We start from the raw sequence: 107,268 nt of genomic DNA, 5'->3' as shown, positions 1-107,268 counted from the left end.
TTATTACACCAATTGTCATGTATTTATAAAATAATCTAATCATATTTTTATGGATGTATGATATGTCAGTTAATTGTCATTTTAATTTTTTTTTTAAATCTTTTAAGTTCGCGTGATATTTTTCCCAAAATACTTTTTTTATTTAAGTAATTAACTACATAGCTATCGTGACTTTCACTAGATGCCCTGATAATATATTTTCTGTAATCAATTTCTCCTTCACTTGATATTATATCATTAGATATTTGAATGAAGCAGTCTATGAGATCTTTATTTCTCGACTCAAAAAGATGAAGATAGCTATGTTCGTAAATAGTAAATAAACCACAGATGTGGTTTTCTCCTATCAACCATTTTGGGACTGCGACATCTGAGGGGTAAACGAATTCGGGTTGGTGCCCTGCTTGTATTGCAGCATCTGTTAGACGGCCTCCAACATCAAATTTATCATCCGCTTGTAATGACGGTGCCCCTGCATTTCTCCAAGTTTCTCCTGTTAGAGCAATAAACATTGGTCCTACATAGACATAATGGTAATCAATATGATTCGCTGATTGGGCACATCCAAACACTTTTCCATTACGTGCAGATATTATGGCTTTTTTAATCGCATTCGAGTTTAGTGGTATACAGTCAATATCAACAATGATAATAACATCTTCATCTTCTGCTGCATTAAGAATTTCCCTCATCCATGTTCCATGATCCATTCCATGGCGATTGTGTTGCTCAATTTTGAAGCCAAATTTTTCAAAAACCTTTCGCTGGGCATTAACTAGCTGTAAATCGACATTGTTCCAATAGAGAGTAAATATTCGAACATTAGAATTATCGAAAGAATTGAACTCATCCATACCTACAGCCCTATGTTAAATTTAAATGGGAATTTTTCATTTTCTAGAAATATAATTAAATAATATATTCCATCAACGTTATTATAAGAGTTAATTTACAACTCCATTCTTATATATTCGTAGGATGAATGGTTTTTTATTAACTCGATGTGTTCTTTTTTTGTAGAGACCACAATTCTGTATATTTATTAAAAGTATACTGAGAATTCACTATGGCTAGTAGTAATCCTTGTTTTCCATCTAAAAAACCAGCCCTAAATATCCATGTTTTAAGAAATGCAAAGACTGTATGAATGAATATGTCTGAATAGCGGCACCGTTTCCCTCGACTGTGCCGTTCCTCTGCCCATGCCAAAGCGTAATGTAGTTGTTTTTTCTGGAAGCTTGAGAACTCACGGCATGTTAAATGCAATAAGTCACCTGATAATTTTTTAAGAGATGCACTACCATAATTTAGAGATTCATGTACAGTATTATCGTTATAAGTAAAACAGTTATTGGCATAGAAGCGAATGACATTATCTGGGTACCATCCGCTGTGGCGCATAAATCGGCCAAGGAAGAGATTCCTTCTAGCACAGAAATATACATTTCTATTATCAATATCAGGTTTTGCTAGTATCTTTTCAATAGAATTGCGTAATTCAGGTGTTACTCTTTCATCTGTATCTATCACGAAAATATAATCGCCGTTGGCATAACGTTGAGCTTTCTGCCTCTGTTTTCCATATCCTGGCCATTGATTTGTATGATAGACTCGAGCACCATAATTTTCAGCGATCTCTACAGTATTATCGGTACTTCCTGAGTCAACAATAATTATTTCATCAGCCCATTCTACTGAGCGCAAGCATTCGTCAATAAGTTCGGATGCATTTTTTGCAATCATAACAATAGATAATTTATTTCGGGTTTCCATTATTTATTGCCTTTATGATTTTTATATTTAAATTTTTTTGTTTTTTACAAATTTATATCTTGTGAGTGATATAGTGAACGACTTCATTTTCTAGCATCTCGTAGATCAAGATTTACCATTTTAAGGAACGTAAGCATTTTTTTATAAGGAAGAAAAAGTTATTAATACCCCTTTCGATTTCTCCTTTAGGTCTACTCTCTCTTTTTATCTCTTGATCTAATTTCGCTAATCGTTCTTTCTCAATGTTACTGTTGGATATATCTACGATGGGGTGAGATATTATTTCTGTTAGATATATATGTTTAAAACATTTCTTTTTGTATAGATAGTCCCACTTATCAGCAATGTAATAGTTATTGTTGAATTCTTCATGTAAATTTATTGCTAATTTTCTACTTACAAGGTAACAACATGTTCTTGTTATATATATTGGCTTATATATTAGCTTTCTAAAAACAATACCATTTATATTTATTTTGTTAAAGAATGACAAAGAGACTTTTCTTCTCTGGCTAAGGCCATCTTGTCCGCCCAGTATATAAAGATCCTCTTCGCACATTTTGAGAGTGGCCTCCTCAGACAATCCGTTTATAAGATGTTTCAAGGAGGAGTTAATAATTGCATCATCTTCAAGAATAATAGCCCATTCTATTTTTTCATTAATTATTTTGGAATATATTCTTTGATGACTTAGAGAGCAACCTATTTCAGATACAGTTGGATTAAACTCTTCCGGTGAGCTTTCCTTTATTCTATCTAGCTCTTCTTTTGGTAAATCAGATCCTAGTATTGCATCAATAAACTCAAAATCAATGTTCTCTTTTTTTAGAGCATCACCGATGGATTTTCTTCTATCTATATCTTTAGCTAAAGATACGATGAATACTGGGGTTTTATTCTTTTCCATTTTTATTTTCCAAAGAATGCTTTAATAAAAAAATATTTGGCATAACTCTTTATGCCATTTATATATTCACCATTGTGAAACTGATGCTTAGCACAATATCGCATATTACTCGCCGTCATTGCGTCTAGTAGTGACTCATTTTTCCATGGCGAGTTTTCTTTGGCTTTTAAAAAATATTTCGTACACGCGTAATTAGCAGCCCATTTATGCCAGGGCTTAGTAGGGCCAATGTAATGAATAAAAATAGTCTCATTGGAAATCGGCATAGGAGCAGACTCGCCATGACTGTATTTTAATTCATAATTTATACTGAACTGTGTGTTGTATTTAATTTCCAAGTGGCGGAATTTTTCTGCCAATAATATATTTAAAACATCTTGATCAGGATGAGTAATAATTTTTTTCATCTCTGGGTCGGTCAAAAAACGCATGCTGTTTTCTGTTACCGCCGCTTGATGCCAGTTGTTGACTTCAATTAGTAAAACGCCAGAGTTAAAGTACCCATTGCTGAGTTCAGGGTGATGAAATTTTTTTGCCCGATCACTCCACCAGTGCCTGTCACCATCGAGAACCGCAGCGGAAATATGGTTACTAACATCTAATGCTATTAATTCTTGTAATGAGCCATTACATATAATGTCCGCATCGAGGTAGAGAACTTTATCAAGTACGCCATGAAAGTAATCGGCAATAATGAAGCGGAAATAAATGGCATAGCTCCAGAGTTTTGTTTCTGGTAACGTTTTTAACCAAGAGCAATCAACGATATAGATATTAATGGTTGTATTATATTGCTTTGCCATTTCTTGAAATTTGGCTTTGTCGCTATCACTGATTTTGTCGGTAAACACGTGAAAGGATAAGCAGTGATCCTGATTTTTTAATAGAGTAGAAGCTATAGCCATGGCGCAGCCATAAATGAATTTTTCATCAGTACCAAATGCTATATTTAACTCAGGATTTTTTTTAGAATATGAGAATGAGTGTACATTTTTTATGACTTTTTCTTTGTCAAAGTACATGTGCTTACCGTGTTGGATGAGTAGCGAAGAGAATAACGAGTTGTAAAAAACAGGTCAGAATATTTATGATTCAATAATCAACTGCGCCGCCTTTTCTGGCAGGCTATAAATATCTTCCGTGTCGGCAAAGTGGCGCGCATTTTCTGCCCACTGTTTGAGCGTTTCTGGCTGACGGAGCGCGTGTGATAACGCGTGATTCAGTTCTGTCTGGCTAAAAGGCTCAGAAATAACTTGTCCGGCCTGCGAGCGCTCAATGTAAAAAGCATAACCGCATGCATCGGTAACGAGTATCGGTAACCCAGCCGCGATAGCCTCAAGTAAAACGATGCCAGCGGCTTCCTGATGAGCTGGATGAAGTAACAAATCCGCGGCTGCCATGAAGTCAGAAATATCATCTCGACCGGAGAAGAAGTGTATCTGTTGACCTATGCCGAGCTGCTCTGCTTGTTGCTGAAACGGCTTTGGATCATCTTGGCCGACGACGAGAAACGTAACGCGTTGACGCAGTTCTTGTGGCAGGCTGGCGATGGCGCTCAGGCTGCGGCCAACCCCTTTACGTTTGAAGTCGGAACCCACTTGTAACAGAACGAATCCGTTTTCATCCAGATTATGCTGCTGGCGAAATCGAGCGCGCGTATCTGGAGAACGCGTGCTGTATTTTCTATCCGCTGAAATACCTGGGGGCAGCATAAAGAAGCGTTCATCTTGTGTGCCGTAATGCTTCTGAAAATGGGCAATTTGCCGCGGTGTTAGCATCAGCATACACGTGCGACTGTTTCTGTCGAACACATCGCGTTCTAGCGCCGCATATCCGCGGTAGCGGGGGGTGAGTCGATAAAAAAAGCCTTTCTCCTGAACGGCTTTTTCTGCCGTACATCCCTCTGCGGCATAGTAGAAGTCCAGCCCTGGCATTTTGCTAAATCCGACAACGCGATCGACAGAGTGTTGCTGTAAATGGCGTTGTATCCAGTCCGAAAAACGGCGATGGCGGGTATGGTTCCCGAGTCCTGATATCGGTACGAGAACAATGTCGAACCCTTCCGGTTCGTCGCCTTGCCATTCGCTGGTATAAACGCGAATTTCATGGCCTTGCTTCTGGCAGACTTTTGCAATGCTCAGAAAATCACGCTGCAATCCACCGAAAGGGAAGTATTTGTAGACACAGAATGCGATTTTCATTGGTTATCTCTTTGCGGCGTAGTATTCAACATCTGTTCTGATGCCTGAATGACATCTTCCGCAGGAATGCAGGATAAATACTTAACAGTCTGATCGTAATTCTGTTGTGCTGGCATCTGTTGGTATTCGCCGGCCCAAATCTGTTTATAGTGTTCGCACCACGGACGCCATAATTTATAGTCTGTTGGACCAAATAAGCTTACGAGTGGTGTATTTAGTGCGGCGGCCATGTGCATCGGCGCGGAGTCGACACCGATATACAATACGGCACGGTCAATTAACGCAGCCAGTTCCAGAAAACTTGTTTTACCCGCGAAGCCCATCTCTGGTTTATGTGTGCACAGTGAGTGAATATCACGTACCACGTTTAAATCGTCTTCTGAAGGACCGCAGGTCAAAACGACTTCCAGATTTTGGGTTTTAAGATAGTCAATGACCTGAGCGAATTTGTCGTTGTCCCAGTATTTGTAGTATTGGCGAGTTGTGGGTTGGATGACGACGTAGCGTTGTGTTAAAAGTGTAGGACGTTGATTAATGATGCTTTGGGCATCTTCCTGACGATAATGCAGTGATAACTGGGAGCGCGTATTTGACGCTGGTAGGTTGAGCGGGGTGAGGAGATAAAGATTTTGCTCAACAATATGCGCGCCTATTGGCGGAACACAATGATCGAAAAAAAAACGCCAGATTTTGCCTTTCAGTTTATTGCCGCGATCGAGAGCAACACTACGCCCTCCTAGCGATTTTACTAATAACGCAATAGGCCACTGGTCAGCCAAATTCACGATCAAGTCATATTTGTTTTTCTTCAGCGCCTGCCTGATTGCCACGAAATTGCTGATTTTCTCTGAAAGCGTCTTCGTTTTTCTCTTCAGCCCGTAAAGCTGATTTATCTCTGGGTTTGCGGAGAGAATCGGCATCGTATCCTGATATAGCAATACGTCAATTTTGGCATCAGGATAATTTGCTTTTAGCGTGCTGATGAGCGGAGTGGTCAGCAGCATATCGCCATGATATCTGAGCTTTACTACAAGAATCCGGTGATAGGATATGATGCGTTGACTCACTCGTTTTCCTTCATGTAATCAAAAGTTATGATTTTTACAGGCACGCTACCGCCTTTGGCTCAACAGCTACCAAAAGACTGATCCTATCCATGTGGCGCGACAGCATGGATAGCTAATTTTTCCGCTATGGTACTAAAACCCACATCCCTCTCACAGAGGTAAATGCTACTGCCACACGTTAATTATAACAGGGCTAATTCTTTAGCCATTTTCCGGTCAGCGTTGTGCCGAGGCAAAACACCATCAGCCACGTAATGAGCATATCCCGTGAATAAAGGATGACATCGCTAAGTCCATACATAATCAGAGCAAAAAGTAGCGCGACGGAGAGGTGGCTGCGTAGAACAAAAAATGAAAAATAAAATAAAGAGGTATAGAGCAACACAATCAATATTGCGCCCGGTAACCCTTTAAGGGAGAAGGCATCAATCACTTCGTTATGCAGATGGATATCCAAATATCCTACTGCACCAGATAGCTCAGACTCTTGTTGTGCTTGTGCAATAATATGTTCCGCACGCTGTTCGGCAGATTGCCCCAATAATGCTTCTTCTCCTGCTTCGACACCGGATTGGTACATGGCGATGCGCGCACCCACTGATGTTTTGCTGTTATTCATGTTATAGCTGTGTACGTCGTTGAACAGGTCGTTGACGCGTTGATGAATCGTCTCCTGAAACAGGAATAAGCATAGAAGCAGTGTTGCCACTGAACCAATGAACGCCTTTATGAACAAACGTTTATCGTGTCTGACTTCTGACAATAAAATAGTTGCGCCAACAATAGGGTAGACAAACATCGCTGCCCGGGTTTCTGTCAGCAGAATGGCTATTGTGACTAACAAAAAATGTACCAGATAGAGATAATACTTATAGGTTGAATCGAGCTTCAGCAGCGCCTGTGCGCTTAACGCGCCGATAAAAGTAAGAAAATAGGCGGCGCTGGTTGCCGTGCCAAATACCAACCCAATGCGATGCATTCCACTGAACAGCGACTGATAGAACGCATAACCTAGCGCTAATACACAAATTGCGATGATGTAGAAGAGCGACTGCTTTTGTTGTTTCTGCGTGATATGCAGTGCCGTCAGCAGGATAAATGCGCCCAGAATACCGGCGTGTGCAGATGTCCTGTAGGCGTTATACACATAGGGGAAAAGACTATCGGGTTGATAATAGTGGTGATACCAAATGAGGTTGGTTATACCGATAGCTAGCAGGCAAAGTGGAATAAGTAGGCGTCGCTTAGCGCCCACGATGGCTCTTAGGTGTGTCACTACATAGAAAACGGATAGCGTGCCAGTGAGATAAAAAAGCCATCCGGCAAGAATGCTACTAAATGGCATAATGGCTAATGTGAGTAAGCAGCCGGGGAAGACGGCGTTAAGTGCGACAGCCGAACTTATACTGGGCGCTTTGCCCAGTTCGTACCTTAATTCATTAAGCATGTATTTGTTCACAGTCGGGAGCGGATATCACTCGTCTGATGCAGGTAATTCTATCAGCTTCTCTAATTTCTGATGGACGAGGCGAGCGGGAATTGTCTCCATTTGCTGGCTTTCAGACATTTCCGCCACCTGGTTCATCCCATAACCGCCAATCAGCCCTGGATCGGTCGGGCCGTACAGTGTGATATTTGGGCGATCCAGTGATGCAGTCAGGTGGCTAAGCCCGGTATCGACGGAGACAACCGCGCTGGCGCCCGCGAGTACCTCGGCGACCTGTTGCAGTGTCAGGCGTGGTAAGACTTCAACGTGTGGGAAGTTTTCCGCCAGCCGTAATGCGCGCTGGTGCTCATGCTCCGCTCCCCAAGGGAGTTTGATGCGCAGCCCGCTCGGTGCTAATAGGGCAATCAGTTCACGCCAGTGCGCTTCCGGCCAGTGTTTTTCATCACGCGTCGTGGCGTGGAGAAACACCAGATAGTGGTTGTTGTCTGCGGGCGACTGGGAGAGAAAACGCGAGGCAATCGCATAATCACCGCGTTCGGCAGGTTTCTTATAACCCAGACTGGCAGCAAACAGTTCCCGCACGCGTTCTACGGCGTGTTGCCGGCGGCTTATCGGGTGGCGATAGTTATAACACCAGCTTGCTAGCGGCTCACGCGCGCTCTTGCAATCCAATCCGTGTTTCTTTCCGTTGGCGAGCCGCGTCACCAGCAGCGCGCTTTTAATCAGCCCTTGTGCGTCAATAACGGCATCATAGTGATACTGGCGTAATTGACGCTTAAATTCTGCACGTTCCTGACGAGTCGGGGTGCTGAACCAGCTTTTGCGCCAGCGGCGAATCGCTACCGGAATAACGCGGGAAACCGCCGGGTGCCAGCTTGGTATTTGCGCGAAACCTTCTTCAACCACCCAATCGAACTGGATACCGGGAATAGCCTGCATCGCGTCGGTCAAGGCGGGTAACGTATGCAGCACATCGCCCATTGACGATGTTTTCACGATCAGCACTCTCATGCATGGGTTCCTGGAATGAGGCTTTCTTTGGGCATGAGATAGTTATCCAATGCGCTGAGCACGCGTTCGGGCTGAATGTCGATCAAACTTTGGTGATAACCCTGTTCAGCATCCCCTTTGCGCACCCGGTGATAGCCGGTAATCAGGCGAATCACCTCGGCCTGATGGGACAGCGGCGGGGTAAAGTCGGGGCTGCTTGGGCCGTAAAGTGCGACCAGCGGACGATGAAGTGCCGCAGCAACGTGCATGAGTCCAGAATCGTTGCTGACGACAGCATGACAGGCGGCAATCAGCACCACGGCCTGTTCCAGCGAGGTTTTCCCTGCCAGATTAGCGCAATGCTGTCGTGCGTCTTCCGTCAATCCTTGAAGGATGTCGTCGCAGGCCGAACGGTCATTGGCCGAACCGAACAGCGCTATCTGGTAGCCGCGTTCAATCAGTGATTGTGCCAGCGCCGCATAGTGATAATGCGGCCAGCGTTTGGCAGGGCCGAATTCGGCACCGGGGCAAAAACCGATGATGGGGCGCGCATCGCTGAGGTTAAACGCCTGCGTCATATCCGCAATTTCGGTCTGATTGACCTGTAACTGCGGCCACAGTAACGGCTGCGGCAGATCCTCAGCACGGCGGATGCGGCTACGATCGTAGGCTAACGCGGTATAGCGCTGCACCATCAGCGGAAAGGCGGCTTTATCCAGCACGCGTACATCGTTCAGCAATCCGTAACGCATCTCACCGCGCCAGCCTGTGCGTTGCGGAATGTTGGCAAAGAAAGGGACCAGCGCGGATTTAAAGGAGTTGGGCAGCACGTAAGCGCGGTCATAGCCCGCATCGCGCAGCGATACGCCAAGACGGCGACGTTCGCCCAGCTCAAGTGCGCCGTGTCCTAGCGGCATCGCTAACGCCTGATTGACTTCCGGCATCCGTGCCAGCAGCGGACGGCACCAGGCTGGCGCCATCACGTCAATGACCGCTTCCGGGTGTTCAGCCTTCAGTGTGCGATAAAGGCTGTGCGACATCATCATATCGCCGACCCAGGAAGGGCCGATGACCAAAATTTTCATACCGCTTATGAATCCTTATCCGATTAAACGGTACGGTTCAGCCAGGCCATATATTCCGCCACGCCTTCGGCGACGGTTTTGAACGGCTTGTCATAGCCTGCGGCACGCAAATTGGTGAGATCGGCTTGTGTATAAGCCTGATAGCGGCCTTTCAGTTTCTCAGGGAACTCGATGTATTCCACACTGCCTTTCTGATGGAAGGCGAGGGTGGCATCGGCGACAGCCTGGAAGGATTCGGCGCGACCGGTGCCGCAGTTGAAGATGCCGGAAACCCCGTTTTGCCAGAACCACAGGTTGACGGCGGCGACATCACCGACGTAGATAAAGTCACGTTGGAAGTTCTCGCTACCTGAGAACAGCTTCGGATTTTCACCCTGATTAATCTGGTTATTCAGGTGGAATGCGACGCTCGCCATGCTGCCTTTGTGGCCTTCGCGTGGTCCGTAGACGTTGAAATAGCGGAAACCGCAGATCTGCGATTCCGCTTCTGGGAGAATTTCACGCACGTACTGGTCGAACAGGAACTTGGAGTAACCATAGACGTTCAGCGGCTGCTCGTATTGACGCTCTTCGATAAAGTTATCGTTACGACCGCCGTAGGTTGCGGCAGATGAGGCATACAGGAACGGAATGTTGCGATCGAGGCAATAATGCAGCACGTCTTTGGAATACTGATAGTTGTTATCCATCATGTATTTGCCATCCCACTCGGTGGTGGAAGAGCAAGCACCTTCATGGAATACGGCATCGATATCACCCAGATCGTCACCTGCAACGATGCTGGCGATGAAATCTTCTTTATCCACGTAATCGGCGATGTCCAGATCGACCAGATTGGCGAACTTGGTGCCGTCTTTCAGGTTATCGACAACCAGAATGTCCCGATAGCCGATGTCATTCAGAGATTTTACGATATTGCTGCCGATAAAACCGGCACCGCCAGTAACGATAATCATGGGCGCGACCTTTGTTAATCTTGCCGGTGAGGCACCGCGCCCCACACTGTTTATGACCGCTATAATAGCATTTCATTTTACCGCAAGCAGCCAGAGCTTAATTTATCCCGTGTTGCCCCATTTTTTTAAGATGATTCAGGCCGTGACGACGCCAGCATTTTCAGACTGTTTACCCCGCATTTCTGCCCACATCCGCTAGCTTAAAAACCATAAAGCGATCTTTTTATGGGAGAGTGACGCTATGCCTGCCGGTTTTTATCAACAACTTACTACACAAATCATGGCTGCACGCACTGAGGGGGTATTCAAGGAAGAACGCATCATTACCTCTGCGCAGCGAGCTGAAATCGAGGTGATGGACAGCGACCGCCTGCTCAACTTCTGTGCCAATAATTATCTTGGTCTGGCGGACAGCCCCGAGCTGATTGCCGCCGCAAAGTCTGGATTGGACAGTCACGGTTTCGGCATGGCATCGGTGCGCTTTATCTGTGGAACGCAGGATATCCACAAACAGCTGGAACGTAAGTTGGCGGATTTTCTGGGCATGGACGACGCGATTCTCTATTCCTCCTGCTTTGATGCCAACGGCGGGCTGTTTGAAACGCTGATGGGACCGGAGGATGCGATTATTTCCGATGCGCTTAACCATGCTTCTATCATTGACGGTGTTCGGCTATCGAAGGCGCGACGCTATCGCTATGCCAATAACGATATGAGCCAACTGGAAGCACAGTTGCAACTGGCCAGAACGGAAGGGGCAAGGCACGTGATGATCGCCACCGACGGCGTGTTCTCGATGGATGGCGTGATTGCCGATTTGCAGGGGATTTGCGATCTGGCGGATCGTTATGATGCGCTCGTGATGGTTGATGATTCCCATGCGGTGGGGTTTGTCGGTGAACATGGGCGTGGGACGCATGAACATCGCGGGGTAATGGCGCGTGTCGATATCATCACCGGGACGTTAGGCAAGGCACTGGGCGGTGCGTCAGGCGGTTATACGGCGGGCAAGCATGAGGTGATCGACTGGTTGCGCCAGCGCTCGCGGCCCTATCTGTTTTCCAACTCACTTGCGCCAGCCATTGTCACCGCGTCGCTCAGGGTACTGGATCTGCTGGAACAGGGCGGAGAACGACGTGAACGTCTGTGGGCAAATGCCCGTCTATTCCGTGAAAAGATGACGGCCGCAGGTTTCACGCTAGCGGGGGCCGATCACGCCATTATTCCCGTTATGCTGGGTGAGGCACAGTTGGCACAGGATTTTGCGCAGGCGCTACAGCGGGAAGGCGTTTATGTCGCAGGCTTTTTTTATCCCGTTGTCCCCCTCGGTCAGGCGCGTATTCGTACTCAAATGTCAGCCGCCCATACGCCGCAGCAAATCCAATTTGCCGTTGAGGCGTTTATCAGCGTGGGCAAACGCCTGGGTGTGATCATCTGAGGATACCGTCATGAAAGCATTGGCAAAACTGCGGCCGGAAGAAGGTATCTGGATGGTGGATTCTCCCATGCCGGAGCTCGGGCATAACGATATCATGATTAAAATCCGCAAAAGTGCGATCTGCGGGACAGACGTGCATATCTATAACTGGGACGAATGGTCGCAGAAGACCATTCCCGTTCCGATGGTCGTCGGGCATGAGTACGTTGGCGAAATTGTCGCTATCGGTCAGGAAGTTAACGGTTTTCATATTGGCGATCGTGTCTCGGGCGAAGGACATATTACCTGTGGTTACTGCCGTAACTGTCGTGCCGGACGGCGTCATTTATGCCGTAATGCCATCGGCGTCGGGGTAAACCGTCCCGGTTCGTTCGCGGAGTATCTGGTGATTCCTGCCTACAACGCGTTCCGCATTCCCGACAATATTTCTGACGAACTGGCCGCTATTTTCGATCCCTTCGGTAACGCGGTGCACACCGCACTGTCCTTCGATTTAGTGGGGGAAGATGTCTTGATTGCCGGCGCGGGACCGATCGGCATGATGGCAGCGGCGGTGTGCCGTCACGTGGGGGCAAGGAATGTCGTGATTACCGATGTGAACGCGTACCGTCTGAATCTCGCCAGTAAAATGGGGGCAACGCGTGCCGTCAATGTGGCGCAGGAAAATCTGGCTGATGTGATGATAGATCTGGGCATGACCGAGGGGTTTGATATTGGGTTAGAGATGTCGGGTGCGCCATCAGCCTTTCGTGCCATGCTGAAAGCGATGAATCACGGTGGGCGCATCGCCATGCTGGGCATTCCACATGAACCGATGTCGATTGACTGGGGGGACGTGATTTTTAAAGGACTGTTTATCAAAGGTATCTATGGACGGGAAATGTTCGAAACCTGGTACAAAATGTCGGCGCTGATTCAGTCTGGACTGGATTTGTCACCGATTATCACTCACCGCTTTCACATTGATGAGTTTCAGAAAGGGTTCGATGCCATGCGCTCGGGTCAGTCGGGCAAGGTTATTCTCAATTGGGATGAAGAGTAACCTTGCCGTAGCGAGCCCACGCGGCATTACGGCTGTTTGTGCGTTTCGGCCTCGGCTGGTTCAATCCAGGTCTGCCAGCGGTGTTTGATAAACATTACCGCGGCACTGTCCCGAATGCTGCTACTCACCAGCTTGAAGAACACATCGTTCTTCACCGGTTCCGGCGGTTGTTTGACCTGACACTGCTGTATACCGCGGAACGGGTTACGCGGTTTGGCTGGCTGCTGAGGCTCATATTGCCGCGTTGGTTCATTCAGCAACTGGCTGGGACGCACTAAGACAATATCGGCATCCAACGTGGGCAACATCTGCTGTAAGACGCGGATGGTTGAAGGGTGTGGGTGCCCGATAGCGATGGCGGAACCGCTGCGGCGGGCGATTTGCACCGCGCGGGTAAACTGTTTGCGAATCTCGGCTTCGTTTTGCGAATCATCCAGAAAGACTTTGCGTTTGATGACTTTTACGTTCGTTCCTGCCGCGGCCTGGCTCGATTGGCTGCTGCCAATGGTCATGCTATCGAGGAAATAGAGCTGGTAGGCGCTGAGCGCCTGCATGACTTTTTGCATACCGGGCAGGCTGGCGGTCATCGCGCTGCCCATATGGTTATTCAACCCCACGGCGTAAGGCACGTTATTGACCGATTGGCGAATGATGCGCTGAATTTCGTCACTGCTCATATCTGGGCGTAGCGTGTCACGCTCCAGCGGCTGCTTGCTCATTGGCGCCATCGGTAGGTGGATTAGCACTTCGCGCCCTTGCTGGTGGGCTTTGGTTGCCATCTCACGGGCATACGGTGCGTTAGGCAATACCGCGACGGAAATTGCCGTAGGCATCGCCAGAATCTGGTTCTCATTATGTGGGCGATAGCCAAAATCATCGATCACGATGGAAAGCTTTCCGGCCAGCGCCAAAGGAGAAAGTGCCAACAGACTCAATGCCAATAACGGTGTTTTGGTTAAATAAGACAAGACTATCTTCCCAGCCAAGGTTGTGGATTGACCGCCTGACCCTGGCGACGGATTTCAAAATACAGTCCAGGCTGGCTCTGCCCGCCGCTGGTGCCGACTAACGCAATGGCTTGACCGGCCTTGACCTGAGCACCAACGGAAACCAATGCGCTCTGGTTATAGCCGTACAGGCTCATATCACCTTTACCATGCTGCACAACCACCACCAGTCCGTAACCTTGTAGCCAGTCGGCCATCAACACCGTGCCATCGGCGATAGATTTCACTTCAGTCCCTTCCGGTGCGGTAATTACCAGGCCTTTCCAGCGTAGTTCACCCTGTAGCGGCTCGCCGAAACGGTGCTCAATACGCCCGTTAACCGGCCAGATAGCTTGACCAGAAGGTCGGCCTAAACCGCCAGTGCGCGCCATAAGTGAGCGTTCACCTTCAGTGGGTTTGTAGCTGCTCCCGCTGCGTTTGGCCTGCTCTTCTTTGGCACGAACCTTGGCGGCCTCGCGTGCTTCCCGTTCAGCGCGGGCTTTCGCCTCTCGCTCTGCGCGGGCGATCTGATCGCGTAAGCGGGTTTCATTCTGGCGCAGTTCCGTCAACTGCTGCCGATCTTTTTCCAGCGAGCTTTCCAGTGTCGACAGCGTTTTCTTCCGGTCAGACTGTGCCTGTTCCAGCGTTTGCTGTTGCTGTTGTTGGTCACTTAATAGCGTTTTTTGCTGCGTCTGTTTTTGTTCCAACTGACGTTTTTGGTTAGCCAGCTCTACGCGGGTTTGCTGCAATTCGTTGATAGACTTCTGCCGTGCTTCATTCAGGTAGCCGAAGTAAGCGAGGATGCGCTCATTGCGCTGGCTTTCTTCTCCGCTCAGCATGAGTTGCAGCGCACTGTGTCGGCCTTGTCGGAAGGCGGCATCCAACTGACGGGAGAGCAGCGTTTGTTGCTTATCCTGCTGAGATTGCAGTTTTGCGATAGAGGCACTGAGGCTGGTTAATTCTTTATTAAGCGTAGACAGCGTATTGCGTGTTTCATGCAGTTGACGACTGGCCTGAGAGATAGACTGTTCCTGCTTTTTCAACTGCTGAACTAAGGTGCTGCGCTGCTGTTGCTGCTGTTGGACGCTTTTTTCTTTCGCGGCGATATCTTGTTGCAGGGTCTTAAGCTGCGCCTGATTATCTTCCGCTTGGCCGAGTGCGGGCAACAGCAAAACGCCAACGCAGAGCGCGCTGACGCAGCGGGTGAGTAGCCTGTGTAATGCGGATAACTGGCGATCGGCGCTACATGCTACTCGACTCTGTACAAATAACGCGTTTTTACTCATATCGATAAATTATTCCACGATGAACAGCGGCTTACCAGTTGTCTCTTGTCTGATTTCTATTTCCAGACGTGACAAGCATGGCACAAAGGTGGGCGTCTGGGCGCATCAATAGATAGATAAATGGAAAGCGCGCCGCAGATTCGATACGCTATGTTGGCTTACTGGCTGTAATTGCCGTATCGCGCAGGTATACTCAGGAACCTTATATTTTTGTTGCTTAACTGATCCGGGAGTCGTTACACCCCATGCAAGAGATTATGCCATTCGTTAGCAAGAACCCTATTTTGAGCATCGCCTGGGTTGCACTGTTGGTTGCGGTAATTGTACTTACTGTGAAGAGTAAACTGTCGAACGTAAAAGAAGTGGTTCGCGGTGAAGCGATCCGACTGATTAATAAAGAAGATGCTGTCGTCGTTGATATCCGTAACCGTGACGACTATCGCCGTGGCCATATTGCCAGCGCATTTAACCTGTTGCCGAACGACATTAAAAACGGCAGCGTAGGTGAACTTGAAAAACATAAGTCGCAGCCGATTATCGTGGTCTGCGCCAACGGCCTCTCTTCACGTGAAGCGGCCGAGAACTTGCACAAAGCCGGTTTTGAGCGTGTGCAGGTGCTGAAAGACGGTCTGGCTGGCTGGAGCGGTGAGAATCTGCCTTTAGTCCGCGGTAAATAAAACGGTTTGTGGTAAAACTATCCGCATCGTGCCATGTGTGTAGATCATACACAGCGAAAATGGCGGCGATTTTGCAGGATAATCGACAGGCTGATTGCAGTACGACAGTGATTGCAGTATGACAATGACAGAAATGTGCTGACGTCCGCCCACTTATGACGACGGAAGACGTCAAGAAAATCTAACAAAAGGGTATTACTTAACATGTCTGAACAAAACAACACAGAAATGGCTTTCCAAATCCAGCGTATCTACACCAAAGATATCTCTTTCGAAGCGCCTAATGCGCCTCAGGTGTTCCAGCAGGAATGGCAGCCAGAAGTAAAACTGGATCTGGATACGGCTTCTAACCAACTGGCTGATGACATCTATGAAGTCGTACTGCGTGTGACCGTAACGGCATCTCTGGGCGAAGAAACGGCATTTCTGTGTGAAGTTCAACAAGGTGGTATCTTTACCGTTGGCGGTATCGAAGGGACGCAGCTGGCGCACTGCCTGGGCGCGTACTGCCCGAACATTCTGTTCCCTTACGCGCGTGAGTGCATCACCAGCCTGGTTTCTCGCGGTACTTTCCCGCAATTGAACCTGGCACCGGTTAACTTTGATGCGCTGTTCATGAATTACCTGCAACAGCAGACCGAAGGTGAAGGCGCTGCGCAGCATCAGGATGCCTGATGAACGCGTCTGACGCTTCCATGACCGTCATCGGTGCCGGTTCATACGGCACCGCATTAGCCATTACGCTGGCGCGTAATGGCCATCGAGTCGTGTTGTGGGGTCACAACCCTACGCACATTCAGGCGTTACAGGCCGCTCGCTGTAATCAGGCATTCCTGCCTGATGTGCCTTTTCCTGATTCCCTACAGTTGGAAGCTAATTTGGCGCAGGCGCTCGCTGCCAGCAGAAACGTGCTGGTTGTTGTGCCGAGCCACGTATTCGGTGATGTTCTGCGTCAGTTGAAACCTCACTTGCGTGCCGATACGCGTATCGTGTGGGCGACCAAAGGGCTGGAAGCGGAAACGGGGCGCTTGTTACAGGATGTCGCACGTGAAGCATTGGGCGAAGCTATTCCGCTTGCGGTGGTCTCTGGCCCGACATTTGCCAAAGAATTAGCGGCGGGTATGCCGACGGCGATTGCGCTGGCATCAACGGACAGTGAGTTTGCTGACGACCTGCAACGGCTACTCCATTGCGGCAAGAGCTTCCGCGTTTACAGCAACCCGGATTTTATCGGGGTGCAGTTGGGCGGCGCGGTGAAAAACGTCATTGCTATCGGTGCCGGTATGTCTGACGGCATTGGGTTTGGTGCTAATGCACGTACCGCTTTGATTACTCGCGGATTGGCGGAAATGACCCGGCTTGGAGCCGCGCTGGGTGCGGACCCTACCACTTTCATGGGGATGGCTGGGCTTGGCGATCTGGTGCTGACCTGTACTGATAATCAGTCCCGTAACCGACGCTTTGGTATGATGTTGGGGCAGGGAATGGATGTGCAGAGCGCGCAGGATAGCATTGGTCAGGTTGTTGAAGGATACCGCAATACGAAAGAGGTTCTGGCATTAGCGCAGCGCTACGGCGTTGAAATGCCGATTACTGAGCAACTCTGGCAGGTTCTGTATTGTGGGAAAGATGCCCGAGAGGCGGCGCTGAGTCTGTTAGGACGTACGCGTAAAGACGAAACCGCCAAATTATAAAACACGTCGTTCTATGCTCTAAATAATTCGAGTTTCAGGAAAAACGTTAACGTTTTTAATAATGTACATACAACTCGAAGTATGACGAGTCTATGCTGGGCTTCCTAATCCTGGGGGCTCATAGTATCTTCATTTTCTTATATACGTGCGGTAGTGCTAATAAGCCTGTCGTTTTAGAACAGATATACGTTGTGGTGTGTGGTATCTCGGAGAGTAAGGCAATGTCGACAGAAGAATTGAAGCTGGTCTGGAGCAATATCAAAACAGAAGCGCGCAATCTCGCGGACTGTGAACCGATGCTGGCCAGCTTTTTTCATGCCACATTGCTGAAGCACGAGAATTTAGGTAGTGCACTGAGCTACATGCTGGCGAACAAGCTAGCCAATTCTATTATGCCCGCGATCGCTATTCGTGAGGTGGTGGAAGAAGCCTACCGCGCTGAGCCGCAGATGATCGTTTCTGCCGCGCGCGATATTCAGGCTGTCTGTCTGCGCGATCCTGCGGTGGATAAATACTCGACGCCGCTGCTCTACCTGAAAGGGTTTCATGCATTACAGGCTTATCGCATTGGTCACTGGCTTTGGTCTCAGGATCGTAAAGCGTTGGCGGTCTATTTCCAGAACCAGATATCGGTTTCTTTCGGCGTGGATATCCATCCGGCGGCGAGAATCGGCTGCGGGATCATGCTCGATCATGCAACAGGTATTGTGATCGGCGAAACCGCCGTGGTTGAAAACGACGTCTCCATTCTGCAATCCGTCACGCTGGGCGGCACGGGTAAAACCAGTGGCGATCGCCACCCTAAAATTCGCGAAGGCGTGATGATTGGCGCTGGCGCTAAAATTCTGGGGAACATTGAGGTCGGTTGTGGCGCAAAAATTGGTGCTGGCTCTGTCGTGTTGCAATCCGTTCCACCACACACGACGGCGGCAGGGGTTCCAGCCCGTATCGTCGGTCGCCCGGAAAGCGATAAACCTGCGATGGATATGGATCAGTATTTCAACGGTATCAACCGCGGTTTCGAATACGGCGATGGTATCTAACCTCGCGACATAGGTTTTTCATTACCCCTTGCTGAATATAAACCACCGACAAATAAGGTGGTTTTTTGTTATTACGGCTAAGAAACGTCTGAAAGCAATGCTTGGTTCGCTATCTATTTAAGCACTGTCGCGGTTTATCCCTTCATAATAGGCTGCTTTGGTTTCCCGCCTATATGGGCAGATTACGTAAACTGAACTATATATTTTGGTAACAACCAAAATAGTTTTGTTTGGATCACCTTTGTTTGAATGGAATCGTGACGCTGTTACAGAGAACCTTATATGCATTTAAAGCGAACGTTAATCACGTTAAGTTTGATTACACTACCCATCATCCCTTTTTCGAGTTACGCAGTAGAAAGCATAAATAATACGGGCAGCATGGAAAACCCTGCATCCGTTGCGGCGGACTCTACTGATGCTGTGTCGAATAAGCAGGATGAAAGTTGGTGGAAGAGAAGTAAAAATAACCTGTCTACGACCTGGAATGCGCCACAGAGTCACGATATTTATATCCCTGCTATCACCTGGCATAACCGCTGGACGTACGATAAAGAAAAGACTGACAGATATAATGAAAGGCCGTGGGGCGCGGGTTACGGTGTTTCTCGCCTGGATCAGGATGGGGATTGGCACGGGCTTTATCTCATGGCATTCAAAGACTCCTATAACAAATGGGAGCCTATCGGCGGCTACGGCTATGAAAAGCGTTGGCGGCCTACCCGCGATCAGGATTTTCAACTGGGTCTGGGATTTACGGCGGGTTTCACGATGCGTGATAATTGGAACTATATTCCGATCCCTGTATTGTTGCCTTTGGCGTCAATAAGTTATAGCAAACTTTCTTTCCAGGCGACATATATTCCCGGAACATACAATAACGGTAATGTTTTTTTTGCCTGGTTCAGATGGCAGATTTAATTCTTAGATTAACGAGCCTCTGTTGTTTTACAAAACGAGGCTCTGTTTATTCTGTAGAACGCAGCATTGATGAAATATATTGAATCGTGCGAGTGTTATCTGGATAACGGTATTTAACGTCACATCTTTTCTTCTCTGAGTTTACTTTCTATCTGCTTTTTATTTATCCTGATGTAAACCATATTGACTGACGTTCATTCAGCCATCTCCGCTACAATGGCGCTACTTTTTTCTCAGTGGATGCTATCGTGCCATTACTTATTATCACCACGATCTTGTGGGCATTTTCATTCAGCCTGATTGGCGAATATCTGGCGGGTCAGGTTGATAGCTGGTTTTCTGCGATGTTCCGTCTGACGGCAGCCGCGGTGGTATTTTTACCGTTCTTACGCTGGCGGGGCTACGCGCCGCGCGTCATTTTCTTGTATATGTTAGTGGGCGCTTGCCAACTTGGTATCATGTACCTGTTCGTATTTCAGGCTTACCTGTACCTGACTGTACCTGAGTTTTTACTCTTCACGGTGATGACACCGTTGTATGTCACGCTGATTTACGATCTGCTTGCCCGACAGCGCCTGCGCTGGGGCTACGCGATGAGTGCGCTTCTGGCAGTATTCGGTGCAGCCGTAATCCACTATCACGGCGTGAGTGAGCATTTCTGGTGGGGATTCCTGCTGGTGCAGGTGGCTAACGTGTGTTTTGCCGCAGGTCAGGTTGGCTATAAGCGTCTGATGGAGATTCATCCTGTGCCGCAGCACTGCGCGTTTTCCTGGTTTTATCTGGGCGCGGCGATCGTCACGATCGCCGCGTGGCTGCTCTTCGGCAATATGGCTAAGCTACCCACCACAACCTTGCAGTGGGGTGTGCTGGCCTGGCTGGGAATTGGTGCTTCAGGCTTGGGTTATTTTATGTGGAACTATGGCGCAACCCAGGTGGATGCCGGAACGCTCAGCATAATGAATAACTTTCACGTGCCGGCTGGGCTACTGGTTAACTTCGCCATCTGGCATAAAACGCCAGACTGGCTGAGCTTTATCGTGGGGACAGCAATCATTACGTCCTCGCTGTGGGTACACCAGCATTGGGTCGTGAAGCATCCTTCACGAACGGTAAATGATCGCAAGCGTGCTGGCGCGCCGAACGAATAAACGCATCAATGACCGGTTGGCGCTGTTCTCCGTCGCGGACGGCGGCGTACAACCGGCTCCAAAGCCCATCCCCCAACGATTTGGTCACAATCAGCCCCTGGCGTTCAAAACTTTCCACCACCCAGTGGGGGAGCGCGGCGATGCCCATACGAGCGGCGACCATTTGAATCAGCAGCAGCGTATTATCCACGCTTTTCAGCGCAGGGCTGACGCCTGCGGGCTGTAAAAAATGACGCCAGACGTCCAGCCGCTGCCGTTGTACCGGATAGATCATCAGGGTTTCTGTGCTGAAATCTTCCGGTTCGATTTTCTCCTTTCCCGCTAGCGGATGGTCAGGAGCCAGTACCAGTCGGACTTCAAAATCAAACAGCGGCGAATAGTGCAGCCCGCTGCGCGGCATGATGTCGGAGGTCATTACCAGATCCAATTCGCCTTGCTGGAGTGCTGGCTGGGGGTCGAACGTGACGCCTGATTTAAAATCCATCGCCACCTGTGGCCAGTGCTGATGAAACTCGTCTAGCGCAGGCGTCAGCCACTGAATACAACTATGGCACTCGATGGCCAAACGCAGCATGGTTTGGTGCGGCTCATGGCACGCCTGCAACGCCTGCTGGATTTGTGGTAACACCTGCTCTGCCAGTTGCAACAGAATTTCTCCCTGAGGCGTAAAGCGCAGCGGCTGGCTTTTACGCACGAATAGCCTGAACCCAAGACGTTGCTCCAGATCGCTGAACTGGTGGGATAACGCCGATTGGGTTTGGTGAAGTGCAGCGGCAGCGGCGGCTAACGATCCGGTATTGCGCAGTGCTTGCAGCGTTCGCAGGTGTTTAAATTCGATCATGAGAGTCCTTCACAGTGACAGTGAATAAATTGCGCTTGTGATTACTACACTACCTGCGGATTATGGATGTGTAAACATCTGGACGGCTAAATGAGGAATTAACGATGACGATTGTGAATCACACACTGGGTTTTCCGCGCGTTGGGCTACGCCGTGAACTGAAAAAAGCGCAGGAAAGCTATTGGGCAGGTAACGCGACCCAGGAAGAGTTGCTGACCGTTGGACGTGAGCTGCGTGCGCGTCATTGGCAACAACAGAAGGATGCTGGCGTTGATCTGCTGCCAGTGGGTGATTTTGCCTGGTACGACCATGTGCTGACCACGAGTCTGCTGCTGGGTAACGTACCTGCGCGTCATCAGAACGAAGATGGCTCGGTCGATCTGGACACGCTGTTCCGTATCGGTCGTGGACGTGCACCAACCGGTCAGCCTGCCGCTGCGGCAGAAATGACCAAATGGTTTAACACCAACTATCACTACATGGTGCCAGAATTCACTCAAGGGCAGCAGTTCAAACTGACCTGGACGCAACTGCTGGATGAAGTGGATGAAGCACTGGCGCTGGGCCATAAAGTTAAACCTGTTCTGTTAGGCCCGGTTACCTACCTGTGGCTGGGCAAAGTGAAAGGCGAGCAATTCGACCGTCTATCACTGCTGCAAGACATTCTGCCGGTTTATCAGCAGGTACTGGCTGAGCTGGCGAAACGCGGCATTGAGTGGGTGCAGATTGATGAGCCTGCACTGGCGCTGGAACTGCCGCAAGAATGGCTGGCTGCGTTTAAACCGGCTTACGATGCGCTGCAAGGTCAGGTGAAACTGCTGCTGACGACCTATTTCGACAGCGTTAGCCAGAATCTGGAAACGATCAAAGCGTTGCCGGTTCAGGGGCTGCATATCGATCTGGTTCACGGTAAGGATGATGCCGCTACGCTGAGTGCCCAACTGCCCGCTAACTGGGTGCTGTCTCTGGGGGTGATTAACGGCCGTAACGTCTGGCGTGCTGACCTCAGCAGTTGGTTCGAGCGCTTGCAACCGCTGGTGGGGACGCGCGATCTGTGGCTGGGCAGCTCATGTTCACTGCTGCATAGCCCTATCGATCTGAGCGTGGAAGTGCGTCTGGACGATGAAGTGAAGAGCTGGTTCGCCTTTGCTATTCAGAAATGTGCAGAGCTGTCGCTGCTGTCTCAGGCGCTGAACAGCGGCAACGGTCAGGCACTGGAAGCCTATAGCGCACCGATTCGTGCTCGCCGTACCTCAACGCGTGTGAATAACGCCGCCGTTGCGCAGCGTCTGGCGGCCATCACCGCACAGGACAGCCAGCGTCAGAACGTGTATTCCGTGCGCGCCGATGCTCAGCGTGAACGCTTTAATCTGCCAGCATGGCCGACCACTACGATTGGTTCTTTCCCGCAAACCACCGAAATTCGCGGTCTGCGTCTGGATTTCAAGCAGGGTCGTCTGGACGGTAATAACTACCGCACCGGCATTGCCGAGCACATCAAGCAAGCTGTGGTTGAGCAAGAACGTCTGGGTCTGGACGTACTGGTGCACGGTGAAGCTGAACGTAATGACATGGTGGAATACTTCGGTGAGCATCTGGATGGGTTTGTCTTTACCCAAAACGGCTGGGTGCAGAGCTACGGTTCTCGCTGTGTGAAACCGCCGGTTATCATTGGTGACGTGAGTCGTCCAGAAGCGATCACCGTTGAGTGGGCGAAATACGCACAGTCTCTGACCGACAAACCGATGAAAGGTATGTTGACAGGTCCGGTGACCATCCTGTGCTGGTCTTTCCCGCGTGAAGACGTTACGCGTGAAACCATCGCCAAGCAGATTGCGCTGGCGCTGCGCGATGAAGTGGCCGATTTGGAAGCCGCAGGCATTGGTATCATCCAGATTGACGAACCGGCACTGCGTGAAGGTCTGCCGCTGCACCGCTCTGATTGGGATGCTTATCTGGCCTGGGCGGTGGACGCCTTCCGTCTGAATGCCGCCGTAGCGAAAGATGATACGCAAATCCATACTCACATGTGTTATTGCGAGTTCAACGACATCATGGATTCTATCGCCGCGCTGGATGCAGACGTGATTACGATTGAAACCTCTCGCTCCGATATGGAGTTGCTGGAGTCGTTTGAAGAGTTCGAATACCCGAATGAAATTGGTCCAGGCGTCTACGACATTCACTCTCCGAACGTACCGAGTGTGGAATGGATGGAAGCCCTGCTGAAAAAAGCGGCACAGCGTATTCCTGCTGAGCGTCTGTGGGTGAACCCAGACTGCGGTCTGAAAACGCGTGGCTGGCCGGAAACGCGTCAGGCTCTGGCAAATATGGTTCAGGCAGCACAGCGTCTGCGTGAAACCCAGTAGTAGTTAATGGCTGATGAAATCAGGGAGGCTATGGTCTCCCTGATTTTTTACACCTATATACCCGTCATACTTCAAGTTGCATGTGCGTTGGCTGCGTTCATTCACCCGAATCACTTACCTGAGTAAGCTCATCGGGATTCTTTCTCTTGCCGCGTTACGATGCTCATTTCTGAGCATCGCCCTAAAGGGCTAACGCTTCGCGTTGTTCAAAACGTTAACGTTTTGTCCTGAAACTCGAATTATTTAGGGTATAAAATACGCACTATTTCCCCAACCTTCCGATTGTTTATTATTTCCTCCTGCAAATTTTTCTTCCTTCCCGAAAATTAACTATATTGTCTTTCCTTTAATAAAATCGCCGCGCTATCCCCCTTGTTTTTCTGCATCAACTGGTAGGTTATTTTCCGAAAATGAATATTCATCCGCTATCTATGTATCTATTTTTCGCAGGGGTGAATCGACATGGTCATAAAGCTAGAGAATATTGTGCCGATAAGGTAAACGGCATGGAAGCGGCTCAGGATGTACCAATAGAGCGAGGCTTTTTTTATTTTTAACGTTTTATTTATGTTGGAAGTGCACCTGTAATTACTCTCTTATGGGTAGATTAAATATACCCATAAAGCCTATTTCCTTTCCCGAAAAAACGATTATTTCCCCACTCTGCGACGTTATTCGACGGCGTGCTGTGCGCAGTAGTCATTATTATTTATTACCTAAAAGGAGTGAGATGTGAACTTAGCGAATTGGCGTATTGGCTATCGATTAGGAGGCGGGTTTGCCGTTCTGATTTTTATGTTATTTGCCGTGAGTCTATTTTCCCTGTCTAAACTGTCCAGTTTTCAGGATGGTGCCAGAGATATCGTCAAAGAGGTTTATCCACAAACGGTAGATGCTAATGATCTCATTGATAACGTGAATGGGCATTTTGTCGCTTATTTGCAGATGATGCTGGTATCCGGTCAGGAGCAACGCCAAGGATATGTCGATCGGATTATGGCGTACCGCAAGGAAATTAGCCGTCTGCTTGATAACCTGGAAAACAATGCCTCAGGAGAGCTTGCTCGCAAGCAGGTGGGGGTTGTCCGCGGGTTTCGTGCCGAGTTCATCAAGTCCGGTGATAAAATTATTAGTGATGCGCTGGCGGGCAATAACGACGTCGCCGTAGCGGAATTCAATAACACCCTGAACGTGATTCAGCGCAATTACCGTGACTCGGTGAAGCAGTTGGTGAATTACCAAAATGAGGCGATGGATAACTCTGTCGAAACCATGGCAGAGGTGTACAGCAGTACTCGCATAATTTTACTGCTTATTTTGCTGTTGGGTGCTGCTTTTGGCGCGCTGATTGCCTGGGCAATCACGCGTAGCGTCACCCGACCGATTGAGCAGGCTTTACAAGTCGCGGACAGAGTGGCGGAGGGCGATCTGACCTCACGTATCACTGTAACCAGCAAGGATGAAACCGGATTGCTGCTGCAATCGTTGGATCGTATGAATACCAACCTGAGCTCGATTGTCGGCCAGGTGCGTGATGGTGCAGAAACAATTTCGACGGCGGCATCGCAAATCACCGCAGGGAATCAGGATCTGTCATCACGCACAGAGGAACAGGCCAGCTCACTGGAAGAAACGGCAGCCTCAATGGAGCAACTGGCATCTACCATTAAAAACACGGCGGAAAACACCCAGCAGGCGACGGAGATTGCCAATAAGGCGACCGGTGCCGCGAAAAAAAGTGGTGATGTTATGCTTTCCGTGACGCAGAAAATGCGCGGTATTCGCGATTCATCCCAGCGTATGGCAGAAATCATTGGTGTGATTGACGGTATTGCGTTTCAGACCAATATCCTGGCACTGAATGCGGCGGTTGAAGCCGCGCGTGCGGGTGAGCAGGGGCGCGGTTTTGCGGTAGTGGCAGGAGAGGTCCGCTCGCTGGCACAGCGCAGTGCGACAGCCGCGCGGGAAATCAAAGATTTGATCGACGACTCCGTGAGCAAGATTCAGGAAGGAATGGGGCTTGTCGACACCGCTGAAGAAACCATGGGTGGACTAACGGCTCACGTGAAGGATGTGCATAGCATTATCACTGAGATTTCACAGGCCAGCCGTGAACAGAGCGACGGGATTAACCAGATGAATCTGGCGATTGGGCAGATTGATACCACAACCCAGCAGAATGCGGCCCTGGTTGAAGAATCCGCTTCTGCTGCTTTGTCCCTGCAAGCGCAGGCCTCCGTTCTGGCGGAAGCCGTGAGCGCGTTTAAAGTACAGTCATATAGCCATAGTGATGCCGGGTCTTATGCACCGAGGCCGATGAGTACACCGATGCTGGCTCTGGCAAATAAAGAGTAAATTTACTGCCATAATTTGCCTGCGTTGCTGTGCAACGTCTATTTCATCAGGGGGGTAATGGCCTCCCTGATTCCTTATCATACGGCATATAGAGGAAAGGCGAGTTTTCCTTTGCTTATTCAGTTGGTTGTCCTTTTTTAAGAAAAATTCCCTCTCTTTATTTTTAATATCAAATATGTCTGACTATCATTTAATGTAGTTGTGGTGTTATTTTTGTTAATCGCCGTTGAATTAATCTGTGATTTTTCCGATCGAAACTTAATTTTTGATAGTTGCAATCTATTTATTGTCTGTTTTTGAATGATTTAAACGATCAATTTGTAAAGTTCAGAAACAAGTTGCCGATAAAATGGATCACACAGGAACGGCTATGGATGCACGAATACGGAGAGGGAAGGTCATCATCTCACCTCGATAACGTCTCCTCGGTCTTATCAATCGTATTTGTACCACTGTTAGATTTATTGCCACTTTTGCACCTCAACACCTGAGGAAAATTATTTGATTTTTGATCGCACTTCTCATGCTGAGAGCGTGCGTAAAAATGCCTGCCTCAAGGTATCTCTGGTATGTCAGAAGGAAACCGCTTTTTCCTTTGGATAGCCAGCCATTCTCCGCCCTGTGGTCCATCAAGTTGCGACATGCGCGCAACTGACCTTGCTATGCATTACCTAAAAGGAGTGAGACATGAATTTAGCAAACTGGCGTATTGGTTATCGATTGGGGGCTGGATTTGCCATCCTGATTCTGATGTTGTTTGCCGTAAGTATTTTTTCCCTGTCTAAGTTGTCCGGTTTTCAGGACGGTGCCAGAGGCATTGTCAAAGACGTCTATCCACAAACGATTGATGCCAATAATCTCATCGACAATGTCACGAGTATTCTGGTGGCGTATCAGCGGCTGATGCTGGTTTCGGGTGAGGAACAGATCCAGACAAACGTGACTCGCGTGAATGAGTTCCGTCAGGAAATTGGTCGCCTGCTGGATAAACTAGAAAGCCAAACGGTTGAAGATCGTTCGGTTAGCCAACTCCGTGCGATTCGTGCGATTCGTACCGAGTTTCTGAAATCTGGCGATAAAATCATTAGCGAAGTGGTTGCGGGCAACCGGGAAGCAGCGATCGAGGAGTTCAACAACAACCTGAACGTGGTTCAACGCCAATACCGTGATGCAGTGAAACAATTAGTGAACTACCAAGATGATGCGATGGACACCTCCGTTGAAGCTATGGCTGAGGTATACAGCAACACTCGCATGATTTTGTTGCTCATTTTAGCACTAGGTGTCGTATTTGGCGCGTTGATTGCCTGGTCGATTACGCGCAGCGTAACCCGGCCGATACAGCAGGCTTTGCAAGTGGCAGATAGAGTAGCGCAGGGCGACCTGACCTCACGCATTACTGTTACCAGCAAAGATGAAACGGGACAACTGCTGCAATCGTTGGATCATATGAACACCAGCTTGAGCACGATTGTCGGACAAGTGCGTGACGGGGCGGAAACGATCTCGACGGCGGCTTCGCAGATTGCCGCAGGTAATCAGGATCTGTCCTCGCGCACTGAAGAACAGGCCAGCTCGCTGGAAGAAACGGCAGCTTCAATGGAACAGTTGACCTCTACTATTAAAAATACGGCGGAAAACACGCAGCAGGCAACAGACATTGCGAATAAAGCTTCTGGCGCTGCCAAGCAAAGCGGTGACGTCATGGTTTCTGTTACGCAGAAAATGCGCGGCATTCGTGATTCATCCCAGCGTATGGCGGAAATCATTGGTGTGATCGATGGGATTGCCTTCCAGACTAATATTTTGGCACTGAACGCGGCGGTTGAAGCGGCGCGTGCGGGCGAACAAGGGCGTGGTTTTGCGGTGGTGGCAGGTGAAGTGCGCTCTCTGGCACAGCGCAGTGCGACAGCCGCGCGTGAGATCAAGGATTTGATTGACGATTCCGTGAGCAAAATCCAGGAAGGCATGTCGCTGGTGGATACGGCTGAAGAAACCATGGGCGGATTAACGGGCTATGTGCGGGATGTGAATGAGATCATCAGTGAAATCTCGCAGGCCAGTCGTGAGCAGAGCGACGGGATTAACCAGATGAATCTGGCGGTTGGGCAAATTGATACCACGACCCAGCAGAATGCGGCTCTGGTTGAAGAATCTGCCTCTGCGGCACTTTCTCTGCAAGCACAGGCTTCCGTGCTGGCGGAAGCGGTGAGCGCGTTTAAATTGCTGTCATATGGCAACGGCAAAGCCGCTTCTTATGCATCGTCCCCAACACGTACCCCAACGCTGTCTTTAGCACCCGTGACGCCAGCGAAAGATCAAGGCAACAATGGCGACTGGACGACGTTCTAAGGCTGTCGGTGTAACACGCTGAAACACAAACGCCACCGTTGTTCGGTGGCGTTTTAGAGCGTAGATAAGAACGGATGCGTGTGATAGCGCTACGCTACACCGTTTTTCTGGAACCATGCCAGCATCCGTTGCCAGCCGTCACGTGCGGATTCTTCATGATAGCTGGGGCGGTAATCGGCATGGAAAGCATGGCCAGCATCGGGGTAGACGATGATTTCTGCCGCCGCGTTCGCCGCGCGTAGCGCCTGTCGCATGATATCCACTTTTTCCAGCGGAATACTCTCGTCTTTCGCTCCGTATAGCCCCAACACGGGCGCTTCCAATTCCGTTGCAATATCGACCGGATGTTTGGGGCTGTTCAGCGTTTTTTCACCGGTAAATTTGCCGTACCACGCCACGGCCGCTTTGAGTTGTGGATTGTGCGCGGCGTAGAGCCAGGTGATACGCCCGCCCCAACAAAATCCCGTTATTGCCAGCTTGCTGGCATCGCCGCCCTGTTTAATCGCCCAGTTGGCTGCGTGATCGAGATCGGACAGCACCTGTGAATCAGGAACCTTATGTACCAGCTCGGTCAGGATTTGTTGAATGTCGTTATAGTGGCTGGGGTCGCCCTGACGGAAATACAGCTCTGGGGCGATGGCCATATAGCCCTGCTTAGCTAGCCTGCGGCAAACATCCTGAATGTGTTGATGAACGCCGAAAATCTCCTGAACCACCAGGACGATAGGGAGCGGCCCATTATGGTTCGCTGGTCTGGCGATATAGGCAGGTAGCTGTTCGCCTTGGGAAGGAATGGTGGTTTCACTGGCAACGATACCGACAGAATCCGTTGTAATGATTGAGAAGCCCTGCGGTTTTACCGCCGGGGATAACCCTTGAGGAAGATGTTTGAAGGTCGTCTGTTCATCAGTCTTCATTACGCGCTCTCCTGTTATCGGTCTGCCGAGTTTCATGTGAAAGAGGGATGTCATGATAAATACTATCAATGATTAAAGAATCTACACTAGAAGACAATTAATCGGCAAAAATGAATTCCTTACCCAATAAACAGTGATTTAAATCACATTTTTTATGTATGTTGATGTTTGTTTCTTTTTTATAGGTGACTCCCGTCACTTAAAAAAACGTCATGATGCGCTAGAGTCTTTTTATAAGACGGATGCTGACAGACTGCGACAAGCAGCATAGATGAGGCATTCGGCACGATTTCTCTGAATACCCAATTGATTGCCCGGGAGGCAGTTATGTCTACATCTGATGTGTTCCACCTTGGTCTGGTTAAGAACGATTTACAGGGCGCGACGCTGGCTATCGTGCCCGGCGATCCTGAGCGTGTCGAAAAAATTGCCCGCCTGATGGATAACCCGGTACATCTGGCATCACACCGTGAATTTACCTCCTGGCGTGCAGAGCTGGACGGCAAGGCAATCATTGTCTGCTCGACCGGTATCGGTGGCCCGTCAACGTCAATCGCGGTAGAAGAACTGGCGCAGCTCGGCATCCGAACGTTTCTGCGTGTGGGTACGACGGGGGCGATTCAGTCCGGCATCAATGTCGGCGATGTGTTAGTGACTACCGCAGCCGTCCGTCTTGACGGTGCGAGCCTGCACTTCGCGCCAATGGAGTTCCCTGCCGTGGCGGATTTCGGCTGTACTACCGCGCTGGTGGAAGCGGCGAAAGCGTCGGGTGCCGCGTTGCACGTGGGCATCACGGCGTCTTCCGATACGTTCTATCCTGGTCAGGAACGCTATGACACCTTCTCTGGACGCGTGGTACGTCGCTTCCGCGGTTCGATGGAAGAGTGGCAGAGCATGGGGGTGCTGAACTATGAAATGGAATCTGCCACGCTGCTGACCATGTGCGCCAGCCAGGGGCTAAAAGCGGGGATGATCGCGGGTGTGATCGTGAACCGTACCCAGCAGGAAATCCCGGATGCGGCGACCATGAAGCTGGCTGAAACCACCGTCATCAAGGTGTTGCTGGACGCGACACGCCGTCTGTTAGCCGCTGAATAAGTACAAAAAATTGGTGGTATTTTGGGCTGGTCATCGCAGAGGCCAGCCTTTATCCTAACAACTTGTTCTGGTTTATTGGGTTAACCTGCGACACGCTCTGCGTGTGTAATACGGTTGCCTTGCTCGCCTTTCAACCTCGCAAGGAGATGTATGACCGAACCAACGTTGCTTCACCCTTCTTTATTGCCGCTGGACGGCGGAATCAACTTCCGTGATTTAGGTGGTAACCGGGCTGCTGATGGGCGGCTTATCCGACACGGTAAACTTTTTCGCTCCGGTTCGCTGGATTTGCTGAGCCAGGCGGATTGTGAACACCTTGCTGGCGTGCCTATTTCTCACGTGGTGGATTATCGGGATGCCGATGAAATTGCGCAGAAGCCCGATGTACTGTGGACTGGTGCCAGTTATCACGCTTATCCGGCCAATCCGTTACGCCACGAAGTGACAGCCAACCTGGATTCGCTAGGGTCCGATGTGCTGGCGGCGTTTGATTCCCGCGCGTTTATGTTAGAACTCTACCGCCGTTTGCCCTTCAATAATTCTGCCTACAAGCAACTGGTGTCGCTGCTATTACGGCCAGATGAGGGCGGGCTGGTACAGCACTGCGCTGTGGGAAAAGATCGCACAGGTATCGGTTCGGCGCTGGTGATGTTTGCTCTGGGTGCCGATGAACAGACCGTGATGGAAGATTACCTGCTCACGGACACGACGCTGACGCCATTCCGCCAGCAGTTACTGGCACATTTGTCGGAAACGCTGAATGAGAAAGCATTGGGACAGTTCTCTTATGTGCTCTCTGTGCAGGAAGAGTTCATTGTGACGGCGTTGCAGGCGATCTATGAACGGCATGGTTCGATCGATAGCTGGCTTGAAGTGGAATACGGTCTGGATAATCACGCTCGGAATTATTTACAAGATAAATACCTGATTGCAGGATAATGACCTGCTTTATTTTACAATAATGCGTTTTTCGAATCCGTTATTGTGGTCATAATTAGTTCTCTTATCGGTTAATTCTATTCAGCCTACCAACGCCCGATGCATTTCATCAGGCGTTTTGCGTTTGTTAAATCAGGGAGGAACATGTCTCATATCATAGGGATAGATTTAGGCACGACAAACAGTTTGGTTTCATTCTGGGATGGCGAGAAAGCCGTACTGATTCCCAATGCACACGGTGATTACCTCACCCCTTCAGTTATCGGCCTTGATGATAACGGCGATCTATTGGTAGGGCGTGTTGCCAAAGAACGCTTGATTACTCACCCACTTAAAACCGCAGCGTTGTTCAAACGCTACATGGGAACGAAAAAGGCCTACTCGCTCGGCGATGTACAGACCTACCAGCCGGAAGAATTATCTTCTTTTCTGCTACGCGTGCTGAAAGCCGATGCTGAGGCATTTCTTGGTGCGCCCGTGACAGAAGCGGTCATCAGCGTGCCTGCTTACTTTAATGATAAACAGCGTAAAGCAACGCAGCTTGCAGGGCAGCTAGCCGGTCTTAACGTGGAGCGCCTGGTGAATGAACCGACAGCGGCTGCGCTAAGTTACGGATTGCATGTTAATGATCCAGAAAGCCGTTTTTTAGTCTTCGACCTAGGCGGCGGCACCTTCGATGTGTCGGTCCTGACGCTATTTGACGGCATTATGGAAGTGAACGCCACAGCAGGGCACAACACGCTGGGGGGCGAAGATTTTGTCGATACGCTGGTAAAAGCGTTTCTGAATGCGCATGCGCTGACGTCGCTCGACTTGTCAGAAATGAGTCGCCTGCGCCAGCATATCGAAGGGATGAAACGGGCGTTAACGCTGCAACACGAGGCGACGATCGCGCCAGAGTTCGGGGGTGTCGCGTATCCGTGGCACCTTACCCGCGATGATTTTGAATCACTTTGCGCCCCTTTAATTGATGCGTTACGGCAGCCTATCGAGCGGGCATTGAATGATGCGGCTATTACCCCGCGTGATTTGAATTGCGTCATTCTGGTCGGGGGTGCCAGCCGTATGCCCGTGGTGAGAAGCCTGGCTGCCAGGCTATTTGGTCAGTACCCGATCGCGACGCTAAATCCTGATGAAATCGTGGCGTTGGGTGCTGCGGTGCAGGCTGGGCTCAAGGCGCGTAGCCAAGGGCTATCGGAGGTTGTGCTGACTGACGTCTGCCCGTTCACCTTAGGGTTAGAAACGGCACGTCGCTTGCCGAATGGTCATCTGGAAAGCGGTTATTATACGCCGATTATTGATCGCAATACGGTCGTCCCCGTGAGCCGGGAAAAGGTGTTCAGCACCTGTCATGAAGGGCAAACCAACATGCTGTTGCAAATCTATCAGGGGGAAAGCCGCCTGACGCGCAATAACGTCAAATTGGGTGAGCTGGAAATTGAGTTTCCGCCAACACCAGACGACGAACCCATTGTGCGTGTGCGTTATACCTACGATATCAACGGTATTTTGGAAGTGCAGGCGACAGACCTTCATGAGGGCAACAGTAAATCAACGATTATCCGCAATGATAGCTGCGATTTGTCGGACGCTGAGATTCAGGTGCGCTTACAGCAGTTGGCAGAGATAAAAATACATCCGCGTGAGCGTATGGAAAGTCGACTATTACTGGCGCGCGGTGAGCGTTTATATGAGCAATTAATGGGCGAAGCACGAGAACGCATCGCACATGAATTGCAAGCCTTTGAAGATGCATTGGAAACGCAGGACACCTTGCTCATTCGCCGGGTAACAAAAGAGATACAGAGCGTATTTGATGAGATGGAGCCTCATTCGTTATGAAAACGTCGTGCTGGGTATTTTTAGGGATTGAGGAAACGGTCGACCAAATGGCCATTCGACGTGCGTATGCGCGTTTGTTGCGACAGCATAATCCAGAAGATGACGCCGAAGCGTTTAAAGCGCTCCGTGCAGCGTATGAAGACGCGCTCTTACAGGCACGCTATCTGGTGGCTAAAGGGGATGCCGAGCGGCAGGAAAGTCCTGCGTCAGAGACGGCGGAAGAGGCTGAGAGCGTTGGCACCCCTGCGGCGAATATGGCGAATGATGACATTGCTGTCATGCAGGATACGATGCAGCAAATTGAAGCGATAAAGCAGCGCGTGGCAGCAACCTATGCAGATTTTCAGTGCCGTATCGACGATGAGGTCTGGCGTGACGTGCTATCGACATCGGTACTCGAACGTCTTGAAATCAAACAGCCTGTTTCATTGTGGCTGTTTGGCTTTTTAGGCCACTGTGCTTTTTTGCCCGACTCGGTGAAGCAATGCTTATTGGAGACGTTCGACTGGGAACACAACGTGCCGTTGCTAAAGCGGCACTATTCGTCACAGCAGGTGGAAGATGTACTGGAATGGCTGAATGATGAGGATGTCTGGCATATCCCGGTGCGGGGGTTGCGGTTTCCTTCCGGTATAACTGGCGAAGACGTAGACCGCTATTTTCACGACCGGGAACAGCTGGTTCGCATTGTTTATCAACATGATAATGCCGCATTTGATCGGCAACTGGCGCAGATGTTATCGCAAGAGATCTGCGATCCTGAGCTGCTCTGTTGGGCTATCGCCCACTACCATAGCCTTGGTGATTTTTCCCCTGCTCGTGAATGCTGCCGTCAGTTAATTGCAATGGTGCCGGAGCAAATAGAGGGTTACCTACGGTTAGCACAGATCGAGTTGAATGACCGACAGTATCTGCGTGCTGCCGATGCATTTAATCAGGTGCTGGAGAGGCAAAGCGACCACGCCGTGGCATTGAAGGGATTGGCTGGCTGTTTTCTGGCTCAAGGGCTGCTCTTTGAAGCTCGGGAACTGTATCGCTATGTTTGTACGCTAGTGCCGTATGACATAGAAGCGCAGATTCAGGTGCTTAAAATCAATGCGCAGACCATTGCTGGTGACTTTGCGACGATTAAACCAACGCGTTACAGCATGGAATACTGTGAAGAAGTCGCAGAATGCTACCTGCAAAATGGGGCGTATACGTTGAGCATCGATTTTATCCGCCACCTGATGGCGCGAGCGGAACACAACGCGACGTCACTCTGGCGCGTAATCCGAGGCAGTATTTTTGAGGTCATCTACCGCTCACTTTTCGTCAAGCATGGTGATTTCAGCCAGCGTCATCTTTCCTCGACGCTCTATATGACGCTTGGCGATGCCTATTATCGGTTGGAGCAGTATGAGGACGCACAGCAGGCCTATACATGGGCGATGGAAGAGGCGCAGCGGCAAGGAGAAAATGGCTACGATGCGAGAATTCGCTTAGCGCAAACCCTGCACAAAATGAAGATGTACCAGGACATCATCCCGTTATTGGAAAACGCCTTGCGCTATCATCAGGACAATTCCACTGTCTGGTTTATGCTCTCGGAGGCTTTCCGTTTTACTGATGAATGGGATAAGGCATTGGAGTGCATAAATAAGGCTATCGCGCTGGATGCATCACACTGGATATATTTCTCCGCTCGCTCGATACTTTTGCTTTATATCTTTGAACGCTATCAGGAAGCGTTATCCGATCTGGATTTTGTTGTGCGCTGTAAACCATCTCATGCCCGGATATGGTATCGCCGGGGGGAATGTTTGAGTCGGTTATCACGTCACCGAGAAGCGATAGACTGTTTTGAAGAAGCGATTGACTGGAACATCAAACATGAGGACGCTGCGCTGGAATTGTTGAAATCTGCCTGCGAATTAGGCCTGTATGACAAAGCTCAGCGTGCTGTGAGGTTATATCAGGAATACGGCGGCGATATGGATGATATCGGCGAATGGTTGATGAAGCTGGAGCAGATGGCGCCGGGGCAGCAGGGAGTAGATAACGCATGACCGTAGAAAATCAGGAAAATACACAGCCTTTATCCCACACTCAGCTATGGGGGCTGGGGCTGTCAGCCATTCTGACGGAAATGAATCGCGATCGGCACGATGTGCTGGATGGCGGTGGTGATAAACAGGAAGCGCTGAAGGCGATCCGGCATATTCTGAAACGGGATTGGGGCATTGAAACTCGCGAAGCGCTGCTGCGTCAGATCCATCGTCTGATAAACGGCCATGGACACGGGCCCGGTTACCGCCGTCTACAGCATAGGCTGTCTGCGATGTCTGAAGCGGAGATGGATGCGTATATTCAGTGCCATCAACATGACGAAGAACATCACAGTGAATTGCTGATAGTGAGGCTCAATCGGTTTGCGTTAGCCCGTACCGGGATTGATGCCTGGGACGAAGGGCGTAGCGTCAATCTGTGCCGCTGGGGGATGGCGGTGGGCATGGTGGGCGAAGCGGAAGGCTGGGATATGATCATGTCTATGGCGCGGGATGCACAACAGAAATATGACAGCTGGTATCACTTTGCCATTAGTTACGTGGTCGGGCGGCAATATTGGCGCTCACTGGCGACGGAAGATTTCGTTAACGATCAGATGGATATTCTGCGTCGTTTAACGGGTAATCCAGAAAGCCCGTGGAACACGTTGGACTGGCATTTACCGCTGGGTAGTGCCACGACGGCGATTCCTTAACCAATGTGCAGATGGCCTCTCTATTGAGAGGCCATCTGAGTTAGCGCATGTGGCGATCGAACGTTTTGTCGCAACTAACCCGTATTACGCATGCCCGCTGCGACACCCGCGATGGTGACCATCAACGCCAGCTCCAGATCGGCATCCGGCTGTTCCTGTTGACGTGAGCGATGCAGCAGCTCTGCCTGCAACACGTTCAGAGGGTCGGTGTAGACGTTACGCAGTGCGATTGACTCGGCGATCCACGGTAAATCTGCCATCAGATGATCGTCGTTGGAGATCGCCAGCACAATGCTGATGTCGGCGGCTAACTGATCGCGCAGTTGCTTCCCTAACGGCCACAGCTTCTCTTCTACCAGACGCTGATCGTAATACTCCGCCAGCCACAGGTCGGCTTTGGCGAACACCATCTCCAGCATACCGATACGCGTCGAGAAGAATGGCCAGTTGCGACACATTTCTTCCAACTGCCCCTGTTTGCCGTCATCCACCACTTTCTGCAATGCAGCACCTGCACCGAGCCATGCTGGTAGCATCAAGCGGTTCTGCGTCCAGGCGAAAATCCACGGGATCGCGCGCAGGCTTTCCACGCCGCCGTTCGGACGACGCTTGGCCGGACGTGAACCCAACGGCAGTTTACCCAACTCCAGCTCCGGCGTAGCGGCGCGGAAGTACGGAACGAAATCTGGGTTTTCACGCACGTATCCCCGATACATATCGCAGGACACGCGGGACAGTTCGTCCATTACCTGATGCCATTCCTGTTTTGGCTCCGGCGGTGGCAGCAGGTTGGCTTCCAGAATCGCTCCGGTATACAGCGCCAGGCTGCTGATCGTGACTTCCGGCAGGCCGTATTTAAAGCGGATCATCTCGCCCTGTTCTGTCACGCGCAGGCCACCTTTCAGACTGCCCGGTGGTTGTGACAATAGTGCGGCATGAGCCGGTGCGCCACCGCGACCGATAGACCCCCCGCGTCCGTGGAACAGCGTTAGCGCGATGCCCGCTTTCTCGCAGGTTTTGATCAGCGCGTCTTGCGCGCGGTACTGCGCCCAGGAGGCGGCCATCACGCCGGCGTCTTTCGCCGAGTCGGAATAACCGATCATCACCATCTGCTTGCCCTGAATAAAGCCGCGATACCAGTCAATGCTCAGCAACTGCGTCATGACATCGTCGGCGTTGTTCAGGTCATCCAACGTTTCAAACAGTGGTGCGACGGGCAGAGCAAACGGGCAACCGGCTTCTTTGAGCAGCAGTTGAACGGCCAGCACGTCGGAAGGCGTGCGTGCCATTGAAATCACGTAAGCGGCAATAGAACCCTGTGGCGCTTTCGCGATCACCCGACAGGTATCCAGCACCTCTTTGGTATCTGCACTCGGTTCCCAGTAGCGCGGCAGCAGCGGGCGCTTGGAGCTGAGTTCGCGGATTAGGAAGGCCTGCTTATCGGATTCAGACCAGCTTTCGTAGTCGCCCAGACCCAGATAACGAGTAATCTCGGCCAGCGCTTCGGTGTGGCGGGTACTTTCCTGACGGACATCGATGCGTACCAAAGGCACACCAAAGCAACGTACGCGACGCAGCGTATCCAGCAGGCGACCGTCGGCGATGATGCCCATGCCGCAGGTTTTCAGCGATTGGTAGCAGGCGTGGAGCGGTTCCCACAGCTGTTCGTTGGTAATCAGCAGATCTTTAGGCGGCAGGCGTTCTTCACCCGTCAGGCGCGCTTCCAGATAGCTCAGCGTACTGCTCAACTGCGAACGCAGTGATTTCATGATGGCGCGGTACGGTTCCTGTACCTCGCTGCCACCGGCCAGTTCCAGCAGTTCCGGCGTACATTCGGACATCGACAGCTCGGAAACCAGCACCTGGATATCACGCAGGAACAGATCGGCGGCTTTCCAGCGGCTGAGTAACAGCACATGGCGAGTGACTTCTGCTGTGACGTTCGGGTTACCGTCGCGGTCGCCGCCCATCCACGAGGTAAAGCGCACCGGAACCGCATCAACCGGCAGACGGTAGCCGAAAGCCTGTTCCAACTGCTCATCCAGTTCACGTAGAAAGGCGGGTACGCCTTCCCACAGGCTGTTTTCCACTACGGCGAAGCCCCACTTGGCTTCATCTACCGGAGTAGGGCGAATTTTGCGGATTTCATCGGTATGCCAGGACTGTGCGATCAACTGACGAAGACGGCGCATGATCTGATTGCGCTCATAGTCAGCCAAATCGTTATGGTCGAGCTGCTTGAGGCAGGTATTCACTTCCACCAGTTTGTGGATCAGCGTACGGCGGGTAATTTCGGTTGGGTGTGCGGTCAGCACCAGCTCGATCGACAGCGATTCTACCGCGTCACGGATATCGCGTTCGGTCAGATCTTTATTTTCTTTTAAACGCTCAAAGGCGTTGGAAAGCTGTGCCGGATTACTCGCTGCTTCGCCGTGCGGTGAAATCGTATGATATTGCTCAGCGGTATTGGTCAGGTTAAGGAACTGGCTGAATGCGCGGGCAACGGGCAGCAGTTCATCGTTAGACAGGTTTTGCAGTGTGGTCAGCAGTTCCTGACGATGTTTTTCATTACCTGCGCGAGATGACTTTGACAACTTGCGGATTGTTTCGACTTTATCAAGGATGTTTTCACCCAGTGCTTCCTTGATAGTATCGCCGAGTAGTTTGCCGAGCATACTGACGTTACTGCGCATTGCGGAATATTGTTCGTTCATAGTTACCCTGACCCATCCCTACCATTTTTGTAAGTTTATTTCACTTGACATATTTTGACGCACTGCCTCCATCTAGCCACGATAAGGCGGGTTCGTCAATTGACGATTCTTTCTTCTCCCTATTCTTTGTACTTGCATTGATGCGGACTTGGCAATTTGTGAAATTTAATTACAGCGGCGTGGATATTAGGTGAACTTATACCCTAAATAATTCGCAAAACGTTAGCGTGCTGAACCACGCGATGTGTTGACCGTTTAGAGCCGCGTAACGCGGTAACTGAGCGCATCCCCAGAAGCGTACTGGGGTCAGTGAATGGGAGAGTCAGAGCAACCCTCGCACAAGCTACCCGAATTATTGAGGGGGTCTATTGCGCTATTTTAAATCTATTCTATTTTCACCTGAAATTTTGGATAAGAATTAGATTAATTGGTTTTATTCGCTATAAAAGTAATGATAAACAAAATAAATGTTGGTGAAAAAATATGAATTTTAAAATTGAGAATAATCACAATTCATGTTAAAAAATTGCTGTTTATCTATACATAATTAGGTGTCGGCATGATAAAGAAATTTTTTGATCTTTTGCCATTTTTTGGTAATAAGGATGTTTCACCAACGGAAAAATTGTTGCAAGAGTCTCTATTACCGCTTGGAGAGCTTGATAACACGCTGCCAAAAAAATTGTTCCATTATGTTATGACTGGCGCTGAACCTGAGGTGATTTATGCCTTAAACCAGCTGGATTCCGATAAAGTAACGGTACTTTTGGATAAACCCGGTACGGTTGATTGGTGGTATGTTCAAAATAATAGTTTTAACTCTAGTGAATATAATAAAATAATAAGACAAGCGAGAAATTCACGCTATAAGCTCTATTCTGAGGTAGGTAAAGCACTCACCAATGAACAAGTTATACGCTTCGCTAAAGTTTTATCTGCGGCATGCCAAAATAAAAATATAAAAATTATAACGGGCGAAGTGCCAAGCTGGATGATTTACTTGCTGTGTGATGCGCTATCTACGACGTTAAAAAGCACCTCCAATGAGACGTTAAAATTAACGCACCGAACGGGGTGGCGTATTCAGCTTCTTGCCGATCTGCTTGTTAGTGAGCAGAGTCATGATCAGGGCGAGTCTATTTTATTTGCGATCTTTGATAGGGCGGAAATATCTGACTATTATAGTGCGCAACTGAATATTTTCTTTGAACTTCCTGATTTGCATACCTATATCGAAGAACATGCGCAATTTGTCCGTACCACACTGGTGGAAAAACTTTCTGCACCGGGTCTCATTCAATTCCTGAAATATTTATCCGATCGTGAAGGATTACGTATTTTATTCTCGGATGTGATTGTTAAATCAGCTATCGATCAGCGAAAAACGATACGTAATGAAGCGGAACCGCTGCTGAACATTCTCCCTGCTAGCGATGTCAAAACACACCTGAGTGATATCCTGTTTAACGGAACGCCAAAACAGCGATCTCAAGCTGCCGACCTCTTTGCTCGTCAGGGCGAAAATAAAGACATTTTAGAACATGCGTTGCAGTTGGAAAAAAGTAAGGCGGTGATAAAAAGTATCGAAAGTGCCATTACACGTTTTGCCGTTGTTGATACGGCACAAGATATTGAACTCCCTGATTTACCTGAGCTAACGCTACTTGCCGATACGCCATTGCCTGAAAGTGCAAAAATTATTCTGGTAGAAAATCTGGCTGAAATGCTGGAAAAAGCAAAAATAAGCGCAGAAAAAGAAATCGCAGAGAACAAACAGAGTGTGAACAAATATAAGTGGGCGCAAGAATATTATAAAAAAATAAACTCCGTCAGTGTTGAGCATTGTCATGGTTTGGTTGATAGACTGAATCTGGGCAATAGTGGGAAGCCACTATCTAATGAAGATATCAACATCATCAAGTATAAGAATCGCCTTAGTTCTCTTCCTGAATTTACTTTTTATCATGCGATGAGAGTTATTTTTGGCAACATACATGCGAACTTCAATCTAAGCACCGCTCGAATAGAAAATGAAGCGCCAGCGCATGTTGTCGCCGCATTGGAGTTACGACAGATTGAAGGCGTGTTGCAAAAGTTGGGGTGCCGTGAGCCCGCACGAATCGTCGCTTCACTCTGCTTAGAATCCTATAACGATGGGGTGAAACTCTTCCCTAAACCGGAACAGCTGTGGCCTTTTTTCTCCCAATATCCAGAGTATATTGCCGAAGCATTGGGGCTGTTGCCAAATAAGAGCAAAAGCCAATATAGTCAATTTGAATTAAGCCATGCTTTTGAGTTACTTAGTAAATTCCCTGCTATCCCCGCACAATTTATTCCACGTATTATGGAGCTGGCATTAGGCGAGAATAAAACCTTCCGCGTGAGTGCGCAGAAGCTGCTGGAAAGGTTGCCGAATGTGCATGTGAATGCACAGGAAAGTTTGCATTCCGCGAAACAAGAAATCCGTATTACAACGATCGAATGGCTGGCGCGTATAAAAAATAAAGACAGTATCGCTCCGCTCTATGCGTTGTTAAAAAAAGAGAAAAGAGAAACGGTTCGTGCAGCATTGCTGGCGGCATTAGAGCAGTTTGGTGAAGATATTTCGCCTTATTTATCCGAAAAAATATTGCATGAAGAGGCGTTGAAAGGGTTGAAGGCGAACCCACCTGCAAGCATGAGCTGGTTTGATTATAACGCGATACCGTCATTGAAATGGGAAAACGGCAAGACCGTCGATACTGACATCATCAAATGGTGGATAATCCTGGCGGTAAAATTAAAAATGCCCGCGGGTAATACGTTATTGCAGCGCTATGTCGGTTTATTAGCCAAAGAGAGCCAGCAGAAACTCGGTCATTTTATTTTACACACGTTTATTGCTCAGGATGTGAAGAATCCACCGCTGGAAGAAGCGATGTTGGAAGCGCATAAAGAGGCACCGGGACGTTTAAAAAACTATCAACGTTATCTTGAACTCTACCCTGAGTATTACCAAAAGTATGCGAATTACACGCTGGAGCAGACGACAGAAGAAATAAAGCAGGAAGTCTTGCGGCGCTATTTAGGCTCGGCAATCAGTGAGAAAGGCATGTTGGCGTTGACTAGCCATATTGAAGGCCATGTTGCCGTCTCGGTATTACGAAATTATATGCGCGATCATTACCAGCGCCGTTCACAGATTGAAGCGATGATCAGCGCGATGGCGATGAGTGACGATCCGCTCATTATTCAATTATTACTCTCACTGTCACGTCGCTACCGTACGGCGGCGATTCAGGATAAGGCGCGTGAATTAGTCAAAGAGATTGCCGAACGTAACGGCTGGACTGCCGACGAGTTGGCTGACCGCACGATCCCCACCGCTGGGATGGATGAGACGGGAACATTAGTGCTGGAATACGGCGAGAGGACCTTTACCGCTCGCATGGACAGTAAGCAACGCTTGGTGCTCCTGAACCCAGAAGGGAAAGAAATTAAAGCCCTGCCTGCCGCACGTAAAACGGATAATGAAGAGCAGATAAAAGAAGCGAAAAAGCTGTTCTCGTCGAGTAAAAAAGAGTTGAAGCAGGTGATCGACCTGCAAACTGCACGTTTGTATGAATCGATGTGCGCCCAGCGCCAATGGTCGAGTGAGGACTGGCAGACGTACATCATGATTCATCCGGTGATGCGACCGCTGATTGAGCGCTTAGTGTGGCAAGAAGTAAAGGGGGAGCACGTGCTCAATACCTTCAGGCCAACGGATGACGGCTGCTTAATTAATCTTGAAGATGATGAAGTGGAATTATCGGACGGCACGATGATTCAGCTTGCGCATGCCGCCATTGTCGATAACGAGACGCGTGAAGCCTGGCTTGCGCATTTTAACGACTATAAAGTGGCATTTTTATTCTCACAGATGGTACATACCGTACCAGAACGCGATCTCAAACAGGTTGAAATTGAGGATAGAAAAGGGTGGTTGACCGATACGTTCACGCTGCGCGGCGTCTTAACCAAAATGGGATACCAGCGTGCGCCAGCGGAAGATGGCGGGTCGTTTAGCCACTATTACAAACATTTCAGTAGCCTGGATTTGTACGTGAATATTGGATTTAGCGGCAGCTACGTGCCAGAAGAAAATATTCCGGCGGTATTGTTTGATTTGAGCTTTGAGAAAAATCAGCAAAATTACTGGGATCGCAATAATCTGACATTGCGGGACGTTCCGCCCATCTTATTGGCAGAAAGCTACGCCGATTATCTGAAAGTCGCACAGGCCTGCTCGGGATACGATGCCGACTGGGAAAACAAAACGCCTTGGTAATCCGCTTATGGAGCCGGTACACACTGTGCCGGCTTCGTTCATTATTTTGTGGCGAACAGAGACACGAACATGGAAAAACACCCCTCGACGGCCAGCAATGTGCTGCGTCAACATGCTGAAATTCGCTTTGCGGATGAATTAGTGCGCCTGACTCAAGCGGACGAAAATAACCCTAAGCCGCAGGGCTGGCTGCGCTCACCCCGTGCGGTGCGGCAGTTTATTTTAGGTGACGAGGCCTTAGGGATTTCCGCAAAATTTTTTGGTGATAATGCGCTGGTCGATCGTGCGATTGTGACGCTGCTGGGGAAACAGGGATTGATGCTGGTTGGTGAACCCGGCACGGCAAAATCCATGCTGTCTGAGCTGTTTGCAGCGGCTATCTCGGGTGATTCCGGCCTGACGATTCAAGGCACCGCGGGAACGACCGAAGACCATATCAAGTATTCATGGAACTATGCGCTGTTGCTTGCTGAAGGCCCCACTGAGCGGGCGCTTATCGGTTCACCGCTCTATCAGGGGATGATGCAGGGCAGGATTGTCCGTTTTGAGGAAATCACCCGCTGCCCGCCGGAAATACAAGATGTCCTGGTTTCGTTGATGTCTGAAAAACAGCTGATGATCCCTGAAATGGGTGAACAAGGACGGATCAGTGCCAAACCCGGTTTTAACCTGATTGGCACGGCGAACTTGCGCGATCGCGGCGTACATGAAATGTCAGCGGCATTAAAACGGCGCTTTAACTTTGAAACCGTGAGGCCGATTCAAGACCCTGAATTCGAGATCGAGCTGATTCAAACGCAGCTCACGCGTGAACTGGGCGAGCTGGCTGCGCTGGTCACCGTACCACCGAGCGTCATTGAACTGCTGGTGACCACATTTCAGGAACTGCGCTCCGGCAATACGCGCGACGGTGGCAGCATCAAAACGCCGGATGCGGTGATGTCGAGTGCGGAAGCCGTCAATATTGCCTATGCCTCCGCGCTTGAGGCGCATTATCTGGGCGACAACACGCTGAATGCGGGCGCCATCGCACGCCAGATTATCGGTGTGGTATTAAAAGATAACCCTGACGATGCGAAACGTATGCGTTACTACGTGGATAACGTGGCGCGGGAACGGGCAAAAAGCAGCGATGACTGGAAAGCGTTTTATGATGCCTCGCGACAGTTTTGGAAGTAAGGCCGTGGCCTAATGCTAGTCACTCTTAACCCCATATTAGGAGAAACACAGGGACACCTCGCCCTGTGGTCTCTCCGTGTATCTCGGTTCTTAAACGATCGGCATTAGGCTGTAGTCCATTGTTACTGATTACTTCACGGACTCTTTTTCATGAGGAAACGCGCCAGTGAGTCTCTCGAACATCGTACTGCCCGCACGGATGAAACAGGCGCTGGCAACATGGGATTTTTTGCAGTCGCAGCAGATCTATTTCGCGCCGGTGCGCCACCATAGCCCCGCTTGTGCCTATGGCCTGTTGTCATTGATTGAAGATATCCATCCCGATCACATCCTGATCGAGGCACCGGTCAGTTTTAATCACCTGTTGCCTGATTTGCTTCACCCTGACGCGAAGCCCCCTATCGCGGTGATGGGACAGGCCGACGTTCAATCCCGTGAGCCGCAAGACGGTGACGCGCCGCAAACGGCTACGCGTAGCGCTTTTTTCCCTTTTTGTGACTACTCGCCGGAATGGGTGGCTCTGCACGCCGGGCATCAACACGGTGCGGCATTGCGCTTTATTGATTTGCCGTGGGTTGAGCAAATCGCGATTGAGGAACGGCAGGATGATGTTAGCCAAAGCCTGCAAGCAGAACGCTATCTCGCCCACAGCCAGTTTATTTCGGCACTCGCCAAGAAATGCTACTGCCGCGATCACGATGATTTATGGGAGCATTTATTCGAATTGCGCTCGATTGAGGCGCTGAGCGACTGGCAAGCGCTGTTCCGCGACACGCTGGTCTGGTGTGCGTTGGCGCGACTGGATTATGAGCCTCAGGTTTTGGAGGCAGAGGGTTCTGCGCAGCGTGAGGCGCATATGCTTGCTGCTATCATGCAGGTTCGAGCTGAAAATCCAACGGGGAAAGTTCTGGTGGTGACCGGGGGTTTTCATTCTCTGGCGCTGCTCGAAGGGCTGTCTCACGATGGTAAATCACTCAATGCCTTCACGGATGCCGCGCAAAAGCAGTACCAAAAACAGCTTAAACAGGCAGAAAAAGATAGTGCGTGGCTGATTCGCTATAGCTTTGACAGATTAGATGCGCTCAATGGCTATGCCTCCGGCATGCCTGCGCCAGCTTACTACCAGCGAAGCTGGCAAATGCTTATGACGCAGCGGGGCGATCGGCGGGCGGAAAAGGCGTTGCCGCCGCTCACGACTCAGGAATACCGCAATAACATGGGGATGCGTTTTTTGTCTGAGGTTGCCAGCATGCTCCGGGCTAAAGCGTTTGACGATCCCCCCAGCTATATCACGGTAAAAAATGCGGTAGAGCAGTGTGTTCAGCTTGCGGCATTGCGCGGGCATGACGGCCCTGGTCGTTACGATCTGCTGGATGGGCTACAGAGTAGTTTTATCAAAGGCAGTATTGATGATGCGCAGAGTGAACTGTGGCTTGAGATTCAAAAAACATTTTCTGGTCATACGCTAGGACAAATTCCGGCAGGCAGTGCGACGCCACCGCTGGTTGCTGAAACCTATCGGTTAGCGAAATATCATCGTTTTAAACTCGATGACACGCTCGTCAAACTAAGCCGCCTGGATATCTATCGCAACCCGCAGCATCGCGCACGTAGCCGTTTTCTCCATCTGCTGAGCTTCCTTGAAGTCGGCTTCGCGACGCGCAGTAACGGCCCTGATTTTTTGGGCGGTCATCATCTCGATCTGCTATTTGAAGAGTGGCACTATGCGTGGACTCCCTCGACCGAAGGGCGATTGATTGCGCTCTCGGAGAAAGGAAGCCAGCTCGAAGCGATTGCTATCGATAAATTAGTCTATCTGGAAAAGCAGTTAGAGGAACAGGGGCAGAATCGGTCGAGTAAAAATGCGGTGCATGTGCTGATTCAGGCAGCGCTATTAGGGCTACAGTCGCGTTTAGCCGGGCTATTTCGTTTATTACATGATGATATACACAACGATTTCCGCTTAGATTCACTCGTTGAATGCGGGCATCGTCTGATTCATCTCTGGCGTGGGCGTGATTTTCTTGGCTTACGCCATCAGCCTGAATTAACGCAACTCTTGCTTAAACTGGTTCCACAGGCGCTGTTTTGTTTACCGACCATCACGGCAGGCGATGAATCCCAGCAGGAAACGCATTTTACGGCACTGCTTGGCTTGCGTGAGTTGATTGAGTTTATGCCTACGATCGACCCTTCCAGTACCGCCAGCCGTGATTTTTACCCCCAATTGCAGCAGATCGCCCCAGCGTTAAAGGACGTGCCGTTATTAAAAGGGGCGGTTGATGCGCTGCGTTATCTCGGTGGTGACATTGATGAGCACGCCCTTGATGACAACCTATCGTGCGTCTTTAGTCAGGGGAGCGATCCTGAACAAGCGGTGCGCTATTTTGTGGGGTTAATGCGTGCGGCTCCTGAGCTAATCATCAAGACCCCGCGCTTGGCCGATAAACTAAATACGCTGATTTCGCAGTGGGATGACGACCGTTTCCTGCATGTGTTGCCCGACCTGCGCTTTGCCTTCAGCCAACTTACCCCGAAGCAGAATGCGACGTTAGCGAGCTATATTGCCGAGCAATGCGGTTTCTCCGAGCCGGACATGCACCTTTGGCAAGCGGATTTCACGGAGCGGGAGATGCTACAGACGATGCAGTTAAATCAACAGCTGCAACAACAGCTGGCGGAAAACGAACTCCTGTCATGGTACGAAACCGAGAAGGGGTCAGCCCGATGAGTGCCGATGATGATAAAGAAAAAAAGGGCAAACGCTGGCGCTTGATTCTGGGCCACTATGCCGATGAGGCATTAGGTCAGGCAGCGTTTGATGCGCAGGATCTGAAGGTGGAACGCACGCTGGATTATCTCTATCGCCGTGAATATCAGCGCCGTGGCCTCAAACAGGAAGGCGGACGCCACGGCTCTCTGGATCAATCTCAGCTGACGGCGGTGAACTGGCTGAATCAGGCGCGTAAATTATTCCCCAGCAGCACGTTTGAACGGATGCAATCGCAGGCGATTGAACGCTATGAAATAACACATTTATTTAATGACCCGCAGGCTCTGCAAGCGATGGAACCCACGCCAGCGTTAGCTAAGGCGTTACTGAGTTTGCGTGGCCGGATGAATGAACAGACGCGTGAAGCGGTACGCGACGTTATTCGTAAGGTGGTGGATGAGATATTACGCACGCTGAGGCCGACCTTTACGAACGCGCTTACCGGTCGTCGTAATCGCTTCCGACGTTCGCCGATCGCCAGTAGTCAAAATTTCGACTGGCGTGCCACGATTGCGGCCAATCTCAAGCATTTTGATCGTGATAAAAATCGCCTGGTCATCGAAACACCGCATTTTAATTCACGTATGCAACGACATATGCCGTGGGATGTGATTCTGTGCGTTGACCAAAGCGCGTCGATGTCCAGTTCGGTGATGTACGCGGCGGTCTGCGCCAGCATTCTGGCGACGTTGCCTGCGGTGCGGGTTTCTTTGATTGTGTTTGATACACAGGTGGTGGATTTGTCGCACCTTGCCCACGATCCGGTCGAGGTGCTGATGACGGTTCAACTCGGGGGCGGGACGAATATTGCGAAGGCCATGCAGTATTGCGAACAGCGCGTACAAAACCCGAAACGTACTATCGTGGCGTTAATCAGTGATTTTGAAGAAGGTGGCGCACTGAGTCACCTGCTCAGCTGCGTGCAGCGTATGCACAGCCAGCAAATCACGCTGTTAGGGCTGGCGGCACTGGATGACGCGGCACACCCAGTCTACGACGCCGCCATCGGGCAAAAATTGGCCGATCGCGGTATGCAGGTTGCCGCGTTAACACCGGAGCATTTTGCACAGTGGCTGGCGGAGGTGATGCGATGAGCTGGCAACGCCTCTACCTGAATTATGATGAAGACGCGCTGAGCGTTTTTGCCAATGTTGGTTTACTGCGCCGAGCCAAAAAAGATCTGGCGGGTGATAAGGTGACGTTGGTGACTGATGCCGGGCAAGAAGGGCATTTTGCCAGCGATGGTCAGAAAGTGGTGCTTGATGCGCAGGGGATACACACTGCACGGTGCGATTGCCCGGCTACCGGCTGCTGTAAGCACATTTTGGCGGCGGTGCTGTGGCTACAAACCCATGCTGAACGGGATGCGGATCAAACAGCTGCCCTCTCTGAGGAAACGGTAGCACCACCGATAGACGTGCTTGCCGAGATCTTACAGCTCGATCCTGCTGTCTTAATGAAGCAGGTCGGCAAAGTGCAAACGCGGCATGCGGCGCGATTTGTACAAATGTGGGCGGAAGAGTCGGTGAGAACGGAACCGCTGCCAAACCAGCTTAAAATTTACCTGCCAACGCTGGAAAGCCCCGTGATCTATCTGGCCGGAACGGGGTTGACCGGCATGTTGTCGGATTTCTTGCGGGATAAGCAGCCTGCCTTGCATCTTGCTGCCATTGCCCGCCTCTTTGCCGAAAATCAACGCGTCTGGCCGTGGCCAGCGGAGTGTTTCGCTCAGGAATCGAATGAAAGGCCGTTAAATGCGGATGAGCAAGCGCTGATTGCTCTGCTGAAGGCGTTTATCCATGACGTCCTGAATCAGGGGCTGTCGCACATCAGTAAAAGCAGTGCGCGGCAGCTTCATTTGCTGAATATGTCCGCCCGTGCAGAAGGATTGCCGCGATTGGCGGGCTACCTGCGCACGCTGAGCGGGCAGGTCAGCTTATTAGCGGACAGGCATTACAGCCTGGAAGAACGTGATGTCCTGCTATTTATTGCCCGCCTGTCGGCGTATTTATACCAGCTTGAGCAGGCTAGCCCTGAACGCTTGCTGCTGCTGCGTGGGCAGGTGCGGCGGCAGTATCAACAACAGCCTGAGGCGCTATCGCTTGTGCCGTTGGGGGCGCAGTGGTGGGTGACAGAAGGCGGTGTGCGCGGTGCGACCTTTTCGTTTTGGGAGAGTGAAAACCAGCAATTACTGCATTGCACGCAAGCGCGGGCCGATCGTCATGATGTGACGTTCAGCCAGCAGAGTGTGTGGCAGGGGCAGGCCATGTGGAAACAGCTGGGCGAGCAGATCATGCGTGCCCCGTTTACGCTGCACCATCCGCGTTTTTCTGATGACGGGAGATTGGCCGCTGGCGGTGAGAGTTACGCAAATCTTGATGGTCAGCCGTGGCCTGTCGCGTCATATGAGCAGTGTAAGTCGACGGGGGGAATTGCCGATTGGTCGCAGCTGTTTCGCTACTTTGAACAAGAGAATCAGGACTACCCACAGCCTCTGCTGCTGCATGTGCATCGCTATGAACCCGTGGTCTGGCATGAGGTGGAGCAGCGTATCGTCTGGCCAGTTTTTGACGACGCGGATAATGCCCTGTACCTGAGCCTCAACTGGAAAAAGGCACAGCACCAACGGATAGACAGGCTCAAACAGGCCACACAACAAAAGTGGGCGATTGTGGCAGTGCTGGTGCAACCCCGTCGGCGTGGGAATGATATTGACTTACAGCCCTATTCTCTGTTGGTAAGAGAGGGCGGCACGGTGAAGGCGTTCAGTCTGGACTTTCAGACCATCAAAAGCGAGAAGAAAGCGCAGGGTTTTATTAGCTATATTCAAACGATGCTGGCTGAGAAGAAGCAGAGAAAAACGGTACAGCGTCCACCGCTGACGCTGGCACAGCGGATTTGCCAACCGATCCTGGATGTGTTGGACGCACAGGCCTGCACGGGGCGTCGGCAGTTAACCACAACGCAAAGAGAGCAGTTGCAACACGCCATGAAAACCGCCAATGAGCTGGGCCTAACGCTTGTTGAACGTGCATTGTCGCATTATATCGCGCAGCCCCAACCTGAGGTTGATAGTCTGCTGCGGGTCGTCTTTCTTTGCGACAGGTTTCAGCGTTTGCAAAACAGCTTACCGATTGTGCTACGCCACGCTTCATCCGCGTAACGCTTTTTTCCCGTCGGAAGCAGAATAAAAATAGGACAAGAAAGGCACGAAAAAAGACAGCGTAAGGGAGTGGTAACGCGTAGAATATGAGCACCAAAAATGATGCTCATGAATGTTCCCTTACCTGTCTTCAGGCTTTTGGCTGACATCCTCATAAAAGCACGCTGAAACATCGTTGGCCGCTCGCTATTACATGGCGATGTCATACTTTCCCTGTACCATTGCTCCATCGCGTTAGCCTCTGCCGTGACAGGGGGCGCATTCTTTTATTTTAACTTTTGATATCAATACCATGACCCGTTCTCCCCGTTCGACCGCCTGGTTACGCGTCGTCAGCCTTTCTCTGGCGGCATTCATTTTTAACACCGCCGAGTTTGCTCCTGTCGCACTGCTGTCAGACATCGCCGCCAGCTTCTCCATGAGCGCCGCACAGGTTGGGCTGATCATTACGATTTACGCCTGGGTGGTTGGGTTGATGTCGTTGCCCTGCATGCTGTTGTCCAGCGATATGGAACGACGCAGCCTGCTGATCAAAATCTTTATCCTGTTCGCCATCAGTAACGTGCTATCCGGCCTGGCCTGGAATTATTGGGTGTTGGTCATGGCCCGTATTGGCGTAGCGCTGTCCCATGCGGTGTTCTGGTCGATTACGGCATCGTTGGTGGTACGTCTGGCGCCTGCGGATAAAAAAGCGCAGGCGTTGAGCCTGCTGGCGACCGGGACGGCGCTGGCACTGGTGCTGGGGTTACCGCTAGGGCGTGTGGTCGGGCAGTATCTGGGCTGGCGCGTAACGTTTGTCCTTATTGGCCTGATCGCCGCAGTGATTATGCTGGGTCTGATGAAGCTCCTGCCCGTGTTGCCGAGCAGCAATTCCGGTTCGCTAAAAAGCTTGCCTCTCCTGCTGAAGCGCCCTGCGCTGCTGTGTGTATACGGCCTGACGGTCATGATCGTAACGGCGCACTTTACCGCCTACAGTTACATCGAGCCGTTTATCCAGAAAGTGGCGTTGTTGAGTGAAAACTTCACGACCATTCTGCTGTTGATTTTTGGCGGTGCCGGAATCATTGGCAGCATGTTGTTCAGCCGCTACAGCAGCAAGTATCCGGCAGGCTTCCTGATTGTCTCGTTCGCGTTTCTGGCGGTGTGTTTATTGCTATTGCTACCGCTGTCATTCAGCGGCTGGAGCCTGTCGACGCTGTGTATCGTCTGGGGGATCGCCATTATGGCGCTGAGTTTGGGTATGCAGGTCAAGGTGTTGACGTTGGCATCGGACGCAACCGACGTGGCGATGGCGCTCTATTCGGGGATTTATAATATTGGGATCGGCGGCGGTGCGCTGCTCGGTAATCAGGTCATTATCCATCTTGGCCTGCCCGATATCGGCTACATGGGGGCTGCGATGGCGGTGTTGGCGACGATGTGCTGTATTTTCACGTTTGTTCGCTATTCCCGTGTGTTAAAAACGTCATTAACGAGCTGAATTCGGGCAGCAGACCTTCTGTGAGGGCATGATGAATCCACACTATGCACGTTTGGTGACGCTGGCGGCGGTGAGCGCGACGGCCGTGGCGCTGGTGCTGTTTGTGATGAAAGTGTTCGCCTGGTGGCATACCGGTTCGGTGAGCCTGCTGGCGTCGCTGGTCGATTCGCTGGTGGATATCGCCGCATCGCTGGTGAACCTGCTAGTCGTGCGCTATTCGTTGCAGCCAGCGGATTCCGAGCACGCGTTCGGCCACGGCAAGGCCGAATCGCTGGCTGCGCTGGCGCAGAGCATGTTTATTTCCGGTTCGGCGCTGTTCCTGATCCTGACGGGGCTGCAACATTCTCTGGAGCCGCAGGTGTTGCACGCGCCGGAAGTCGGCATGTGGGTGACGCTCATTGCACTGTTGGCTACGCTGCTGCTGGTCTCGTTCCAGCGCTGGGTGGTTAAACGTACGCATAGTCAGGCGGTGCGGGCGGACATGCTGCATTATCAGTCCGATTTGCTGATGAACGGTGCGATTCTGCTGGCATTGGCACTCAGTTGGAAGGGCGTGACGCGTGCCGATTCCCTGTTTGCGTTGGGGATTGGCGGCTATATTTTATATAGCGCGTTACGTATGGGATATGACGCGGTGCAGTCGCTGCTGGATCGCGCGCTGCCGGAGGACGAACATCGTGCTATTGCTGAGGTGATTGTGAACTGGCCGGGTATTCGTGGCGCACATGCATTGCGCACCCGACGTTCCGGGCCAACGCGCTTTATTCAGCTACATCTGGAAATGGATGACGCCCTGCCGCTGGTTGAGGCACACCAGATTGCGGACGATCTGGAGCAGGCGTTACGCAAACAGTTTCCGGGGGCCGACATTATGATCCATCAGGACCCGGTTTCCGCCGTGCCGGAAAACCAGCGTGGCAGGTTGGCGATGTAGGCGACGGTATTTTCAGCATTTAGTGTTAAAAACGTGATAGGCCATGAAAATTTATGCACAATGTAGCCTGACCTGAATCAATTCAGCTTCGGGTGTTTGTTATAATATGCTAATAAAAGAACAAGGCGTTGCTGCCTGCGTAACAGCGGCGGTGAATTTACGATAGAAGAATCCTGCAAAATTACATCTACAAGTCCAGAGGTTGTCATGATTAGAAGAATCGGAGTGTTGACGAGCGGTGGCGATGCACCAGGTATGAATGCGGCAATCCGGGGTGTGGTTCGTGCTGCACTGTCGGAAGGGCTGGAAATCTACGGCATTTATGATGGCTATCAGGGCTTGTACGAAGATCGCATGGAGCAGTTGGATCGCTACAGCGTATCGGATGTGATTAACCGTGGCGGTACGTTCCTCGGTTCAGCACGTTTCCCGCAGTTCCGTGACGAAGCAGTGCGTCAGGTGTGTGTGGAAAACATGAAAAGACGTGGTCTGGATGCGCTGGTCGTTATCGGCGGTGACGGTTCCTACATGGGAGCCAAGCGTCTGACGGAAATGGGTTTTCCCTGTATCGGCTTGCCCGGCACGATTGATAACGACGTAGCGGGAACGGACTACACCATTGGTTACTTTACCGCGCTGGAAACCGTGCTGGAAGCGATTGACCGCCTGCGCGACACCTCTTCTTCTCACCAACGTATTTCCATTGTCGAAGTCATGGGACGCCACTGCGGTGACCTGACACTGGCGGCAGCGATTGCCGGCGGCTGTGAATTCATTGTCCTGCCTGAAGTGCCGTTTAGCCCGGAAGATCTGGTTTGCGAAATCAAAGCGGGCATCGAGAAAGGCAAAAAGCACGCGATTGTGGCGATTACCGAGCTGGTGTGTGACGTCGATGAACTGGCGAAATACATTGAAAAAGAAACGGGTCGCGAAACCCGTGCCACCGTACTTGGCCACATTCAGCGCGGTGGTTCTCCGGTTGCGTATGACCGCATTCTGGCTTCTCGCATGGGCGCGTATTCTATTGAACTGCTACAGCAGGGCTACGGCGGCCGCTGTGTCGGTATCCAGAATGAGAAAATGGTGCATCACGATATCGTTGATGCTATCGAGAACATGAAGCGTCCGTTCAAAGGCGACTGGCTGGAGACAGCGAAAAAGCTGTTCTAAGAAATCTGATCCTCCGTCTCTTAGTCCATTTTATGCGGACGCTGAGACGGTTTCGTGCGCGGTAATGTCGTTATTTTCATGCTACCTCGTAGCACGCGCCCGACACGGGGCGGCTTAAGCGCCGCTCGCCCCGTGACCCCTTGGCTTTTGGCGCGAATTATGCCGCTACGCGGTGCCTTCGTCGGTATCTGGCTTAACGGACCGCTTGCGACACGTTCCCTACGTGGCGCAAGCTTGAGCCGCGTCCCTGCGGCTCATCCTAAGCCCGCTATCTCCTCAGCATAATTTTTTACGCCGGATAACGGCAAAACTCGCGATGCCTCTGGATTGGCGTATAAGAGACCGCGCTGCATATATAACCGGTAAGAATATAAACATCGGTTTTATTATTTTTTCTGTACGGCCAGACCTGTTAGCCTGAAAATTCCTTCCGTCCTGATGACTCGCCGCGCTATGAATATCGATCTTCGCCAACTGCGTCACTTTATTGCCCTGATTGAGCATCGCAATTTTACGTCGGCGGCACAGGCGATGAAGCTATCCCAATCCGCTTTCAGCCGTAGCATCCAGTCTCTGGAACAGACCATTGGCACGCGTTTAATCGATCGCATGAACCAACTGGAGCCGACGCCGAAAGGGCTGGTGGTGCTGGAACACGCGCGTCGCCTGATTAATCAGACGCACGATCTGTTTAACGATATCCAGCAGTTCAATGAGAAAGAGGCGGGCGAAGTGAATTTTGGCTGCGGCCCTGCTCCCGCCGCCTGGCTGATGCCGCAGGTGATCGGAGCGTTCTCCCGGCTGTATCCCAAGGTGCGGATGGTCTTTCGCGTTGATAACTGGCAGGCGCTGGGCCATCGGCTCATGGCCGAAGAACTGGATTTCATTGTGGCGGATATGCGTAACTTTGAATTTGATACCCGCTATCGGGTACAGCCGTTGAGCCAGCATCGCTGGGGTTTTTGCTGCCGCAGCGGGCACCCGCTGGCGGCACAGGAAGCGATTACCGTCGAGCAATTCTTCTCCTACCCGCTGGCGGCAACGATCCGCCCGCCCAACCTGCACCGTGCGCTGGTGCAACTGAGCGGTAAACTGGATATTCGCACCAGCATTGAGTGTGAAAATGGCTACAGTCTGCTAGATGTGGTACGCCATTCAGATGCCATCGGCACGACCAATCATTTCAATGAGCCCGAACGGTACGGCCTGCATATGTTGAAGGTTGCGGGTCTGGACGATAACACCGACGAATTCTATACCCATTACGGCATCATTTATCTGGCGGACGCCCGCCTGTCCCTGCTGGCGCGTAAGCTGATCGACACCTTCGTGCAGGTCGATGGCGACCTGCACGGTGTGCCTGTGTCGCTTACAGCGGGGTAATGCTGAACTCGCTGATTTCCTGACGTGAAAATACCGTCCGAAAGCCGAAATAGCCCGGAGCGGGCGTGTTCGGGTAGCTGGCGCGGAAATAGAGCACGTCATCAACCCAAAAACGCGTTTCCCGCCGATCCACTTCAATCACGATACGATAGCGATGATGAGGGCGCAGCAGATGCGTGGCATCGGTGTATTCACCCAGTAGCAGGCGCTCGCCGTGACCGTCGTAGTAACGAAAGCGCGTGGTGCTGTTCCAGTTGCCGCCCATGCCGACATAGTACAGATTCAGGCTGTCGTATTCGTTGAGCTTGCCGTGCCGGGTAAACAGGTTCGGATTATGCAGATCGCGCGCGGCCCAGAACTGATTGAGGTCGGACACGCGGTCGTGAGGGCGATCCGTGACCAAAAGCTCCCGCGTAAAGGCGATGCGATAGGTGCCTGAGAGCGGCGCATCCAGCCAGATCGTCAGCCCGGCCGCGCTCTCCAGCGTCAGGCGCTCAGGCGTGGTCTGGATCGTGGTGCGGTCAGGGTCTTCTTGCTCCACCTGCCAGCGTAGCGGCTGACCGTCTGAATCGGTGGACCAGATAAGCGCCGCACGGTGGGGGGAATCGATAATGTTACGTGTGTCGCTTGTCTGTGGCGACAGGAGGAGCGTGTTTTCAGTACAGCTAGGGTCAATCATGGTGATGTCCTGTAACGTGCCGCCGGATGGCGGCATTAAGAAGAAGCGGGGATGTCATCCAGCAAGGCCAGCAGGGCGATGGCGGTTAATCCCCATTGAGCGACGGCGTTGGTCGCCAGATTGGTTGCCGCGGTACTACCGGAATGTTTATCAATGGTGGAATTGATCACCGGTTCGTTGATGGGGTAGAGCACGTCAGGCGGTGTCAGGCGTCGCTGCGTGAGCGTTGGGTTAGCAATGCCGCCGCTGCCTGCGTTAAATTCTGCCCAGGCACGCTGTGCCAACGTGGGATCATTCAGTTGCCGCGCGGCAAAAGCGGTCAGCCGTGCATGGCCTTGCGCTAAATTAAGTTTCTTCACCGTCTTGCCGACCCGTGCGCTTAACGTAACGGGGTCGTTATAGAACTGACAGTAGTCGAGCCACGCGCGCGTAAAGGCCGGATCGGGCAGTACCTCAACCAGCTCGCTACAGATTTCTGTCAGACCAAATACCGCGCTCAAATGCGAAATCTCTACCTGATCCTCAGGTGCGGGGAGGAATCTGCCAGTGTCGGGGTCGATGGCGGCGCTGCCGGTGAAAAAGCCGTGTGGCTGGGCGGCTAGCGTTTGCATGCTGTTGAGCAACCGTTCACGCATTGCTGGATCGCCGTAGCGTTCCCAGGCCGTGAGCCAGGCTGCGGAGACGGCCCCCCAGTCGGTGCCGAAACCCAGGCTGATATGATTTGGACTGGCAGGATGTGTCTGGCCGATTTTGCGGCCGGGCAGCACCGCGTTTAGCGTGCGCAGTGCTTCAACCTGCTCATCCATCAGTTCACCGATGCGCTCATCGGCGGTGAGGTAGTAGAGAAAACGTCGGTTAGCGACGGTAGAAATACGCAACTGTTTGGCGCTGTCGCCCCAATGGCGAACATTGTGCCGTGACCCCAGTGGGCTAAATTGCCCCAAATGGTGCACGTCAACTTCACCGGTGTGGCGCGTCATGGCTTCCGCCATACGAAACACGTCGGCGCGCCCGCTGTGCAGGAAGTAATACCAGAGCCACAGATCGGTACTCAACTCCGAGTTATCCCACGCATAGCCACCCACATCGTAGCGCCAGACGTGACGGTCGCTGTCATAGGTATGCATGACGTCGCCGAAATCCCAGAAGCCGTACCATTTGCGCTGCTCGACCTCCTGCTGGTAGGCATCGAAATACGCGCCCAACTGCTTCTCTAACCGGGTTCGGGCTGGTGTGGCTGCGGAGGCGGGCGCCCACATCGATCCAAATGCCTGTGCGCGGTACAAATCCGGTGAGTTCGCTACCAGCAGCGGCGGTTGCTGCATACGCCGTGCTCGCGTCACCAGATTTTCCGCATCGGGCGTCGCGGGCAGCACATCGATAAACAGTTCGCTGGTGCGTGCCACGCCGACCGCCGAGCCGAAGCCCGGTTCGTAATCTTCATACGTGATTGCTAACCCTTCACGCTGTTTGTCATGGGTATCCTGACCCAAACCGTCATGATAAAAGCGCATATCCATCGGTTCTGCCCACGGTGACCATAGCCAGAGTGTGACGGTTGCCACGTCGGTGTGGGCATTGTTGATTTCCAGACTGGCGGGGTAGCTCTGCCAGAAATTACGCAGGCCGAACGCTACGCCGCCGGTTGGCGTACCCAGATAGCCGACGCCTGCTGCCCGTTCGCCCGTGGCGGAAAGCAGCCAGCCCCGTCCGGCCTCGGTGCGTTTATGGATCTGAAAACCGTCGGGATGGTGTTGGGTCAGGCGGTAGCTGCCAAACGCGGGAATGTAATCCAGACGTTTGCCAACCTCCGGTGAAAAATCGGCGATCGGCGGTGTTGCTTTTCCGGCGAGCTGCGCCGCGATAACGGCTGCACCGGGATCGCGGCGTAATCCGCTCAGACCGCGTACCGCTTCACGAAAAAGTCCACCTTGATCGGAAACGAAGCGTACATGGCGATCGTGCAGTTCCCCCTGTAGCGGCACATCGAACGCCAGCCCAAGCCCTTTTAGGCTAAGTTGATCGTCGCCGTTGTCATAGACAAGGGTATGTACCACGCGCAGCGAATCGGTATTTGCATAGCTATACAGCCGAATAATAAAGGGGATGCGCTTAACCCCCGGCTGTTGCGCATGGTGCGTACCGCGCAGCGCAATCACCGTGCGCTGCGGCCCGCTTTGCTCTACGGTGACCGTGTCGATCTCACCCTGATACGCGTCCTGCGTCAGCGTGCTGTCCGTTTCCGTCCCACGCTGCATACGCAGCACCAGCCTGCCATTGGTTAACGCCAGCCGATTATCCCGCCAGATTTCTTCGATCAAGCGAGAGCCTGAACGTGGAATGACGCAGCGAATATGGCCGGTATCGATTGTCCAGCCGCGCGCGTGCTCGCTAACCATCTCTGACCCCGCCGGTATGTCCTTAACGGGAATCGGCCGCAGCGTCAGGCCGTCTTCCGGCGCGGTATCGCCGCCCAGCGCATGCGCCGACCATTTAATCGAACCGTCTGGCCAGCGAGCCAGCGGCCAGCTTTGCAGGTCATAAGTTCGTTGTTGCGCATCATGCAACTGGAAACCACTGTCGCTGCGTACCGCCCCCTGCGGCCAGGGAGCGCCCCAGGAGACGCCCGTAAACGAACGGGGGATCTGCCCGTCCAGCCAGCGCAGGCTGACCTGCGGTGTGTCTTTGCCAGCGCGGTTGGAAGCCGCTGCCAAAGGCACAGCGGCAGAGCTCCAGAACGGTGCCGACAGCGCCAGCAAGGTACTGTCACGCAGGAAGCGTCGGCGTGAATACGTCCTCTTACTCATGACATTAGCCCTTGAAGTCGTAGCCCACGGAGATGCCGACCATGCGCGGTTCGCCAATCACGCCCGTTGTGGCGCTAGAGCCTCTGACAGAGCGGTAGTAGTTCTTATCCAGCGCATTTTTCACCCACAGCGACACGTTCCAACGGTTGTCGCCTTGCTTGCCGCTCAGCCCGCTAGACAGGTTTAGCACGCCATAAGCCGGAATACGGTTGCTCTCGGAATCATCGAGCGTGCCATAGGCCCAGCTCCGCCATGACCATTGCCCGGAAACTGAGGCTTGCAGATTGTTTGGCGTATCCCACTGATAACGCACGCGCGTGTTGTAGCTCAACGTGGGGGATTTGAAGACGCGTTTTCCTGACATATCGCACGAGACGGCGGAAATTTCTGCCGGGCAGCGGGCGTTAGGGAAGTTCAGATAACTGGCATCCAACAGCGTACCGGCCAGACTGATGCTCAGGCCATCAAGCGGGCGCAGCGTCAACTGAGATTCCCCGCCACGTGAGCGGAATTTCCCGGCATTAATCAGGTAGCTGGTATCCGTTTCTTCGTCATAGGCGTTATTCTGGAAATCTTCGACAACGCTCCAGAACAGCGCGGTATTCCATTCCACTTTGCGCTGTAGCCAGTGAGTTTTAACCCCCAGCTCCGCCGAGCGAGTTTTCTCTGGATCGACGTACAGCGAGTCGATCCCCAGTTGCCTTGCCGCCCCAGATGACACGTTCAGGCCGCCGGATTTCTCCCCGTAGCCCAGCGTGAGGTAAGGGGTGACGTTCGGTGCCGCGAACCAGTTTAGGCTGACGGAGCCAGAAGGCAGGCGGTTGGTTTGCGAGAGCGGGCCAGAATCAAAGGTTGCGCGGTTCCTGCGAACAAACGTTCCCTCTTTTTTCTCGTAGGTCTGGCGCAGGCCGACAATGACATCCAGCTTATCGGCGGCGTGCCAGGTTCCGCGGCCATAGACGGAATAAACGGTGTCATCTAACGTACCAAAGCGCTGAACGTTAATGCCCTGATAGCCATTGCCTACCCATGTCCGTACGCGATTGTCGTTGTAGTAGCGACTGTTTGCCTCGGTATCGAGGTTCTCTCCCCAGTAATCGACGCCGAGTGAGTAATCGACCTTATTGCCTTTGGGTGAATCCAGCCAAAAACTTTGCGACCAGACGCGATCGCGCACGTCAGCGCCGCTGTCGCTATAGAGCGGAATGTTCCAGTTATCCGCTGTGCTGGGCAAGACGCGGAAATAGCGCAATGAGGAGAGAGAATTCAGGCTAAATCCACTCTTCAGTTTCCAGTTGGCCTCGACCGAGCCGCCGCCTTGCGCAACACGAATGACGTTCTCGTCATCCATGGCGACCTGACGACCGCCCACGACCTTGAGGCCAGTTTGTTCGGCGCGAGTGCGAAAGGCGTCGGTTGCGCTCACCAGAACCGAAACGGGGCGCTGAGTAGAATCGCTGTAGTCGCCGGTGATTCTGAGGCTAAAACTGTCATTGGGCTGATACAGCAACTGGCCGCGCACGCCGTTATTGGTGCTGCCTCCGAGCTTATGGCCGTTTTCGATATTCGTGACGTTTCCGCCGCGTTCGGTACGGGACAGGTTGATACGGCCTGCCCAATGGTCGCTGAGTGGCCCGGAAGCCATCAGTTTGGATTGCAGGTAGCCGCGTTGTCCGAACGATTGCTCCAGTGAATATTCGGGTGTGAAGGTGGGTTTGCGGGTGCGAATATCAATCGCGCCGCCGGTAGTATTAAAGCCATAAGCGGCGCCCTGTGCACCTTTCAGCACGCGGGTGCTGTCGATATCCAGCAAATCGTTAGAGATGACACCGGGGCGGGATAAGTAGACGCCATCGACAAACAGCCCCACGCTGCCCGGCATACCGATGTTGGTGCCGCTCTCGCCACCATCGCCAATCCCACGAATGGTTACGGTCGTATCCATCACATCTACGGTATCGACATCCAGACCCGTCACCAGCTGTGACAATTCCTCAAAGCGGTAGAGCCGTTCTTCTTCGAGCGTTTTGCCGTCGATCACCGATGCCAGCGTGGTCGGCGGCTGAACAGGCGCGCGCTGGGCGTTAACTTTCACACGTTTCAGTTGGACGGGGGCGGCGGTTGTGGCTTCCGTGCGGGGCGCATTATCCGTTGCGATCTGCGGGTCGGCAGCTCGCGCCATAGCGGGGAGCGTTAAGACGCAGCTCATTACAATGCCTGACGTTATGCTGCGCTGGTGTTTTTTTAAATACTGTTGGTGTTTTTTTAAATACATAGCGTTTTCCGAATTGAGTCAATAGGCTGCCGATTGCCGTGAATGTCACGGCAATACACGAGTTATAATTTGGGGGGGTAAATTACTGTGTTGCTTTTAGATAAGAATCATCCAGCCATTTATCGACATCAAACGGTTGCCGAATAAGACGCGATTCATCGGCCAATGTGACGGCACGTTTTAATTTTTCCACGAAAGCGGTATCCAATTCTGGCGAAAGACGCTCAGTTAATGGCGGTAATGTATCCCACTCGACGCGTAATATATTTTCCGGGTAGCCTGACTGGGTCGCTAATAGCTGAATAAATTCATCCTTGTTTTTATTGTCGCTAGCCCAGTTTGCCGCTTCCCGCTGAACCTTGACTAAGCGGCGAAGAATATCTTCGTTGCCTTTGGCGAATTTCTCATCCACCAACAGGAAGCCGCTGAGCTGGCCCGCTCCGTTCAGGTCGCGGCTGGAGAGTGGAATATCTGCCAGCCCTTTATCCCGCAATGATAGCGTATTGCTACCGCCCCAGGTGGCATCGATCTGCCCGGCCGCTAACGCCGCACTGGCGGCGGCAAAATCGAGATTAATCAGCTTAACGTCAGACGGTTTCAGGCCTTGCGAATCAAGCGCGCTGACGAAGGAAAGTTCCCCTGCTGTTCCACGAAAGATCCCGATGCGTTTTCCTTTTAGGTCGGCAATTTTCTCAATACCAGAGCCTTTTGCCACGGCCAGATAGTGATTGATGCCGCGTGACGCTACGGCGATCACTCGGGTATCCAGACCGCGCGAACGGCCGATAATGCTGGCTAAATCGCCCAGATAGGCTACATCGACCTGATGGTTGCCAAATGCTTCATTAATGACGGGGCCAGCGCCTTTGATGAACGTCCAGCGCACACTGATCCCATCTTTGCTAAACTCGCGCTCCAGCAGTTTCTGACTGTGGATGACATCGAGCAGGCCACCGCCGCTGGGTTTTGTACCCGCGCCAATGTCTGGTGCGGCAATACGAATTTCAGTGATTGCGGAGGTGATGCCTGACCAGGCCATACCCATTGCCAATATGCTGGTCACTAACCATTTTCGTCCTGATGTCGTCATTATTTTTACCCGCCAGTAATGAAATCGATGAATATACCCGTAATACTTCAAGCCGCAGGTGCGTTGGCTGCGTTCACTCACCCGAATCACTTACCTGAGTAAGCTCATCGGGATTCCCTCTCTTGCCGCCTTCCTGCAACTCGAATTATTTGGGGTATAGATATTGTGTTATTGCGCCTGTTATCGAACGGCGTCATATCGTTGCAGAACAACATTTAAAGGCTTGGCAATAAACTGACTAATACAAAAAAAGCATTATTATTTTTAATAAATAGCTAAATCAGTATTCATCGTCTATTTCACCGCTATGCAGCGAACGAAAAAAAACTATTCCAACTATGCATTAGCCTGACGGCAATTTTTCCCTTTAGTCTGAGTATCGATTATTAACGCTATCGTCTTATTAAATAAATAAAGAATGAAATGAATATCGATATGCAGATACATACGTTGACTTTATTAAATAGTCGGGAAGAATTGATTATCCCCATCGCTATTACAGGTGAAATAGTCATTGACGCCTGCAACGTAAAATAGGGCGATAAAGATATATTGTCAGGAGCAACCCATCATGACGGAATTACTCTATGCGGGAGCCGCGCCGATATCCCGATCCTATTCACCGGAGCCAACGCCGCAGGCTAACACGCAGCGGGTGAGCGGTGCGGTGCAGTTGCGTTTACCGCAGCTAAATACGACGGTGTCATCCCGGCCGGAGCGCTGGCTGGCCGTGGTAGCGACGTTGCTATTGCATGCGGCAGTGCTGGCGTTATTCAACAGCGCGTCGACACCGCCCGTTACGGTGCCTGCTCGGCCGCAGCCTGTCAGCGTTGAACTGGTTTCTACGGTAACAGAACCTGTGGTGCAAGAGGTCGTTCCGGTTGCCGAACCTGAGACACCGACGCCACAACCGCTAGAAGAGCCAACGATAACCGAGCCGCTCGTGGATGAAAGTGCATTACTGCCTCCTGCACCGGAAAAAAAAGTGCCGGAGAAAAAACCTGAACCTGTACCGAAAAAGACACCGGTGAAAAAGAGCGCTCCCGCGCCTAAACCGACGCCGCAACCCCAGACGGAAACCGCATCGACAGTTGCTCCAACAACGCCTGCGCCGGTACAGCCTGTCGACGCGCCGTTAACGCCGCCGCTGGCCAATGCTGACTACCTGCATAACCCTTCGCCGTCTTATCCCGACGTGGCGATTAGCCGCGGTTATGAAGGCACGGTGCTGCTAAATGTGCAGGTACGCGCCGACGGCAAGGTGCAAACCATTCGTATTCATCAATCAAGCGGCTACCCGTCACTGGACGAGGCTGCCAGAGACACGGTGGTGCGCTGGTCTTTCGTTCCGGCACGGCGCGGCAATCAGCCAGTTAGCGGCTGGGTAGTGGTTCCTGTCGATTTTTCGTTGAATTCATGAGGTATTGGTTATGACGCTTGGACACATTGAACTCTTTTCTGCAGAAGGTGCCGTGGTTCTGCTGCTGCTGCTGTTTTCTCTCGTCACCTGGGGGCTGGGGTTGTTGAAGTTTGTCCAATACCGGCTGGCACAACGGCGCGATCGGCGTTTCCGTGCGGCTTTCTGGCAGCAGGATGATGTCAGTCAAACGTTAGAAACCAGCGCTAAACAGCCCGGTTCGCTGGCTAATCTGGCACTGGCTGCCGTTAAAGCGCCGGAGCGGATTAGCGGTCAGCTTGCTTTGAATATTCATCTTCCCGATCGGGTTGAGCGCGCGCTGCAACAGCAGATTCAGCGTGAACGCCGCTCGCTGGAAAGCGGGCTGGCGGTGTTGGCCAGTATTGGCAGCACATCGCCGTTTATCGGCCTGTTTGGCACCGTGTGGGGCATTATGGCGGCGTTGCAGGAGATTGGGCTCTCTGGTTCTGCCAGTCTCGACACGGTTGCGGGGCCGATTGGCAACGCGCTGATCGCCACCGGAATCGGGATTGCGGTCGCGGTTCCTGCCGTGCTGATCTACAACTACTTTTTACGCCGCCTCAAGCTGGCTGTCGCGGATATGGATGACTTCGCCCATGATGTCTACAGCGTGATGCAGGCGAACGATTTTCACGTCGGTACGTTTCAGGCCAGCACAGAGTCATCCTCTGCGGCTTTCTCCGTAAAGAATCTGAGAGAGGTGGTGTGAGATGGCATTTACCTCGCGTAATGATGACGACGTCATGAGTGAAATGAATATCACGCCGCTCGTGGATGTCATGTTGGTATTGTTGGTGGTGTTCATCGTTACTGCGCCGATGCTGACCAATGCCATTCCTATTCAGCTACCGAAAACGGCAGCAGTAGCCCCGGTCGATCGTGCCGATCCGATTGTTATTAGTATTGATGCCGAGCAGCGCGTCTTCATCAATAAAGAGAACCTGGCACGCGAGCAACTGGTGCCGCGCTTGCAGCAGGCGAAAGCGGGTAATACCGATTTGGTGGTGCAGGTACAAGCGGACAAAGAGGCCAATTACGGCGCGGTAGCGGCGCTGCTGGCTGATGTCGAGCAGGCGGGGATTACGCGTTTATCTCTGCTGACGCAAAAATAACCTAGCCGGATATCGACGAACATGATGCCCAAATACGCACTGCGAATACGTTCCGCTTCTGATGCTTCGCTGATCGCTACGCTGTCGGCGGGGTATTCCGCATTGGTCATTTCATTGATTGTGTCGCTCGTCGTGCCGCTGCTGGTTCTCGCTGGCTGGTGGCTTGCCAGTCGGCATGGATGGATGTCTGAGCAGATACTGCCTTCTCCGCTGGCGGTTATTGATAGCGCGCGGGATTTTATTCCCGAAGAACTGATTCACCAGTTGCCTATTAGTCTGATGCGGCTTGCGATTGGTTTTAGCGGCGGCATCGCGCTGGGCCTGATACTGGGTAGTTTGTTCGGCCTGAATCGACGCCTGAATGCGCTGTTTATGCCACTCTTCACCGTCATCGCACAGATTCCGACGTTAGCCTGGATACCGCTTTTGATGCTGTCATTAGGGATTGGTGAAGCGCTGAAACTGGTGGTGTTGGTGAAATCAGTGACGGTGCCGGTGACGCTTTACACCTGCGCCGGTATTCAACAGACGCCACAAAAGTTGCATGAAATGGCACGTAGCCTGCGTTTACCGCCTGTTGCTTTCCTGCGTTACCTGATTCTGCCCGCGATGTCGCCGTATGTCATGACGGGGGTGCGGCTGGCGTTTTCCACCGGATGGGTGGCGTTGATTGCGGTTGAGTTACTGGCATCCAGCGAAGGGCTGGGCTACCTGCTGGTACAAAGCCGCCAACTGTTCATGCTAGATCTGGTGTTTGTCTGCATTTTGATCATCGGGATACTGGGATTTTCCGGGGAACGCGTGCTGCTGAAGCTGGAGCGTCGTTGGATTCACTGGCCTGCGCTGGTGCTGGGTCGCGATAGCCTGAGCTCTGCGCTGCCGGGTCTATCGCTGACGCCTTGGCTCGCGCCATTGGCTCTGGTTGCGTTGTGGCAGGTTAGCAGTACGCGCGAGTGGGTGAACGTGGCTTTTCTTCCTGCACCAAGCGGTGTGATTGATGCGCTGTGGTCGGGTTTGGCTCAGGGAGGGCTGTTGGCCGACCTGAATGCCAGCCTGCTGCGTGCGCTACAGGGCTTTTTGCTGGGGAGCGGAGTCGGCGTGCTGGTCGGTGCGGTGCTCGGCGGCTGGCGTATCGCCGACAGGCTGTTTAATCCGGCACTGTCTGCACTGCGCTGTGTGGCGCTATTCGCCTGGCTGCCGCTGATCACGGCCTGGTTCGGTTTAGGGGAGAGCGCCAAAATTGTGTTTATCGCCGTGGCCGCGTTCTTTCCCGTGATGCTGGCAACCCGTCAGGGCATTGCCCAACTTCCCCCTGCGCTGTTGGAAGTGGCTCAGGTTTTGCGCCTTACGCCCATGCAAGCGCTGCGCACGCTGGTGTTTCCCAGCGTATTACCGCCACTTTTTTCCGGTTTACGGCTGGCGTTGATGCATGCGTGGACCGGAGCAATTGGCGCAGAGTATTTCATGCCGTCGGGAGAGGGGCTGGGCGGCATGATGATTCGCGCACAGCAACTGCTTGAATCCGATCGCATCATGGCCGGGGTCGTGCTGATTGCGATCGTCGCCGCGCTCTTTTCCCGCTTGATGACCTTATCTGAACGGCGGTTGACCCGCTGGCGCTTTGCGTGACCGTTAACGGAGAATCTATGTCCCTGCATTTTCAGCACATTACCAAGTATTTTACCGTCAACGGCGCACCGCTGACGGTGTTACAGGACATCGATCTGTCGCTGCACGCGGGCGAACTGGTTGCGGTCATCGGAGCCAGCGGCTGCGGTAAATCGACGCTGCTGCGCTTAGCGGCTGGGATTGATACCACTGAACGTGGGCGCATTCTGATTGGCGATCGGTCTGTGCGCGGTATTCCCGACGATGTCAGCCTGGTGTTTCAGGAACCGCGCCTGTTTCCGTGGCTCACCGTGACGGACAATATCCGCCTCGGCATGCTCAACCTCAACCTGTCCGCTGCGGACGCGGCGCACCGTATTACACACTATCTTCAGATGATGGGGCTGGAAGGCTTTGCCGATGCGTGGCCGCATCAGCTATCGGGCGGGATGGCGCAGCGTGTGGCGATCGCTCGTGGGCTGGTATCGACGCCACGTATTCTCTTGCTGGATGAACCTTTTGGCGCGCTTGATGCGCTGACCAAACAGCAGTTGCAGGAGCGTCTGGCGGAGATTCGCCGACAAACGGATTTAACGATATTGCTGGTGACGCATGACGTGGAAGAAGCCGTTTTTCTGGCCGATAGGGTGGTGGTGATGTCACCCCGGCCGGGGCGGATTAGTGCGATTCTGCCGGTCAATCTGGCTTATCCTCGCGACCGAACCAGCACCGCGTTATTGGAACAACGGCAAGCGGTTAGTCAGGCACTGCATCAGGCTTAACCGTTGGGAACACGCCAGAGCAGCACACTGGCGAGTGCCGCTCTGACGGGCTAACGTGTTGCCACGTATCTTGAATGATGTCGGGTAGCGCTATTTAGCTAAAATACCGTAGCTGAACAAATACCCTGATTGCTTAACGAAATCGCCGTGTTGCTTATGCTGTTCAGCAGTATGAGTAGATGTGTTACTGACATAGGCTTGGGTGAAATCAGTGCTCAGCTGAAAATATTGTTTGTTCAGTTTTTCATGAATATCGCTGTCATCCGTTGTCTGCAACGTCTTTAACAGGTCGACTATTTTTTCTGCTGATTCCTGGATTTTAGGATGAAGACCACTGGTAGCAGGGAGGTCATAATTAAATTGCATGTTGACTGAATCTTTATTTTTATCTTCGCTAGCGTCGGCGGCAAGATTTTCACCATAGACATCTGCAATGTATTGAACGAGCTCTGGCTTATCAAAACATTTAGACTTGATGTTACCATTTGATGTTTTATCACGGGTGGTGATGGAATCAGGGAATGCTTCACCTAATTGGTAGGTACATTTAAACATGTTGGCATCAATGACCGACGCGTTAGCGCTTCTGACGGCCATTTCTATCTGATGACCATTAATCATCACCTCGTAGGTCGTCGGCTTAAACCCTTTTCCTTTTCCTTCAACGGCATAAACTTCGGATAGCGTATAATAAACCTGGTTGTTCGGGTTGATAATTCCGCCGTTGTTATTATCAAAAACCATGAATGAAAAACTCTCACCTTTATTATTTTCTAATAGGTGCTTACCGGGTGAAAGTTTAATTTTGTCGCTATGGTTCGGTAAAATGTCATAACTTTGTCCATCAACCTTGAAGGTAATATTACTTGCAGTCGGGTTGCTGTAATAAAATACGCCTTTCTGACTGCTCGGATCTAAACTATCACAGGCCGAAACAGACAGTGCAACGAACCCCATTATCCCCAGTTTTAATGCTTCCTTCATTATATAATTCCCTCATTAAAGGATTTTGTTGTTAATAATTACCTGGCTTAAATCGCAATAATGCTAACATATCAGTTATAGAGGCATGTTCTAAATTAAGTAAAATCCTGTAGCTATTTATCTGTAAATTCTTATATAGAAATTACGATGCTTTGATTTCCACAAATACTGGCGTGAAGGTAATATTATCTGCTGTTGCTCATGGGATTATGAATATAAATGGATGATTTCAGGGCTGGTTAGGAAGAAAAAGGGTAGCGGTAAAAATCATTCATGTTTTTTGGGAAACTAAGAGGAATATGGGTTTGGGCGATGAGGTGACCTTTCCGCTGACGATGGCGTTTCGCTACTGACGGCGTTATCTTTATGCCATCTGACAGCAACAGGGATGACATTTCTCTATGGCAACGCAGTTCACGGGTTTTTCTCAAGCGGGTTTGACGTTTCTTCAGCAGGTGCGGCAGAACAACGATAAAGCGTGGTTTGACGAGCATCGATCCATTTACGATGAGCAATTGGTTGCCCCCTTTCGCACGCTGGTGGATGAGCTCAGCCTGACCATGTTGCAGATTGACGACCACTTTGAAACTCGCCCTGCCATCGGCAAGACCCTCTCCCGTATTCATCGCGATACGCGTTTTTCCCATGATAAATCACGCTATCGCAGCCATATGTGGCTCACTTTCAAGCGTACCCGCAAAGATTGGACGGATGCGCCGGTGTATTTCTTTGAAATCACGCCGGATACCTGGCGCTATGGGCTGGGCTATTACAGCGCGACGCGCAATACGATGGATCTGTTCCGTCAGACGCTGCGTGGTAATCCGTCACAGTTCCTTGAGGTGGCGAGCTGTCTGGGGAATACCTTCACTCTGGAAGGGGACAGCTACAAACGCCCGCTGATTAAAGATCAGGAACCGGAACTGGCGAACTGGTATAACCGTAAATCATTTGCCGCGATATCTACCCGGCAGGATATGGACGCACTGTTTTCCGGCGATCTGGTGACGGTGTTAGCTCGCGGATTTACCCAGCTTGAGCCGCTCTATCATTACCTGATGAATATCGAAACCATGAAAAAAGCCGCGCAGGAAACGGAGTCCACTACGCGAGCTTTTTCGGCGGATAAGTGGTTTGAACGGTAGAGATTAGCGTTCCTGCGTTTTCTCTCGTTCCAGTAAGTAATTAAACAGGTAACCTTCTTCCTGATTTCTGCCGAAGGTGACGATTTGCAGATGATCGTCGTCAATGCAGGTGAGCAGTATTTTCACCTGCCGACCGAAGCTGCTTTCGCCTTTGCCAATGGCTTGGATATCGCTCATCTGACGGGCGGTGAAGGTGGAATCATCCAGCTTGTTACCGTAACGGAGTGCAATGGACGCGCCGCCCTCAATTTTGCCGCGTTGGGTGGTCATGGTCAGGCTAACAGCATTATAGGGGGCTTTCTGGTCATACATTTCCCGAAAATAATCCCCCAGATCGCGGTACTCCTCGGCGGAAAGCCCTGACATCACATACTTATAGCTGAATGAACCGTGAAAGCAGGAAGTATTTTTCACGGGAGTAATCGGCGACGGTAGCGCGTGCTGCGCGATGTCATTCAGGTAGCGTAGCCGATTTAACTGTTGCTGGTAGCGCTGACGCAGGCAGTCTTCGTCTTGACACTGGTCGCGTGTGGTCAACCAGCTGCGCTGAAACTGGTTGAGCGTTTTTTCCCACGGTGCGCTGTTACGATTGGTTGTCAGAAACGTGCGGGATGTTTTCCATACCTGCGCCAGCTCTTCATCTAGTTGTCCAAGCAGCGGGTTGGCACAAATCAGTTTTTCCTGCGTCGAGGCAGCTTTGTCGCAGGGGAAACTGGCGGCTTGGGCGCTGTGGCTGAGGGAAAGCAACGTCACTCCGGCGGCGATGAGGGCAGTAAAGGTTATCTTCATGGTGTGTCCTGTAATATGTCCCAAAAGGCGGCAATCAGCGGTTCGCCAAGCCGTTTTTTCTGTACGCAAACGCCCAGTTCAAGCGGTTCCATCACCTGTTCAACAAAGACAGAAACACGGTTGCGTACTGGCTCCGGGCTGTTTTCCAGTACCACGTTGGGAATCAGCGCAATGCCACAGCCTAGCGCAACCATTGAGACCATCGCTTCATGCCCGGAGATGGTGGCATAAATCTGTGGGTTGGTAATGTGATTACGGCGGAACCACTGATCGATGCGCTTACGCACCGGGCCGTGTTCCGGCAGAATAAAGGGAATCTGCGACCAGTCCGGTTCAGATTGGCGTACCAGCGACTGAACCGGGCAGGGAAGCGCTGGGATAATCAGCGCGAGAGGCAATTCATCGAGCGGCATGAAGTCAACGCTCGCAGGCAGCGCTTCCGGGCGTCCTGCAATCCCTAAATCTCCATCGTTCGACTGAATTTTCTCAACGGCATCGGCGGCATCGCCGGTTGTCAGCTTGATTTCCACCAGCGGATGCAACGCCCTGAAGCGATCCAGAATCGGTGGCAGGTGGCTGTAAGCGGCGGTGACGGAGCAGAAGATCCGCAGTTCTCCGCTTAATGACGGCCCGTGCTGGTCTATCGTGTGGCGTAGCTGCTGGTATTGCAGCAGTGTTTGTTGAGCGAATAGCTTGAGGTGATCTCCAGCATCGGTGAGCTGCACGGTACGGTTATCGCGCAGGAACAGCGTCTGCCCTAAATCCTCTTCCAACCGCTGAATTTGCCGCGATAGCGTGGATGGGCTGATGTGCATCGCCTTGGCAGTACGGCCAAAGTGTCGGCTTTCTGCCAGATGAAGGAATAACTTGAGATCACGTAAATCCATGCGATGCAGGCCTCGTTTTTTATGTTACAGCCGTTTTTTATCTTGCAGCCGCTTTTTATCTTGCAGATAGTGCAATATGACGTTGCTAATATATCAATTTAAGCAACGCAATTCCTGTCATATGATGGGGACATAGTGAATTCCCATCTGGCGGGAATCCTTTCTCGAATAATAGACAAACAAAACCGTATACGGAGCACGACATGGCTAACTATTTCAACACATTAAACCTGCGTCAGCAGCTGGATCAATTGGGCAAGTGCCGCTTTATGGGGCGCGATGAATTTGCCGATGAGGCGAGCTACCTGAAAGGGAAAAAAGTGGTGATCGTCGGTTGTGGTGCTCAGGGTCTGAATCAGGGTCTGAACATGCGCGATTCTGGTCTGGATATCGCTTATGCCCTGCGTGCTGAAGCGATTGCGGAAAAACGTGCATCATGGCGCAAAGCGACCGAAAACGGCTTCACCGTTGGCACCTACGAAGATCTGATCCCGCAGGCCGATCTGATCGTTAACCTGACGCCAGACAAACAGCACTCTGCCGTGGTTCAGGCGGTACAGCCACTGATGAAACAGGGCGCAGCGCTGGGCTACTCTCACGGCTTCAACATCGTTGAAGTGGGCGAGCAAATCCGTAAAGACATCACCGTCGTGATGGTGGCGCCGAAGTGCCCAGGTACGGAAGTGCGTGAAGAATACAAACGTGGTTTCGGCGTACCGACGCTGATCGCGGTTCACCCTGAAAACGATCCAAAAGGCGAAGGCATGGCCATCGCCAAAGCCTGGGCGGCGGCAACTGGCGGCCACCGTGCTGGCGTTCTGCAATCTTCTTTCGTTGCAGAAGTGAAATCTGACCTGATGGGTGAGCAGACTATTCTGTGTGGTATGTTGCAGGCTGGTTCTCTGCTGGGCTTCGACAAACTGGTTGCTGAAGGCACCGATCCTGCCTATGCAGAAAAACTGATTCAGTTCGGCTGGGAAACCATCACCGAAGCGCTGAAGCAAGGCGGGATTACGCTGATGATGGATCGCCTGTCTAACCCGGCGAAACTGCGCGCTTACGCACTGTCTGAGCAACTGAAAGGCATTATGGCTCCGCTGTTCCAGAAGCACATGGATGACATCATCTCCGGCGAATTCTCTAGCGGCATGATGGCTGACTGGGCGAACGATGACGTGAAACTGCTGACCTGGCGTGAAGAGACCGGTAAAACGGCGTTCGAAAATGCCCCGCAGTTCGACGGTAAAATTGCTGAGCAGGAATACTTTGATAACGGCGTGCTGATGGTTGCGATGGTGAAAGCGGGCGTTGAGCTGGCGTTTGAAACCATGGTCAGCTCTGGCATCATCGAAGAATCAGCTTACTACGAATCACTGCATGAGCTGCCGCTGATCGCCAACACCATCGCGCGTAAGCGTCTGTATGAAATGAACGTGGTTATCTCTGATACCGCAGAATACGGTAACTACCTGTTTGCCAACGCAGCCGTTCCGTTGCTGAAAGGTGATTTCATGGATTCACTGCAACCGGGCGATCTGGGCAAAGCAGTAGCAGGCACCGAAGTGGACAACGCGCAGCTGCGTGATGTTAACGAAGCCATCCGTAACCACCCAATCGAAACCGTAGGCCATACGCTGCGCGGCTACATGAAAGACATGAAGCGTATCGCTGTTGCAGGTTAATATTCGCTTCTACGTTTAGCGAAACGCGATAATGTCTATGCTGCTCCCTCTGGGAGCAGCATTTTTTTATCCGCGGTTATCCCGCCGCTTGTGTTATCTCTGTTGCATATCGACGGTGCTTTCACGTGAGGCCAGCGCCAGCGCAGCGGTTAATTCAGCTTTTGTCATCCGTACACAGTAAGACGGCATGTTCCTTTCAAAACGCCATCCTTCAGACAATTTTCCCGCATCGACGACATCAAACCCGAAGGCATCATAGAGTTCGGCCACAATGGCTTTTTCTTGCTCGTTGTCACCCGCGAGCGGTAGCGCGCGGCGATTGGCAGAACCCGCAGGTAAACCATCACTTTCAAGCTGCGTCATGGGGATGGCATTGAACGCTTTGGTAATCTTTGCACCTGGTACATAACGAGCCAGTAGTTCGCTGGTGGTGGTGGTGCGCGTATCAAGTGCGGCTACCTTGCCATCTCGCTCGGTATAGTAGTTGACGGCATCGATGACGGATTTTTCCTGTAAAGCCTGTACAGGGAGTTTATCGATGGCGGTAAAGGGAACGGCGATAACGATAATATCGCCAAAGCGCGCAGCCTGAGTGGCGGTGCCGATATCGCAGCCGATCATGGGACGGAGACTGAACAGTGACTGGGGAGCGCGCGAGTTGCTAAGCATGACCTGATGACCGTTCTGAAGCGCTAATTTAGCGATTGCCCGCCCAACGAAGCCCGCACCAATAATGCCAATTTTCATCTTTTTCTCCTGAATGCTTTTGAGAAGAGAATCTTAATTGCCTACAATTTGAAGATAAATTGTGCTTTTAAGTGAAAACAAACAACAAATATGAGTGAATCATGGATCGGCTGACCAGCATGAACATCTTTGTCAAAGCGTCGGAGTTGGGGTCGTTTGCCGCCGCGGCAGAGGTGCTGGGCACCTCACCTCAGATGGTAGCGAAGCAGGTGGCGTGGCTCGAAGCGAGGCTTGGCGTTCGGTTGCTGAACCGTACTACGCGGAGGCAAAGCCTGACGGATATTGGTCTGCGCTATTATGAGCGTTGTAAGGTTGTGCTTGCCGAAGCGGAAGATGCTGATGCCGTTGCCCGTGAAATGCAGGTGACACCTTCGGGAATTATTCAGGTTAACGCGCCCGTTACCTGGGGATCGCATCTGCTCGCGCCGTTTATCACGCACTATCTCGCACGCTATCCCGACACGCAAATTGCGCTGACGCTGAACGATCGTATGGTTGACCCGATAGAAGAGGGGTTTGAAGTTATCATTCGCATCGGTGAATTGGCAGATAGTTCAATGGTGGCTTGGCCACTTCAGCCTTACTCATTGATCGCTTGCGCATCGCCTGACTATCTGGCGCGTGAAGGCGTGCCAGATACGCCATCGAGTCTCGCACGTCACGCGTGTCTTATTTATGGTGTGCGCACCGCTGCTACGTCTTGTCGGTGGGTATTTCAGAAAGACGGTAAGACGGAAGAAATCAACCCGGAAGGTAGGCTTTTTGCTAATGACTGGAATGCGCTGCTGCATGCTGCGATAGAGGGATATGGTATCACGCTTGGGCCGGAGGTCGTGTTACGTAAGGAAATTGACCGTGGGCGTCTGGTGCAGGTGCTGTCTGACTATAATGGGCCTGCTCGCCCAGTTCATGTCATGGTGCCGGTGGGACGGCGGGCGGCGGTTAAAGTTAAAACCTTTGTCGATGCAGTCAGATCCCATTTCGGATAAAGGTAAGCCCGTGGCACAGGGAACGATGCCACGGGCGCTATGACTAAACGGACTGGTATTCCGCCTCTGCCTGCTTGAAGCGGTCGGTAATCGCTTTTGACGGCGCTTTACCCAGCAGGCTGACGATGAAAATGGTCAGGCTGTTGAAGATAAATCCGGGGATGATTTCATACAGACCCAGCCAGGCATACTGCTTCCAGATCAGTACCGTTGCTGCCCCCACGATCATGCCGAGCAGTGCGCCGTTGCGCGTCATACGCGGCCACAGCAGAGAAATCAAAATCACCGGTCCGAAGGCGGCACCGAACCCTGCCCAGGCATAGCTCACCAGACCGAGTACGCGGTTTTCAGGGTTGAGCGACAGCGCGATAGCAATGATTGCGACGAGTAGCACCATGCCGCGACCCACCCAGACCAACTCTTTCTGACTGGCATTTTTGCGCAGGAAGGGCTTGTATAAATCTTCGGTGATGGCGCTGGAACACACCAGCAGCTGGCAGCTCAGTGTGCTCATCACGGCCGCGAGAATCGCAGACAGCAGCACGCCAGCAATCCACGGATTGAACAGCAGCATGGATAGCTCGATAAAGACGCGCTCGCTGTTTTGCGCCACGTTGCCTGCCTGATCCGGGTTATTGTTAAAGTAGGCGATGCCGAAGAAGCCCACCGTCACGGCACCGGCCAGACAAAGAATCATCCAGGTCATACTGATACGGCGCGCACTGTGGATCGTGTGGTGTGAATCCGCCGCCATAAAGCGCGCCAGAATGTGCGGTTGGCCGAAATAGCCCAGACCCCAGCCCATCAGCGAGATAATGGCGACAAAATTGAGCCCTTTGAACATATCCAAATTGGCCGGGTTTTTCGCTTCAATCACCATGAGTGAGGTGTCTATTCCTCCCAGTGATAAAACGACCATCACCGGCGTCAGAATCAGGGCGAAAATCATTAGGCTGGCCTGAACGGTATCCGTCCAGCTTACAGCCAGAAAGCCGCCAATAAAGGTATAGGCGATGGTGGCTGCTGCCCCTGCCCATAACGCGGTGCCGTAGCTCATACCAAAGGTGCTTTCAAACAAACGCGCCCCCGCTACCACGCCCGATGCACAATAAATGGTGAAGAAAACCAGGATCACTAACGCGGAAATTACACGCAGTAATTTACTGTTATCTTCAAAGCGGTGGGTGAAATAGTCAGGCAGCGTGAGTGCGTTGTGGTTGACTTCAGTGTGGACGCGCAGGCGTCCGGCGACCCATTTCCAGTTCAGGTAGGCGCCTAACGTTAGGCCGATAGCGATCCAGCTTTCAGAAATACCGGAAATGAAGATGGCGCCCGGCAATCCCATTAGCAGCCAGCCGCTCATATCGGAAGCGCCAGCCGACAGTGCCGTGACCACGCTTCCCATCCGACGTCCACCCAGAATGTAATCGCCAAAGTTATTGGTGGCGCGGTAGGCAAACAGGCCGATGAGGACCATCCCGAAAATATACACCAGAAACGTCACCAGCATGGGTGTGCTTATTGTCATTCAACTCTCCACATTCTTTTTCGTGCCGCTGTCGCGGCGACGCTGTGTTTTATCGTAATCACTCAGGCCGGAACGAGACCTGAAGGTGATGATGGGCAGCAACCGTTCCATTTGTTAACAAGGTTGCACAAAGTTGCAACATGGTTGATATTGGCGTTATCCCGATGTGCATCTTCTAATCACAGGAGTGGACGCTATGGGCTTTACCACGATGGGTGTAAAACTCGATGAGGAAACACGTGAGCGTATCAAGGCGGCAGCACAGCGTATTGATCGTACACCGCACTGGCTGATCAAACAGGCTATTTTCCATTACCTCGAACGCCTCGAAAGTGGCCTCGACACTCCTGAAACACCGCAATGGGCGAACATCAGCCACATTGAAGCGGAAGAGATTATGCCGCAATCTCGAGAAGAAGAAACCCACCAACCCTTTCTTGATTTCGCCGAGCAGGTACTTCCTCAGTCCGTTATCCGCGCTGCCATGACTTCCGCTTATCGCCGCCCCGAAAGTGAACTGGTGCCTATCTTGCTGGAACAGGCAAGACTTACCGATGAATTGTCGCAATTAACGCAGAAGCTGGCTTATCGATTGGCAGCGAAATTACGCAGCCAGAAAGCCGGAAGCGGGCGTGCGGGTATTGTGCAAGGACTGCTACAGGAATTCTCACTTTCTTCTCAGGAAGGCGTGGCGCTAATGTGTTTAGCCGAAGCGCTGCTGCGTATTCCTGATAAATCTACACGCGATGCGCTGATCCGCGACAAGATCAGTCGGGGAAACTGGCAGGCGCACCTCGGCCACAGCCCATCGCTTTTCGTGAATGCCGCAACCTGGGGACTGCTGTTTACCGGAAAGCTGGTGGCGACACACAATGAAGTGAACCTCTCGAATTCGCTGAACCGCATCATCGGGAAAAGCGGTGAGCCGCTTGTCCGTAAAGGTGTCGATATGGCTATGCGGCTGATGGGGGAGCAGTTTGTCACGGGGGAAACCATCGGTGAAGCGCTGGCGAATGCCCGTGAGCGGGAGGGCAAAGGCTTCCGTTATTCTTACGATATGTTAGGTGAAGCGGCGCTGACGGAGCACGATGCTGCTGCCTATCTGGCGGCTTATCAGCAGGCGATTCATGCTATCGGCAAAGCCTCGAACGGGCGCGGGATTTACGAAGGGCCGGGCATCTCCATCAAGCTGTCTGCGCTGCATCCGCGCTATAGCCGTGCGCAGTATGATCGTGTGATGGAAGAGCTTTATCCACGTTTGTTGATGCTGACGCTACTGGCGCGGCAGTACGATATCGGGATTAATATCGATGCAGAAGAAGCCGATCGACTGGAGATCTCACTCGATCTGCTGGAAAAACTCTGTATGGAACCGGCGTTGGCGGGGTGGAACGGTATCGGGTTTGTCATTCAGGCTTATCAGAAACGCTGCTCGTATGTGATAGACGCGCTGATTGAACTGGCACAACGTAGCCGCCGCCGGCTGATGATTCGTCTGGTGAAAGGGGCGTACTGGGATAGTGAAATCAAACGGGCGCAGGTTGACGGGCTGGAAGGCTACCCGGTCTACACGCGCAAGGTCTATACCGATGTGTCTTATCTGGCGTGCGCCCGCAAGCTACTGGCCGTACCGAATCTGATTTACCCGCAGTTCGCCACCCACAACGCACAGACGCTAAGTGCGATCTACCACATGGCGGGCAACAATTATTATCCCGGTCAATATGAATTCCAGTGCCTGCACGGCATGGGGGAACCGCTCTATGATCAGGTGGTTGGTGCGGTTGTGGACGGTAAATTGAACCGACCGTGCCGCATTTATGCCCCGGTCGGAACCCATGAAACGCTACTGGCTTATCTGGTGCGACGCCTGCTGGAAAACGGCGCGAATACCTCGTTTGTTAACCGCATTGCGGATACTTCTATGGCGCTGGAAACGCTGATTGCCGATCCGGTTAGCGGCGTAGAGGCGCTGGCAAAAGTGGAATGGAGTATGGGCGCACCGCATCCACGTATTCCTCTGCCGCGTCAGCTATATGGTCGAGAGCGGCAAAATTCGAGCGGGCTGGATCTCTCGAATGAGCATCGGTTGGCCTCGCTCTCCAGCGCGTTGCTGAATCACGCGTCACAGCTGTGGTATGCCGCGCCAATGATTGAGGGGGAAAGCGAGGCAAGCGAAGAAAAGCCTGTGGTAAATCCCGCCGATATGCACGATGTGGTGGGCTATGTTCGTGATGCCTCCGTAGCGGATGTTGAACGGGCAATCGATGCCGCAGTGCGGGCCAGTGCCATCTGGTTTGCGACGCCGCCCGCTGAGCGAGCCGCGATATTGAATCAGGCCGCTTCGCTGATGGAAGAGCAGTTGCAAAGCCTGCTGGGGCTGCTGGTTCGGGAGGCGGGGAAATCCTTCAGTAACGCGATTGCAGAAGTGCGCGAAGCGGTGGACTTCTTGCGCTATTACGCGAGTCAGGTGCGAGACACCTTCACCAACGATACCCATCGCCCTCTGGGACCCGTCGTTTGTATTAGTCCGTGGAATTTCCCGCTGGCAATCTTTACCGGACAAATTTCTGCTGCACTGGCGGCAGGCAACAGCGTATTGGCGAAACCGGCTGAACAAACCCCCCTGATTGCGGCGCAGGCGGTACGTATTCTGCATGAAGCGGGAATCCCCTTGGGCGTATTGCAACTGCTGCCGGGGCAGGGGGAAACCATCGGTAGTGCATTGGTGAACGACGAGCGAGTACGTGGCGTGGTGTTTACCGGTTCGACGGCCGTAGCCAAAACCCTGCAACGTAGCATCGCAGGCAGACTCGATCCACAGGGGCGCTTGACGCCGCTGATTGCCGAAACGGGTGGCCTGAATGCCATGATTGTCGACTCATCTGCACTAACGGAACAGGTGGTGAATGACGTTATTGCCTCTGCGTTCGACAGCGCCGGACAGCGTTGCTCGGCGCTGCGCCTGCTGTGCCTGCAAGAAGATATCGCGGATCGCACGCTGGCTATGCTGCGTGGCGCGATGGCGGAGTGTCGCATGGGGAATCCTGAACGGCTATCGACCGACATCGGCCCGCTGATTGACGCCGAAGCGAAAGAGAATGTGGATCAGCATATTCAGACGATGCGGGCGAAAGGTCATACCGTATTTCAGGCTGCGCGTCCGCAGGATGAGGAGACATGGCGGCACGGGACGTTTGTGAAGCCGACCCTGATCGAACTGGGCAAGATAGACGAGCTGAAAAAAGAGGTTTTTGGTCCAGTTTTACACGTCATTCGCTATCAAAGCCAGCAGTTGGATTCCGTGATTAATCAGATCAATGCGGCGGGTTATGGCCTGACGCTGGGCGTACATACGCGCATTGATGAAACAATCCAGCGTGTGACGAACAGGGCAAAGGTGGGTAACCAGTACGTGAACCGCAATATGGTGGGAGCCGTTGTCGGCGTTCAACCGTTTGGCGGAGAAGGCTTATCAGGAAACGGGCCAAAGGCAGGCGGACCGCTTTATCTATACCGCTTACTGGCGCATCGACCGGACAACGCGTTCGCAGCAGTACTCGCCAGACAGAATCGTGAGCAAGCACCGGATACTTCTGCCCGAACATCGCTGCTGGCGGGACTACAGGCGTTGGAAGACTGGGCGATTAGCGGCGAACGTCACGATCTGGCGGCGCTGTGTCAGCGCTATAAAGAGCATAGTGTTAGCGGAACAGCGCTACAGTTGTCTGGCCCGACAGGGGAAAGTAATACGTATACGTTGTCGCCACGTGAGCGGATTCTATGCCTGGCAGATAATGAAGAAGACCGTTTGATTCAGGCGGCAGCGGTGCTGGCAACGGGCGGAAAACTCCTGTGGCCTGAAGGTGAACAGGAGAGAACGCTCTATGAATGTTTACCGCAGAAAGTGCAGTCGCGTATTCAGCTTGTACATGACTGGCAACGTCATGATGAGGTGTCTTTTCACGGCGTAATTTATCATGGCGATGCCGATCGGTTACGGCAGATCAGCGAAGCGCTTGCGGAACGTGATGGCCCGATTGTCCTGCTGTTAGGCTATACGCAGGGTGATACCCACGTTCAACTGGAGCAATTGCTGACCGAACGTTCCCTGAGTATCAATACCGCCGCCGCAGGCGGTAACGCCAGCCTGATGGCGATAGGTTAATAAGGCATTCAATAGAAAAAGCGCGCCAAACCGTAAGCTAGGCGCGCTTTTATGTTCAGGAGCGTTGGCGTAATGGCTTAGTTGCGGTACAGCACTTTGATCACATGGTAACCAAACTGGGTTTTCACCGGACCGAACGGTTTCAGCAATTCGCAGGAAAACACCGCCTTATCGAAAGCTGGCACCATGTCGCCTTTACGAAACTCACCCAAATCGCCGCCGTTACGTTTTGATGGGCAGGTTGAGTGTTTTTGCGCCAGTTTCTGGAAATCGGCACCTTTTTCTAATTGAGCCAGAATGTCGTTAGCCAGTTGCTCGGTATCGACTAGGATATGTAGGGCTGCTGCGGTATTTGCCATGTTATTACCTTTTTTGCAAAAGAGATTCCGGCGCGCAATGTAACATTTGCAATGCAAGATGTGGACTGCGACGTGCTTTCCTTAATAACAAATCCTCGGTCAAGATCGATACGGCTTTCTGCTACAATCGCCTTCCGTTTTATCAGTGAGCAAGATCGTTATGCGCTTAAACCCCAGCCAACAACACGCCGTCGAATTCGTCACCGGACCTTGTCTGGTTCTGGCGGGCGCAGGCTCAGGCAAGACCCGCGTTATCACCAACAAAATTGCGCACCTGATTCGCCAGTGTGGTTATCAGGCTCGGCACATTGCTGCTGTGACGTTTACCAACAAAGCGGCGCGTGAAATGAAGGAACGTGTGGCACAAACGCTGGGGCGTAAAGAAACGCGTGGGCTGATGATTGCGACCTTCCATACGCTGGGGTTAGAGATCATCAAGCGTGAATACGCCGCGCTGGGTATGAAATCCAATTTCTCCCTGTTTGACGATCAGGATCAGATGGCGCTGCTGAAAGAGCTGACGGAGCAGTGGCTGGAAAACGATAAAGTTCTGCTGCAACAGCTGATCTCGACGATCTCAAACTGGAAAAACGATCTGATCGATCCAGCCGGTGCAGCGGCGATCGCGCGAACCGAACGCGACAAGCTGTTTGTACATTGCTACTCGCTTTATCACGACCACCTGCGTGCCTGTAACGTACTGGACTTCGACGATCTGATTTTGCTGCCCACGCTGTTGCTGAAGCAGAACGCTGAGGTGCGTGAACGCTGGCAGAACCGCTTACGCTACCTGCTGGTGGATGAATATCAGGATACCAACACCAGTCAGTACGAGCTGGTTAAGCTGCTGGTCGGCACCCGTGCGCGTTTTACTGTCGTCGGAGATGACGATCAGTCTATTTACTCCTGGCGTGGCGCACGGCCACAGAATCTGGTGTTATTACAGCAGGATTTCCCGGCGCTTGATGTGATAAAACTGGAACAAAACTACCGTTCATCCGGGCGTATTCTGAAAGCTGCCAATATTCTCATCGCTAATAACCCGCACGTTTTTGAAAAGCGGCTGTTCTCGGAACTGGGTTATGGTGATGAGCTCAAAGTGATTACCGCCAACAACGAAGATCACGAGGCCGAGCGGGTCGTTGGCGAACTGATTGCCCATCACTTTATTAAAAAGACCCAGTACGGCGACTATGCCATTCTGTATCGTGGTAACCATCAGTCGCGTTTGTTTGAAAAGATGCTGATGAAGAACCGTATTCCTTATCGTATCTCCGGTGGCACGTCTTTTTTCTCTCGACCTGAAATCAAAGATTTACTGGCTTACCTGCGTGTATTGACTAACCCGGACGATGACAGCGCGTTCTTACGCATTGTGAACACGCCTAAGCGTGAGATTGGCCCGGCGACGATGAAGAAGCTGGGCGAGTGGGCAGGGCAACGCAATAAGGGTCTGTTCAGCGCGAGTTTTGATCTTGGACTGAGCCAGTCTCTGACTGGGCGTGGGCTGGAATCCCTGCAACGGTTTACCCAGTGGCTGGCGGAGATTGCCCGTCTGGCGGAGCGTGAACCTGTGGCAGCCGTGCGCGACCTGATTCATGGGTTGGACTACGAAAGCTGGCTGTATGAAACCTCACCCAGCCCAAAAGCCGCAGAAATGCGAATGAAGAACGTCAATCAGCTATTCAGTTGGATGACTGAAATGCTGGAAGGCTCCGAACTGGATGAACCCATGACGCTGACGCAAGTGGTGACGCGCTTCACGCTGCGGGACATGATGGAACGTGGAGAGAGTGAAGAGGAACTGGATCAGGTGCAACTGATGACGCTACATGCGTCCAAAGGCCTCGAATTCCCGTACGTCTTTTTGGTTGGGATGGAAGAAGGTCTGTTGCCGCACCAGAGCAGCATTGATGAAGACAACGTCGACGAAGAGCGCCGTCTGGCATACGTGGGGATTACACGCGCCCAACGCGAGCTGTTCTTCACGCTGTGTAAAGAACGCCGCCAGTATGGCGAGCTAGTGCGTCCAGAACCGAGCCGCTTCTTGCTTGAACTGCCGCAAGATGATGTGGTGTGGGAAACGGAAAGAAAAGTGGTTAGCGCACAAGAGCGTATGCAGAAAGGCCAGACGAACGTTGCCAATATTCGGGCGATGTTGGCGAAGGCTAAAGGGGAATAACATTCCCCCTTAACTAACTGTTAAATTGTCGTTTCTTCCAACATCAGCGGCCAGTGCACGTAACTCTGCCAGCGGCTTTCCTGTTCCAGCATTTCTGCTCGTAGCGGGTGCTGAGCCAGCCAGCCTGTAGGCAGAATCAAACGCAATGCTTCACCTTCTACGCGTAACCGCACTGCCGGCAACGTGTCATCGCGACGGCGGCTGGCAAAAATAATTGCCAGACGCAACAGGCGGCACAGGCGCTGTGCCTGACTGACCGGTAGCGCATTCTGCTGACTGAGCGGCATCAAATCGACGGGGTTAATCTGGTTTTGCAGGAGTGTGGCTAACAGTTTCTTCTGGGCTGGCGTAAAGCCGGGGAGATCGCTATGGCGAATCAAATAGGCTGCATGCTGAGGTGACTGGCGAAAATCAATGCTCAAACCGATTTCGTGCACCAGACAGGCGCTGCGCAGTAACTCACGACATCGGCTATCTAACTGCCAGTCACGGGCAACTTGTTGCAGAAAGTTGTCTGCCAGCGTACTGACACGTTTAGCCTGCTCGGTATCCAGCAGATAACGGCGTTGTAGCGTCTCCAGTGTGCGGTGGCGGATATCCTGATCGACGGGCAAATTCAACATGCCATAGACCAGCCCTTCACGCAGCGCGCCTCCGGCCAGCGTCATGGTTTTGATGTCGAGCTCTTGGAAGATCGCCAATAGAATGGCGAGCCCACTGGGGAAAACCAGCGCGCGTTCTAGCGTCAGGCCTTCAATTTCTAACTCTTCTAGCTTATCGCACTGAATCGCATGCTCTTTAAGCTGTCTGAGCTTCGGCAGAGTAATGTATTCATCCATTCCCTGCGCGACCATAATTTCCTGTAGTGCTTGTACTGTGCCGGAAGCGCCGACGCAGATTTGCCATCCTTGTTCGCGCAGGGAAGCCGCGACAGGGCGCAGCATTTCACGCGCCGCGTGTTCAGCGCGTTCAAAGTTACCTGCTTCGAGGTTGCGGTCGCTGAAATAGCGATCCAACCACGTGACGCATCCCATCGGGAGGCTGATCAACTGCGTCGTTTTTGCACCGACGCCTGTTGCCAGTTCGGTACTGCCACCGCCAATATCTACGACAAGACGCGCATCCGGGCCGCCCGTGGTATGTGCTACACCTTGATAAATCAAGCGTGCTTCTTCTTCACCGCTGATAACCTGAATCGGCAAGCCCAGAATTTCCTGAGCCCGTTGCAGAAAGTCGTCAGCGTTCGTTGCCAGCCGTAAGGTTGCGGTCGCGACGACACGTACCTGATCCTGCGGAATGTCCTGCAACCGTTCGGAGAACAGTTGTAGACACTGCCAACCACGCTGCATCGCTTCCTGCGAGAGCCGACTCTGCTTATCCAGCCCTGCCGCAAGGCGGACCTTACGCTTTATTTTCGCCAACGTCTGAATGCTGCCTGCGGTTTCCCGTGTGACCAGCATATGGAAGCTGTTCGATCCGAGATCGATGGCAGCGTAAAGTGAAGAAGAGCTCAGCATCAACGGTTAGTCCGCTCGTTTACGATTATTACGGGGCGCTCCGCTGCGGCGTGGCGCATTACTATGTCGGCGCGGGCCATTATTAGAACGCGGTGGGCGTGTTAAACGCTTCGGCGCAGGTAAATCGCTCATTAGCGCGTCACTGTTGTATTTACTGACCGGGATACCGTGACCGATGTAGGTTTCGATAGCCGGGAGATTCAATGCATACTCTTCGCAGGCCAGACTGATAGAAAATCCGCTTTGTCCTGCACGACCAGTACGGCCAATGCGGTGAACGTAGTCTTCGCAGTCATCTGGCAGGTCGTAGTTGAAAACATGGGTCACAGAAGGAATATGCAAACCGCGTGCTGCAACGTCCGTTGCCACCAGAATATCCAGATTACCTTGAGTAAATTCTTCCAGAATACGCAGGCGTTTTTTCTGCGCGACGTCGCCCGTCAGCAGCCCAACACGATGGCCGTCGGCAGCCAGGTGACCCCAGATATCTTCACAGCGATGCTTGGTATTCGCGAAAATAATGCAGCGATCCGGCCATTCTTCTTCCAACAGCGTCTGGAGCAGGCGCATTTTCTCTTCGTTGGATGGATAAAATAACTCTTCTTTAATGCGATGACCGGTTTTCTGTTCCGGTTCAACTTCCACGTACTCTGCGTTATTCATCTGTTCAAACGCGAGTTCACGCACCCGGTAGGAGAGCGTAGCGGAAAAAAGCATGTTCAGGCGCTGTGACGTGGCCGGCATGCGACGGAACAACCAGCGGATATCTTTGATGAAGCCGAGATCGTACATGCGATCCGCTTCGTCAAGCACGACGACCTGAATCGCGCCCAGATTAATATGGTTTTGTTTGGCATAGTCGATCAGGCGACCCGTGGTGCCGATCAAAATATCAACGCCGCTTTCCAGCACTTTAAGCTGCTTGTCGTAGCCGTCGCCACCGTAGGCTAAACCCAGTTTTAGCCCAGTCATGTGAGACAGCGCTTCTGCGTCAGAGTGAATCTGGACAGCCAGTTCACGAGTTGGTGCCATAATTAAGGCACGTGGTTGATTGGTTTGACGCTCTGCATTTGCAGGGTGTGAAAGCAAATAATGGAAAGTAGACGCGAGAAAAGCCAGCGTCTTGCCGGTACCGGTTTGCGCCTGACCCGCAACATCACGCCCTGACAAAGCTAATGGCAGAGCTAACGCCTGAATAGGCGTACAGTTATGAAACCCTTTACTTTCAAGGGCTTCGATAACCTGCGGGTGCAGGGCGAAGTCGGAAAACTTCTGTTCAGTTAAGTGTGTTTTGCTCATAGTGTGGTAGAATATCAGCTAACTATTGCTTTACGAAAGCGTATCCGGTGAAATAAAGTCAAGCCATTGTTGGTTAATGCTACACCAACAAGCTAGAAATAATCCTGTGGAGTAAAATATGAGCGATAAAATAATTCACCTGACTGATGACAGCTTTGGTACGAAAGTATTGCAGGCTGATGGCGCTATCTTGGTTGATTTCTGGGCTGAGTGGTGTGGTCCTTGTAAAATGATCGCTCCTATTCTGGATGAAATTGCCGAAGAGTTTGAAGGTAAACTGACGGTGACCAAGCTGAACATTGATGAAAATCCTGCAACTGCACCGAAATATGGTATCCGTGGCATTCCTACGCTGCTGTTGTTTAAAAACGGCGAAGTCGCGGCGACCAAAGTCGGCGCACTGTCCAAAGGGCAACTGAAAGAGTTCCTGACGGCAAATCTGTAAGTAGCTTGACCCCCTGGAAAGGGAGTTGCCGACGGGCGCGATCGGTCAATATGCAATTCTCATATTGACTGCTTGCCGCTCGTCGGGAAGCGTGTTAGATTCTTCATCACTGCATATCGTACTTGCCTATGTTTAAGCCCTTAGGCTTAAGCCTAAAAGTTAGAGTCTAAAGCATTATTCTGTGTCGAAATCGAAAGAACATTGTTTTACAAAGTCTTTTTTGAAAAACAATTGTTTTACAACGCGTTTGTGATCCGATTTGGGCAGTCTACGAGTTTTACAATAATTGGTTTTATGTGTCTTCGATCTCCTGCCGTTGATTTATGCGGATATCGTTTATGCGGATGTCGTTTTGCGCGGATTTAATGCGCTTCAGGTGTGAAACCAGACAGGAATCCGGTGGTTGAAGGCTGTTATAGAGGCACGGATGATCCTGCCATACCATTCACGTTACTAGTTCGAGATTTACCCCGAGTTAAAGAACCCACCACTATGAATCTTACCGAATTAAAGAATACGCCAGTTTCTGAGTTAATTACTCTTGGCGAAAATATGGGACTGGAAAACCAGGCCCGCATGCGTAAACAGGATATTATCTTCGCGATTCTGAAGCAGCATGCCAAAAGCGGCGAGGATATTTTCGGCGATGGCGTGCTGGAGATATTGCAGGATGGCTTCGGCTTTCTCCGCTCCGCAGACAGCTCCTACCTCGCAGGCCCCGATGATATCTACGTTTCTCCCAGCCAAATCCGCCGTTTCAACCTCCGCACTGGTGACACCATTTCTGGCAAGATTCGCCCGCCGAAAGAAGGTGAGCGCTATTTTGCCCTGCTGAAAGTTAACGAAGTTAACTACGACAGACCTGAAAATGCCCGCAACAAAATCCTGTTCGAAAACTTAACACCACTGCATGCAAACTCTCGTTTGCGTATGGAGCGTGGTAACGGTTCGACAGAAGATCTGACGGCGCGTGTACTGGATCTGGCTTCGCCAATTGGTCGTGGGCAACGTGGTCTGATCGTTGCGCCGCCGAAAGCAGGTAAAACTATGCTGCTGCAGAATATTGCGCAGAGTATTGCTTACAACCATCCTGACTGTGTGCTGATGGTGCTGCTGATTGACGAACGCCCAGAAGAAGTGACCGAGATGCAGCGTCTGGTGAAAGGTGAAGTGGTTGCGTCAACGTTTGACGAACCGGCTTCCCGTCACGTTCAGGTTGCTGAAATGGTGATCGAAAAAGCGAAGCGTCTGGTTGAACATAAGAAAGACGTTATCATCCTGCTGGACTCCATTACCCGTCTGGCACGTGCTTATAACACCGTGGTTCCGGCGTCGGGCAAAGTGTTGACCGGTGGTGTGGATGCTAACGCCCTGCATCGTCCGAAGCGTTTCTTCGGTGCGGCGCGTAACGTTGAGGAAGGCGGTAGCCTGACCATCATCGCCACCGCGCTGGTTGATACCGGTTCTAAGATGGACGAAGTGATTTACGAAGAATTTAAAGGTACAGGTAATATGGAACTGCACCTGGCGCGTAAAATCGCAGAAAAACGCGTGTTCCCAGCGATTGATTACAACCGCTCCGGTACGCGTAAAGAAGAGTTACTTACTACCTCTGAAGAATTGCAGAAGATGTGGATTCTACGCAAAATCATCCACCCAATGGGTGAGATCGATGCGATGGAATTCCTCATCAACAAGTTGGCGATGACAAAAACCAACGACGAATTCTTCGATATGATGAAACGTTCATAAATCCGGGCGTTCATCTATATATACCCTAAATAATTCGAGTTGCAGGACAAAACGCTAGCGTTTTGAACAACGCACAGCGTTGGCCCCTCAGGGTGAGGTTCAGAGATGAGCCGAGTATTGCCAACGCACATGCGGCTTGAAGTATGACGGGTACATTACGGATAACTCGGGGAACGCCACGCTGGGTCGTGGCGTTTTTTTATCCCTCAATTAATCGGCTGTGAATGTGTTTTCTGCGAGAAAGGTGCGGTTACCACTTCAATTTGTACTGGCGATCAACATGGGCGATAGGATATAAGGCGTAAACCGAGTCTATACTGAACAGCTACAGCGCAGCTGTTAACGGTGAACTTACTCACTATGAGTACCGAATTACTATTTATTTTCTTGTTTTCTCTGGGCTTTCTTTTTTTTGCTCGCAGCATCGCGGGTAAAATAGGGCTTGTCGATCGTCCCAATTACCGTAAACGCCATCGGGGTCTTGTGCCTCTGGTCGGCGGCATTTCCGTGTATGCGGGTATCTGCTTTACCTACTTTATTACCGATCAATACATCCTCAACTTCCGTCTTTATCTGCTATGCGCAGGTGTGCTGGTGTTTGTCGGCATGTTGGACGATCGTTTTGATATCAGCGTGAAAATTCGTGCCGTTGTGCAGGCGTTTGTCGCGGTAGTGATGATGGCCTTTGCTGGCTTGACGATACACAATCTAGGGCACATTTTCGGCCCATGGCAGATGGGGCTGGGACCGTTTGGCTATTTGGTTACGCTGTTTGCCGTTTGGGCTGCGATCAATGCGTTCAACATGGTCGATGGGATCGATGGGCTGCTCGGTGGATTATCCAGTGTCTCCTTCGGGGCGATGGGTATTTTGTTGTATCTGAGCGGCCATACGAATCTGGCATTGTGGTGTTTTGCCATGATCGCGGCGACGTTGCCTTATATTCTGCTTAATCTTGGCATGTTTGGACGACGTTATAAGGTCTTCATGGGCGATGCGGGTAGCACGATGATTGGCTTTACGGCCATCTGGCTCCTGATTCAGACGACGCAAGGCCCACAGCATCCGATTAATCCCGTTACCGCGCTGTGGATTATCGCTATCCCGCTGATCGATATGATCGCCATTATGTATCGACGTTTGCGTAAGGGAATGAGCCCGTTCTCGCCTGACCGACAGCATATTCATCATTTAATGATGCGAGCTGGTTTTTCTTCCCGTCAGGCGTTTGTGCTGATTACGTTTGCTGCCGCCTTGTTGGCGGTAGTCGGCGTCTTGGGAGAATATTTCTTTTTCGTACCTGAGTGGGTCATGTTGGCATTATTCTTGCTTGTTTTTTTACTGTATGGCTACTGCCTGAAACGAGCATGGCGGGTCGCCCGTTTTATCAAGCGAGTCAAACGTCGTATGCGGCATTCTGATGAGCAAAAGCAGTCATCCTGACCAAATAACTTTGGGGAAGTAATGAAATCAGAGAACTTGTCTACTGGGAATGCGTTGATTGATAATGAACTGGATGTCCGTGGTTTATTTCGCCAGTTGTGGCGAGGGAAAATCTGGCCGATAGCGATTGGTCTGCTTTTTGCCATCGTTGCGTTAGGCTACTCGTATCTTGTGAAACAGGAGTGGAGTGCGACAGCGATTACCGATAAACCAACGGTTAATATGTTAGGAGGGTATTATTCGCAGCAGCAATTCCTGCGTAACCTCGACGCTCGATCTTTTTCCACCCCTCCGCCTGAACAACCACCTATTTCGGCAGATGCTTATGGTGAGTTCATCATGCAATTAGCGGCCTATGACACTCGCCGTGATTTCTGGTTGCAGACCAACTATTACAAGCAACGTCTGGAAGGCGATGCTAAGGCTGATGCAGCCCTGCTAGATGAAATGGTCAACAATATTCAGTTTACGGCGCGTGATGATGGGAAAAAAACCAATGATTCCGTTAAGTTAGTGGCTGAAACTTCTGCGGATGCGAATACGTTGCTTCGCCAGTATGTGGCTTTTGCCAGCCTGCGTGCTGCCAGCCACCTGAATGAAGAGATTAAAGGAGCTTGGGCTGCCAGAACCATTTTCATGAAGTCGCAGATCAAGCGTCAGGAAGCGGTAGCAAAAGCGATTTACGATCGTGAGGTGCGCAGCGTTGAGCTGGCGCTGAAGATCGCACAACAACAAGGTATTAGCCGTAGTCAGACGGATACACCGGCTGATGAAATCCCCGCATCGGAAATGTTCCTGCTTGGTAGACCGATGCTCCAAGCCCGACTGGAGACGTTACAGACCAGCGGCCCTCACTACGAACTGGATTACGATCAAAACCGTGCGATGTTGGCAACGCTGAACGTTGGGCCAACGCTCGAAGCCAGTTTCCAGACGTATCGTTATTTGCGGACGCCGGAAGAACCGGTGAAGCGTGACAGCCCGCGCCGGGCATTTCTGATGGTGATGTGGGGGGCGATTGGTGCGCTTATCGGAGCGGGTATTGCCTTGACTCGCCGTCCACGCTAACTGGCTTGCTGCTTTGCGTTTGATGCTCAGTGAGCATCTGCGTCTAACCTGATTAAAGAGATTCAATGTGAAAGTGTTGACTGTTTTCGGCACCCGGCCGGAGGCCATTAAAATGGCACCGCTGGTTCATGCCTTGGCTCAGGATGGAGCCTTTGAATCGAGAATTTGCGTAACAGCCCAGCATCGGGAAATGCTGGATCAGGTGCTGCGTTTGTTCGATATTACGCCGGATTACGATCTGGATATTATGCGGCCGGGACAGGGACTCAGTGAGATATCCTGCCGGATTTTATCGGGGCTTGAGCCCGTTATGGAAGCGTTCAAACCGGACTTGGTGTTGGTACATGGCGATACCACCACGACGTTGGCAACCAGTCTGGCGGCTTTTTATCAACGTATACCGGTCGGTCACGTGGAAGCGGGTTTGCGTACTGGCAACCTGTATTCGCCTTGGCCGGAAGAAGCCAACCGTAAGCTGACGGGGCACTTGGCGATGTACCATTTTGCTCCGACGGAGAATTCCCGACAAAATTTGTTGCGTGAGCATTTGTCCGATCGACATATTTTTGTCACGGGCAATACGGTGATTGATGCGCTGTTTTGGGTACGTGACCGGATCGTCGGCAATGCTACGTTACGCCGCAGTCTCGATGAAAAATATGCCTTTTTGGACGACGATAGAAAGCTGATTCTGGTTACCGGGCATCGGCGTGAGAGTTTTGGCGGGGGTTTTGAGCGCATTTGTAGCGCGCTGGCAGATATTGCCCGGCGACACCCTGAAGTGCAGATCGTGTACCCCGTTCACCTGAACCCTAACGTTAGCGAACCGGTGAATCGTATCCTGAGCGGTATTGATAATGTAATGCTGATTGCACCACAGGACTATCTGCCTTTCGTGTATTTGATGAATCGATCTTATATGATTTTGACCGACTCGGGTGGCATTCAGGAAGAAGCCCCATCGTTAGGCAAGCCGGTATTAGTGATGCGCGATACGACGGAACGACCGGAGGCGGTGGAAGCAGGTACTGTCAAACTGGTCGGTACGGAAGTGGCGAGCATTGTCGATGCGGTGTCTATGCTGTTGACGGACGAAGAGGCATATCAGGCAATGAGCCGCGCTCATAACCCCTTTGGTGATGGCCAAGCCTGTCAACGCATTGTTGATGCTTTAAAAAATCGCCAGGAGCGATTTTAAACGTCGCTATGCGACGGCCCGAAGGGTGTCGGGCAGGGATAGCCCGACATAAAAAATCGCCAGGCGCGATTTTAAACGTTGCCTTGCGGCGGCAGACATAAAAATTATGGTGATACTATGAGCTTTACTACCATTTCCGTCATCGGTTTGGGCTACATCGGTTTGCCGACTGCGGCTGCCTTTGCGTCACGCCAGAAAAAAGTCATCGGTGTCGATGTGAACAAACTGGCAGTCGAAACGATTAATCGCGGTGAAATCCATATTGTCGAACCTGATTTGGATACGTTGGTCAAGGTCGCGGTAGAAAATGGTTACCTTCAGGCGATGACGAAGCCTGTACCGGCCGATGCCTTTCTCATTGCCGTTCCGACGCCTTTCAAAGGCGATCACGAGCCCGATCTGGCCTACGTTCAGGCGGCGGCAGCCTCCATCGCACCTGTTCTGAAGAAAGGCGATCTGGTGATTCTGGAATCGACTTCCCCTGTGGGAGCGACAGAGCAAATGGCCGAGTGGCTTGCTGATGCGCGAGCGGATTTGACGTTTCCGCAGCAGGTCGGGGAAACGGCAGATATCAATATTGCCTATTGCCCTGAACGCGTATTACCCGGTCAGGTTGTGGTGGAGCTGATTAAGAACGATCGCGTTATTGGCGGTATGACTCCCGTGTGTTCTGCCCGCGCTAGCGAACTGTACAACATCTTTCTGGAAGGTGAGTGTGTGGTTACTAACTCCCGCACCGCCGAAATGTGTAAGCTGACCGAAAACAGTTTCCGCGACGTTAACATCGCTTTTGCCAATGAACTCTCGCTGATTTGTGCCGAACAAAACATTAACGTATGGGAACTTATCCGATTGGCAAATCGCCATCCCCGCGTCAATATCCTGCAACCCGGCCCCGGCGTTGGCGGGCACTGTATTGCGGTCGACCCTTGGTTTATTGTGTCGCAGAATCCGCAGCAGGCGCGGTTGATTCACACTGCCAGGCTGGTGAACGATGGTAAGCCGCTTTGGGTGGTCGATCGTGTAAAAGCGGCCGTGGCGGATTACCTGATACAGACGGATAAACGCGCGAGCGAGGTTACGGTGGCCTGCTTTGGGCTGGCGTTCAAGCCTGATATCGACGATTTGCGCGAGAGCCCTGCTGTAGGGATTGCGTCGATGATTGCACAATGGAATACCGGCGCGACGTTAGTCGTTGAACCGAATGTCAAACACCTGCCGTCCGTGTTGGCCGGGCAGGTAAAACTGGTCGATACCCTCGACGCATTAAAAGAAGCTGATGTGCTTGTGATGCTGGTAGACCACCGTCAGTTTAAAGCGATTAACCCAGAAGATGTGAAACAACAGTGGGTCATTGATACCAAAGGAGTATGGCGTTGAAACGTATTTTAATTACCGGTGGTGCCGGGTTTATTGGTTCAGCATTGGTCAGATACATTCTGACTGAAACGCAGGACAGTGTCGTTGTTGTCGATAAACTGACTTATGCGGGCAACCTGTCTTCGCTGGCTCCCGTTGCTGATAGTTCACGCTTCGCGTTCGAGCAGGTGGATATCTGCGATCGTGCTGAATTGGACCGTGTCTTCAAGACCTACCAGCCTGCGCTGGTGATGCATCTGGCGGCAGAAAGCCACGTCGATCGCTCTATCGACGGCCCCGCAGCGTTTATCGAAACCAACATTGTCGGCACCTATACCATGCTGGAAGCGGCACGTCACTACTGGCAGAACCTGGCTGATGCGGACAAAAGCGCGTTCCGTTTTCACCATATTTCTACCGATGAAGTGTTTGGTGACCTGCATGGGACGGACGATCTGTTTACCGAAACCTCGTCTTATGCGCCGAGCAGCCCTTATTCGGCCTCGAAAGCGTCCAGCGACCACCTTGTTCGCGCCTGGCTGCGCACTTATGGGCTCCCGACGGTTATCACCAACTGCTCGAATAACTACGGCCCTTACCACTTTCCAGAGAAGCTGATCCCGCTGGTCATCCTGAATGCGGTCGCGGGCAAACCGTTACCGGTTTACGGTGACGGCGCACAAATTCGTGACTGGCTGTTTGTGGAAGACCACGCTCGTGCGCTGTACAAAGTAGTGACGGAAGGCGAAATCGGCGAGACGTATAACATCGGTGGCCACAACGAACGTAAAAACATTGAAGTGGTGCAGACGATTTGCGAACTGCTGGAAGAGCTGGCACCGAATAAGCCTGCTGGCGTGGCGCATTATCGCGATCTCATTACCTATGTGAAAGACCGCCCAGGTCACGATATGCGCTATGCGATCGATGCTGGGAAAATTGAACGTGAACTGGGCTGGCGTCCAGAAGAAACGTTTGAGACAGGCATGAAGAAAACGGTCAGTTGGTATCTGAATAACGAAAAATGGTGGCGCAGCGTGCAGGACGGTTCCTATACCGGTGAGCGTTTAGGGCTGAACGACTAAGCTTCGTGTCATATGGCAGAAAAGAAAGGGGCGAAACGATGACCTATCCGACATTAGCAGGACAGGTAGACATTCGCGCCACAGTTGAACCGCTGGGTTGGGAGAGCGAATTCTTCCAGCTTGACAGCGGTAAGCTGAGTTTTTCGCCTTCTGCGCCCGCGTTGACGTGTGATGCGCTTAGCGCATTTGCGCTGACGCAGGCCAAAATCGCGGCAGACAATCTGGCGTTGGCGGATGCGCTGGCCGATCTCGGGTTTCGTTTGGTGGAGGGTGAAGTCGATCTCAGTCTGTCGCTGCATCCTGCTACCGCTGTTACGTCGCTACCGCGCTGGCGTGAAGCCACACCCGACGATATTCCTGTGCTGAGGGACGCGGCATCACGCGTTTTTGCGCTGAGCCGTTTTCGTTCTCCGTGGTATCAGCCGGAAGATAGCGGACGTTTCTATGCGCAGTGGATTGAAAACGCCGTGCTCGGTACGTTCGACCACTGCTGTTTACTGGCGGAAGATGCAGCGGGTAATCCGCAAGGGTGGGTTACGCTGCGCAGAGTGGATGGCAGGGATGCACGTATCGGGTTACTCGGCGTTTGGCCAGACGTTACGGTACGGGGCATTGGTTCACAGCTGATGGCGCTGGCGGAAATGTGGTGCCGACAGCAAGGGCTGATACGCCTTCGGGTCGCAACGCAGGTTGGCAACGTGGCGGCTCTTCGTCTTTATCTTCGCCGTGGTGCTACGATTGAGAGCACGGCGTATTGGTTATACAGGTGATCACATGATTCCATTTAATGCGCCACCGGTTGTCGGTACGGAACTGGATTATATGCAGGCTGCTATGAGCAGCGGCAAATTGTGCGGTGATGGCGGGTTTACCCGCCGTTGTCAGCAGTGGCTGGAACATTATTCCGGCAGCAAAAAAGTCCTGCTCACGCCTTCCTGCACCGCGTCGCTGGAAATGGCTGCGATACTGCTCGACGTTAAGCCCGGTGATGAAGTGATCATGCCGAGCTATACCTTTGTTTCTACCGCCAACGCCTTTGTGCTGCGCGGGGCAAAGATCGTGTTTGTCGATATCCGCCCGGATACCATGAACATTGACGAAACGAAGATCGAAGCGGCAATTACGGAAAAAACGCGCATTATCGTGCCGGTTCACTACGCGGGCGTAGCCTGCGAGATGGACGCGATTATGGCACTGGCGAAAAAATACGATTTATATGTTGTGGAAGATGCCGCGCAGGGCGTGATGTCCAGCTACAAAGGCCGCGTTCTTGGCTCCATCGGCCATATCGGCTGTTTCAGCTTTCACGAAACCAAGAACTACACCTCGGGCGGTGAGGGCGGAGCCACGCTGATTAATGACGCCAGACTGGTGGAACGGGCGGAAATCGTTCGTGAAAAAGGCACCAATCGTAGCCAGTTCTTCCGTGGACAGGTGGACAAATACACCTGGCGTGACATTGGCTCAAGTTATCTAATGGCAGATATCCAGGCTGCCTACCTTTGGGCGCAGCTGGAAGCGGCGCGGCCGATTAACGAACGCCGTCTGAAACTGTGGCAGAACTACTACGCCGCCTTTAAATCGTTGGCTGATGCCGGGCGACTTACCCTGCCGACCGTACCTGCCAATGGGATTCATAACGCGCACATGTTTTATATCAAACTGCGCGATCAGGACGACCGCAGTGCGTTTATCAATTACATGAAAGAAGCCGAGATCATGACGGTCTTTCATTATATCCCGCTACATAGCTGCCCGGCGGGTCTGAACTTTGGTCGTTTCTTCGGTGACGATCGCTACACCACGCAGGAAAGCGAACGGCTGGTGCGTTTACCGCTGTTTTACAACCTGTCGGACGTCAATCAGCGGACCGTTATCAATACCATTCTGAGCTTCTTTTCCTGATATGTCGTTGGCGAAAGCATCGATATGGACGGCAGGCTCCACGCTGATAAAAATCGGCGCGGGGCTGGTTGTCGTCAAACTGCTGGCGGTTACGTTTGGCCCCAGCGGTGTAGGGATGGCAGGGAATTTCCGCCAGTTAATTACGGTGTTGGGCGTACTAGCCGGTGCCGGGATCTTCAACGGCGTCACCAAATACGTGGCGGAGTACCAGCAACAGCCGGAACGACTGAGGCCGCTGCTCGGTACGTCTGTCACGCTGGTGCTGGGCTTCTCCACGCTGCTGGCGATTCTCTTTTTGGCGGCCGCAACGCCTATCGCTAATCTGCTATTTGGGCATGACGACTATCGCGACGTGGTGCGCGCGCTGGCGTTTATCCAAATGGGTATCGCCTACGCCAACCTATGTCTGGCGATCCTCAAAGGCTATCGGGATGCGATAGGCAACGCGCTGGCCGTTATCGGCGGTAGCCTGATTGGGCTGGCGGCCTTTTGGCTCTGTCTGCAACTGGGTGGCTACGTCGGCGCTCTGGCAGGGCTGGCGCTGGTGCCTGCGCTGCTGGTGATTCCCGCGGGCATCATGCTATTGCGGCGTACACCGCTGTCGCTGGCGTCGCTAAAACCGGCGTGGGATCGTGCCATCGCGGGTCAGTTGGGCAAGTTCACGCTGATGGCGTTGATGACGGCGGTGACGCTGCCCGTTGCGTACATCATGATGCGTAACCTGCTGGCGGCGCATTACAGCTGGGATGACGTGGGTATTTGGCAGGGTGTCAGCAGTATTTCCGATGCTTACCTACAATTTATTACCGCTTCCTTTACCGTTTATCTGTTGCCAACGCTCTCGCGCCTGACGGACAAGGCTGCGCTGGCGCAGGAAATTGTACGCTCGCTGAAGTTTGTACTGCCCGTCGTGGCGGGTGTCAGCTTTTGTGTGTGGCTGCTGCGCGATGTTGCCATCTGGCTGCTGTTCTCCAGCCAGTTCACGGCAATGCGAGATCTCTTCGTTTGGCAATTGGTAGGCGATGTAATGAAAGTGGGCGCTTACGTCTTTGGCTATCTGGTCATTGCGAAAGCGGCGCTGCGCTTTTATCTGCTCACGGAAGTCAGCCAGTTTCTCCTGTTAACCGGTTTTTCTCACTGGTTGATTCCGCTTTATGGCGCACAAGGCGCAGCGCAGGCTTATATGGCAACTTATCTGGTCTATTTTTTGCTTTGTTGTTGCGTATTCATTATTTACCGTAGGCGAGCATGACGACACTGATTCATGTATTGGGATCTGACATCCCGCATCATAACCAGACCGTTTTACGTTTTTTTAACGACGTACTGGCGACGGAACTCCCCGAACAGCAGATTCGGCACTTTATCGTGGCTTCTCACGACGGCATTTCATCGGCCGATTTCCCCGCGCTGCGTATTGAAACCTGTGTGAATAAAAAGACGCTAGCTGAAGCGGTTATCGCCAGAGCCAAAGCGAACCGTAAGACGCGTTTTTTCCTGCATGGGCAGTTTAATCCCACGCTGTGGCTGGCGCTGCTGAGCGGGAAAATCAAACCTGAGCAGGCTTACTGGCACGTTTGGGGCGCAGATTTGTATGAAGAGGCGAGCAGCCTGAAGTACCGCCTGTTTTATCTGCTGCGACGTATGGCGCAAAAGCGTGTTGGACATGTGTTTGCCACGCGTGGCGATCTGGCGTGGTATCAGCAACGTTCACCGCGGGTGCCGACGTCGTTGCTGTACTTCCCAACGCGAATGAATCCGGCGCTAACGGGCATGCAGGTGGATAAACCACTGGCAGGGCCGATGACGATTTTGGTCGGTAATTCTGGCGATCGCACCAATCGTCATCAGGAAGCGTTGCAGGCGATTCACAAACAGTTCGGGAGCAATGTGCGGGTGATTGTGCCAATGGGCTACCCTGCGAACAACGCGTCTTACATCGCACAGGTGGAAAAGGACGGTTTGGCGCTGTTCGGTGTGAAAAATTTCCAACTGCTGAAAGAGCAACTGGCGTTTGATGATTACCTCAACATGCTACGCACCTGTGATGTGGGCTATTTTATTTTCGATCGCCAGCAGGGGATTGGGACGCTATGCCTGCTGATTCAGTTTGGTGTGCCGTTCGTGATCAGTCGGCAAAACCCGTTCTGGCAGGATCTGACGGAACAAGGTCTACCCGTACTGTTTTACGGTGACCAGATGGATGAAGCGTTGGTGCGCGAGGCGCAGCGCCAACTGGCATCGGTCGATAAGCACCAGATTGCGTTCTTCAATCCCAATTATCTGCAAGGCTGGCGGGATGCGCTGGCGTTGGCTGCGGGAGAACCGACATGACGCTGGGACAATTTGGCGGGCTGTTTGTCGTCTACCTGATTTCCGTCATCTTTATCCTGAGCCTGACCTGGATGGAGTTTCGCCGGGTACGTTTTAATTTTAACGTACTGTTTTCCCTGCTCTATTTATTGACGTTCTATTTTGGTTTTCCGTTTACCTGCGTGCTGGTGTTCCGGTTTGGCGTTGACGTCGTCCCCGTGCAGTACCTGCTTCAGGCGATGCTGTCCGCGACGGCATTTTATGCCATCTATTACGTCAGCTATAAGACGCGGCTGCGCCAGAAAATCGCTGTGCCGCGTGCGCCACTCCTGACGGTGAACCGAGTTGAAGCCAATCTGACCTGGCTGCTGCTGGCGTTGATTGCGGTAGCGACCGTCGGTATTTTCTTCCTCAACAATGGCTTCTTGCTATTTAAACTGCGTTCTTATAGCCAGATATTCTCCAGCGATGTGTCTGGCGTGGCGTTGAAACGCTTTTTCTACTTCTTCATTCCCGCAATGCTGGTGGTGTATTTCCTGCGTCAGACGCAGCGGGCGTGGCTACTGTTCCTCATTGGAACAGTCGCTTTTGGGATGCTGACGTATGTGATTGTCGGCGGTACGCGTGCGAATCTGATCATTGCCTTCGCTCTGTTTTTGTTCATTGGTATCGTGCGCGGCTGGATTACACTCTGGATGTTAGTCGCGGCTGGCGTGTTTGGGGTTATCGGGATGTTCTGGCTGGCGCTGAAGCGCTATGGGCTGGATGTCAGTGGCGATTACGCCTTTTATACCTTCCTCTATTTAACCCGCGATACCTTCTCGCCCTGGGAAAATCTGGCGCTGTTGTGGCAGAACTATGACAAGATTGAATTTCAGGGGCTGGCACCGATTGCCCGTGATTTCTACGTCTTTATTCCCTCCTGGCTATGGCCCGATCGGCCGAATCTGGTGTTAAACAGTGCAAACTATTTCACTTGGGAAGTATTGAATAACCATTCAGGGCTAGCGATATCCCCCACGCTGTTGGGCTCGCTGGTGGTAATGGGCGGCGTGCTGTTTATCCCGTTGGGGGCGATCGCAGTGGGGCTGGTTATCAAGTGGTTTGATTGGGTGTACGAGCTAGGGAAGAACGATAGCAATCGCTATAAGGCCGCTATCTTGCAGGCGTTCTGCTTCGGTGCAGTATTCAATATCATCGTTCTGGCGCGTGAAGGTGTCGACGCCTTCGTTTCACGCGTGGTATTTTTCTGTCTGATCTTTGGCCTGTGCCTGCTCGTGGCGAAGTTGCTTTACTGGCTGTTGGAAAGCGCCGGACTCATCCGGCAGCGTCTGATGCGCGTGCGTACCACACCGATCGCGCCGACACCCAGCGCCGTACAGGATACTGTGATAAAGGAGCAGGTATGACAGCGTTAAAAACCACAGAGACCATTCCTCTGTATACCATTCGTGGTTTGCCCATTCACGGTTTTCGTAATAGGGCGCAGTTTGTTGATTACCTGTTTGCGGGCGAGCGGGTTGAAACGGGCACGCTCGTGGCGATTAACGCTGAGAAAGTGCTAACGGCGGAAAAAGATGTGGCGCTGCGTACGTTGCTCGATCGTGCAGAGTATAAATATGCGGACGGCATCAGCATTGTACGTTCCATTCGACGCAAATATCCAGAGGCTGACGTCACACGTATTGCGGGTGCTGATCTGTGGGAAGCGCTAATGGAGCGGGCAGGCAAATTAGGCACGCCGGTTTTTCTGGTGGGCGGCAAACCCGATGTGCTGGCACAAACGGAAGCGAAGCTGCGGGCGCAGTGGAACGTCAATATTGTCGGCAGTCAGGATGGCTATTTTGCGCCGGAGCAGCGTGATGCGCTGTTCGAACGTATTCGTGCCAGCGGCGCACAAATTGTCACCGTCGCGATGGGATCGCCACGACAGGAAATGCTGATGCGCGATTGTCGCCACCACTATCCTGATGCGCTGTATATGGGCGTCGGTGGAACATACGATGTCTTTACCGGGCATGTGAAACGCGCCCCGCTCGTGTGGCAAAACCTAGGGCTGGAATGGCTCTATCGCTTGTTGTCCCAGCCGAGCCGTATTTTTCGGCAGTTTAGGCTGTTGAAATACGTTGCCTACCACTATAGCGGTCGCCTATAGGTGGGCTGAATTGGCGCGGTAAACGCGCCAATCTGTCTCACATTACCTTCCCTCGCCGCCGTTTTCTACAGTAGATAACCCTGATCTTTCATCCCTATTCGACTTCAATTGTCTGTTTGCCAAACAATCAGAAAGACAGAATTCTATCTTTGACGTATTCGTCGTCCCTGATGTGTTATTCACGCCCACATTACGGTATTTTCATGGCCGCCAATTTGAGGCGAGGAACATTTTTTCTAATAGATAGATCGCATTTCTGAAATAAGAACAATAACTGGCAATAGCCGGGATAAACACAACATAAAGACAGAGGATATATGGCAGAAGATGTAAAGCAGGAAAAACTCCATCGAGGGTTGGAAGCCCGACATATTGAGCTGATTGCGCTGGGTGGCACAATCGGTGTCGGGCTATTTATGGGCGCGGCCAGCGCGCTGAAGTGGGCGGGGCCATCAGTATTGCTGGCCTATATTGTTGCCGGGATTTTCGTGTTCTTCATCATGCGCTCAATGGGCGAGATGCTTTATCTGGAGCCAGTTGCGGGATCGTTTGCCGTCTACGCGCATAAATACATGCATCCCTTTTTCGGTTACCTCACCGCGTGGGGCTATTGGTTTATGTGGATGGCGGTCGGAATTTCGGAAATTACCGCCATTGGCGTGTATGTTCAGTATTGGTTCCCCGATTTACCGCAGTGGATACCGGCTATTGCCGCAGTTGCGCTGGTTGCAGGCGCAAACCTTGCGGCAGTAAGGCTGTATGGCGAAATCGAGTTCTGGTTTGCGATGATTAAAATCACCACCATTGTTGTAATGATCGTGGTCGGTGTCGGTATTATTTTCTTTGGCTTTGGTAACCACGGTCAGGCGACGGGATTCAGTAACCTGACTGAGCACGGTGGTTTCCTGGCCGGAGGCTGGAAAGGACTGCTGTTTGCCCTCTGTCTGGTGGTGGCATCCTATCAGGGGGTTGAGCTGGTGGGCATTACCGCTGGCGAAGCGAAAAATCCGCAGGTGACGCTGAAGCGTGCGATCAATAACATTCTGTGGCGCATCCTGATTTTCTATGTGGGCGCGATCTTCGTTATCGTCACAATTTTCCCCTGGAATGAAATCGGTACGTCTGGCAGCCCGTTCGTATTGACGTTTGCCAAAATCGGTATCACTGCGGCGGCGGGTATCATCAACTTTGTGGTGCTGACGGCCGCGTTGTCCGGCTGTAACAGCGGCATGTATAGCTGTGGTCGCATGTTGTATTCGCTGGCTAATAACCGGCAGCTTCCCGCCTGGCTAGGTAAAGTGACGGCCAGTGGTGTACCGGCGGCAGGCGTCATGGTTTCTATTCTTTGCCTGGTGGCTGGGTCGCTCTTGAATTACGTCATCCCTAACCCGGAAAAAGTCTTTGTTTATGTGTATAGCGCCAGCGTGCTGCCGGGCATGGTGCCGTGGTTTGTGGTGTTGATCAGCCAACTGCGTTTTCGCGATCAGCATCGTGCTGCGCTGGCCGCACATCCGTTTAAATCGATACTGTTCCCGTGGGTAAACTACCTGACGATGGCATTTTTGCTGTGTGTGTTGGTGGGAATGTATATAAATATCGATACGCGGATGTCTTTATTGGTCGGTATCGCCTTTCTAGCCGTGGTAAGCCTGTGTTATTTTGCACTGGGACTGGGCAAAAAAACGTCGCTGGCAGGGGGTAAATCGTAGTAGTTGGGGGCGGGAAGGACGGATTTGTATGTTATTTAGCTTGAAATGAACAAAGCATAAGCAAACGCATCATTTCGATAAAAAAGCACTAGACAGCCAGTCGCTAAGTCCGTAATATCCCGTCCCGCAACGGCGCTAAGCGCCCGTAGCTCAGCTGGATAGAGCGCTGCCCTCCGGAGGCAGAGGTCTCAGGTTCGAATCCTGTCGGGCGCACCATTATATTGTGTAAACGAGTATGTTGTGTGCAAGAGCTGCGGTGGTACACTTTTCTTCGTAAAGAAAGTATCCCGTAAAAAGGAAGTACCACGTAATAAGATGTAACGTGTGGTGATGGTGGCTATAGCTCAGTTGGTAGAGCCCTGGATTGTGATTCCAGTTGTCGTGGGTTCGAGTCCCATTAGCCACCCCAGATTTAGCAGTAAATTAGCGATTTTTCGTTAATAAAATAGTTTGTGAGTTATGCGAAGGTGGCGGAATTGGTAGACGCGCTAGCTTCAGGTGTTAGTGTTCTTACGGACGTGAGGGTTCAAGTCCCTCTCTTCGCACCACACAAACGAGAACATCAGTGATGTTCAAAAAAGCAGTAAATTCGGCGAGTAGCGCAGCTTGGTAGCGCAACTGGTTTGGGACCAGTGGGTCGGAGGTTCGAATCCTCTCTCGCCGACCAATTATAAGAAAAAGCACATCGAAAGATGTGCTTTTTTTTCGTCTGCAATTTACCTTCTCTGGCGAAAGCCTTGCCAGATTTATCAACCCGACAAGGCGTTGTGGTTCCCTGCGATATAGCGTGCTACAGCGCGTAATGCACTGGCGCTAGCGCGCTGCTATCGATACTTTCTCGCATTGATTCCAGCGTGGTATCAAAAGGACATAGCGTGCCTTGTTCTGTCTGCTGGCAGCCCTGAGACGTAAACTCTTCTTTCAGTAATGGCTGTTGCTCGCCTAGCGGCGTCAGTGAACGAATCTGATCCAACGACTGCGTCTGGAAATAGATACGCAAAAAACGCTGCTGCGTCGTGATATCGTGCCAGCGTTCGAATACCAGACTGCCCGCGGGCGGAATGTTATCGGCGGTATCGCCGGGTAGCTGCCAGTGAAACTGCAACAGTGTACGCAGATACGCGATATTGGTGTCGTGAGCGACATACAGCAAGTAAGGGACGGCTGGGGGCTCGCCTTGTGTGGTGTCCTGTTTTGCCGATGTCCCTTGCGCCAGTGCCTGTGCGATTTGCTGCATCAATAGCGAACCGCCGCGCTGTGCAATGTAGGGAACATCATTGGTGACGTCGTATTTAGCCGTCATCGGGGCCATCAACGGGGTGAGATCCTGCGTGCTGCGGGCATGGCCGAAGGCAACCTGTGCCAGCGGCAGGTTTTCGCTATATTCCAGCAGGAAAACCTCGCTCATATTCGCCAGCGTATTTAGGCCGCTGATAGACGTCGAACCGTCTTTATCCTGTTTGAGCGCCCACGGTTTATCAAACACCGGGCAGGGTTTGTCTGCTGCGCATACGGCCTGCTGCAACAGTTCGATACTGGGCTGAAGACGTTGATAGGCGCTATCCACGTCGCCTCCCATCGCTTTTAACACCTCGGCCTTTGCCCGTTCGGGGTCAAGTGTGCCAATTCCCATTTTATCCCCATGGAACAGCGGATCGTGCTTTTCATCCTCAACGGCATGTGTGGCAATGCCGCAGCCGGGGAACATGCCGTCCATATAGGCCTGTGCGGTTGCGCGAGTGCGTTGTAATGGGCTGGCAAGCACATAAATCTGCTGCTCTACTGGGCAACCCGAAGCGAACAGATGCTGCTGACGATAATATTCGCCCTCATAGCGACCTTTTAGCACGGTGGCGGCATAGCCATGTCCGGTTAACTCGCCATCCCTTGTTACCCACTGCGGCCATTGTCGTGCCGTGCCGGATTCTAACGCGGTCGTGTTGGATTCGGTCGGTGGGCGAACGCCATGGCGGCTGACTTCAACCACCTTCTCCAACTGGTAGCGATCCTGAGCCTGAGTAGAGAACGTTAAAATAATAGAGATGATAATCAATAAAATACGGATCGTTCGCGATGCGTGGTGGGAAAGCATGATAATCCTTCGTCAGCAGTGATACGAGCAAGGGATTTCATTGTAGAGAAGGGAAAGTGACAAGCAGGTTTCTCAGTCCAAGAGAGAGTGTTAGCGAACATTTCCAGATGCATACTTTGCAATCAAACTTTTTGATCTAAGATAGATCCGAAAGGTATAAAGCGCATAATTTCCGCATGTTATATTTTTAAAAATTAAAAAGACGACATAAAACCCCGCCTGATAAATCCAACACTAACGAGTTAATTATGGCATCACATCTTATTGATTTTCTTCTTATAGGGAATAATTTTGGCACGCCTGAAATGCGCGGCGTTTGGTCTGAGCATAACCGCCTGACTAAACAGGTCGAAGTAGAAGTGGCCCTGGCGCTTGCCGAGGGGGAACTGGGTGTCATTCCGCTGGATGCGGCAAAAACCATTGCAGAAAACGCTGACGCAAGCGCGCTTAACGTTGAAGAGATTGCAAAAGATGCCGCGCGCATGAAGCACTCTCTGATGCCGACGATTGCCGCGATCCAGAAACAGTGTGGCGCTGCGGGTGAGTTTATTCACTACGGCGTGACCACGCAGGACATCGTTGATACCGCGACAGTGTTACAGCTGAAACAATCTTTTGATATTGTCGTCAGAGATACACAATTGCTGGCCGTTGAACTGAAACGTCTGGCGAAGAAATATCAACATACGCTGATGGCAGGCCGTACCCACGGTATGCAGGCGTTACCCACCACATTTGGCTTCAAACTGGCCGTCTGGCTGGATGAGTTTATCCGTCACCTTGAGCGTCTGGGTGAAATCAAAGAGCGTGTTTTGGTCGGTAACATCAATGGTGCCATCTGCACCTATGCCTCTTTTGGCGAACAAGGGCCGGAAATCGAGCGTCTGACGCTGGATAAACTGGGGCTGAATACGCCGAATATCGGCTGGCAGTCTGCCCGCGATCGCTTCTCCGAATATGCCTCCGTTACGGTGCTGATCAGCGGTACGCTGGGCAAAATCGGCAACGAACTGTATAACCTGATGCGCACCGAGATTAACGAAATTGAAGAACCGTTCTCTGAAGGGAAGATCGGTTCTACCACGATGCCGCATAAACGTAACCCCGCCGCGCTGGAAGGGTTGGCGAGCCTGACTGCACCGCTGTTTAAGAGTGCTGCCCTGATCCACGAATCCATGAAAGTTGAACATGAGCGTGATGCGATGAGCTGGCGTGCGGAGTGGATCGCTCTGCCGGAAATCAACATCTATCTGTCTGCTCAGCTTCAGAATGCGCTTGGCATCCTGCGTGGCATGTCTGTTAACGAGAAGCAGATGCTGGCTAATCTCGATCTGCAAAATGGCCTGCTGTTATCCGAGAAAGTGATGTTCGAGATTGGCAAACGCCTCGGTAAGCAGACTGCTCACCATTTGGTTTACGAATGCTCTATGCAGGCATTCGAGCAGAATCAGTCTTTTAAATCGGTACTGCTGGCCCATCCGGTGCTTTCCGAACAGGTGACCGCCGCCGATCTGGACGAATGGCTGAATCCGGCGAACTACGTCGGCAGCGCGCCGCAGAAGGTCGATGATGTGATTCGCTATGCGGATAACTCCGGCCTGTTACCCGTATAAGGTGAAACCATGAGTATCGTATTTCGCCAGGCTACGCTTGCGGATGATGAAACTTTTTTGGCGCTGGCGCTGGCGGCGTTTGAGCCGATTCGTCAGCTCGGTATCAATTTTTCCGCCGCCCATGCGGATATCGATATGGTGCGCACGCATATCGCCTCACACGGCGTTTATGTGATGGAAAAAGGCGGAGAGATGGTGTCGTCATTCACCATCCGCTATCCGTGGGGGCCGGAGCCTGGCCCGTTCGGTTTACCGCATCTGGGCTGGTTTGCGACGCACCCTGGCTATAAAAAACAGGGGTTGGGTAAGCAAATGATGAACTGGCTGGAAGAAGAGATTCTGATTAACCAGCTCAAAGCCCCTGCGGTGTCGTTGGGTACTGCGCAAAACCACCCGTGGCTGATTGAGATGTACAGAAATTATGGTTTCAAGGAAGTCGGGCAGACGAATCTGGGAAAAGGACATCTGACAATCTGGATGGAAAAAATCCTTGATAACCAATTATATGACCAGTGGAAAGATAAAAACTCAAAAAGAGAGGCAGTAAAATGATGAAAAAAGTAACGTTGTCTGTTCTGGCGCTGACGACCGCCTTTCTTGTTGCCGGCTGTGATTCTGGGAAGAGCGGCACCGAGCAGGAAAAAGTATTGAAAGTGGGTTCAACAGGTCAGAGTTATCCAAGTGGTTTTAAGCAAGATAACAAGCTGGTTGGGTTTGACGTTGAAGTCACAGAAGCCATTGCTAACGACCTGCACTACAAAGTTGAGTGGGTTACCGCTGATTTCAGTGGCCTGATGGGGCAATTGGAAGCGAAAAAGCTGGATACCGTGGCAAACGTGGTAGCAATTACCCCTGCGCGTCAGGAAAAATACAATTTCGCCCAGCCTTACAGCTTCTACGGCAGCCAGATTGTGACGCACAAAGACAACGCGGACATTAATTCACTCGCCGACCTGAAAGGGAAGACGGTTGCTGGGGTTCTGGGTTCTAATCACGTTAACAACCTGAAAAAAGCCTTTGCCGATGGCAGCGTAAACATCCGTACCTATGAAACGCGTGATGGCGCGATGAACGATGCACTGTCCAAACGTGTTGAAGGCTACGTGAATTCACGTCCGATCCTGTTGGCGGAAATCAATAAGCGTAACCTGCCGTTCAAACTGGTTGGCGAACCGCTGGTGATTGAAGAAGTCAGCTTCCCGTTCCATAAGGACGAGAAAGGCGATGCGCTGCGTAAACAGTTCGATGCACAATTGACGAAAATGCGTGAAGATGGACGTCTGAAATCTATCTCCGAAAAATATTTTGGCGAAGACATCACGGTATCACCGGCTAAATAACCTCGCGTTGTCATCTCGGCTGAGTCGTCATCTCGCTTGATGACTCGTTATGTAGCCAGATGATTTGTTATATAGCCAATAGTCATAACCCTGTTCCACCGGCGCAGTATGGCCGGTGGAAGCATTAATGGTATTACTTATGAATATCGATCTTGCCTACCTGTTAAAGGTCTTTCCCCAGGTATTAATGTATTTGCCAACCACGCTGTTCCTTGCCGTGGTGTCGATGTTTTTTGCTATGGTTCTCGGCCTTATCCTGGCGTTAGTCCGTGAAAGCAAGATCGTCGCGGTAGTAAAAATCGTCGAGCTGTATATTTCGCTGTTTCGCGGTATTCCATCGTTGGTTCAGCTGTTTATTATCTATTTCGGCCTGCCGCAGCTATTCCCCGGCTTATCCAATCTGGATGCGATGACGGCCGCGATTATCGGCTTCAGCCTGAAAACCTCCGCTTACATGGCCGAGATTTTCCGTGCGGGTCTGGCCTCGGTGGATTTCGGCCAG

The 107,268-nt window shown here is 51.8% G+C and carries 81 protein-coding genes and 4 tRNA genes (1 of these 85 cut by a window edge); 57 read left to right on the top strand and 28 right to left on the bottom strand.

Annotated elements, in window-relative coordinates; all coding sequences use genetic code 11:
• Nucleotides 1-65: 65 nt before the first annotated feature.
• From EDI29_RS10285 to rfaD, 10 genes are all read right to left on the bottom strand, one after another.
• Nucleotides 66-854, bottom strand: coding sequence for a hypothetical protein (locus EDI29_RS10285; RefSeq protein ID WP_137740829.1), 789 nt, complete (start codon nt 852-854; stop codon nt 66-68).
• Between the two features lie 139 nt (nt 855-993).
• Nucleotides 994-1,773 carry a glycosyltransferase family 2 protein gene (locus tag EDI29_RS10280; protein ID WP_137740828.1) on the bottom strand — a complete coding sequence of 260 codons (780 nt, stop codon included), beginning with the start codon at nt 1,771-1,773 and terminating at the stop codon, nt 994-996.
• A 112-nt stretch (nt 1,774-1,885) separates the two neighbouring features.
• Nucleotides 1,886-2,680 carry a glycosyltransferase family 25 protein gene (locus EDI29_RS10275; RefSeq protein ID WP_137740827.1) on the bottom strand — a complete coding sequence of 265 codons (795 nt, stop codon included), beginning with the start codon at nt 2,678-2,680 and terminating at the stop codon, nt 1,886-1,888.
• A 2-nt stretch (nt 2,681-2,682) separates the two neighbouring features.
• Nucleotides 2,683-3,702, bottom strand: coding sequence for a lipopolysaccharide 3-alpha-galactosyltransferase (gene waaO, locus EDI29_RS10270; protein WP_137740826.1), 1,020 nt, complete (start codon nt 3,700-3,702; stop codon nt 2,683-2,685).
• A 63-nt stretch (nt 3,703-3,765) separates the two neighbouring features.
• On the bottom strand, nt 3,766-4,881 hold the full coding sequence (locus EDI29_RS10265; protein WP_137740825.1) for a glycosyltransferase family 4 protein: 1,116 nt from the start codon (nt 4,879-4,881) through the stop codon (nt 3,766-3,768).
• Complete coding sequence (rfaQ, locus tag EDI29_RS10260) at nt 4,878-5,948, bottom strand: lipopolysaccharide core heptosyltransferase RfaQ (RefSeq protein ID WP_137740824.1); 1,071 nt, start codon at nt 5,946-5,948, stop codon at nt 4,878-4,880. The genes EDI29_RS10265 and rfaQ overlap by 4 nt, the downstream gene beginning before the upstream one ends.
• 193 nt (nt 5,949-6,141) lie before the next feature.
• A complete protein-coding gene (locus tag EDI29_RS10255) occupies nt 6,142-7,395 on the bottom strand; it encodes an O-antigen ligase family protein (protein WP_137740823.1) in 1,254 nt (417 codons plus the stop codon).
• 27 nt (nt 7,396-7,422) lie between these two features.
• Entirely contained in the window at nt 7,423-8,406 is a 984-nt protein-coding gene (rfaC, locus tag EDI29_RS10250; protein ID WP_137740822.1) for a lipopolysaccharide heptosyltransferase RfaC, read from the bottom strand.
• On the bottom strand, nt 8,403-9,470 hold the full coding sequence (rfaF, locus tag EDI29_RS10245; RefSeq protein WP_137740821.1) for an ADP-heptose--LPS heptosyltransferase RfaF: 1,068 nt from the start codon (nt 9,468-9,470) through the stop codon (nt 8,403-8,405). Before rfaF ends, rfaC begins: the two co-directional genes overlap by 4 nt.
• 23 nt (nt 9,471-9,493) lie before the next feature.
• Nucleotides 9,494-10,426, bottom strand: coding sequence for an ADP-glyceromanno-heptose 6-epimerase (gene rfaD / locus EDI29_RS10240; RefSeq protein ID WP_039474610.1), 933 nt, complete (start codon nt 10,424-10,426; stop codon nt 9,494-9,496).
• A 241-nt stretch (nt 10,427-10,667) separates the two neighbouring features.
• Here rfaD and EDI29_RS10235 point away from each other — a divergent pair, with 241 nt between their 5' ends.
• Complete coding sequence (locus EDI29_RS10235) at nt 10,668-11,864, top strand: glycine C-acetyltransferase (RefSeq protein ID WP_137740820.1); 1,197 nt, start codon at nt 10,668-10,670, stop codon at nt 11,862-11,864.
• A gap of 10 nt (nt 11,865-11,874) precedes the next feature.
• On the top strand, nt 11,875-12,906 hold the full coding sequence (gene tdh, locus EDI29_RS10230; RefSeq protein WP_137740819.1) for an L-threonine 3-dehydrogenase: 1,032 nt from the start codon (nt 11,875-11,877) through the stop codon (nt 12,904-12,906).
• A 26-nt stretch (nt 12,907-12,932) separates the two neighbouring features.
• Here tdh and EDI29_RS10225 read toward each other — a convergent pair whose 3' ends face one another.
• A complete protein-coding gene (locus EDI29_RS10225; protein WP_137740818.1) occupies nt 12,933-13,874 on the bottom strand; it encodes a divergent polysaccharide deacetylase family protein in 942 nt (313 codons plus the stop codon).
• A 2-nt stretch (nt 13,875-13,876) separates the two neighbouring features.
• Nucleotides 13,877-15,178, bottom strand: coding sequence for a murein hydrolase activator EnvC (gene envC / locus EDI29_RS10220; RefSeq protein WP_137740817.1), 1,302 nt, complete (start codon nt 15,176-15,178; stop codon nt 13,877-13,879).
• 245 nt (nt 15,179-15,423) lie between these two features.
• Here envC and EDI29_RS10215 point away from each other — a divergent pair, with 245 nt between their 5' ends.
• The 6 genes from EDI29_RS10215 to EDI29_RS10190 all read left to right on the top strand — a co-directional run bounded on the left by EDI29_RS10215 (nt 15,424) and on the right by EDI29_RS10190 (nt 20,661).
• Nucleotides 15,424-15,855, top strand: coding sequence for a rhodanese-like domain-containing protein (locus EDI29_RS10215; RefSeq protein WP_015842174.1), 432 nt, complete (start codon nt 15,424-15,426; stop codon nt 15,853-15,855).
• Between the two features lie 204 nt (nt 15,856-16,059).
• Nucleotides 16,060-16,530: a protein-export chaperone SecB gene (secB, locus tag EDI29_RS10210; RefSeq protein WP_137740816.1), complete on the top strand. Its 471-nt coding sequence runs from the start codon at nt 16,060-16,062 to the stop codon at nt 16,528-16,530.
• Nucleotides 16,530-17,549 (top strand): NAD(P)H-dependent glycerol-3-phosphate dehydrogenase, encoded by a 1,020-nt coding sequence (gene gpsA, locus EDI29_RS10205; RefSeq protein ID WP_137740815.1) that lies wholly within the window; start codon nt 16,530-16,532, stop codon nt 17,547-17,549. Before secB ends, gpsA begins: the two co-directional genes overlap by 1 nt.
• Before the next feature lie 221 nt (nt 17,550-17,770).
• Nucleotides 17,771-18,592, top strand: coding sequence for a serine O-acetyltransferase (cysE, locus tag EDI29_RS10200; RefSeq protein ID WP_107169094.1), 822 nt, complete (start codon nt 17,771-17,773; stop codon nt 18,590-18,592).
• Between the two features lie 282 nt (nt 18,593-18,874).
• Nucleotides 18,875-19,513 carry a lipid IV(A) palmitoyltransferase PagP gene (gene pagP, locus EDI29_RS10195; protein ID WP_137740814.1) on the top strand — a complete coding sequence of 213 codons (639 nt, stop codon included), beginning with the start codon at nt 18,875-18,877 and terminating at the stop codon, nt 19,511-19,513.
• A 248-nt stretch (nt 19,514-19,761) separates the two neighbouring features.
• Entirely contained in the window at nt 19,762-20,661 is a 900-nt protein-coding gene (locus tag EDI29_RS10190) for a carboxylate/amino acid/amine transporter (protein ID WP_137740813.1), read from the top strand.
• Here the strand turns inward: EDI29_RS10190 and metR are convergent.
• Nucleotides 20,567-21,502: an HTH-type transcriptional regulator MetR gene (gene metR, locus EDI29_RS10185; protein ID WP_137740812.1), complete on the bottom strand. Its 936-nt coding sequence runs from the start codon at nt 21,500-21,502 to the stop codon at nt 20,567-20,569. The two genes, EDI29_RS10190 and metR, sit on opposite strands and share 95 nt — an antisense overlap.
• A 104-nt stretch (nt 21,503-21,606) precedes the next feature.
• On the opposite strand from metR, the gene metE reads away from it, so the two are divergent.
• The 3 genes from metE (at nt 21,607) to EDI29_RS10170 (ending at nt 28,578) form a co-directional block, all read left to right on the top strand.
• Nucleotides 21,607-23,871, top strand: coding sequence for a 5-methyltetrahydropteroyltriglutamate--homocysteine S-methyltransferase (gene metE, locus EDI29_RS10180; protein ID WP_137740811.1), 2,265 nt, complete (start codon nt 21,607-21,609; stop codon nt 23,869-23,871).
• Nucleotides 23,872-24,603: 732 nt separating this feature from the next.
• On the top strand, nt 24,604-26,226 hold the full coding sequence (locus EDI29_RS10175; protein ID WP_137740810.1) for a methyl-accepting chemotaxis protein: 1,623 nt from the start codon (nt 24,604-24,606) through the stop codon (nt 26,224-26,226).
• 687 nt (nt 26,227-26,913) lie between these two features.
• Entirely contained in the window at nt 26,914-28,578 is a 1,665-nt protein-coding gene (locus EDI29_RS10170; protein ID WP_137740809.1) for a methyl-accepting chemotaxis protein, read from the top strand.
• 89 nt (nt 28,579-28,667) lie between these two features.
• On the opposite strand, the gene EDI29_RS10165 is transcribed toward EDI29_RS10170, so the two are convergent.
• A complete protein-coding gene (locus EDI29_RS10165) occupies nt 28,668-29,495 on the bottom strand; it encodes a dienelactone hydrolase family protein (RefSeq protein ID WP_137740808.1) in 828 nt (275 codons plus the stop codon).
• A 327-nt stretch (nt 29,496-29,822) separates the two neighbouring features.
• On the opposite strand from EDI29_RS10165, the gene udp reads away from it, so the two are divergent.
• The 5 genes from udp (at nt 29,823) to EDI29_RS10140 (ending at nt 36,117) form a co-directional block, all read left to right on the top strand.
• Nucleotides 29,823-30,593 (top strand): uridine phosphorylase, encoded by a 771-nt coding sequence (udp, locus tag EDI29_RS10160; protein ID WP_107169102.1) that lies wholly within the window; start codon nt 29,823-29,825, stop codon nt 30,591-30,593.
• A 150-nt stretch (nt 30,594-30,743) separates the two neighbouring features.
• On the top strand, nt 30,744-31,532 hold the full coding sequence (locus EDI29_RS10155) for a tyrosine-protein phosphatase (RefSeq protein ID WP_137740807.1): 789 nt from the start codon (nt 30,744-30,746) through the stop codon (nt 31,530-31,532).
• A gap of 144 nt (nt 31,533-31,676) precedes the next feature.
• Entirely contained in the window at nt 31,677-33,374 is a 1,698-nt protein-coding gene (locus tag EDI29_RS10150) for an Hsp70 family protein (protein WP_137740806.1), read from the top strand.
• Nucleotides 33,371-35,422 (top strand): tetratricopeptide repeat protein, encoded by a 2,052-nt coding sequence (locus tag EDI29_RS10145; protein ID WP_137740805.1) that lies wholly within the window; start codon nt 33,371-33,373, stop codon nt 35,420-35,422. Before EDI29_RS10150 ends, EDI29_RS10145 begins: the two co-directional genes overlap by 4 nt.
• On the top strand, nt 35,419-36,117 hold the full coding sequence (locus tag EDI29_RS10140; RefSeq protein ID WP_137740804.1) for a DUF1266 domain-containing protein: 699 nt from the start codon (nt 35,419-35,421) through the stop codon (nt 36,115-36,117). Before EDI29_RS10145 ends, EDI29_RS10140 begins: the two co-directional genes overlap by 4 nt.
• Nucleotides 36,118-36,191: 74 nt before the next feature.
• Here the strand turns inward: EDI29_RS10140 and ppc are convergent, their stop codons facing one another.
• Nucleotides 36,192-38,831 (bottom strand): phosphoenolpyruvate carboxylase, encoded by a 2,640-nt coding sequence (gene ppc / locus EDI29_RS10135; RefSeq protein WP_137740803.1) that lies wholly within the window; start codon nt 38,829-38,831, stop codon nt 36,192-36,194.
• A gap of 559 nt (nt 38,832-39,390) precedes the next feature.
• On the opposite strand from ppc, the gene EDI29_RS10130 reads away from it, so the two are divergent.
• The 9 genes from EDI29_RS10130 (at nt 39,391) to EDI29_RS10090 (ending at nt 55,222) form a co-directional block, all read left to right on the top strand.
• Nucleotides 39,391-43,140, top strand: a complete 3,750-nt coding sequence (locus EDI29_RS10130) for a DUF4132 domain-containing protein (RefSeq protein ID WP_137740802.1) — start codon at nt 39,391-39,393, stop codon at nt 43,138-43,140.
• 69 nt (nt 43,141-43,209) lie between these two features.
• On the top strand, nt 43,210-44,319 hold the full coding sequence (locus tag EDI29_RS10125; RefSeq protein WP_137740801.1) for an ATP-binding protein: 1,110 nt from the start codon (nt 43,210-43,212) through the stop codon (nt 44,317-44,319).
• A gap of 166 nt (nt 44,320-44,485) precedes the next feature.
• Nucleotides 44,486-47,050: a DUF5682 family protein gene (locus EDI29_RS10120; protein ID WP_137740800.1), complete on the top strand. Its 2,565-nt coding sequence runs from the start codon at nt 44,486-44,488 to the stop codon at nt 47,048-47,050.
• A complete protein-coding gene (locus EDI29_RS10115) occupies nt 47,047-48,186 on the top strand; it encodes a VWA domain-containing protein (RefSeq protein ID WP_137740799.1) in 1,140 nt (379 codons plus the stop codon). Before EDI29_RS10120 ends, EDI29_RS10115 begins: the two co-directional genes overlap by 4 nt.
• On the top strand, nt 48,183-50,255 hold the full coding sequence (locus EDI29_RS10110) for an SWIM zinc finger family protein (RefSeq protein WP_137740798.1): 2,073 nt from the start codon (nt 48,183-48,185) through the stop codon (nt 50,253-50,255). The genes EDI29_RS10115 and EDI29_RS10110 overlap by 4 nt, the downstream gene beginning before the upstream one ends.
• Before the next feature lie 292 nt (nt 50,256-50,547).
• Nucleotides 50,548-51,735 carry a sugar transporter gene (locus EDI29_RS10105; RefSeq protein WP_107169112.1) on the top strand — a complete coding sequence of 396 codons (1,188 nt, stop codon included), beginning with the start codon at nt 50,548-50,550 and terminating at the stop codon, nt 51,733-51,735.
• Nucleotides 51,736-51,766: 31 nt separating this feature from the next.
• Nucleotides 51,767-52,669, top strand: coding sequence for a CDF family cation-efflux transporter FieF (gene fieF / locus EDI29_RS10100; protein WP_137740832.1), 903 nt, complete (start codon nt 51,767-51,769; stop codon nt 52,667-52,669).
• A 207-nt stretch (nt 52,670-52,876) separates the two neighbouring features.
• Nucleotides 52,877-53,839 (top strand): 6-phosphofructokinase, encoded by a 963-nt coding sequence (gene pfkA / locus EDI29_RS10095; protein ID WP_137740797.1) that lies wholly within the window; start codon nt 52,877-52,879, stop codon nt 53,837-53,839.
• A 453-nt stretch (nt 53,840-54,292) separates the two neighbouring features.
• Nucleotides 54,293-55,222, top strand: a complete 930-nt coding sequence (locus tag EDI29_RS10090) for a LysR family transcriptional regulator (RefSeq protein ID WP_137740796.1) — start codon at nt 54,293-54,295, stop codon at nt 55,220-55,222.
• Here EDI29_RS10090 and EDI29_RS10085 read toward each other — a convergent pair.
• The 4 genes from EDI29_RS10085 to EDI29_RS10070 all read right to left on the bottom strand — a co-directional run bounded on the left by EDI29_RS10085 (nt 55,209) and on the right by EDI29_RS10070 (nt 62,073).
• Nucleotides 55,209-55,937 (bottom strand): DUF6250 domain-containing protein, encoded by a 729-nt coding sequence (locus tag EDI29_RS10085; protein ID WP_137740795.1) that lies wholly within the window; start codon nt 55,935-55,937, stop codon nt 55,209-55,211. The two genes, EDI29_RS10090 and EDI29_RS10085, sit on opposite strands and share 14 nt — an antisense overlap.
• Nucleotides 55,937-58,708 carry an exo-rhamnogalacturonan lyase family protein gene (locus EDI29_RS10080; RefSeq protein WP_137740794.1) on the bottom strand — a complete coding sequence of 924 codons (2,772 nt, stop codon included), beginning with the start codon at nt 58,706-58,708 and terminating at the stop codon, nt 55,937-55,939. The genes EDI29_RS10085 and EDI29_RS10080 overlap by 1 nt, the downstream gene beginning before the upstream one ends.
• A gap of 4 nt (nt 58,709-58,712) precedes the next feature.
• Nucleotides 58,713-60,983 carry a TonB-dependent receptor gene (locus EDI29_RS10075; RefSeq protein ID WP_137740793.1) on the bottom strand — a complete coding sequence of 757 codons (2,271 nt, stop codon included), beginning with the start codon at nt 60,981-60,983 and terminating at the stop codon, nt 58,713-58,715.
• 82 nt (nt 60,984-61,065) lie between these two features.
• A complete protein-coding gene (locus EDI29_RS10070) occupies nt 61,066-62,073 on the bottom strand; it encodes an ABC transporter substrate-binding protein (RefSeq protein WP_137740792.1) in 1,008 nt (335 codons plus the stop codon).
• Nucleotides 62,074-62,644: 571 nt separating this feature from the next.
• Between EDI29_RS10070 and EDI29_RS10065 the strand changes: the two genes are divergently transcribed.
• From EDI29_RS10065 to EDI29_RS10045, 5 genes are read left to right on the top strand one after another with little or no spacing between them, the layout of a single operon-like run.
• A complete protein-coding gene (locus tag EDI29_RS10065; protein ID WP_137740791.1) occupies nt 62,645-63,493 on the top strand; it encodes an energy transducer TonB in 849 nt (282 codons plus the stop codon).
• A 10-nt stretch (nt 63,494-63,503) separates the two neighbouring features.
• Nucleotides 63,504-64,220 (top strand): MotA/TolQ/ExbB proton channel family protein, encoded by a 717-nt coding sequence (locus EDI29_RS10060; RefSeq protein ID WP_137740790.1) that lies wholly within the window; start codon nt 63,504-63,506, stop codon nt 64,218-64,220.
• Between the two features lies 1 nt (nt 64,221).
• The gene (locus EDI29_RS10055) at nt 64,222-64,623 is read left to right on the top strand and encodes an ExbD/TolR family protein (protein ID WP_137740789.1); all 402 of its coding nucleotides are present in this window, start codon (nt 64,222-64,224) and stop codon (nt 64,621-64,623) included.
• A 21-nt stretch (nt 64,624-64,644) separates the two neighbouring features.
• On the top strand, nt 64,645-66,252 hold the full coding sequence (locus tag EDI29_RS10050; protein ID WP_137740788.1) for an ABC transporter permease: 1,608 nt from the start codon (nt 64,645-64,647) through the stop codon (nt 66,250-66,252).
• 17 nt (nt 66,253-66,269) lie between these two features.
• Nucleotides 66,270-67,013, top strand: a complete 744-nt coding sequence (locus tag EDI29_RS10045; RefSeq protein ID WP_137740787.1) for an ABC transporter ATP-binding protein — start codon at nt 66,270-66,272, stop codon at nt 67,011-67,013.
• Nucleotides 67,014-67,103: 90 nt separating this feature from the next.
• Here EDI29_RS10045 and EDI29_RS10040 read toward each other — a convergent pair whose 3' ends face one another.
• Nucleotides 67,104-67,997 carry a hypothetical protein gene (locus EDI29_RS10040; protein ID WP_137740786.1) on the bottom strand — a complete coding sequence of 298 codons (894 nt, stop codon included), beginning with the start codon at nt 67,995-67,997 and terminating at the stop codon, nt 67,104-67,106.
• 401 nt (nt 67,998-68,398) lie between these two features.
• On the opposite strand from EDI29_RS10040, the gene EDI29_RS10035 reads away from it, so the two are divergent.
• Nucleotides 68,399-69,142 carry a DUF2461 domain-containing protein gene (locus EDI29_RS10035; RefSeq protein ID WP_137740785.1) on the top strand — a complete coding sequence of 248 codons (744 nt, stop codon included), beginning with the start codon at nt 68,399-68,401 and terminating at the stop codon, nt 69,140-69,142.
• A 3-nt stretch (nt 69,143-69,145) separates the two neighbouring features.
• On the opposite strand, the gene EDI29_RS10030 is transcribed toward EDI29_RS10035, so the two are convergent.
• Together EDI29_RS10030 and ilvY are read right to left on the bottom strand one after the other, a co-directional pair.
• Nucleotides 69,146-69,931: a lysozyme inhibitor LprI family protein gene (locus EDI29_RS10030; RefSeq protein WP_137740784.1), complete on the bottom strand. Its 786-nt coding sequence runs from the start codon at nt 69,929-69,931 to the stop codon at nt 69,146-69,148.
• Entirely contained in the window at nt 69,928-70,818 is an 891-nt protein-coding gene (gene ilvY, locus EDI29_RS10025) for an HTH-type transcriptional activator IlvY (RefSeq protein ID WP_137740783.1), read from the bottom strand. The genes EDI29_RS10030 and ilvY overlap by 4 nt, the downstream gene beginning before the upstream one ends.
• A gap of 203 nt (nt 70,819-71,021) precedes the next feature.
• Here ilvY and ilvC point away from each other — a divergent pair, with 203 nt between their 5' ends.
• Nucleotides 71,022-72,500, top strand: coding sequence for a ketol-acid reductoisomerase (gene ilvC, locus EDI29_RS10020; RefSeq protein ID WP_137740782.1), 1,479 nt, complete (start codon nt 71,022-71,024; stop codon nt 72,498-72,500).
• A 93-nt stretch (nt 72,501-72,593) separates the two neighbouring features.
• Here ilvC and EDI29_RS10015 read toward each other — a convergent pair whose 3' ends face one another.
• Nucleotides 72,594-73,247, bottom strand: coding sequence for an NADPH-dependent F420 reductase (locus tag EDI29_RS10015; RefSeq protein ID WP_137740781.1), 654 nt, complete (start codon nt 73,245-73,247; stop codon nt 72,594-72,596).
• 101 nt (nt 73,248-73,348) lie between these two features.
• Here EDI29_RS10015 and EDI29_RS10010 point away from each other — a divergent pair, with 101 nt between their 5' ends.
• On the top strand, nt 73,349-74,236 hold the full coding sequence (locus EDI29_RS10010; RefSeq protein WP_137740780.1) for a LysR family transcriptional regulator: 888 nt from the start codon (nt 73,349-73,351) through the stop codon (nt 74,234-74,236).
• Nucleotides 74,237-74,279: 43 nt separating this feature from the next.
• Here the strand turns inward: EDI29_RS10010 and putP are convergent, their stop codons facing one another.
• A complete protein-coding gene (gene putP, locus EDI29_RS10005; protein ID WP_137740779.1) occupies nt 74,280-75,764 on the bottom strand; it encodes a sodium/proline symporter PutP in 1,485 nt (494 codons plus the stop codon).
• 196 nt (nt 75,765-75,960) lie between these two features.
• On the opposite strand from putP, the gene putA reads away from it, so the two are divergent.
• On the top strand, nt 75,961-79,932 hold the full coding sequence (gene putA, locus EDI29_RS10000) for a trifunctional transcriptional regulator/proline dehydrogenase/L-glutamate gamma-semialdehyde dehydrogenase (protein ID WP_137740778.1): 3,972 nt from the start codon (nt 75,961-75,963) through the stop codon (nt 79,930-79,932).
• A gap of 77 nt (nt 79,933-80,009) precedes the next feature.
• Here putA and ppiC read toward each other — a convergent pair whose 3' ends face one another.
• The gene (gene ppiC / locus EDI29_RS09995) at nt 80,010-80,291 is read right to left on the bottom strand and encodes a peptidylprolyl isomerase PpiC (protein WP_011095687.1); all 282 of its coding nucleotides are present in this window, start codon (nt 80,289-80,291) and stop codon (nt 80,010-80,012) included.
• 160 nt (nt 80,292-80,451) lie between these two features.
• Between ppiC and rep the strand changes: the two genes are divergently transcribed.
• The gene (rep, locus tag EDI29_RS09990; protein WP_137740777.1) at nt 80,452-82,473 is read left to right on the top strand and encodes a DNA helicase Rep; all 2,022 of its coding nucleotides are present in this window, start codon (nt 80,452-80,454) and stop codon (nt 82,471-82,473) included.
• A 20-nt stretch (nt 82,474-82,493) separates the two neighbouring features.
• Here the strand turns inward: rep and ppx are convergent, their stop codons facing one another.
• Nucleotides 82,494-83,990 carry an exopolyphosphatase gene (gene ppx, locus EDI29_RS09985; protein WP_137740776.1) on the bottom strand — a complete coding sequence of 499 codons (1,497 nt, stop codon included), beginning with the start codon at nt 83,988-83,990 and terminating at the stop codon, nt 82,494-82,496.
• A 6-nt stretch (nt 83,991-83,996) separates the two neighbouring features.
• Nucleotides 83,997-85,289, bottom strand: coding sequence for an ATP-dependent RNA helicase RhlB (gene rhlB / locus EDI29_RS09980; protein WP_137740775.1), 1,293 nt, complete (start codon nt 85,287-85,289; stop codon nt 83,997-83,999).
• A gap of 118 nt (nt 85,290-85,407) precedes the next feature.
• Here rhlB and trxA point away from each other — a divergent pair, with 118 nt between their 5' ends.
• The 18 genes from trxA (at nt 85,408) to EDI29_RS09890 (ending at nt 102,388) form a co-directional block, all read left to right on the top strand.
• Nucleotides 85,408-85,734, top strand: coding sequence for a thioredoxin TrxA (gene trxA / locus EDI29_RS09975; protein ID WP_107168973.1), 327 nt, complete (start codon nt 85,408-85,410; stop codon nt 85,732-85,734).
• A gap of 492 nt (nt 85,735-86,226) precedes the next feature.
• Nucleotides 86,227-87,486 carry a transcription termination factor Rho gene (gene rho / locus EDI29_RS09970; RefSeq protein WP_025919665.1) on the top strand — a complete coding sequence of 420 codons (1,260 nt, stop codon included), beginning with the start codon at nt 86,227-86,229 and terminating at the stop codon, nt 87,484-87,486.
• A 345-nt stretch (nt 87,487-87,831) separates the two neighbouring features.
• The gene (gene wecA, locus EDI29_RS09965; protein ID WP_137740774.1) at nt 87,832-88,929 is read left to right on the top strand and encodes a UDP-N-acetylglucosamine--undecaprenyl-phosphate N-acetylglucosaminephosphotransferase; all 1,098 of its coding nucleotides are present in this window, start codon (nt 87,832-87,834) and stop codon (nt 88,927-88,929) included.
• Nucleotides 88,930-88,950: 21 nt separating this feature from the next.
• Nucleotides 88,951-89,997 carry an ECA polysaccharide chain length modulation protein gene (gene wzzE / locus EDI29_RS09960; RefSeq protein WP_137740773.1) on the top strand — a complete coding sequence of 349 codons (1,047 nt, stop codon included), beginning with the start codon at nt 88,951-88,953 and terminating at the stop codon, nt 89,995-89,997.
• 67 nt (nt 89,998-90,064) lie between these two features.
• The gene (wecB, locus tag EDI29_RS09955; RefSeq protein ID WP_137740772.1) at nt 90,065-91,195 is read left to right on the top strand and encodes a non-hydrolyzing UDP-N-acetylglucosamine 2-epimerase; all 1,131 of its coding nucleotides are present in this window, start codon (nt 90,065-90,067) and stop codon (nt 91,193-91,195) included.
• 117 nt (nt 91,196-91,312) lie between these two features.
• Nucleotides 91,313-92,575, top strand: coding sequence for a UDP-N-acetyl-D-mannosamine dehydrogenase (gene wecC, locus EDI29_RS09950; RefSeq protein WP_137740771.1), 1,263 nt, complete (start codon nt 91,313-91,315; stop codon nt 92,573-92,575).
• On the top strand, nt 92,566-93,639 hold the full coding sequence (rffG, locus tag EDI29_RS09945; protein ID WP_193555654.1) for a dTDP-glucose 4,6-dehydratase: 1,074 nt from the start codon (nt 92,566-92,568) through the stop codon (nt 93,637-93,639). The genes wecC and rffG overlap by 10 nt, the downstream gene beginning before the upstream one ends.
• 38 nt (nt 93,640-93,677) lie before the next feature.
• Nucleotides 93,678-94,409, top strand: coding sequence for a dTDP-4-amino-4,6-dideoxy-D-galactose acyltransferase (wecD, locus tag EDI29_RS09940; RefSeq protein WP_137740769.1), 732 nt, complete (start codon nt 93,678-93,680; stop codon nt 94,407-94,409).
• 4 nt (nt 94,410-94,413) lie between these two features.
• Nucleotides 94,414-95,544, top strand: a complete 1,131-nt coding sequence (gene rffA / locus EDI29_RS09935) for a dTDP-4-amino-4,6-dideoxygalactose transaminase (protein WP_137740768.1) — start codon at nt 94,414-94,416, stop codon at nt 95,542-95,544.
• A gap of 1 nt (nt 95,545) precedes the next feature.
• Nucleotides 95,546-96,796 (top strand): lipid III flippase WzxE, encoded by a 1,251-nt coding sequence (gene wzxE, locus EDI29_RS09930; protein WP_137740767.1) that lies wholly within the window; start codon nt 95,546-95,548, stop codon nt 96,794-96,796.
• A complete protein-coding gene (locus tag EDI29_RS09925; protein WP_137740766.1) occupies nt 96,793-97,878 on the top strand; it encodes a TDP-N-acetylfucosamine:lipid II N-acetylfucosaminyltransferase in 1,086 nt (361 codons plus the stop codon). The genes wzxE and EDI29_RS09925 overlap by 4 nt, the downstream gene beginning before the upstream one ends.
• Complete coding sequence (gene wzyE, locus EDI29_RS09920; protein WP_137740765.1) at nt 97,875-99,266, top strand: ECA oligosaccharide polymerase; 1,392 nt, start codon at nt 97,875-97,877, stop codon at nt 99,264-99,266. The genes EDI29_RS09925 and wzyE overlap by 4 nt, the downstream gene beginning before the upstream one ends.
• Nucleotides 99,263-100,012 (top strand): lipopolysaccharide N-acetylmannosaminouronosyltransferase, encoded by a 750-nt coding sequence (gene wecG / locus EDI29_RS09915; protein WP_137740764.1) that lies wholly within the window; start codon nt 99,263-99,265, stop codon nt 100,010-100,012. The genes wzyE and wecG overlap by 4 nt, the downstream gene beginning before the upstream one ends.
• 317 nt (nt 100,013-100,329) lie before the next feature.
• Nucleotides 100,330-101,721 carry a bifunctional threonine/serine APC transporter ThrP gene (gene thrP / locus EDI29_RS09910; RefSeq protein ID WP_137740763.1) on the top strand — a complete coding sequence of 464 codons (1,392 nt, stop codon included), beginning with the start codon at nt 100,330-100,332 and terminating at the stop codon, nt 101,719-101,721.
• Nucleotides 101,722-101,860: 139 nt separating this feature from the next.
• Nucleotides 101,861-101,937 (top strand) — tRNA-Arg (locus EDI29_RS09905).
• A gap of 117 nt (nt 101,938-102,054) precedes the next feature.
• Nucleotides 102,055-102,130 (top strand) — tRNA-His (locus tag EDI29_RS09900).
• A 52-nt stretch (nt 102,131-102,182) separates the two neighbouring features.
• Nucleotides 102,183-102,269 (top strand) — tRNA-Leu (locus EDI29_RS09895).
• Nucleotides 102,270-102,311: 42 nt separating this feature from the next.
• Nucleotides 102,312-102,388: transfer RNA gene (locus tag EDI29_RS09890), tRNA-Pro, on the top strand.
• 123 nt (nt 102,389-102,511) lie between these two features.
• Here the strand turns inward: EDI29_RS09890 and EDI29_RS09885 are convergent.
• Complete coding sequence (locus tag EDI29_RS09885; RefSeq protein ID WP_137740762.1) at nt 102,512-103,813, bottom strand: histidine-type phosphatase; 1,302 nt, start codon at nt 103,811-103,813, stop codon at nt 102,512-102,514.
• 248 nt (nt 103,814-104,061) lie between these two features.
• Here EDI29_RS09885 and purB point away from each other — a divergent pair, with 248 nt between their 5' ends.
• From purB to EDI29_RS09865, 4 genes are all read left to right on the top strand, one after another.
• Complete coding sequence (purB, locus tag EDI29_RS09880) at nt 104,062-105,426, top strand: adenylosuccinate lyase (RefSeq protein ID WP_040034422.1); 1,365 nt, start codon at nt 104,062-104,064, stop codon at nt 105,424-105,426.
• Nucleotides 105,427-105,435: 9 nt separating this feature from the next.
• The gene (locus EDI29_RS09875) at nt 105,436-105,978 is read left to right on the top strand and encodes a GNAT family N-acetyltransferase (RefSeq protein WP_137740761.1); all 543 of its coding nucleotides are present in this window, start codon (nt 105,436-105,438) and stop codon (nt 105,976-105,978) included.
• Nucleotides 105,975-106,766, top strand: coding sequence for an amino acid ABC transporter substrate-binding protein (locus EDI29_RS09870; protein ID WP_137740760.1), 792 nt, complete (start codon nt 105,975-105,977; stop codon nt 106,764-106,766). Before EDI29_RS09875 ends, EDI29_RS09870 begins: the two co-directional genes overlap by 4 nt.
• 139 nt (nt 106,767-106,905) lie before the next feature.
• Nucleotides 106,906-107,268: the 5' portion of an amino acid ABC transporter permease gene (locus EDI29_RS09865; protein ID WP_137740831.1), read on the top strand. 309 nt of this gene lie beyond the right edge of the window; only the first 363 of its 672 coding nucleotides appear in the window; it begins with the start codon at nt 106,906-106,908; the stop codon falls past the right edge of the window.

Source organism: Pectobacterium polonicum (assembly GCF_005497185.1).
Taxonomy (GTDB): domain Bacteria; phylum Pseudomonadota; class Gammaproteobacteria; order Enterobacterales; family Enterobacteriaceae; genus Pectobacterium; species Pectobacterium polonicum.
Note: the sequence above shows the minus strand (reverse complement) of the source record. Positions and strands in the feature narration are given on the sequence as shown.

What these genes read in the sequence shown, in the direction of transcription:
- EDI29_RS10275 (WP_137740827.1), bottom strand. Translation starts at nt 2,680, where the DNA reads ATGGAAAAGAATAAAACCCCAGTATTCATCGTATCTTTAGCTAAAGAT.
- EDI29_RS10145 (WP_137740805.1), top strand. Translation starts at nt 33,371, where the DNA reads ATGAAAACGTCGTGCTGGGTATTTTTAGGGATTGAGGAAACGGTCGAC.
- EDI29_RS10255 (WP_137740823.1), bottom strand. Translation starts at nt 7,395, where the DNA reads ATGCTTAATGAATTAAGGTACGAACTGGGCAAAGCGCCCAGTATAAGT.
- rfaF (WP_137740821.1), bottom strand. Translation starts at nt 9,470, where the DNA reads ATGAAAATTTTGGTCATCGGCCCTTCCTGGGTCGGCGATATGATGATG.
- EDI29_RS10055 (WP_137740789.1), top strand. Translation starts at nt 64,222, where the DNA reads ATGGCATTTACCTCGCGTAATGATGACGACGTCATGAGTGAAATGAAT.
- EDI29_RS10085 (WP_137740795.1), bottom strand. Translation starts at nt 55,937, where the DNA reads ATGCCGCCATCCGGCGGCACGTTACAGGACATCACCATGATTGACCCT.
- rfaD (WP_039474610.1), bottom strand. Translation starts at nt 10,426, where the DNA reads ATGATTATCGTTACTGGCGGTGCCGGTTTTATCGGCAGCAATATCGTA.
- EDI29_RS10110 (WP_137740798.1), top strand. Translation starts at nt 48,183, where the DNA reads ATGAGCTGGCAACGCCTCTACCTGAATTATGATGAAGACGCGCTGAGC.
- EDI29_RS10105 (WP_107169112.1), top strand. Translation starts at nt 50,548, where the DNA reads ATGACCCGTTCTCCCCGTTCGACCGCCTGGTTACGCGTCGTCAGCCTT.
- EDI29_RS10065 (WP_137740791.1), top strand. Translation starts at nt 62,645, where the DNA reads ATGACGGAATTACTCTATGCGGGAGCCGCGCCGATATCCCGATCCTAT.
- EDI29_RS10070 (WP_137740792.1), bottom strand. Translation starts at nt 62,073, where the DNA reads ATGACGACATCAGGACGAAAATGGTTAGTGACCAGCATATTGGCAATG.
- wzyE (WP_137740765.1), top strand. Translation starts at nt 97,875, where the DNA reads ATGACGCTGGGACAATTTGGCGGGCTGTTTGTCGTCTACCTGATTTCC.
- wzxE (WP_137740767.1), top strand. Translation starts at nt 95,546, where the DNA reads ATGTCGTTGGCGAAAGCATCGATATGGACGGCAGGCTCCACGCTGATA.
- secB (WP_137740816.1), top strand. Translation starts at nt 16,060, where the DNA reads ATGTCTGAACAAAACAACACAGAAATGGCTTTCCAAATCCAGCGTATC.
- EDI29_RS10115 (WP_137740799.1), top strand. Translation starts at nt 47,047, where the DNA reads ATGAGTGCCGATGATGATAAAGAAAAAAAGGGCAAACGCTGGCGCTTG.
- EDI29_RS10040 (WP_137740786.1), bottom strand. Translation starts at nt 67,997, where the DNA reads ATGAAGGAAGCATTAAAACTGGGGATAATGGGGTTCGTTGCACTGTCT.
- ilvC (WP_137740782.1), top strand. Translation starts at nt 71,022, where the DNA reads ATGGCTAACTATTTCAACACATTAAACCTGCGTCAGCAGCTGGATCAA.
- udp (WP_107169102.1), top strand. Translation starts at nt 29,823, where the DNA reads ATGTCTACATCTGATGTGTTCCACCTTGGTCTGGTTAAGAACGATTTA.
- EDI29_RS10155 (WP_137740807.1), top strand. Translation starts at nt 30,744, where the DNA reads ATGACCGAACCAACGTTGCTTCACCCTTCTTTATTGCCGCTGGACGGC.
- EDI29_RS10265 (WP_137740825.1), bottom strand. Translation starts at nt 4,881, where the DNA reads ATGAAAATCGCATTCTGTGTCTACAAATACTTCCCTTTCGGTGGATTG.
- EDI29_RS10280 (WP_137740828.1), bottom strand. Translation starts at nt 1,773, where the DNA reads ATGGAAACCCGAAATAAATTATCTATTGTTATGATTGCAAAAAATGCA.
- rffA (WP_137740768.1), top strand. Translation starts at nt 94,414, where the DNA reads ATGATTCCATTTAATGCGCCACCGGTTGTCGGTACGGAACTGGATTAT.
- rffG (WP_193555654.1), top strand. Translation starts at nt 92,566, where the DNA reads ATGGCGTTGAAACGTATTTTAATTACCGGTGGTGCCGGGTTTATTGGT.
- EDI29_RS10035 (WP_137740785.1), top strand. Translation starts at nt 68,399, where the DNA reads ATGGCAACGCAGTTCACGGGTTTTTCTCAAGCGGGTTTGACGTTTCTT.
- EDI29_RS10090 (WP_137740796.1), top strand. Translation starts at nt 54,293, where the DNA reads ATGAATATCGATCTTCGCCAACTGCGTCACTTTATTGCCCTGATTGAG.
- putP (WP_137740779.1), bottom strand. Translation starts at nt 75,764, where the DNA reads ATGACAATAAGCACACCCATGCTGGTGACGTTTCTGGTGTATATTTTC.
- ppiC (WP_011095687.1), bottom strand. Translation starts at nt 80,291, where the DNA reads ATGGCAAATACCGCAGCAGCCCTACATATCCTAGTCGATACCGAGCAA.
- EDI29_RS10030 (WP_137740784.1), bottom strand. Translation starts at nt 69,931, where the DNA reads ATGAAGATAACCTTTACTGCCCTCATCGCCGCCGGAGTGACGTTGCTT.
- rhlB (WP_137740775.1), bottom strand. Translation starts at nt 85,289, where the DNA reads ATGAGCAAAACACACTTAACTGAACAGAAGTTTTCCGACTTCGCCCTG.
- EDI29_RS10140 (WP_137740804.1), top strand. Translation starts at nt 35,419, where the DNA reads ATGACCGTAGAAAATCAGGAAAATACACAGCCTTTATCCCACACTCAG.
- EDI29_RS09870 (WP_137740760.1), top strand. Translation starts at nt 105,975, where the DNA reads ATGATGAAAAAAGTAACGTTGTCTGTTCTGGCGCTGACGACCGCCTTT.
- EDI29_RS09875 (WP_137740761.1), top strand. Translation starts at nt 105,436, where the DNA reads ATGAGTATCGTATTTCGCCAGGCTACGCTTGCGGATGATGAAACTTTT.
- wecD (WP_137740769.1), top strand. Translation starts at nt 93,678, where the DNA reads ATGACCTATCCGACATTAGCAGGACAGGTAGACATTCGCGCCACAGTT.
- purB (WP_040034422.1), top strand. Translation starts at nt 104,062, where the DNA reads ATGGCATCACATCTTATTGATTTTCTTCTTATAGGGAATAATTTTGGC.
- tdh (WP_137740819.1), top strand. Translation starts at nt 11,875, where the DNA reads ATGAAAGCATTGGCAAAACTGCGGCCGGAAGAAGGTATCTGGATGGTG.
- ppx (WP_137740776.1), bottom strand. Translation starts at nt 83,990, where the DNA reads ATGCTGAGCTCTTCTTCACTTTACGCTGCCATCGATCTCGGATCGAAC.
- putA (WP_137740778.1), top strand. Translation starts at nt 75,961, where the DNA reads ATGGGCTTTACCACGATGGGTGTAAAACTCGATGAGGAAACACGTGAG.
- metE (WP_137740811.1), top strand. Translation starts at nt 21,607, where the DNA reads ATGACGATTGTGAATCACACACTGGGTTTTCCGCGCGTTGGGCTACGC.
- EDI29_RS10075 (WP_137740793.1), bottom strand. Translation starts at nt 60,983, where the DNA reads ATGTATTTAAAAAAACACCAACAGTATTTAAAAAAACACCAGCGCAGC.
- pagP (WP_137740814.1), top strand. Translation starts at nt 18,875, where the DNA reads ATGCATTTAAAGCGAACGTTAATCACGTTAAGTTTGATTACACTACCC.
- pfkA (WP_137740797.1), top strand. Translation starts at nt 52,877, where the DNA reads ATGATTAGAAGAATCGGAGTGTTGACGAGCGGTGGCGATGCACCAGGT.
- wzzE (WP_137740773.1), top strand. Translation starts at nt 88,951, where the DNA reads ATGAAATCAGAGAACTTGTCTACTGGGAATGCGTTGATTGATAATGAA.
- wecG (WP_137740764.1), top strand. Translation starts at nt 99,263, where the DNA reads ATGACAGCGTTAAAAACCACAGAGACCATTCCTCTGTATACCATTCGT.
- wecC (WP_137740771.1), top strand. Translation starts at nt 91,313, where the DNA reads ATGAGCTTTACTACCATTTCCGTCATCGGTTTGGGCTACATCGGTTTG.
- rfaC (WP_137740822.1), bottom strand. Translation starts at nt 8,406, where the DNA reads ATGAGAGTGCTGATCGTGAAAACATCGTCAATGGGCGATGTGCTGCAT.
- metR (WP_137740812.1), bottom strand. Translation starts at nt 21,502, where the DNA reads ATGATCGAATTTAAACACCTGCGAACGCTGCAAGCACTGCGCAATACC.
- EDI29_RS10150 (WP_137740806.1), top strand. Translation starts at nt 31,677, where the DNA reads ATGTCTCATATCATAGGGATAGATTTAGGCACGACAAACAGTTTGGTT.
- rep (WP_137740777.1), top strand. Translation starts at nt 80,452, where the DNA reads ATGCGCTTAAACCCCAGCCAACAACACGCCGTCGAATTCGTCACCGGA.
- EDI29_RS10080 (WP_137740794.1), bottom strand. Translation starts at nt 58,708, where the DNA reads ATGAGTAAGAGGACGTATTCACGCCGACGCTTCCTGCGTGACAGTACC.
- EDI29_RS10045 (WP_137740787.1), top strand. Translation starts at nt 66,270, where the DNA reads ATGTCCCTGCATTTTCAGCACATTACCAAGTATTTTACCGTCAACGGC.
- EDI29_RS10130 (WP_137740802.1), top strand. Translation starts at nt 39,391, where the DNA reads ATGATAAAGAAATTTTTTGATCTTTTGCCATTTTTTGGTAATAAGGAT.
- EDI29_RS10015 (WP_137740781.1), bottom strand. Translation starts at nt 73,247, where the DNA reads ATGAAAATTGGCATTATTGGTGCGGGCTTCGTTGGGCGGGCAATCGCT.
- EDI29_RS09925 (WP_137740766.1), top strand. Translation starts at nt 96,793, where the DNA reads ATGACGACACTGATTCATGTATTGGGATCTGACATCCCGCATCATAAC.
- envC (WP_137740817.1), bottom strand. Translation starts at nt 15,178, where the DNA reads ATGAGTAAAAACGCGTTATTTGTACAGAGTCGAGTAGCATGTAGCGCC.
- waaO (WP_137740826.1), bottom strand. Translation starts at nt 3,702, where the DNA reads ATGTACTTTGACAAAGAAAAAGTCATAAAAAATGTACACTCATTCTCA.
- rho (WP_025919665.1), top strand. Translation starts at nt 86,227, where the DNA reads ATGAATCTTACCGAATTAAAGAATACGCCAGTTTCTGAGTTAATTACT.
- fieF (WP_137740832.1), top strand. Translation starts at nt 51,767, where the DNA reads ATGAATCCACACTATGCACGTTTGGTGACGCTGGCGGCGGTGAGCGCG.
- EDI29_RS10285 (WP_137740829.1), bottom strand. Translation starts at nt 854, where the DNA reads ATGGATGAGTTCAATTCTTTCGATAATTCTAATGTTCGAATATTTACT.
- trxA (WP_107168973.1), top strand. Translation starts at nt 85,408, where the DNA reads ATGAGCGATAAAATAATTCACCTGACTGATGACAGCTTTGGTACGAAA.
- EDI29_RS10125 (WP_137740801.1), top strand. Translation starts at nt 43,210, where the DNA reads ATGGAAAAACACCCCTCGACGGCCAGCAATGTGCTGCGTCAACATGCT.
- gpsA (WP_137740815.1), top strand. Translation starts at nt 16,530, where the DNA reads ATGAACGCGTCTGACGCTTCCATGACCGTCATCGGTGCCGGTTCATAC.
- ppc (WP_137740803.1), bottom strand. Translation starts at nt 38,831, where the DNA reads ATGAACGAACAATATTCCGCAATGCGCAGTAACGTCAGTATGCTCGGC.
- EDI29_RS10010 (WP_137740780.1), top strand. Translation starts at nt 73,349, where the DNA reads ATGGATCGGCTGACCAGCATGAACATCTTTGTCAAAGCGTCGGAGTTG.
- EDI29_RS09885 (WP_137740762.1), bottom strand. Translation starts at nt 103,813, where the DNA reads ATGCTTTCCCACCACGCATCGCGAACGATCCGTATTTTATTGATTATC.
- EDI29_RS10050 (WP_137740788.1), top strand. Translation starts at nt 64,645, where the DNA reads ATGATGCCCAAATACGCACTGCGAATACGTTCCGCTTCTGATGCTTCG.
- thrP (WP_137740763.1), top strand. Translation starts at nt 100,330, where the DNA reads ATGGCAGAAGATGTAAAGCAGGAAAAACTCCATCGAGGGTTGGAAGCC.
- EDI29_RS10165 (WP_137740808.1), bottom strand. Translation starts at nt 29,495, where the DNA reads ATGAAGACTGATGAACAGACGACCTTCAAACATCTTCCTCAAGGGTTA.
- ilvY (WP_137740783.1), bottom strand. Translation starts at nt 70,818, where the DNA reads ATGGATTTACGTGATCTCAAGTTATTCCTTCATCTGGCAGAAAGCCGA.
- cysE (WP_107169094.1), top strand. Translation starts at nt 17,771, where the DNA reads ATGTCGACAGAAGAATTGAAGCTGGTCTGGAGCAATATCAAAACAGAA.
- EDI29_RS10235 (WP_137740820.1), top strand. Translation starts at nt 10,668, where the DNA reads ATGCCTGCCGGTTTTTATCAACAACTTACTACACAAATCATGGCTGCA.
- EDI29_RS10170 (WP_137740809.1), top strand. Translation starts at nt 26,914, where the DNA reads ATGAATTTAGCAAACTGGCGTATTGGTTATCGATTGGGGGCTGGATTT.
- EDI29_RS10060 (WP_137740790.1), top strand. Translation starts at nt 63,504, where the DNA reads ATGACGCTTGGACACATTGAACTCTTTTCTGCAGAAGGTGCCGTGGTT.
- EDI29_RS10215 (WP_015842174.1), top strand. Translation starts at nt 15,424, where the DNA reads ATGCAAGAGATTATGCCATTCGTTAGCAAGAACCCTATTTTGAGCATC.